The 111,671-nt window shown below is 62.4% G+C and carries 111 protein-coding genes (2 of these 111 only partly in view); 63 read left to right on the top strand and 48 right to left on the bottom strand.

Features of this window, described 5'->3' with window-relative positions:
• Nucleotides 1–37: the 5' end (the start) of a DUF2059 domain-containing protein gene (locus C8K58_RS06270; protein WP_027608412.1), read on the bottom strand. The gene continues 716 nt to the left of window position 1, outside the view; only the first 37 of its 753 coding nucleotides appear in the window; it begins with the start codon at nucleotides 35–37; its stop codon lies off the left edge, out of view.
• 131 nt (nucleotides 38–168) lie between these two features.
• Between C8K58_RS06270 and C8K58_RS06265 the strand changes: the two genes are divergently transcribed.
• Nucleotides 169–801: a 2OG-Fe(II) oxygenase gene (locus C8K58_RS06265; RefSeq protein ID WP_027608413.1), complete on the top strand. Its 633-nt coding sequence runs from the start codon at nucleotides 169–171 to the stop codon at nucleotides 799–801.
• Between the two features lie 2 nt (nucleotides 802–803).
• Entirely contained in the window at nucleotides 804–1,286 is a 483-nt protein-coding gene (locus C8K58_RS06260) for a DUF523 domain-containing protein (protein ID WP_027608414.1), read from the top strand.
• Here C8K58_RS06260 and C8K58_RS06255 read toward each other — a convergent pair.
• The gene (locus C8K58_RS06255; protein ID WP_051429424.1) at nucleotides 1,237–1,761 is read right to left on the bottom strand and encodes a transporter substrate-binding domain-containing protein; all 525 of its coding nucleotides are present in this window, start codon (nucleotides 1,759–1,761) and stop codon (nucleotides 1,237–1,239) included. The genes C8K58_RS06260 and C8K58_RS06255 overlap by 50 nt on opposite strands.
• Nucleotides 1,762–1,895: 134 nt before the next feature.
• Between C8K58_RS06255 and C8K58_RS06250 the strand changes: the two genes are divergently transcribed.
• Nucleotides 1,896–2,336, top strand: coding sequence for a DUF4399 domain-containing protein (locus C8K58_RS06250; RefSeq protein ID WP_027608415.1), 441 nt, complete (start codon nucleotides 1,896–1,898; stop codon nucleotides 2,334–2,336).
• Nucleotides 2,337–2,403: 67 nt separating this feature from the next.
• Here C8K58_RS06250 and serA read toward each other — a convergent pair whose 3' ends face one another.
• The gene (gene serA, locus C8K58_RS06245; RefSeq protein WP_027608416.1) at nucleotides 2,404–3,633 is read right to left on the bottom strand and encodes a phosphoglycerate dehydrogenase; all 1,230 of its coding nucleotides are present in this window, start codon (nucleotides 3,631–3,633) and stop codon (nucleotides 2,404–2,406) included.
• A gap of 205 nt (nucleotides 3,634–3,838) precedes the next feature.
• Between serA and C8K58_RS06235 the strand changes: the two genes are divergently transcribed.
• From C8K58_RS06235 to C8K58_RS06220, 4 genes are all read left to right on the top strand, one after another.
• The gene (locus C8K58_RS06235) at nucleotides 3,839–5,233 is read left to right on the top strand and encodes an FAD-binding oxidoreductase (protein ID WP_108573410.1); all 1,395 of its coding nucleotides are present in this window, start codon (nucleotides 3,839–3,841) and stop codon (nucleotides 5,231–5,233) included.
• A 22-nt stretch (nucleotides 5,234–5,255) separates the two neighbouring features.
• Nucleotides 5,256–5,921, top strand: a complete 666-nt coding sequence (locus C8K58_RS06230; protein WP_027608418.1) for a fumarylacetoacetate hydrolase family protein — start codon at nucleotides 5,256–5,258, stop codon at nucleotides 5,919–5,921.
• A 169-nt stretch (nucleotides 5,922–6,090) separates the two neighbouring features.
• Entirely contained in the window at nucleotides 6,091–7,017 is a 927-nt protein-coding gene (locus tag C8K58_RS06225) for an SdiA-regulated domain-containing protein (RefSeq protein WP_027608419.1), read from the top strand.
• Between the two features lie 121 nt (nucleotides 7,018–7,138).
• Nucleotides 7,139–8,053 carry an SdiA-regulated domain-containing protein gene (locus tag C8K58_RS06220; protein WP_027608420.1) on the top strand — a complete coding sequence of 305 codons (915 nt, stop codon included), beginning with the start codon at nucleotides 7,139–7,141 and terminating at the stop codon, nucleotides 8,051–8,053.
• Between the two features lie 18 nt (nucleotides 8,054–8,071).
• Here the strand turns inward: C8K58_RS06220 and rpiA are convergent, their stop codons facing one another.
• Nucleotides 8,072–8,743, bottom strand: a complete 672-nt coding sequence (gene rpiA, locus C8K58_RS06215; protein WP_027608421.1) for a ribose-5-phosphate isomerase RpiA — start codon at nucleotides 8,741–8,743, stop codon at nucleotides 8,072–8,074.
• Nucleotides 8,744–8,879: 136 nt separating this feature from the next.
• Between rpiA and ilvA the strand changes: the two genes are divergently transcribed.
• Complete coding sequence (gene ilvA / locus C8K58_RS06210) at nucleotides 8,880–10,394, top strand: threonine ammonia-lyase, biosynthetic (RefSeq protein ID WP_098480766.1); 1,515 nt, start codon at nucleotides 8,880–8,882, stop codon at nucleotides 10,392–10,394.
• A 41-nt stretch (nucleotides 10,395–10,435) separates the two neighbouring features.
• Complete coding sequence (locus C8K58_RS06205; protein WP_108573408.1) at nucleotides 10,436–10,849, top strand: DUF2269 family protein; 414 nt, start codon at nucleotides 10,436–10,438, stop codon at nucleotides 10,847–10,849.
• Between the two features lie 149 nt (nucleotides 10,850–10,998).
• Here C8K58_RS06205 and C8K58_RS06200 read toward each other — a convergent pair whose 3' ends face one another.
• A complete protein-coding gene (locus C8K58_RS06200; protein WP_027608424.1) occupies nucleotides 10,999–11,658 on the bottom strand; it encodes an HAD family phosphatase in 660 nt (219 codons plus the stop codon).
• Between the two features lie 143 nt (nucleotides 11,659–11,801).
• Between C8K58_RS06200 and C8K58_RS06195 the strand changes: the two genes are divergently transcribed.
• Nucleotides 11,802–12,281, top strand: a complete 480-nt coding sequence (locus C8K58_RS06195; protein WP_003176750.1) for an RNA pyrophosphohydrolase — start codon at nucleotides 11,802–11,804, stop codon at nucleotides 12,279–12,281.
• 22 nt (nucleotides 12,282–12,303) lie between these two features.
• The gene (gene ptsP, locus C8K58_RS06190; RefSeq protein WP_027608425.1) at nucleotides 12,304–14,583 is read left to right on the top strand and encodes a phosphoenolpyruvate--protein phosphotransferase; all 2,280 of its coding nucleotides are present in this window, start codon (nucleotides 12,304–12,306) and stop codon (nucleotides 14,581–14,583) included.
• Nucleotides 14,584–14,666: 83 nt separating this feature from the next.
• Here ptsP and C8K58_RS06185 read toward each other — a convergent pair whose 3' ends face one another.
• A complete protein-coding gene (locus C8K58_RS06185; protein ID WP_098480768.1) occupies nucleotides 14,667–15,413 on the bottom strand; it encodes an NRDE family protein in 747 nt (248 codons plus the stop codon).
• Between the two features lie 121 nt (nucleotides 15,414–15,534).
• Between C8K58_RS06185 and C8K58_RS06180 the strand changes: the two genes are divergently transcribed.
• The 3 genes from C8K58_RS06180 (at nucleotide 15,535) to C8K58_RS06170 (ending at nucleotide 18,081) form a co-directional block, all read left to right on the top strand.
• Entirely contained in the window at nucleotides 15,535–16,317 is a 783-nt protein-coding gene (locus C8K58_RS06180) for a sulfite exporter TauE/SafE family protein (RefSeq protein ID WP_027608427.1), read from the top strand.
• Nucleotides 16,318–16,382: 65 nt separating this feature from the next.
• Nucleotides 16,383–17,195, top strand: a complete 813-nt coding sequence (gene lgt, locus C8K58_RS06175) for a prolipoprotein diacylglyceryl transferase (RefSeq protein WP_065924346.1) — start codon at nucleotides 16,383–16,385, stop codon at nucleotides 17,193–17,195.
• A 52-nt stretch (nucleotides 17,196–17,247) separates the two neighbouring features.
• On the top strand, nucleotides 17,248–18,081 hold the full coding sequence (locus tag C8K58_RS06170; RefSeq protein ID WP_027608429.1) for a thymidylate synthase: 834 nt from the start codon (nucleotides 17,248–17,250) through the stop codon (nucleotides 18,079–18,081).
• A gap of 130 nt (nucleotides 18,082–18,211) precedes the next feature.
• Here C8K58_RS06170 and cadR read toward each other — a convergent pair whose 3' ends face one another.
• A complete protein-coding gene (gene cadR / locus C8K58_RS06165; protein WP_027606134.1) occupies nucleotides 18,212–18,652 on the bottom strand; it encodes a Cd(II)/Pb(II)-responsive transcriptional regulator in 441 nt (146 codons plus the stop codon).
• A gap of 84 nt (nucleotides 18,653–18,736) precedes the next feature.
• Here cadR and C8K58_RS06160 point away from each other — a divergent pair, with 84 nt between their 5' ends.
• The 7 genes from C8K58_RS06160 (at nucleotide 18,737) to C8K58_RS06130 (ending at nucleotide 27,746) form a co-directional block, all read left to right on the top strand.
• Complete coding sequence (locus tag C8K58_RS06160) at nucleotides 18,737–20,989, top strand: heavy metal translocating P-type ATPase (RefSeq protein ID WP_108573406.1); 2,253 nt, start codon at nucleotides 18,737–18,739, stop codon at nucleotides 20,987–20,989.
• A gap of 16 nt (nucleotides 20,990–21,005) precedes the next feature.
• Nucleotides 21,006–21,869, top strand: coding sequence for a LysR family transcriptional regulator (locus C8K58_RS06155; protein WP_027606132.1), 864 nt, complete (start codon nucleotides 21,006–21,008; stop codon nucleotides 21,867–21,869).
• A 246-nt stretch (nucleotides 21,870–22,115) separates the two neighbouring features.
• A complete protein-coding gene (locus C8K58_RS06150) occupies nucleotides 22,116–23,180 on the top strand; it encodes a putative 2-aminoethylphosphonate ABC transporter ATP-binding protein (RefSeq protein WP_027606131.1) in 1,065 nt (354 codons plus the stop codon).
• A 1-nt stretch (nucleotide 23,181) separates the two neighbouring features.
• Entirely contained in the window at nucleotides 23,182–24,888 is a 1,707-nt protein-coding gene (locus tag C8K58_RS06145; protein ID WP_027606130.1) for a putative 2-aminoethylphosphonate ABC transporter permease subunit, read from the top strand.
• Between the two features lie 22 nt (nucleotides 24,889–24,910).
• Entirely contained in the window at nucleotides 24,911–25,933 is a 1,023-nt protein-coding gene (locus C8K58_RS06140) for a putative 2-aminoethylphosphonate ABC transporter substrate-binding protein (RefSeq protein WP_027606129.1), read from the top strand.
• A gap of 125 nt (nucleotides 25,934–26,058) precedes the next feature.
• Entirely contained in the window at nucleotides 26,059–27,192 is a 1,134-nt protein-coding gene (locus C8K58_RS06135) for a TIGR03364 family FAD-dependent oxidoreductase (RefSeq protein WP_108573404.1), read from the top strand.
• Entirely contained in the window at nucleotides 27,192–27,746 is a 555-nt protein-coding gene (locus C8K58_RS06130) for a phosphonate degradation HD-domain oxygenase (protein ID WP_108573402.1), read from the top strand. Before C8K58_RS06135 ends, C8K58_RS06130 begins: the two co-directional genes overlap by 1 nt.
• On the opposite strand, the gene C8K58_RS06125 is transcribed toward C8K58_RS06130, so the two are convergent.
• Both C8K58_RS06125 and C8K58_RS06120 read right to left on the bottom strand, forming a co-directional pair.
• On the bottom strand, nucleotides 27,743–29,110 hold the full coding sequence (locus tag C8K58_RS06125) for a DUF3482 domain-containing protein (RefSeq protein WP_027606126.1): 1,368 nt from the start codon (nucleotides 29,108–29,110) through the stop codon (nucleotides 27,743–27,745). The genes C8K58_RS06130 and C8K58_RS06125 overlap by 4 nt on opposite strands.
• Entirely contained in the window at nucleotides 29,103–30,482 is a 1,380-nt protein-coding gene (locus C8K58_RS06120; RefSeq protein WP_027606125.1) for a DUF2868 domain-containing protein, read from the bottom strand. The genes C8K58_RS06125 and C8K58_RS06120 overlap by 8 nt, the downstream gene beginning before the upstream one ends.
• 69 nt (nucleotides 30,483–30,551) lie before the next feature.
• Between C8K58_RS06120 and C8K58_RS06115 the strand changes: the two genes are divergently transcribed.
• Nucleotides 30,552–31,064 carry a dihydrofolate reductase gene (locus C8K58_RS06115; RefSeq protein ID WP_027606124.1) on the top strand — a complete coding sequence of 171 codons (513 nt, stop codon included), beginning with the start codon at nucleotides 30,552–30,554 and terminating at the stop codon, nucleotides 31,062–31,064.
• A gap of 78 nt (nucleotides 31,065–31,142) precedes the next feature.
• Here C8K58_RS06115 and C8K58_RS06110 read toward each other — a convergent pair whose 3' ends face one another.
• The gene (locus C8K58_RS06110) at nucleotides 31,143–32,534 is read right to left on the bottom strand and encodes an L-cystine transporter (protein ID WP_108573400.1); all 1,392 of its coding nucleotides are present in this window, start codon (nucleotides 32,532–32,534) and stop codon (nucleotides 31,143–31,145) included.
• Between the two features lie 242 nt (nucleotides 32,535–32,776).
• Here C8K58_RS06110 and C8K58_RS06105 point away from each other — a divergent pair, with 242 nt between their 5' ends.
• From C8K58_RS06105 to C8K58_RS06090, 4 genes are all read left to right on the top strand, one after another.
• On the top strand, nucleotides 32,777–33,835 hold the full coding sequence (locus C8K58_RS06105; RefSeq protein WP_027606122.1) for a hypothetical protein: 1,059 nt from the start codon (nucleotides 32,777–32,779) through the stop codon (nucleotides 33,833–33,835).
• Between the two features lie 204 nt (nucleotides 33,836–34,039).
• Entirely contained in the window at nucleotides 34,040–34,573 is a 534-nt protein-coding gene (locus tag C8K58_RS06100) for an RNA polymerase sigma factor (protein WP_092355721.1), read from the top strand.
• Nucleotides 34,570–35,526 (top strand): FecR family protein, encoded by a 957-nt coding sequence (locus tag C8K58_RS06095; protein WP_027606120.1) that lies wholly within the window; start codon nucleotides 34,570–34,572, stop codon nucleotides 35,524–35,526. The genes C8K58_RS06100 and C8K58_RS06095 overlap by 4 nt, the downstream gene beginning before the upstream one ends.
• Nucleotides 35,527–35,657: 131 nt before the next feature.
• Nucleotides 35,658–38,105 (top strand): TonB-dependent siderophore receptor, encoded by a 2,448-nt coding sequence (locus tag C8K58_RS06090; RefSeq protein WP_108573398.1) that lies wholly within the window; start codon nucleotides 35,658–35,660, stop codon nucleotides 38,103–38,105.
• A gap of 63 nt (nucleotides 38,106–38,168) precedes the next feature.
• On the opposite strand, the gene ilvD is transcribed toward C8K58_RS06090, so the two are convergent.
• Nucleotides 38,169–40,010, bottom strand: a complete 1,842-nt coding sequence (gene ilvD, locus C8K58_RS06085) for a dihydroxy-acid dehydratase (RefSeq protein WP_027606118.1) — start codon at nucleotides 40,008–40,010, stop codon at nucleotides 38,169–38,171.
• Nucleotides 40,011–40,287: 277 nt separating this feature from the next.
• Between ilvD and C8K58_RS06080 the strand changes: the two genes are divergently transcribed.
• Nucleotides 40,288–42,021, top strand: a complete 1,734-nt coding sequence (locus C8K58_RS06080; protein WP_098480776.1) for a DUF4153 domain-containing protein — start codon at nucleotides 40,288–40,290, stop codon at nucleotides 42,019–42,021.
• On the opposite strand, the gene C8K58_RS06075 is transcribed toward C8K58_RS06080, so the two are convergent.
• A complete protein-coding gene (locus tag C8K58_RS06075) occupies nucleotides 41,996–43,171 on the bottom strand; it encodes an MFS transporter (protein WP_108573396.1) in 1,176 nt (391 codons plus the stop codon). The genes C8K58_RS06080 and C8K58_RS06075 overlap by 26 nt on opposite strands.
• Before the next feature lie 187 nt (nucleotides 43,172–43,358).
• The gene (locus tag C8K58_RS06070) at nucleotides 43,359–44,555 is read right to left on the bottom strand and encodes a class I SAM-dependent rRNA methyltransferase (RefSeq protein ID WP_015373227.1); all 1,197 of its coding nucleotides are present in this window, start codon (nucleotides 44,553–44,555) and stop codon (nucleotides 43,359–43,361) included.
• 187 nt (nucleotides 44,556–44,742) lie between these two features.
• On the opposite strand from C8K58_RS06070, the gene C8K58_RS06065 reads away from it, so the two are divergent.
• Together C8K58_RS06065 and mutM are read left to right on the top strand one after the other, a co-directional pair.
• Nucleotides 44,743–45,555 (top strand): HDOD domain-containing protein, encoded by an 813-nt coding sequence (locus C8K58_RS06065; RefSeq protein WP_169898796.1) that lies wholly within the window; start codon nucleotides 44,743–44,745, stop codon nucleotides 45,553–45,555.
• Between the two features lie 21 nt (nucleotides 45,556–45,576).
• Entirely contained in the window at nucleotides 45,577–46,389 is an 813-nt protein-coding gene (gene mutM / locus C8K58_RS06060) for a bifunctional DNA-formamidopyrimidine glycosylase/DNA-(apurinic or apyrimidinic site) lyase (protein WP_108573393.1), read from the top strand.
• A gap of 123 nt (nucleotides 46,390–46,512) precedes the next feature.
• On the opposite strand, the gene C8K58_RS06055 is transcribed toward mutM, so the two are convergent.
• The 5 genes from C8K58_RS06055 to C8K58_RS06035 form a co-directional block, all read right to left on the bottom strand.
• The gene (locus C8K58_RS06055; protein WP_003195146.1) at nucleotides 46,513–46,764 is read right to left on the bottom strand and encodes a YfhL family 4Fe-4S dicluster ferredoxin; all 252 of its coding nucleotides are present in this window, start codon (nucleotides 46,762–46,764) and stop codon (nucleotides 46,513–46,515) included.
• Nucleotides 46,765–46,878: 114 nt separating this feature from the next.
• Nucleotides 46,879–47,358, bottom strand: coding sequence for a pantetheine-phosphate adenylyltransferase (coaD, locus tag C8K58_RS06050; RefSeq protein WP_003176711.1), 480 nt, complete (start codon nucleotides 47,356–47,358; stop codon nucleotides 46,879–46,881).
• Between the two features lie 114 nt (nucleotides 47,359–47,472).
• Nucleotides 47,473–49,068, bottom strand: a complete 1,596-nt coding sequence (locus C8K58_RS06045; protein ID WP_108573391.1) for a GMC family oxidoreductase — start codon at nucleotides 49,066–49,068, stop codon at nucleotides 47,473–47,475.
• A gap of 37 nt (nucleotides 49,069–49,105) precedes the next feature.
• Nucleotides 49,106–49,651 carry a twin-arginine translocation pathway signal protein gene (locus tag C8K58_RS06040; protein WP_108573389.1) on the bottom strand — a complete coding sequence of 182 codons (546 nt, stop codon included), beginning with the start codon at nucleotides 49,649–49,651 and terminating at the stop codon, nucleotides 49,106–49,108.
• 28 nt (nucleotides 49,652–49,679) lie between these two features.
• The gene (locus C8K58_RS06035; RefSeq protein ID WP_027606111.1) at nucleotides 49,680–51,107 is read right to left on the bottom strand and encodes a coniferyl aldehyde dehydrogenase; all 1,428 of its coding nucleotides are present in this window, start codon (nucleotides 51,105–51,107) and stop codon (nucleotides 49,680–49,682) included.
• A gap of 146 nt (nucleotides 51,108–51,253) precedes the next feature.
• Between C8K58_RS06035 and C8K58_RS06030 the strand changes: the two genes are divergently transcribed.
• Together C8K58_RS06030 and C8K58_RS06025 are read left to right on the top strand one after the other, a co-directional pair.
• Nucleotides 51,254–51,925: a TetR/AcrR family transcriptional regulator gene (locus tag C8K58_RS06030; RefSeq protein ID WP_027606110.1), complete on the top strand. Its 672-nt coding sequence runs from the start codon at nucleotides 51,254–51,256 to the stop codon at nucleotides 51,923–51,925.
• A gap of 33 nt (nucleotides 51,926–51,958) precedes the next feature.
• Nucleotides 51,959–52,813, top strand: a complete 855-nt coding sequence (locus tag C8K58_RS06025) for a sulfurtransferase (protein ID WP_108573387.1) — start codon at nucleotides 51,959–51,961, stop codon at nucleotides 52,811–52,813.
• Nucleotides 52,814–52,869: 56 nt separating this feature from the next.
• Here the strand turns inward: C8K58_RS06025 and C8K58_RS06020 are convergent, their stop codons facing one another.
• The 4 genes from C8K58_RS06020 to C8K58_RS06005 all read right to left on the bottom strand — a co-directional run bounded on the left by C8K58_RS06020 (nucleotide 52,870) and on the right by C8K58_RS06005 (nucleotide 57,382).
• Complete coding sequence (locus tag C8K58_RS06020; RefSeq protein ID WP_108573385.1) at nucleotides 52,870–53,865, bottom strand: hydrolase; 996 nt, start codon at nucleotides 53,863–53,865, stop codon at nucleotides 52,870–52,872.
• Between the two features lie 61 nt (nucleotides 53,866–53,926).
• Entirely contained in the window at nucleotides 53,927–54,544 is a 618-nt protein-coding gene (gene rsmD, locus C8K58_RS06015) for a 16S rRNA (guanine(966)-N(2))-methyltransferase RsmD (protein WP_027606107.1), read from the bottom strand.
• On the bottom strand, nucleotides 54,544–56,034 hold the full coding sequence (locus tag C8K58_RS06010) for a pitrilysin family protein (RefSeq protein ID WP_027606106.1): 1,491 nt from the start codon (nucleotides 56,032–56,034) through the stop codon (nucleotides 54,544–54,546). The genes rsmD and C8K58_RS06010 overlap by 1 nt, the downstream gene beginning before the upstream one ends.
• Nucleotides 56,027–57,382 carry a pitrilysin family protein gene (locus C8K58_RS06005; RefSeq protein ID WP_027606105.1) on the bottom strand — a complete coding sequence of 452 codons (1,356 nt, stop codon included), beginning with the start codon at nucleotides 57,380–57,382 and terminating at the stop codon, nucleotides 56,027–56,029. Before C8K58_RS06005 ends, C8K58_RS06010 begins: the two co-directional genes overlap by 8 nt.
• A 232-nt stretch (nucleotides 57,383–57,614) precedes the next feature.
• Here C8K58_RS06005 and ftsY point away from each other — a divergent pair, with 232 nt between their 5' ends.
• From ftsY to rpoH, 4 genes are all read left to right on the top strand, one after another.
• Entirely contained in the window at nucleotides 57,615–58,994 is a 1,380-nt protein-coding gene (gene ftsY, locus C8K58_RS06000; protein ID WP_027606104.1) for a signal recognition particle-docking protein FtsY, read from the top strand.
• Entirely contained in the window at nucleotides 58,991–59,662 is a 672-nt protein-coding gene (ftsE, locus tag C8K58_RS05995) for a cell division ATP-binding protein FtsE (RefSeq protein WP_003213784.1), read from the top strand. Before ftsY ends, ftsE begins: the two co-directional genes overlap by 4 nt.
• Nucleotides 59,659–60,681 (top strand): permease-like cell division protein FtsX, encoded by a 1,023-nt coding sequence (ftsX, locus tag C8K58_RS05990; protein WP_027606103.1) that lies wholly within the window; start codon nucleotides 59,659–59,661, stop codon nucleotides 60,679–60,681. The genes ftsE and ftsX overlap by 4 nt, the downstream gene beginning before the upstream one ends.
• 129 nt (nucleotides 60,682–60,810) lie before the next feature.
• Nucleotides 60,811–61,665 carry an RNA polymerase sigma factor RpoH gene (gene rpoH / locus C8K58_RS05985; protein ID WP_003176698.1) on the top strand — a complete coding sequence of 285 codons (855 nt, stop codon included), beginning with the start codon at nucleotides 60,811–60,813 and terminating at the stop codon, nucleotides 61,663–61,665.
• A 40-nt stretch (nucleotides 61,666–61,705) separates the two neighbouring features.
• On the opposite strand, the gene mtgA is transcribed toward rpoH, so the two are convergent.
• Nucleotides 61,706–62,428, bottom strand: coding sequence for a monofunctional biosynthetic peptidoglycan transglycosylase (mtgA, locus tag C8K58_RS05980; RefSeq protein WP_027606102.1), 723 nt, complete (start codon nucleotides 62,426–62,428; stop codon nucleotides 61,706–61,708).
• A gap of 74 nt (nucleotides 62,429–62,502) precedes the next feature.
• On the opposite strand from mtgA, the gene C8K58_RS05975 reads away from it, so the two are divergent.
• From C8K58_RS05975 to trmB, 4 genes are all read left to right on the top strand, one after another.
• Entirely contained in the window at nucleotides 62,503–62,883 is a 381-nt protein-coding gene (locus tag C8K58_RS05975) for a DUF423 domain-containing protein (protein WP_065938111.1), read from the top strand.
• Nucleotides 62,884–62,954: 71 nt separating this feature from the next.
• Nucleotides 62,955–63,155, top strand: coding sequence for a sulfur carrier protein ThiS (thiS, locus tag C8K58_RS05970; RefSeq protein ID WP_049711100.1), 201 nt, complete (start codon nucleotides 62,955–62,957; stop codon nucleotides 63,153–63,155).
• A 60-nt stretch (nucleotides 63,156–63,215) separates the two neighbouring features.
• Entirely contained in the window at nucleotides 63,216–64,010 is a 795-nt protein-coding gene (locus tag C8K58_RS05965; protein WP_108573383.1) for a thiazole synthase, read from the top strand.
• A 9-nt stretch (nucleotides 64,011–64,019) separates the two neighbouring features.
• Nucleotides 64,020–64,745: a tRNA (guanosine(46)-N7)-methyltransferase TrmB gene (trmB, locus tag C8K58_RS05960; protein ID WP_027606098.1), complete on the top strand. Its 726-nt coding sequence runs from the start codon at nucleotides 64,020–64,022 to the stop codon at nucleotides 64,743–64,745.
• A 139-nt stretch (nucleotides 64,746–64,884) separates the two neighbouring features.
• On the opposite strand, the gene C8K58_RS05955 is transcribed toward trmB, so the two are convergent.
• From C8K58_RS05955 to C8K58_RS05915, 9 genes are all read right to left on the bottom strand, one after another.
• On the bottom strand, nucleotides 64,885–65,208 hold the full coding sequence (locus C8K58_RS05955; protein WP_010207241.1) for a DUF3392 domain-containing protein: 324 nt from the start codon (nucleotides 65,206–65,208) through the stop codon (nucleotides 64,885–64,887).
• Nucleotides 65,209–65,226: 18 nt separating this feature from the next.
• The gene (hemW, locus tag C8K58_RS05950; RefSeq protein WP_108573381.1) at nucleotides 65,227–66,429 is read right to left on the bottom strand and encodes a radical SAM family heme chaperone HemW; all 1,203 of its coding nucleotides are present in this window, start codon (nucleotides 66,427–66,429) and stop codon (nucleotides 65,227–65,229) included.
• Nucleotides 66,426–67,022, bottom strand: coding sequence for an RdgB/HAM1 family non-canonical purine NTP pyrophosphatase (rdgB, locus tag C8K58_RS05945; RefSeq protein WP_027606096.1), 597 nt, complete (start codon nucleotides 67,020–67,022; stop codon nucleotides 66,426–66,428). Before rdgB ends, hemW begins: the two co-directional genes overlap by 4 nt.
• Nucleotides 67,019–67,453, bottom strand: coding sequence for a DUF4426 domain-containing protein (locus tag C8K58_RS05940; protein WP_027606095.1), 435 nt, complete (start codon nucleotides 67,451–67,453; stop codon nucleotides 67,019–67,021). The genes rdgB and C8K58_RS05940 overlap by 4 nt, the downstream gene beginning before the upstream one ends.
• Before the next feature lie 21 nt (nucleotides 67,454–67,474).
• Nucleotides 67,475–68,095: a methionine biosynthesis protein MetW gene (gene metW / locus C8K58_RS05935; protein ID WP_017735309.1), complete on the bottom strand. Its 621-nt coding sequence runs from the start codon at nucleotides 68,093–68,095 to the stop codon at nucleotides 67,475–67,477.
• Nucleotides 68,096–68,102: 7 nt separating this feature from the next.
• Complete coding sequence (locus C8K58_RS05930) at nucleotides 68,103–69,242, bottom strand: homoserine O-acetyltransferase (protein ID WP_027606094.1); 1,140 nt, start codon at nucleotides 69,240–69,242, stop codon at nucleotides 68,103–68,105.
• 125 nt (nucleotides 69,243–69,367) lie between these two features.
• The gene (locus C8K58_RS05925) at nucleotides 69,368–69,955 is read right to left on the bottom strand and encodes a YggT family protein (RefSeq protein ID WP_027606093.1); all 588 of its coding nucleotides are present in this window, start codon (nucleotides 69,953–69,955) and stop codon (nucleotides 69,368–69,370) included.
• A 25-nt stretch (nucleotides 69,956–69,980) separates the two neighbouring features.
• Nucleotides 69,981–70,799 (bottom strand): pyrroline-5-carboxylate reductase, encoded by an 819-nt coding sequence (gene proC / locus C8K58_RS05920; protein WP_027606092.1) that lies wholly within the window; start codon nucleotides 70,797–70,799, stop codon nucleotides 69,981–69,983.
• A 33-nt stretch (nucleotides 70,800–70,832) separates the two neighbouring features.
• Entirely contained in the window at nucleotides 70,833–71,519 is a 687-nt protein-coding gene (locus C8K58_RS05915; protein ID WP_027606091.1) for a YggS family pyridoxal phosphate-dependent enzyme, read from the bottom strand.
• Nucleotides 71,520–71,576: 57 nt separating this feature from the next.
• Between C8K58_RS05915 and C8K58_RS05910 the strand changes: the two genes are divergently transcribed.
• Nucleotides 71,577–72,611, top strand: coding sequence for a type IV pilus twitching motility protein PilT (locus C8K58_RS05910; RefSeq protein WP_092355676.1), 1,035 nt, complete (start codon nucleotides 71,577–71,579; stop codon nucleotides 72,609–72,611).
• Nucleotides 72,612–72,749: 138 nt separating this feature from the next.
• Here the strand turns inward: C8K58_RS05910 and C8K58_RS05905 are convergent, their stop codons facing one another.
• A complete protein-coding gene (locus tag C8K58_RS05905; protein WP_027606089.1) occupies nucleotides 72,750–73,385 on the bottom strand; it encodes a C40 family peptidase in 636 nt (211 codons plus the stop codon).
• Nucleotides 73,386–73,635: 250 nt separating this feature from the next.
• Between C8K58_RS05905 and C8K58_RS05900 the strand changes: the two genes are divergently transcribed.
• The gene (locus C8K58_RS05900; RefSeq protein WP_027606088.1) at nucleotides 73,636–74,064 is read left to right on the top strand and encodes a TM2 domain-containing protein; all 429 of its coding nucleotides are present in this window, start codon (nucleotides 73,636–73,638) and stop codon (nucleotides 74,062–74,064) included.
• 53 nt (nucleotides 74,065–74,117) lie between these two features.
• Here the strand turns inward: C8K58_RS05900 and C8K58_RS05895 are convergent, their stop codons facing one another.
• The 7 genes from C8K58_RS05895 to gshB all read right to left on the bottom strand — a co-directional run bounded on the left by C8K58_RS05895 (nucleotide 74,118) and on the right by gshB (nucleotide 80,036).
• On the bottom strand, nucleotides 74,118–75,389 hold the full coding sequence (locus C8K58_RS05895) for a dihydroorotase (RefSeq protein WP_027606087.1): 1,272 nt from the start codon (nucleotides 75,387–75,389) through the stop codon (nucleotides 74,118–74,120).
• A complete protein-coding gene (locus C8K58_RS05890; protein WP_027606086.1) occupies nucleotides 75,386–76,390 on the bottom strand; it encodes an aspartate carbamoyltransferase catalytic subunit in 1,005 nt (334 codons plus the stop codon). Before C8K58_RS05890 ends, C8K58_RS05895 begins: the two co-directional genes overlap by 4 nt.
• Before the next feature lie 24 nt (nucleotides 76,391–76,414).
• Nucleotides 76,415–76,921, bottom strand: a complete 507-nt coding sequence (pyrR, locus tag C8K58_RS05885; RefSeq protein ID WP_027606085.1) for a bifunctional pyr operon transcriptional regulator/uracil phosphoribosyltransferase PyrR — start codon at nucleotides 76,919–76,921, stop codon at nucleotides 76,415–76,417.
• 83 nt (nucleotides 76,922–77,004) lie between these two features.
• Complete coding sequence (ruvX, locus tag C8K58_RS05880) at nucleotides 77,005–77,442, bottom strand: Holliday junction resolvase RuvX (protein WP_005792259.1); 438 nt, start codon at nucleotides 77,440–77,442, stop codon at nucleotides 77,005–77,007.
• Entirely contained in the window at nucleotides 77,442–78,011 is a 570-nt protein-coding gene (locus C8K58_RS05875; RefSeq protein WP_027606084.1) for a YqgE/AlgH family protein, read from the bottom strand. Before C8K58_RS05875 ends, ruvX begins: the two co-directional genes overlap by 1 nt.
• A gap of 88 nt (nucleotides 78,012–78,099) precedes the next feature.
• Entirely contained in the window at nucleotides 78,100–79,005 is a 906-nt protein-coding gene (locus C8K58_RS05870; RefSeq protein WP_027606083.1) for an energy transducer TonB, read from the bottom strand.
• Nucleotides 79,006–79,082: 77 nt separating this feature from the next.
• Nucleotides 79,083–80,036 carry a glutathione synthase gene (gshB, locus tag C8K58_RS05865; RefSeq protein WP_027606082.1) on the bottom strand — a complete coding sequence of 318 codons (954 nt, stop codon included), beginning with the start codon at nucleotides 80,034–80,036 and terminating at the stop codon, nucleotides 79,083–79,085.
• Between the two features lie 240 nt (nucleotides 80,037–80,276).
• Between gshB and pilG the strand changes: the two genes are divergently transcribed.
• The 16 genes from pilG to madM all read left to right on the top strand — a co-directional run bounded on the left by pilG (nucleotide 80,277) and on the right by madM (nucleotide 98,175).
• Nucleotides 80,277–80,684 carry a twitching motility response regulator PilG gene (pilG, locus tag C8K58_RS05860; protein WP_027606081.1) on the top strand — a complete coding sequence of 136 codons (408 nt, stop codon included), beginning with the start codon at nucleotides 80,277–80,279 and terminating at the stop codon, nucleotides 80,682–80,684.
• Between the two features lie 46 nt (nucleotides 80,685–80,730).
• On the top strand, nucleotides 80,731–81,096 hold the full coding sequence (gene pilH, locus C8K58_RS05855) for a twitching motility response regulator PilH (protein WP_014720320.1): 366 nt from the start codon (nucleotides 80,731–80,733) through the stop codon (nucleotides 81,094–81,096).
• A 12-nt stretch (nucleotides 81,097–81,108) separates the two neighbouring features.
• Nucleotides 81,109–81,633, top strand: coding sequence for a chemotaxis protein CheW (locus tag C8K58_RS05850; protein WP_027606080.1), 525 nt, complete (start codon nucleotides 81,109–81,111; stop codon nucleotides 81,631–81,633).
• Entirely contained in the window at nucleotides 81,630–83,681 is a 2,052-nt protein-coding gene (locus C8K58_RS05845) for a methyl-accepting chemotaxis protein (protein ID WP_027606079.1), read from the top strand. Before C8K58_RS05850 ends, C8K58_RS05845 begins: the two co-directional genes overlap by 4 nt.
• A 97-nt stretch (nucleotides 83,682–83,778) precedes the next feature.
• Nucleotides 83,779–89,601, top strand: coding sequence for an Hpt domain-containing protein (locus C8K58_RS05840; protein WP_108573379.1), 5,823 nt, complete (start codon nucleotides 83,779–83,781; stop codon nucleotides 89,599–89,601).
• The gene (locus C8K58_RS05835; protein ID WP_027606077.1) at nucleotides 89,594–90,049 is read left to right on the top strand and encodes a chemotaxis protein CheW; all 456 of its coding nucleotides are present in this window, start codon (nucleotides 89,594–89,596) and stop codon (nucleotides 90,047–90,049) included. The genes C8K58_RS05840 and C8K58_RS05835 overlap by 8 nt, the downstream gene beginning before the upstream one ends.
• 466 nt (nucleotides 90,050–90,515) lie before the next feature.
• Nucleotides 90,516–90,770 carry a DUF6124 family protein gene (locus C8K58_RS05825; protein WP_092355663.1) on the top strand — a complete coding sequence of 85 codons (255 nt, stop codon included), beginning with the start codon at nucleotides 90,516–90,518 and terminating at the stop codon, nucleotides 90,768–90,770.
• A gap of 275 nt (nucleotides 90,771–91,045) precedes the next feature.
• Nucleotides 91,046–92,716 carry a malonate decarboxylase subunit alpha gene (gene mdcA / locus C8K58_RS05820; protein ID WP_065938129.1) on the top strand — a complete coding sequence of 557 codons (1,671 nt, stop codon included), beginning with the start codon at nucleotides 91,046–91,048 and terminating at the stop codon, nucleotides 92,714–92,716.
• A complete protein-coding gene (locus C8K58_RS05815) occupies nucleotides 92,717–93,550 on the top strand; it encodes a triphosphoribosyl-dephospho-CoA synthase (protein ID WP_027606074.1) in 834 nt (277 codons plus the stop codon).
• Complete coding sequence (locus tag C8K58_RS05810) at nucleotides 93,550–93,849, top strand: malonate decarboxylase subunit delta (RefSeq protein ID WP_027606073.1); 300 nt, start codon at nucleotides 93,550–93,552, stop codon at nucleotides 93,847–93,849. The genes C8K58_RS05815 and C8K58_RS05810 overlap by 1 nt, the downstream gene beginning before the upstream one ends.
• Entirely contained in the window at nucleotides 93,842–94,684 is an 843-nt protein-coding gene (locus C8K58_RS05805; RefSeq protein WP_027606072.1) for a biotin-independent malonate decarboxylase subunit beta, read from the top strand. Before C8K58_RS05810 ends, C8K58_RS05805 begins: the two co-directional genes overlap by 8 nt.
• Nucleotides 94,681–95,451, top strand: coding sequence for a biotin-independent malonate decarboxylase subunit gamma (gene mdcE / locus C8K58_RS05800; protein ID WP_027606071.1), 771 nt, complete (start codon nucleotides 94,681–94,683; stop codon nucleotides 95,449–95,451). Before C8K58_RS05805 ends, mdcE begins: the two co-directional genes overlap by 4 nt.
• Nucleotides 95,445–96,041, top strand: a complete 597-nt coding sequence (locus C8K58_RS05795) for a malonate decarboxylase holo-ACP synthase (RefSeq protein ID WP_108573374.1) — start codon at nucleotides 95,445–95,447, stop codon at nucleotides 96,039–96,041. Before mdcE ends, C8K58_RS05795 begins: the two co-directional genes overlap by 7 nt.
• On the top strand, nucleotides 96,038–96,937 hold the full coding sequence (gene mdcH / locus C8K58_RS05790; protein WP_108573372.1) for a malonate decarboxylase subunit epsilon: 900 nt from the start codon (nucleotides 96,038–96,040) through the stop codon (nucleotides 96,935–96,937). The genes C8K58_RS05795 and mdcH overlap by 4 nt, the downstream gene beginning before the upstream one ends.
• A 67-nt stretch (nucleotides 96,938–97,004) precedes the next feature.
• Complete coding sequence (gene madL / locus C8K58_RS05785) at nucleotides 97,005–97,409, top strand: malonate transporter subunit MadL (protein ID WP_027606068.1); 405 nt, start codon at nucleotides 97,005–97,007, stop codon at nucleotides 97,407–97,409.
• Between the two features lies 1 nt (nucleotide 97,410).
• Nucleotides 97,411–98,175: a malonate transporter subunit MadM gene (gene madM, locus C8K58_RS05780; RefSeq protein WP_027606067.1), complete on the top strand. Its 765-nt coding sequence runs from the start codon at nucleotides 97,411–97,413 to the stop codon at nucleotides 98,173–98,175.
• A 19-nt stretch (nucleotides 98,176–98,194) separates the two neighbouring features.
• On the opposite strand, the gene C8K58_RS05775 is transcribed toward madM, so the two are convergent.
• Complete coding sequence (locus tag C8K58_RS05775; RefSeq protein WP_027606066.1) at nucleotides 98,195–99,115, bottom strand: LysR substrate-binding domain-containing protein; 921 nt, start codon at nucleotides 99,113–99,115, stop codon at nucleotides 98,195–98,197.
• 144 nt (nucleotides 99,116–99,259) lie between these two features.
• On the opposite strand from C8K58_RS05775, the gene C8K58_RS05770 reads away from it, so the two are divergent.
• The gene (locus C8K58_RS05770; RefSeq protein ID WP_027606065.1) at nucleotides 99,260–99,877 is read left to right on the top strand and encodes a hemolysin III family protein; all 618 of its coding nucleotides are present in this window, start codon (nucleotides 99,260–99,262) and stop codon (nucleotides 99,875–99,877) included.
• On the opposite strand, the gene C8K58_RS05765 is transcribed toward C8K58_RS05770, so the two are convergent.
• Nucleotides 99,872–100,774 carry a LysR family transcriptional regulator gene (locus C8K58_RS05765; RefSeq protein ID WP_027606064.1) on the bottom strand — a complete coding sequence of 301 codons (903 nt, stop codon included), beginning with the start codon at nucleotides 100,772–100,774 and terminating at the stop codon, nucleotides 99,872–99,874. The genes C8K58_RS05770 and C8K58_RS05765 overlap by 6 nt on opposite strands.
• 109 nt (nucleotides 100,775–100,883) lie before the next feature.
• Between C8K58_RS05765 and C8K58_RS05760 the strand changes: the two genes are divergently transcribed.
• The 3 genes from C8K58_RS05760 to C8K58_RS05750 are packed head-to-tail and all read left to right on the top strand — an operon-like array spanning nucleotide 100,884 to nucleotide 103,417.
• Entirely contained in the window at nucleotides 100,884–102,131 is a 1,248-nt protein-coding gene (locus tag C8K58_RS05760) for a D-amino acid dehydrogenase (protein ID WP_108573370.1), read from the top strand.
• A 10-nt stretch (nucleotides 102,132–102,141) separates the two neighbouring features.
• Nucleotides 102,142–102,492: a RidA family protein gene (locus C8K58_RS05755; RefSeq protein WP_027606062.1), complete on the top strand. Its 351-nt coding sequence runs from the start codon at nucleotides 102,142–102,144 to the stop codon at nucleotides 102,490–102,492.
• Nucleotides 102,493–102,517: 25 nt separating this feature from the next.
• A complete protein-coding gene (locus C8K58_RS05750) occupies nucleotides 102,518–103,417 on the top strand; it encodes a transporter substrate-binding domain-containing protein (RefSeq protein ID WP_108573368.1) in 900 nt (299 codons plus the stop codon).
• Nucleotides 103,418–103,432: 15 nt separating this feature from the next.
• On the opposite strand, the gene C8K58_RS05745 is transcribed toward C8K58_RS05750, so the two are convergent.
• Nucleotides 103,433–104,152, bottom strand: coding sequence for a 16S rRNA (uracil(1498)-N(3))-methyltransferase (locus C8K58_RS05745; protein WP_027606060.1), 720 nt, complete (start codon nucleotides 104,150–104,152; stop codon nucleotides 103,433–103,435).
• 37 nt (nucleotides 104,153–104,189) lie between these two features.
• Nucleotides 104,190–105,596 (bottom strand): adenosylmethionine--8-amino-7-oxononanoate transaminase, encoded by a 1,407-nt coding sequence (locus C8K58_RS05740; RefSeq protein WP_092355645.1) that lies wholly within the window; start codon nucleotides 105,594–105,596, stop codon nucleotides 104,190–104,192.
• Between the two features lie 273 nt (nucleotides 105,597–105,869).
• Here C8K58_RS05740 and C8K58_RS05735 point away from each other — a divergent pair, with 273 nt between their 5' ends.
• Nucleotides 105,870–106,421, top strand: coding sequence for a cytochrome b (locus C8K58_RS05735; RefSeq protein WP_027606058.1), 552 nt, complete (start codon nucleotides 105,870–105,872; stop codon nucleotides 106,419–106,421).
• A 32-nt stretch (nucleotides 106,422–106,453) separates the two neighbouring features.
• Nucleotides 106,454–107,032, top strand: a complete 579-nt coding sequence (locus tag C8K58_RS05730; protein WP_027606057.1) for a YceI family protein — start codon at nucleotides 106,454–106,456, stop codon at nucleotides 107,030–107,032.
• Between the two features lie 285 nt (nucleotides 107,033–107,317).
• Here the strand turns inward: C8K58_RS05730 and C8K58_RS05725 are convergent, their stop codons facing one another.
• The 4 genes from C8K58_RS05725 to metF form a co-directional block, all read right to left on the bottom strand.
• Nucleotides 107,318–109,204 carry a DEAD/DEAH box helicase gene (locus tag C8K58_RS05725; protein ID WP_027606056.1) on the bottom strand — a complete coding sequence of 629 codons (1,887 nt, stop codon included), beginning with the start codon at nucleotides 109,202–109,204 and terminating at the stop codon, nucleotides 107,318–107,320.
• 221 nt (nucleotides 109,205–109,425) lie between these two features.
• The gene (locus C8K58_RS05720; protein ID WP_027606055.1) at nucleotides 109,426–110,217 is read right to left on the bottom strand and encodes an ABC transporter substrate-binding protein; all 792 of its coding nucleotides are present in this window, start codon (nucleotides 110,215–110,217) and stop codon (nucleotides 109,426–109,428) included.
• 63 nt (nucleotides 110,218–110,280) lie between these two features.
• The gene (locus C8K58_RS05715) at nucleotides 110,281–111,363 is read right to left on the bottom strand and encodes a hypothetical protein (protein ID WP_108573366.1); all 1,083 of its coding nucleotides are present in this window, start codon (nucleotides 111,361–111,363) and stop codon (nucleotides 110,281–110,283) included.
• Nucleotides 111,364–111,446: 83 nt separating this feature from the next.
• Nucleotides 111,447–111,671, bottom strand: the end of a protein-coding gene (gene metF, locus C8K58_RS05710; protein WP_065938146.1) for a methylenetetrahydrofolate reductase [NAD(P)H]. Its footprint extends 621 nt past the window's final position; only the last 225 of its 846 coding nucleotides appear in the window; its start codon lies beyond the right edge, outside the window — the gene reads right to left on this strand; it ends in the stop codon at nucleotides 111,447–111,449.

Raw genomic sequence — 111,671 nt, 5'->3', positions numbered from 1 at the left:
CGCAGAACATCAGCAAGGAAAAAAACAAACGACGCATATGGACTCCTGTCAGTCGGCCACTATTGTCCGTGTCGGGCGTAGGATTTGTCGAGAAGTCCTATCAGTCAGCTGACTAAAGTGTATTCAGACGCTCGGCGGCTCTGTCGGATTCACAGGCGTATGGATACTATGCGCGCCATGCAAATACCCCTCGATCACCCCCTGCTGCAACGCATCGTCGATGACCTGGCCGAAAAAGGCTGGTCGCAGCAGAACGGCTTCCTGCCCCAGGCTCTGACCCTGGAACTGGCGGCTGAGTGCCGTAAACGTGCGGCCGAGGGTGAACTGGCCCCGGCGGCCGTGGGACGTGGGCCGGCCCAGGAGATTCGCGAGGGCATTCGTGGTGACCATATCCAGTGGCTGGAGGAGGGCGACGCGGCGGTCTGCGACAGCTATATGGCGTTGATGGACACGCTGCGCCTGGCGATGAACCGTGGTTTGTTCCTCGGCCTTGAGGATTTCGAAAGCCACTTCGCCATGTATCCCCCCGGCGCGTTTTACCTCAGGCACCTGGACCGGTTCCGCGACGATGATCGGCGCATGGTTTCGGCGGTGATCTACTTGAACGACGCCTGGTTGCCCGAGCACGGTGGCCAGCTGCGCATGTACCTCAAGGACGGCGTCGAATACGACGTGGTGCCCAGCGGTGGATGCCTGGTGGTGTTCCTGTCGGGCGAGGTGCCCCACGAAGTCTTGCCGGCTACGCGCGAGCGCCTGTCCCTCACCGGGTGGTTCCGTCGGCGCGGTAACGAGCCGTTCTAACCATGCAAAAGATTCTGATCAGCCGCTGCCTGCTTGGCCACAAGGTGCGCTACGACGGTGGGGCCAGCGGGCCGTTCGATCAACTGGCGGCGTGGCAGGCTGAAGGGCGCGTGGTTGCGATCTGCCCGGAAGTGTCGGGCGGTCTGCCGACGCCCAGGCCCTCCGCCGAGATTCCAGGTGGGCAGGGCATCGATGTCTGGGAAGGCCGCGCCCAGGTGCTGACGGCCGAGGGCGAAGACTTCAGCGCCGCCTTCCTCGACGGCGCCCGGCAAGCCTTGGCGTTGGTGCAGCGCCATCACATCCGCATCGCCATTCTCAAGGCCAATAGTCCGTCCTGCGGCAACCTGCTGACCTATGACGGCACTTTCACCGGTGTCAAGGTCAGTGGCGAAGGCGTAACGGCGGCGCTGCTCAAGCGCCATGGCGTGCAGGTGTTCAGTGAGCTGGAGTTGCCTGCGGCGGCACTGGCGTTGGCGCGCCTGTAGGGGCCTGGTCCTCGAACCACTTCTGGGAGAGCGCCTTTAAACGGCCATCGTCCTTCACCCGCTTCAGCGCACCGTCCAGGCTGGTCTTGAAGGCCGGGTTGCCCTTCTGGAACGGGATCGCCAGCTCAGGCTTGTCGTGATAAGCCTCGCTGAAATCGAACTGATCCTTAAGCTCGGCAGTCATAGCGACATGGTTGATGGCCACATCGTATTTGCCGGTTGAGACCCCCGGCAGCATGTCGGCGTCATCGGTGGTGATAAACGAGGGGCGCACGTCCATTTCCTTTGCCAGCAATTCACCCAGCTCGACTTCAAAGCCGGTGAGTTTGTCGCCTTCCTTGAAATTGTACGGTGGTGTGTTGGCTTCAAGGGCGATGCGGAGTTCGCCGCGATCGTTTACATCGTCGATCAGTTCGGCATGAGCCAGAGGGCTCAGAAGGGGCAGCAACAGTAACAGGCCAGGCGAAAAGCGCATGGTCACTCCTAAAGAATTCGAATGTGCGAGGCGCCGTTCAGCATCGCTTTGCTATGGTGGTGAGTGCCTTGGACAGCAATTTGTCGCGAAGTTGTCAGAACCCTACAGATTTCATGGAAAAACTGGAGAAGCGAATGAAAGCCCTATTGTCCCGTGCAACCATTGCCAGCCTGTTGCTGGGTGCCTCGATGTTGGCGAATGCCGCCGATGTTCCGCGTACCCCCGCGCCCAAGGGAGCTGAGGTGTTTATCGTCTCGCCCAAGGATGGCGCGACCGTCGACAAAACCTTCACCGTCAAATTCGGCGTCAAGGGCCTGGACCTTGAGCCGATCGACAAGCAAGTACCAAACGCCGGCCACCATCATCTGCTGGTAGACCAGGATGTACAGTCGCTGAAGGCTGATGAGGCCATCCCAGCCACCGCCACGTCGATTCACTTCGGTAAGGCGCAGACTGAAACCGAACTGACCCTGGCTCCAGGCAAGCACACCCTGCAACTGGTCGCAGGCGACAACGTGCATCGCCAATTCGAGCCCACTGTAGCCTCGAAAGTGATCACGGTTAACGTCAAGTAAGATTTGTTCAGACAAAAAAATGGGAGGCCCCTGCGGGTCTCCCATTTTTTATGCAGCGTTTGCAGCGTTAGAACAACACGCGGCTACGGATAGTGCCGTTGATGTGTTGCAGCTTCTCTTGCGCCAGGTCCGAGTACTCGGCGTCGACGTCGATCACCACGTAGCCGACCTTCTCGTTGGTCTGCAGGAACTGACCGGAGATGTTGATGCCGTTTTCCGCGAAGACCTTGTTGATTTCCATCATCACCCCAGGGATGTTCTGGTGGATGTGCAGCAGGCGGTGCTTGCCAGGGTGAGCCGGCAGGGCCACTTCCGGGAAGTTGACGGACGAGACCGAGGTACCGTTGTCGCTGTACTTGACCAGCTTCTCCGACACTTCCAGGCCAATGTTGGCTTGGGCTTCGGCAGTGGAACCACCGATGTGCGGGGTCAGGATCACGTTGTCCAGGCCACGCAGCGGGCTTTCGAAGATGTCGTCGTTGGAGCGTGGCTCCACCGGGAACACGTCGATTGCGGCGCCGATCAGGTGCTTGTCCTTGATCGCGTCGGCCAGGGCGTCCAGCTCGACCACGGTGCCCCGTGCAGCGTTGATCAGGATGCCGCCTTTCTTGATGGCGCGGATTTCCTTCTCGCCGATCATCCACTGGGTCTCGGCGGTTTCCGGAACGTGCAGGGTGACGATGTCGGACATGCCCAGCAGCTCGGTCAGGCTCGACACCTGGGTGGCGTTGCCCAATGGCAGCTTGGTCAGGGTGTCGTAGAAGAACACCTGCATGCCGAGGCCTTCGGCCAGTACCGACAGTTGCGTGCCGATCGAGCCGTAACCGACGATACCCAGCTTCTTGCCCCGGATTTCGAAGGAGTTGGCCGCGCTCTTGATCCAGCCGCCACGGTGGCAGGAAGCGTTCTTCTCAGGGATACCGCGCAGCAGCAGGATGGCCTCGGCCAGCACCAGCTCCGCCACGGAACGGGTGTTGGAGTACGGGGCGTTGAACACTGCAATGCCGCGCTCGCGCGCTGCGTCGAGGTCGACCTGGTTGGTGCCGATGCAGAAACAGCCGACCGCCACGAGTTTCTTGGCGTGATCGAAGATCTCTTCGGTCAGCTGAGTACGGGAGCGAATGCCGATAAAGTGCGCGTCGGCGATCTTTTCCTTGAGCTGGGCTTCCGGCAGAGAACTGGTGATGTACTCAATGCTGGAGTACCCGGCGGCCTTCAGTACGTCGACGGCCGATGGGTGGACGCCTTCCAGAAGAAGGAACTTGATCTTGCTCTTATCGAGAGAAGTCTTGCTCATCTGCGTAAACCTGTATCCCGGAGAAAAATGGCAGGGAATCGGATCGCTTAAGCTGACCCGGACGGCAGGAAAGCCGTCACCGCAGAAACGCCCTTGGGCTCTGTCCTGCGGGGGCGGTATGCTAGCATACGCGCCCCGCTAAACACCTATTCCTGCGACGTGAAGCGTTCTCAGGATGACCATGAATTGTTCGAGAGTTCTGTCGATGACCCATCCTGCCCTGATTGATGAGCTAAAGACCCTGGTTGAGCCCGGCAAAGTGCTGACCGACGCCGACTCCCTGGAGGCTTACGGCAAGGATTGGACCAAGCACTTCGCGCCCGCGCCGACCGCCATCGTGTTCCCCAAGACCACCGAGCAGGTGCAGGCCATTGTCCGTTGGGCCAATGCGCACAAGGTGGCGCTGGTGCCATCCGGTGGTCGTACCGGCCTGTCGGCTGCTGCCGTGGCGGCCAATGGCGAAGTGGTCGTCTCGTTCGACTATATGAACCAGATCCTCGACGTGAACCTCACCGACCGCACCGCCGTGTGCCAGCCGGGCGTGGTCACCAAGCAATTGCAGAACGTCGCCGAAGAAAATGGCCTGTACTACCCGGTGGACTTCGCGTCGTCCGGTTCCAGCCAGATTGGCGGCAATATCGGCACCAATGCCGGCGGGATCAAGGTCATTCGCTACGGTATGACTCGCAACTGGGTGGCCGGCATGAAAGTCGTCACCGGCAAGGGCGATGTGCTGGAGCTGAACCGCGACCTGATCAAGAACGCCACCGGCTATGACATGCGCCAACTGTTTATCGGCGCCGAAGGCACCCTGGGCTTTGTGGTCGAAGCCACCATGCGCCTGGACCGTGCGCCGAAAAACCTCACCGCGATGGTGCTCGGCACCACCGATTTCGACTCGATCATGCCGGTGCTGCACGCCTTCCAGGGCAAGCTGGACCTGACCGCCTTCGAATTCTTCTCCGACAAGGCCTTGGCCAAAGTCCTCGGCCGTGGCGATGTGCCGGCGCCGTTCGAGACCGAGTGCCCGTTCTACGCGCTGCTGGAATTCGAAGCCTCCACCGAAGAAGTCGCCAACCACGCCCTGGAAACCTTCGAGCACTGCGTCGAGCAGGGCTGGGTGCTGGACGGCGTGATGAGCCAGAGCGAAACCCAGTTGCACAACCTGTGGAAACTGCGCGAGTACATCTCCGAGACCATTTCCCACTGGACGCCTTACAAGAACGATATTTCGGTCACCGTCTCCAAAGTACCAGGGTTCTTGAAGGAAATTGATGCGATCGTCGGCGAACACTACCCGGACTTCGAAATCGTCTGGTTCGGCCATATCGGCGACGGCAACCTGCACCTGAACATCCTCAAGCCGGAAAACCTGAGCAAGGATGAGTTCTTCGCCAAGTGCGCCACCGTGAACAAGTGGGTGTTCGAAACCGTTCAGAAGTACAACGGTTCGATTTCCGCCGAACACGGCGTGGGCATGACCAAGCGTGATTACCTGACCTACAGCCGCTCGCCGGTTGAGATCGAATACATGAAAGCAGTGAAGGCAGTGTTCGACCCGAACGGGATCATGAACCCTGGCAAGATCTTCGCTGTTTAACCGCCCCCGAAGGAGTCGTTTCATGAGCTACCAGCACAAGTATGTCGACGGCACCAATATCCACTTTCCTGTCGGTAAAGTGGTGTGTATTGGGCGTAACTACGCCGAACATGCCAAGGAACTGGATAACCCGGTGCCGACCGAGCCGTTGCTGTTCATCAAGCCGGGCAGTTGCGTCGTCCCGCTGGAAGGCGGTTTCAGCATTCCGACCGAGCGCGGTTCGGTGCACTACGAGGCGGAAATCGCGGTGCTGATCGGCAAGCCGCTGTCGAACAAGCCCAGCCGTGAAGAAGTGCTGGACGCCATCTCCGGCTTCGCCCCGGCCCTGGATCTGACCCTGCGCGACAAACAATCCGAGCTGAAAGCCAAGGGCCTGCCGTGGGAAATCGCCAAGTCCTTCGACGGCGCGGCGGTGATTGCACCGTTCGTGGTCGGCAGCACCTTCGCGGACGTGACCGATATTGGCATTCGCCTGACCATCAATGGCGAAGTGCGCCAGGACGGCAACAGCGCGAGCATGCTCAACCCGATCGTGCCGATGATCCAGTACATGGCCGGCTGCTTCTCGCTGCAGGCCGGCGACGTGATCCTCACCGGCACCCCGGCCGGCGTGGGCCCGTTGAATGTGGGTGATGACCTGGTGTTGGAATTGACCGGCGTAAACCGCTTCGAAAGCAGCGTTCGATAAGCACCTGATGTGGGAGGGGGCTTGCCCCTTCCACATTGGGTCCGAATCCATCTCGTGCATCGGCTTTTGCATTTTTTTCACACCCCATCCGGATAATCCTCAGCCTCCTGCGCGCGGGTCCATTGATCCTGTGCTATCACCTACCGCTGACTTTCCGGGAAAGCACCCCATGGCCGTGTCCCTGCCTTCCGCCACACCCAAGCCGCGCTCTCGCTTTGCCTTGCGCTGGTATTCCTGGCTATTTCTGGCGGGTGCCATCGTGTACGGCATTTCCTGGGCCATGCATTGGGACGATCGCGGCGTGCTGTGGCTGTTGGAGGGCTTTGAAACGCCCGCCGAGCGCAGCGAAAGTGTGTGGTTGCCTGACTATCACGTTGTCATCGACGCCAAGGTTTTGCCGGGCATGGAGAAAGACGAAGCCTCGGACGTCTCCTATAACCCGCAGACCAAAACCCTGTTTTCCGTCATGGGTAAAAACCCGTTCCTGGTCGAGCTGAGCCTGCAAGGCGACGTATTGCGCAAGATGCCGCTCAATGGCTGGGACAACCCGGAAGGCTTGACCGTGATGGAAAATGGCCTGATGGCCGTGGTCGACGAACGCCAGCACAACCTGACCATCGTCAAGATCGACGCTGCCACCCAGCAATTGAACAAGGCCGACTTCCCGAGCTATGACCTGGGCCCGTCCAAGGATCAGAACAAAGCGTTCGAGGGGCTTACCTGGGACAAGCGCAATCAGCAATTTGTGCTGGGTGAAGAGCGGCCGCCGGCGTTGTTCACCTGGAAAAGCGACGGCAGCCAGACCCTGGTCGGCGATAAACAGAAACTGGCCAGCAAAGAGCTGGACATGCGCAACCTTTCGGCCCTGGCCATCGACCCGCGCACCGGCCATCTGCTGGTGTTATCGGCCGACTCCCACTTGTTGCTGGAGTTGGACGAGAAGGGTGAACAAGTCAGCTTCATGACCCTGCTCGGTGGCTTCAACGGCCTCAAGAACACCATCCCCCGTGCGGAGGGGGTCACCATGGATGAGGACGGCACGCTCTATATGGTCAGTGAGCCAAACCTGTTCTATCGTTTCGAAAAGCAGAAATAACAGACGAATCACGTCGGATATTTCTCTATTAGCGGCATTCGCCAGACACCAGGGTGCGTTTAAGTTTAAATTCAGACAGGCGTGATATTCATTCGCCACTTTTGACTTTGAGCACCGCCCGATGCGTCGATTTGCCCGCCCCAAACCCATTCTTTTTATGCTGGTGTTGATCGCCCTGGTCAGCGCCGGGGCGGTTGCGCAGCATTTTCGCCTGTTCGAGCGCGCCTGGTTCAACTGGCAGGCCTGGCGTCAGCCGGCGGACGAGCGCTCCATCGGCCTGGCGGATTACCGAGTGACCCTTGAGGCCCAGGTTATCGAAGGGCTCGACGACGATGTCTCGGCCCTCACCTACGACCCGGTACGCAAGAGCCTGTTTACCGTCACCAATAAAAATGCCGAGCTGATCGAGCTGTCCCTTGAGGGCAAGATCCTGCGACGCATCCCGTTGGTGGGGTTTGGTGATGCCGAGGCGGTGGAATTTATCAGCGACAACATCTATGTCATCACCGACGAACGCCAGCAGCGGCTGATCAAGGTGCATGTGGACGACGATACCCAATTCCTCGACGCCGCCGATGCGGAACAGATGACCCTGGGCCTGCATGTCGGGGGCAACAAGGGGTTTGAGGGGTTGGCCTATGACTCGGTGGGCAAGCGCCTGTTCGTGGCCAAGGAACGCGACCCGATGCTGATCTACGAGGTCCACGGCTTTCCCCATTTCAAACCGGAAAAAACCTACTCGGTGCACGTGATCAACAACCCCAAGCGCGATGCCGGGCTGTTTGTGCGCGACCTGTCGAGCCTGCAATACGACGAGCGCAGCGGTCATTTGCTGGCGCTGTCGGATGAGTCGTTCCTGGTGCTGGAGCTGGATATCGACGGTCGCCCATTGAGCAGCCTGTCTCTGCTCAATGGGCGCCATGGCCTGAAAAAACGGGTGCCCCAGGCCGAAGGGATCGCCATGGATGACGAGGGCACGTTGTATCTGGTCAGCGAGCCGAACCTGTTCTACGTGTTCAAGAAACCCAATCCCTGAGACACATTGGGTTTTGCATCAGGCTTTAAGGGTTTTCACGCCTTCGGAAGTGCCCAGCAGCAGCACATCCGCCGGACGCGCCGCGAACAGGCCGTTGGTGACCACGCCGACGATGGCGTTGATCTGGGTCTCAAGCTCCACCGGGTTGGTGATCTGCATATTGAACACGTCGAGGATGATGTTGCCGTTGTCGGTCAACACGCCTTCGCGGTACACCGGATCGCCACCCAGCTTCACCAGCTCGCGAGCCACGTGGCTGCGGGCCATCGGGATGACTTCCACCGGCAGCGGGAACGCGCCGAGCACCGGTACCAGCTTGCTGGCGTCGGCGATGCAGATAAAGGTCTTGGCCACCGCCGCGACGATTTTCTCGCGGGTCAGGGCTGCACCGCCGCCCTTGATCAGGTTCAGGTGTTCGTCGCTTTCATCGGCGCCGTCGACGTAGAACTCCAGGTCGCTCACGGTGTTGAGCTCGTACACCGGAATGCCATGGCCCTTGAGGCGCGCGGCGGTGGCTTCGGAACTGGCAACGGCGCCGTCGAACGCGCCTTTGTGCCGGGCCAGCGCATCGATAAAGCAGTTGGCGGTGGAGCCGGTGCCGACACCGACGATGCTCTTGTCGTCGAGTTTGGGAAGGATTAAATCGACGGCGGCCTGGGCCACTGCCTGTTTGAGTTGATCCTGGGTCATGCGGGCTCCGGAACGGGCGGGGAGTAAAGAGGGGCGCGAGTATAACCCAACAAAACCTCCGGATTCGTGTGGTCGCCCGGCCAAACGCTGGGTTAGACTCCTTGGCCCTGCCCAACCCGCCCAGTGATTTCCGCCGATGCTTGAACAGTACGTCAAAAAGATCCTCACCTCGCGCGTCTATGACGTTGCCGTAGAAACCCCGCTGCAGACCGCCCGCCAGCTCTCCGAGCGGCTGGGCAACAAGGTCTGGCTCAAGCGTGAAGACTTGCAGCCGGTGTTCTCGTTCAAGATTCGCGGCGCGTACAACAAGCTGACTCAATTGACGGCTGAAGAGCGCGCGCGCGGCGTGGTCACGGCCTCGGCGGGCAACCATGCCCAGGGCCTGGCCCTGGCGGCCAAGGTGCTGGGGGTCAAGGCCACGATCGTGATGCCCAAGACGACTCCGGAGATCAAGGTCGAAGGCGTGCGCTCCCGTGGCGGCAAAGTGGTGCTGCACGGCGATTCCTTCCCGGAAGCCCTGGCCTACTCGCTGAAGCTGGTCGACGAAAAAGGCTACGTCTACATTCACCCCTACGATGATCCGCACACCATTGCCGGGCAGGGCACCGTGGCGATGGAGATCCTGCGCCAGCACCCGGGGCCCCTGGACGCGATTTTCGTACCGGTGGGCGGCGGCGGGCTGATCGCGGGCATTGCGGCGTACGTGAAATACCTGCGCCCGGAGATCAGGATCATCGGCGTCGAGCCGGACGACTCCAACTGCCTGCAAGCTGCCATGGCTGCCGGCGAGCGTGTGGTGCTGCCCACCGTGGGCATTTTTGCCGATGGCGTGGCGGTGGCGCAGATCGGCCAGCACACCTTCGACATCTGCAAACACTATGTGGATGAAGTGATCACCGTCAGCACCGATGAAATCTGCGCGGCGATCAAGGACATCTACGACGACACCCGCTCCATCACCGAGCCGGCCGGCGCGCTTGGCGTAGCAGGCATCAAGAAATACGTGGAGACCCGTGGCATCAGCGGACAAACCCTGGTGGCCATCGACTCCGGCGCCAACGTCAACTTCGACCGCCTGCGCCATGTGGCCGAGCGCGCCGAGCTGGGTGAAGGTCGCGAAGCCATTATTGCCGTGACCATCCCTGAGAAACCGGGCAGCTTCAAGGCGTTCTGCGAGGCGGTGGGCAAGCGCCAGATCACCGAGTTCAACTACCGCTACCACTCCGGCAGCGAAGCGCACATCTTTGTCGGCGTGCAGACCCACCCGGAAAACGACCCGCGCAGTGCGCTGATCGCCAGCCTCACCAGCCAGGGTTTCCCGGTGCTGGACCTGACCGAGAACGAACTGGCCAAGTTGCACATCCGCCATATGGTGGGTGGGCATGCGGCCCAGGTCAGTGATGAAGTGGTGTTTCGCTTCGAATTCCCGGAGCGTCCGGGGGCCTTGTTCAACTTTCTTAATAAATTGGGCGGGCGCTGGAACATCTCGATGTTCCACTATCGCAACCACGGTGCCGCTGACGGCCGTGTGGTCGCCGGCCTGCAAGTGCCGGCGAACGAGCGTCACCTGGTCCCGGCGGCCCTGGAAGCCATTGGCTACCCGTATTGGGATGAAAGCGATAACCCGGCCTACAAACTGTTTCTCGGTTGAGCGACTACGCTGATTGGGGCGGCCTTTAAGGAAAACGACAGATGGAAACCCTTACCACCCTCAAAGTTATCCACGTAGCCGCCACGGTGTTGCTGCTGCTCAGCGGCCTAGGCCTGGCGCTGCTGGCCTGGCGCAAGCGCAGCGCCGGCCCGGCCGTGACCGTGCAGCGCCCGTGGGCGTTCGTGTGGTTACTGATGGGCGTTTGCATGGTCAGCATGCCGTTTACCGGCTGGTGGCTGGTGCACCTGGTCGGCTGGCCGCTGGGGCAGGCCTGGATCCTGGGTTCCAGCATCCTCTACACCGTGGCCGCGCTGGCCTGGTTCTGGCTGGTGGCACGGCTTAACCGGCTGCGCAAAGGCGAGGGTGGCAGCCTGAATTTCACCCTGGTGCTGGCCGTGGTAAGCCTGGTGGGGTTTGTGGCGATTGCCGGGCTCATGGGCGCCAAGCCGGTTTAATGCGGTGAGGGCTTCTGTGGTGAGCGGGCTTGCCCCGCGCTGGGCTGCGAAGCAGCCCCGACAAAGGCCCGCATTTTTCCTGATGAGACCGGTTGGCAGGTTTTGGGGCTGCTTCGCAGCCCAGCGCGGGGCAAGCCCGCTCACCACGGTTACTCGCTACGCAGGGTAATCACCGGCCAACCCCGTTTCTCGGCTTCAGCGCGCAGATTCGGATCCGGATCCACCGCCACCGGATGCGTCACCTGCTCCAACAGCGGCAGGTCATTCATCGAGTCGCTGTAGAAGTAACTGTCTTCCAGGCTGTGCCCGGTTTCTTCCAACCACCGATTCAAGCGCGTCACCTTGCCTTCACGAAAGCACGGCACATCAGTGCTGCGCCCGGTGTAGCGGCCATTTTCCATCTCGCACTCGGTGGCGATCAGCGTCTCGACGCCCAGGCGTGCGGCAATTGGCGCGGTGACGAAACGGTTGGTGGCGGTGATGATCACCAGCTTGTCGCCAGCGGCGCGGTGCTTGGCCAGCAGTTCAGCGGCCAGGGGCAGCATGATCGGCTCGATGCAGTCGCGCATATAGTCGTTATGCCATTCGTCCAGCTGGGCCATCTCGGTGCGGCCGAGGATTTCCAGGCAGAAGTTCAGGTAGGCGGCGTTGTCCAGCTTGCCGGCCAGGTAGTCCTGGTAGAACTCGTCGTTGCGGGCTTTGTAGGCGACCGCGTCGAGAATCCCCCGCTCGCAGAGGTAATCGCCCCAGGCGTGGTCGCTGTCACCGCCGAGAAGGGTGTTGTCCAAGTCGAATAAAGCCAGGCGCATTGCAGTTACTCGCTGAAAAGTCTGTAAAAAGGCGTCCAGAATACGGTCTTTTCACAAGAGTGCACATAAGGTAAGAAGCCTCGTTGCCGCTGGAACAACCTTTGTGGAACAATGCGGCGACATGCGTTTGCGAGGTTGTTGCCGTGATCGACCCCGATGGTTTCCGTCCTAATGTCGGGATTATTCTTACGAATGATGCCGGACAGGTGCTATGGGCTCGCCGAATCAACCAAGATGCCTGGCAGTTTCCTCAAGGCGGAATCAACCCCGACGAAACCCCTGAAGACGCCTTGTACCGTGAGTTGAACGAAGAAGTCGGCCTTGAGCGTGAAGATGTGCAGATTTTGGCCTGTACCCGGGGCTGGTTGCGCTATCGTTTGCCGCAACGCCTGGTGCGTACCCACAGCCAACCGCTGTGCATCGGCCAGAAGCAGAAATGGTTTCTCCTGCGCCTGATCTCCAACGAGCAGCGGGTGCGGATGGATTTGACCGGTAAGCCGGAGTTCGATGGCTGGCGTTGGGTCAGTTATTGGTACCCGCTGGGCCAGGTGGTGACATTCAAGCGCGAGGTTTATCGTCGCGCTCTCAAAGAGCTTGCCCCGCGCCTTTTAGCGCGCGACTGACGACGGAGTTCGACCCCGAGCCATGCTCAATACGCTGCGCAAGATCGTCCAGGAAGTTAACTCCGCCAAGGATCTCAAGGCGGCGTTGGGGATTATTGTGTTGCGCGTCAAGGAAGCCATGGGCAGCCAGGTCTGCTCGGTTTACCTGCTGGACCCAGAGACCAACCGTTTTGTGCTGATGGCCACCGAGGGCTTGAACAAGCGCTCCATCGGCAAGGTCAGCATGGCGCCCAATGAAGGTCTGGTGGGCTTGGTGGGGACGCGTGAAGAACCCCTGAACCTTGAAAACGCGGCCGATCACCCGCGTTATCGCTACTTTGCCGAAACCGGCGAAGAGCGCTACGCCTCGTTCCTCGGCGCACCGATCATTCACCACCGCCGCGTCGTCGGCGTATTGGTCATCCAGCAAAAAGAACGTCGCCAGTTCGACGAGGGCGAAGAAGCCTTCCTCGTGACCATGAGCGCGCAGCTCGCCGGGGTTATCGCCCACGCCGAAGCCACCGGCTCGATTCGCGGCCTGGGCGGCCAGGGCAAGGGGATCCAGGAAGCCAAGTTCGTCGGTGTACCGGGTTCACCGGGGGCGGCGGTCGGTACTGCCGTGGTCATGTTGCCGCCGGCCGACCTCGATGTGGTGCCGGACAAGCACGTCGACGACATCGACGCTGAAATCAAACTGTTCAAGACGGCCCTGGAAGGCGTGCGCGCCGACATGCGCAACCTGTCGACCAAGCTGGCCACCCAGCTGCGCCCCGAAGAGCGCGCGTTGTTCGACGTGTACCAGATGATGCTCGACGACGCGTCCCTCGGGAACGAAGTCAAGACCGTGATCAAGACCGGCCAGTGGGCCCAGGGCGCGCTGCGCCAGGTGGTCACCGATCACGTCAACCGTTTCGAATTGATGGACGACGCCTACCTGCGCGAGCGGGCCTCGGATGTGCGTGACCTCGGCCGCCGCCTGCTGGCCTACCTGCAGGAAGACCGCAGCACCAACCTGGTCTACCCCGACAACACCATCCTGATCAGTGAAGAACTGACCGCCACCATGCTCGGCGAAGTGCCTGAAGGCAAGTTGGTGGGCCTGGTCTCGGTCCTGGGTTCGGGTAACTCCCACGTCGCGATCCTGGCCCGGGCCATGGGCATTCCGACGGTGATGGGCCTGGTGGACCTGCCGTACTCCAAGGTCGACGGTATCGACATGATCGTCGATGGCCATCGCGGCGAGGTGTTTACCAACCCCAGCGAAGTCCTGCGCAAGCAATACGCCGAGGTGGTGGAAGAAGAGAAGCAACTGGCGCTCGGGCTCGATTCCTTGCGCGAACTGCCGTGCGTGACCCTCGACGGTCACCGTGTACCGCTGCTGGTCAACACCGGCCTGCTGGCCGATGTGGCACGCGCGCAACAGCGCGGTGCCGAAGGGGTGGGGCTGTACCGCACTGAAGTGCCGTTCATGATCAACCAGCGGTTCCCGAGTGAGAAGGAGCAACTGGCGATTTATCGCGAGCAACTGTCCGCCTTCCACCCGTTGCCGGTGACCATGCGCAGCCTGGACATTGGCGGCGACAAGTCACTGTCGTATTTCCCGATCAAGGAAGACAACCCCTTCCTCGGCTGGCGCGGTATTCGCGTTACCCTCGACCACCCTGAAATCTTCCTGGTGCAGACCCGTGCCATGCTCAAGGCCAGCGAAGGCCTGAACAACCTGCGCATCCTGCTGCCGATGATCTCCGGCACCCATGAGCTGGAAGAAGCCTTGCACCTGATCCACCGTGCCTGGGGCGAAGTGCGCGACGAAGGCGCCGACGTACCGATGCCGCCGATTGGCGTGATGATCGAAATCCCGGCGGCGGTGTACCAGGCCAAGGAACTGGCGCGGCAGGTGGACTTCCTGTCCGTGGGCTCCAACGACCTGACCCAGTACCTGCTGGCCGTGGACCGTAACAACCCACGGGTGGCCGATCTTTACGACTACCTGCACCCGGCGGTGCTGCAAGCCCTGCAACACGTGGTGCGCGACGCCCATGCCGAGGGCAAGCCGGTGAGCATCTGCGGTGAAATGGCCGGTGACCCGGCGGCGGCGGTGCTGTTGATGGCGATGGGCTTTGACAGCCTGTCGATGAACGCCACCAACCTGCCGAAGGTGAAGTGGATGCTGCGCCAGGTTGAACTGAGCATGGCCAAGGATCTGCTGGCGGAGTTGATGACCATCGACAACCCGCAGGTTATCCACAGCTCGCTGCAATTGGCGCTGAAAAACCTGGGGCTGACGCGGATGATCAACCCGGCGTCTGCCAAGACCCTTTAATGGCGATACGCAGCCCCGCCCGTAGCAGCTGTCGAGCGCGCGAGGCTGCGTAGGGCGCGCTGCTGGGTAAGACGGCATCAGCGTCAGAACTTGAGTTCTACCTCTCCGAGCCGTCCACCATGCGGTCCAAAGCTGCGCTCCACCATCCGCCGCGTGCCATCGGCATTCACAATCAACGCCGTGCTCGCCCGTGTCCCATAACTGGGGCTGGCGATAAACACACTCGACAGCAAACTCTCCGTCGCCAACCCCACGCCGGTATCCGGCAGCTCGGCAAACGGTGCAATCTGCGGATCGCTCAGAATCTCCAGTAGCGCTTCGGGCCGGGGATCGTTCAGCAACTCACTCAGCGCGGCTTTGGCCTTAAGCAGTTTTGGCCAAGGTGTATCCAGCCCTGCATTGGATAACCCATACACGCCCGCTTTCAACTGCGTCGGCTCGGTGTGATTGGCGTTGTAATGCCACAACTCTTCCCGCGTCCCCACCAGCAGGTTAAACCCGGCATATTCAATCGAACGGCCATTAACGTCGGCCAAATACTGGTCAACCGGCAGCGAACCACTGAGAAACCGTGCCACCAGTTCCCCGCGGGACTTGCGTGCCGGCGGCTGGTGCGGATCACGGATATTGGTCAGGGCCGCAAACCGCCCATCGGTATTCACGCCCAGCCAGGTGCCGCCCGCTTCCTGGTCGCGGCCGGCGTAGACCTCGGGCGCATCCGGCCACTGCGCCAGCGGCAGGCTGGGGCGGGCGTAGAACTCGTCACGGTTGGCCGCGACGATCAGCGGCTGGGCATGGCCCGGCCGCCAGGCAAAAACAATCAGGCACATCAGGCGATTCCCGTTTGTGTTTTTTGCCACTCTACCCACACCGGCAGCGGCGTTCCATCGTATCCAGTTGGGTCGCATGCCTTCCATCCGTTAACATGCCGGACCTGGTTTGGGGGCTCCCATGGAATTTCTGCTGTATTTGCTGCTGGGCGCGTGCGCGGGCGTGCTCGCCGGGCTGTTTGGCGTGGGCGGCGGGATCATCATCGTGCCGGTGCTGGTGTTCAGCTTCACCTTGCAGGGCTTCGACCCGCAGGTGCTGACCCACCTGGCCGTGGGCACCTCCCTGGCGACGATCATCTTTACCTCGGTCAATGCCGTGCGTGAGCACCACCGACGTGGCGCGGTGCGTTGGCCGATCTTTGTCTGGATGACCGTGGGCATCCTGCTCGGCGCCGGCTTTGGTGCGCTGACCGCCGAGGCGATTTCCGGCCCCCACTTGCAGAAGGTCATCGGCGTATTCGCCCTGATCATCGCCGTGCAACTGGCCCTGGAGGTCAAGCCCAAGGCCAGCCGCACGGTACCGGGCAAGCTCGGCCTGACGGTGGCCGGTACCATGATCGGCTGGGCTTCGGCGATTTTCGGCATCGGCGGCGGCTCGCTGACCGTGCCGTTTTTGACCTGGCGCAGCGTGCCGATGCAACAGGCGGTGGCCACCTCGTCCGCCTGTGGCCTGCCGATTGCCCTGGCCAGTGCGTTAAGTTTCATGATTCTGGGCTGGCATGACCCGCTGTTGCCCGCTCATAGTCTAGGGTTCGTGTATTTGCCGGCGCTGCTGGGCATTGCCCTGACCAGCATGGTGTTTGCCCGTTTCGGTGCACGCCTGGCGCACCGGTTGTCGCCGCGCTTGCTCAAGCGGTTGTTCGCCGGCTTGCTGTTTTGTGTCGGTTTGAATTTTTTGCTGTAACGCAGGCTTAATCGCGCCCGGGAATGGTCCGGTCGCCATAACGAATGATTTAACGAGGAGTCGCAATGCTGCCTTACCCGCAGATCGACCCGGTGGCCCTGGCCATCGGTCCGCTGAAAATCCACTGGTACGGGTTGATGTACCTGATCGGCATCGGCGGTGCATGGCTGCTGGCCTCCCGGCGCCTGAACCGTTTCGACCCGACCTGGACCAAGGAGAAGCTCTCCGACATGGTGTTCTGGTTGTCGATGGGGGTGATCGTCGGCGGGCGCCTGGGGTATGTGCTGTTTTACGATCTCTCGGCCTACATCGCCAACCCGACGCTGATCTTCGAAGTGTGGAAAGGCGGCATGGCATTCCACGGTGGCTTTATCGGCGTGATGATCGCGGCCTGGTGGTTTGGCCGGCGCAACGGCAAGTCGTTCTTCCAACTGATGGACTTCGTCGCGCCGCTGGTGCCGATCGGCCTGGGCGCCGGGCGCATCGGCAACTTCATCAACGCCGAGTTGTGGGGCAAGCCGACCGACGTGCCGTGGGCCATGGTGTTCCCGCCGTTCAGCGACCCGGCGCAACTGCCGCGCCATCCGTCGCAGCTGTACCAGTTCGCGTTGGAAGGCGTGGCACTGTTCCTTATCCTGTACCTCTTTTCGCGCAAACCGCGCCCGACCATGGCCGTTTCCGGCATGTTCGCGCTGTTCTACGGGATCTTCCGTTTCATCGTCGAGTTCGTGCGCGTGCCGGATGCCCAGCTGGGTTACCTGGCATGGGGCTGGCTGACCATGGGACAAGTGCTCAGCATTCCGATGATCCTGGTCGGCCTGGGCCTGCTGTGGTGGGCGTACAATCGCCCGCAACCGCTGAAGCACACCGCGCTTTAAATTCGAATGCCGAGGCCCGCGAGGTCTCGGCTTCAACGATACGGGTAATGACATGAAGCAATATCTCGAACTACTGAACGATGTCGTGACCAATGGCCTGACCAAAGGCGACCGTACCGGCACCGGCACCAAGGCCGTGTTCGCCCGTCAGTATCGGCATAATTTGGCCGACGGCTTCCCGCTGCTGACCACCAAGAAGCTTCACTTCAAAAGCATCGCCAATGAGCTGATCTGGATGTTGAGCGGCAACACCAACATCAAGTGGCTGAACGAAAACGGTGTGAAAATCTGGGACGAGTGGGCCACCGAAGACGGTGACCTGGGCCCGGTGTATGGCGAGCAGTGGACCGCCTGGCCGACCAAGGATGGCGGCACGATCAACCAGATCGACTACATGGTGCACACGCTCAAGACCAACCCTAACAGCCGTCGCATCCTGTTCCACGGCTGGAACGTCGAATACCTGCCGGACGAAACCAAAAGCCCCCAGGAAAACGCGCGCAACGGCAAGCAAGCCCTGCCACCGTGCCACCTGCTGTACCAGGCGTTCGTGCATGACGGCCATCTGTCGATGCAGTTGTACATCCGCAGCTCCGACGTATTCCTCGGCCTGCCGTACAACACCGCCGCCCTGGCGCTGCTGACCCATATGCTGGCCCAGCAATGCGACCTGATCCCCCACGAGATCATCGTCACCACCGGCGACACCCACGCCTACAGCAACCATATGGAGCAGATTCGCACCCAGCTGGCGCGCACGCCGAAGAAGCTGCCGGAACTGGTGATCAAGCGTAAGCCCGAATCGATCTACGACTATAAATTCGAAGACTTCGAAATCGTAGGCTACGAGGCCGATCCAAGCATTAAAGCCGACGTCGCCATTTAAAAGGACTGTCTCGGTCAAAATGTGGGAGGGGGCTTGCCCCCGATAGCGGTGGATCAGTTAAGTGAAAAATGACTGACACACCGCCATCGGGGGCAAGCCCCCTCCCACATTTAAACCGTGTTCGCTTGAGTTAATGCCCGTGGCTTCTCCCTACATGTGAGGGCTCGGCCTCGCTGGCGGCCACACCGCCGTTGACCTCCAGTCGCTGCAAAATCCCACAGTGGTCCCCACCGCCACAGCGTTGGCGCAGGTCCAGCAACTGCTCCTGCAACGCCAGCAGCCCGTCAATCCGCGCTTTCACATGGTGGATATGCTCGTCGATCAACGCATTCACGTTTTCACACTGGTCCTGGGGGCTGTCCCGTAGCCCGAGCAGGCTGCGGATCTCTTCCAGGGTCATGTCGAGGCTGCGGCAGTTGCGGATGAAGATCAGCCGCTCGGTGTGCGCCTGGGTGTACACGCGGTAGTTGGCTTCGGTGCGTGCCGGGGGTGGCAGCAGGCCTTCCTTCTCGTAATAACGGATGGTTTCCACCGGACAGTCGGTCAGTTTGGCCAGTTCGCCGATCTTCATTACAGCAATCTCCAAATGGGTGCTTGACCCTATAGTGGCTACAGGGTCTTTACTTGGCAACAGGCACCTTACGGACGCGACCTGATGAGCGACTCCCTTCACACCCCGCACAAACACGACCATGACCACGATCATGGGCCGAAGAAACTCACCCCCGTGCACGATCACGGCCATGGCGGTTCCTGCTGTTCCGGCACGCCCGCGCCTGCGTTGGTGCAGTTGAGCGAGGCGCCCACCGCCGGCTCGCGCCTGAGTACCTTCCGCATCGAAGCCATGGACTGCCCCACCGAGCAGACGCTGATCCAGAACAAACTGGGCAAGCTGGCCGGTGTGCAGCAGCTGGAATTCAACCTGATCAACCGCATCCTCGGCGTTACCCATGACCTGCCGAGTACCGCGCCGATCATCGAAGCGATCAAATCCCTGGGTATGCAGGCCGATCCGATCGTGGAGGGCACCCCGGCCGCCGAGCCGCCCGCCAAGAAGCATTGGTGGCCGCTGGCGTTGTCCGGTGTGGGCGCGTTGGGCGCCGAAGTACTGCACTTCAGCAATGCCGCGCCCACTTGGGTGATTGCGCTGGTAGCGCTGGTGTCGATCCTCAGCGGCGGCCTCACCACTTACAAGAAGGGCTGGATCGCCCTGAAAAACCTCAACCTGAACATCAACGCCCTGATGAGCATCGCGGTCACTGGCGCGGTCCTGATCGGCCAGTGGCCGGAAGCGGCCATGGTGATGTTCCTGTTTACCGTGGCCGAGCTGATCGAGGCCAAGTCCCTGGACCGTGCGCGCAATGCCATCAGTGGCTTGATGCAGATGACACCGGAACAGGCCACGGTTCGGCAGGCTGATGGAAGCTGGGTTGAAATGGAGGTCAAGAGCATTGAGCTGGACGCAATCGTGCGGGTAAAACCCGGCGAGCGTATCGGCCTTGACGGTGAGGTCACCGCCGGCCAGTCCACCATCGACCAGGCGCCGATCACCGGTGAAAGCCTGCCGATTGAAAAGACCGTCGGCGATAAGGTCTTCGCCGGCACCATCAACCAGGCCGGTTCCCTGGAGTACAAGGTCACGGCGGCTGCCAACAACTCCACCCTGGCCCGCATCATCCATGCGGTGGAGCAGGCCCAGGGCGCGCGGGCACCGACCCAGCGGTTCGTCGACAGCTTCTCGAAAATCTACACCCCGGCCGTGTTCCTGTTCGCCTTGGGCGTGGCCGTAATCCCGCCGCTGTTCATGGCCGGCGCCTGGTTCGACTGGATCTACCGCGCCCTGGTGCTGCTGGTAGTGGCGTGCCCGTGCGCGCTGGTGATCTCCACCCCGGTGACCATTGTCAGCGGCCTGGCGGCTGCGGCGCGCAAAGGCATCCTGATCAAGGGCGGTGTGTACCTGGAGGGCGGTTACAAGCTTGACTACCTGGCCCTCGACAAGACCGGCACCATCACCCACGGCAAGCCGGTGCAAACCGATTACCTGGCACTGTTCACCACTGTCGAAGACAGCGCCCCGGCCCTGGCCGCCAGTTTGGCCGCGCGCTCCGATCACCCGGTGTCCCTGGCGATTGCCAACGCGGCTGTGGATAAAAACCTGCCGGTGCACGTTGTGGATAACTTCGAAGCCCTGGCCGGGCGCGGTGTGCGCGGCGATATCAATGGCCAGACCTACCACTTGGGCAACCACCGCCTGGTGGAAGACCTTGGCCTGTGTTCGCCGGAGCTGGAAGAAAAGCTGTTCGCCCTGGAAAAACAGGGCAAGTCCGTGGTGCTGTTGCTCGACAAGTCCGGCCCGCTGGCGCTGTTCGCCGTGGCCGATACGGTCAAGGACAGCAGCCGCGAAGCCATCCAGCAACTGCATGAGCTGGGCATCAAGACCTTGATGCTCACCGGCGACAACACCCACACCGCCCAGGCGATTGCGGCCCAGGTCGGCATCGATCAGGCCCAGGGCGACCTGTTGCCCACCGACAAGCTGCACGCCATCGAAACCCTCTACGGCCAAGGCCACCGGGTGGGCATGGTCGGCGATGGCATCAACGACGCCCCGGCCCTGGCCCGCGCCGAGATTGGCTTTGCGATGGCTGCGGCAGGTACCGACACCGCTATCGAGACGGCCGACGTGGCCTTGATGGACGATGATTTGCGCAAGATTCCGGCATTCATTCGTTTGTCGCGGCAAACGTCGAGTATCCTCAAGCAGAACATCACCCTGGCCCTGGTGATCAAGGCGATCTTCCTGGTGGTCACGTTCCTGGGCATGGCGACCATGTGGATGGCGGTGTTCGCCGACATGGGCGTGGCCCTGCTGGTGGTGTTCAATGGCCTGCGCCTGTTGCGCAAATAGAGGATGAGAGGGTGGTGTGCTGAGTGCCGAGTTGAAGGCGTTTTTTATGGTCGCCCGCCTGGGCAGTATTACCCAGGCGGCGAAAAAACTCGGCCTGAGCCAGCCCACTGTTACCACCCAGATTCGCAACCTGGAAAGCCAGTACGGCGTCGAGCTGTTCTACCGTGGCGGGCGCCGCCTGACTGTCAGCGACGAGGGCGCGCGCCTGCTGCCGATGGTCAAGACGCTGTTGCAGCAGGAGGCGGATATCGAGTTTTTCCTGCGCAACAGCGGCCAGGTCCAGGGCGCACTGAGGATTGCCGCCACGGCGCCGTACTACATCCTCGACCTGGTCAAAGCCTTTCGCGAACGCCTGCCGCAGGTGGAGGTGTCGGTGGAAATCGGCAACTCCCAGCAGGTGCTTGAAGCCTTGGATGACTACCGCGTCGATGTCGCTGCGTCCTCACAGTTGCTCGAAGACCCGCGTCTGATCCGTCGTGTACTGGGCACCGACCCGTTGGTGCTGGCGGTACACCGCAACCATCCACTGGCCAAGCTCGACCATGTGCCCCTCAGTGCCTTGGCCGGGCATACGTTGTTGATGCGTGAAGCGGGCTCCACCACGCGACGGCTGACGGAAGAGATGCTGCAGGGTGCGGGCGTCAGTTACGGGCCGCTGCTGGAAATCGGCAGCCGTGAATCGATCCGTGAAGCGGTGCTGCGCAATATCGGCATCAGCATCATCGCCCGCCAGGAAGTGCCCCATGACCCGCAACTGAAGGTGCTGACCCTCGAGCATGCGCCGCAGATTCCCGAGTACCTGTACTGCCTCAAGGAAAGAAAAGGCGCTCGTCTGCCGGCGGCGTTTCTGGGGTTGGCGCAGGAAATGTCGCCGATCTAAAGCCTTGTAGTGGCTTTGGGGACCAATCGGGAGCAAGCCCCCTCCCACAGGTGACTGCATTTCCATGTTGGAACTCGGTCAAGTGTGGGAGGGGGCTTGCTCCCGACTGCGGTAGACCAGGCAGCCCACCGCTAAGCGTCCTACACAAATCTGCGAATACCACTATCGCCGCCTTTTGCCTTCCTGCCATAAGAGCGACGCATTGCCTGCCTAGCATGGCCTTCATCAGTTTGATGAGGTGCCACCATGAACACAGCCCTGACCCAACCCGGCGCGCCGATGAACGTGCGCGGTATCCAGAAACGCTTCGGCGCCTTTACGGCGTTGGACAATGTGTCCCTGGACGTGGCTGCCGGCGAGCTGGTGTGCCTGCTCGGCCCTTCCGGTTGCGGCAAGACCACGTTGCTGCGCTGCATTGCCGGCCTGGAACGCCAGGACAGCGGCGAACTTTACCTGGGTGACCGCGATGTTTCCCTGCTGCCGCCCCAGGCTCGCGACTACGGCATTCTGTTCCAGTCCTACGCGCTGTTTCCCAATCTCACCGTCGAAGCGAACATCGGCTACGGCCTCACCGGCAGCGGTCGCGATGAAGTGCGCCAGCGCGTCGGCCAGATGCTTGAGCTGGTGGGGCTGCTTGGCAGTGAAAAGAAATACCCCGGCCAACTCTCCGGCGGCCAACAGCAGCGGGTCGCCCTGGCCCGTGCCCTGGCACCGGCGCCGTCATTGCTGTTGCTGGATGAGCCGATGTCGGCCCTCGACGCCCGCGTGCGCGAGCATCTGTGCACCGAGCTGCGCCAGCTGCAGCGGCGCCTCGGTATCACCACCCTGATGGTCACCCACAACCAGGACGAAGCCATGTTGATGGCCGACCGCATTGCCGTGATGAACAACGGCAAGGTCGAGCAATACGCTACGCCCCAGGAAATCTACGACCGCCCGGCCACGCCGTTTGTGGCGGAGTTTGTCGGCCAGGGCAACTGGCTGCCGTTCAGTCGCAACAGTGCCAGCCATGCCCAGGTCGGCGGGATGAACATGCGCCTGGCCGAGGACGCCGGCGTGGCCAGGTCCGGCCGGCTGTTCTGCCGCCCGGAAGCGATCAGCGTCAACCCGTCGGTGCATGAGGAGAACCTGTTCCCGGCCAAGGTCCGCGAGATCACTTTCCTCGGCAACCGCTGCCGCATGAGCTTTGAGCTGGAGCAGCTGCCCGGCCATCCGCTGCTTGCCGAGCTGGCACCGGAGGCCATGCCGTGCCTGGGCGCCCAGGATATCTGGGTTGCCTTGCCGCCGCGCAGCCTGCAGGTGTTTGCCTGAGATGGCCGCTGTCTTGACTCTGGCGCGTCAAGCGTCACGCGCCGAAACCGGCGACCGTATTTTCGTGGTCGGCGGCAAACTGCTCTGGCTGGTGCTGCTGGGCATCGCCGTATTACTGCCACTGCTGGCGATCTTCTGGCGCGGTTTCAGCAGCGAGGCCGGGCAGGGCGGTGGCCTGGTCGCCGCACGGGAGTTGCTCACCAGCGCCAACTTCCACTGGCTGCTGGGCAATAGCCTGAAAGTCTCCCTCAGCGTGGCGGCCATTGTCGTACCGCTGGCCTACCTGTTTGCCTACGCCCTGCAACGCACGTTGATTCCCGGCAAGGCCATCTGGCGCGGTATGTCGCTGCTGCCGCTGATGGCGCCGTCGATGCTGCCGGGGATTGCACTGGTCTACCTGTTCGGTAACCAGGGCCTGTTGCGCGGGCTGCTCTCGGACAACATCTACGGCTTCTGGGGCATTGTCCTCGGTGAAGTGATCTACACCTTCCCACATGCCCTGATGATTTTGCTGTCGGCGCTGTCGTTGGCCGATGCGCGCTTGTTCGATGCGGCCTCGAGCATGGGCGCCAGTCCTGCCCGGGCGTTTCGCAGCATCACCTGGCCGGCCACGCGCCAGGCGGTATTTGCCGCGTTTTGCCTGGTGTTCACCTTGACCATCACGGATTTCGGCGTGCCCGTGGTGGTGGGCGGGGATTACCAGGTGCTGGCGCTGGAAGCCTACAAGGCGGTGGTCGGCCAGCAACAGTTCGGTCGCGGTGCGTTGATCGGCATGGTGTTGCTGCTGCCGGCGCTGTTCAGCTTTGGCGTCGACGCCTGGTTGCGCCGTCGCCATGGCGAGGCCATGAGTGGCCGCGCCCAGGTCTTCCAGCCGGCGCCGTCGCGTTTACGGGATGGCTGCTACCTGCTCATCGTGCTGCTCATCAGTGCCGTGTTGCTGCTGGTGTTCGGCATGGCGGTGTACTCCTCGCTGGTGAAGTTCTGGCCGTACAACCTGTCGCTGTCGCTCAGCCACTACCAGTTCGAAGACACGGCCGGCGGCGGTTGGCTGGCCTATCGCAACAGCTTGACCCTGGCGTTGTGCACGGCATTGATCGGCAGCGTATTGATCTTTACCGGCGCCTACCTGATGGAAAAGACCAAGGGCCAGCAGGGCCTGAACCTGGCGCTGCGCATGCTCAGCTTTGTGCCGATGGCCGTGCCGGGGTTGGTGCTGGGCCTGGGCTACGTGTTCTTTTTCAACCTGAGCGGCAACCCGCTGCATGTGTTCTACGGCACCATGACCCTGCTGGTGGTGTGCACCATTGCTCACTACCTGACCACCGCGCAGATGACCGCCACCACCGCGCTGCGCCAGCTGGACGCCGAGTTCGAAGCGGCGGCGCTGTCGCTCAAGGCGCCGCTGTATCGCCATTACTTGAAAGTCACGGTGCCGATCTGCCTGCCGGCGCTGCTGGACATCGTGCGCTACCTGTTTGTGTCGGCGATGACCACCGTGTCCGCCGCGATCTTCCTCTACAGCCCCGACACCATCCTCGCCGCCGTCGCCGTGTTGAACATGGACGACGCCGGCAATGTGGGCGGCGCGGCGGCCATGTCCACCCTGATCCTGTTCACCTCAGGCAGCGTTTCGCTGCTGCTGGCGTGGGCTTCACGTGGCGCCTTGCGCCGCTCCCAAGCCTGGCGCCAGATCGCGCCCGGCCAATAAACATCCCTGAAGGAGGTGCTCCATGTTCAAACCCCTGGCGCTGGTCGCTGCCGTACTCACTGCATTCAGCCTGAATGCCTTCGCCAAGACCGAGTTGACCGTGTACACGGCCCTTGAAGCCGAGCAGTTGAAGACCTACAAAAAAGCCTTCGAGCTGGCCAACCCCGACGTCGAGATCAAATGGGTCCGCGACTCCACCGGCATCATTACCGCCAAGTTGCTGGCCGAAAAAGACCGCCCGCAGGCCGATGTGGTCTGGGGCCTGGCCGCGTCGAGCCTGGCGATCCTCGATCAGCAGGGCATGCTGGACAATTACGCCCCCAAGGACCTGGACAAGATCGGCAAGAATTACCGTGACGCCGCCAACCCACCGGCCTGGGTTGGCATGGATGTGTGGGCCGCGACCATTTGCTTCAACACGGTCGAAGCCGAGAAACAGGGCCTGACCAAGCCGGTGAGCTGGCAAGACCTGACCAAGCCCGAGTACAAGGGCAAGATCGTGATGCCCAACCCGGCCTCGTCCGGCACCGGCTTCCTGGATGTGAGCGCGTGGCTGCAAACCTTCGGCGAGAAGCAGGGCTGGCAGTACATGGACGACTTGCACCAGAACATCGGCCAGTACGTTCACTCCGGTTCCAAGCCGTGCAAGCTGGCGGCTTCCGGTGAGTTCCCGATTGGTATTTCCTTTGAGTATCCGGCCGTGCAGCTGAAGCGCCAGGGTGCGCCGCTGGACATCATCCTGCCGAAGGAAGGCCTGGGCTGGGATATCGAAGCCACTGCCGTGATCAAGGGCACGGCCCATGCGGACGCCGCCAGAAAGCTCGCCGACTTCTCCGCCAGTACAGCGGCGATGGACCTGTACAAGGACAACTTCGCCGTGCTCGCCCAGCCGGGGATCGCCAAGCCGCAGACCGAATTGCCGGCCGACTACGAGCAGCGGTTGATCAAGAACGACTTCGGCTGGGCCTCGAAAAACCGCGACAGCATCCTGGCTGAGTGGCGCAAGCGCTATGACGGGAAGTCGGAGAAGGTGGCGGGGCAGTAAGGTTTTCGTCAGGGCTACTGGCCTCATCGGGAGCAAGCCCCTTCCCACACTTGACTGCATTCACAAATCGAAATGTGGGAGGGGGCTTGCCCCCGATAGCGGTCTTGAAAACAGGACATCACTAAATGACACACCACAGCGACCTGCTCATCATCGGCGCCGGCATCCTCGGCCTGTCCCACGCCTACGCCGCCGCCAGGCGCGGGCTCAAGGTCAAGGTGTTCGAGCGTAGCGCCACACCCCTGGGGGCCTCGGTACGCAACTTCGGCCAGGCCCTGGTCACCGGGCAGCCGCCGGGGCCGATGCTCGACCTGGCACGGAAAAGCCGTGAAATCTGGGGGCATTGGGCGCAGGAGGCGGGCCTTCAATTGAAGCGCAACGGCTCGTACCTGTTCGCCCGCACCGAAGCCGAAGAGCATCTGCTGGAAGCCTTCTGCGCCGGCCGCGCGCGTGAACACGGCTATAACGTCGACCTGTTGCAAGGCGCGGCGCTGAAGGATCTGTATGGCGGCCAGTTCCGCCATCACCGCGCCGCGCTGCATGGCCTGGACGACCAGCAACTGTATTCGCGCGAGGCGATACCGGCGCTGATCCACTACCTGAGCCAGCAACTGGGTGTGGAGTTTTACTTCTCCACCCTGGTGCGCGATGTCGAACCGGGCCAGGTGCACAGCACGGCGGGCAGCTTTCGTGGCGAGCAGGTCATCGTCTGTTCCGGCCACGATTATCAAACCCTGTTGGCCGAGGCCATCGCCGAACTCAACCCGCAGATCTGCCGCCTGCAAATGCTGCGCGCCCGGCCTGCACTCAACCTCAACCTGCAACACGCCTTGCTCACCGGCCTCAGTTGCGTGCACTACGGCGCTTTTGCCGACCTGCCTGAAGCCGCGCCGGTACAGGCACAAATCCTGCGCGAGGCGCCGCACCTGCATGCACACGGGATTCACCTGCTGATCAGCCCGACGCCCCATGGCGAACTGATCATCGGCGACTCCCACGACTACGGCAGCGATGCCTCGCCGTTCAATGCCGAGCAGGTGGATGACTGGATGATCGAGTTGGCCGAACAGACCTTGGGTTGCAAGATCCAGGTAATGGAACGCTGGCAGGGCGTCTACGGCGCCCGGGGCCCGGCGCCGTTTTCATTTGTGCAGGCCGCACCTGGCGTGAGCGCCGCCTTGATGCACACCGGTGTGGGCATGAGCGTGGGGCCGGCGATGGCCGAGCGCAATATCACAACCCTGTGGGGGCCGGCGTGATGAGCCCGGAACAGGCGATTGCCACAATCTTCGCTTTGTACGAGCAGCACGGCGCGGCGGATTACATCGGCGAGCCGGTGTCGCAGATCGAGCACATGTCCCAGGCCGCGCAGTTGGCCATGGCCGAAGGCTTCGATGATGAAGTGGTTCTGGCGGCGTTTTTCCACGATATCGGCCATCTGTGCGGCCAGGGTGGCGAGAACATGGGCGGTTATGGCGTGGTCAGCCATGAGCGGTTGGGCGCGGATTATTTGCGTCGTGCAGGCTTCAGTGAGCGCCTGGCCAGGCTGGTGGAGTACCACGTCCAGGCCAAGCGCTATCTGACGTTCAGCCAGCCGGACTACTACGCACGCTTGAGCGAAGCCAGCCGCCGCACCCTCGGTTACCAAGGCGGCGTGATGACGGCCGAGGAGGCCCGCGCCTTTGAACAACACCCGCTGTACCAGGTCAGCCTGCGCCTGCGCCACTGGGACGAACAGGCCAAGCAAATGCACGTGCCGGTGCTCGACCTGCAAGTGCTCAAGGCCAAGGCCCGGCAGCTGCTGGCGGCTTAAGTCTCGTCGAGGCGCTGGGCCAGGGCTTCGACCTGTTCCTGGCGTTCGGCCTGGCTCAGTCTGGCCTGGGGGTTGAGGGACGACCATTGCGGGTGGGCGCGGGCCTTGTGCAACGCGTCCGGCAATTTGCCTTCGCGCCAGGTCTTGTCCTGGGGCGTATCGACCTTGATGCTGTGCATCGCCGCATGGCCGCGCAGGTTCAGGGCCTTGAGCAACTGGCGCTGGCGCAGGGCGAGCAGGCGCAGCACGCTGTCGTCCACGGTCAGCTCGCGTTGGCCCTTGATCTTGCCCAGCAGGCGGCTGCCGTAGCTGCGTGCAGTCTGCAACGCGCCACCGGCGATGGCGCCCGCCAGGGCGGCGGCGCCGAGGGTCAGCCCGCCGACCAGCAGGTCCACACCGGCTCCGGCCGCTGCGCCTGCAGCGATGCCACCACCGACGCGCACGCCGAGTTGCTTGAGGGTTTCCGGGTTGAACAGGTCATCCCCCCAACGGCCGTCGAGCAACGGCAAGTCGCTGGCGGCGGCGTCCTGCGGGCGGAAGCCGAACAGCTTGAGCAGGGCCTCCACGCATTTTTGTTCGCGCTGACGCACCGCCTTGCGCAAATCGCTGATGGCTTGTTGCTCATCTTCAGTCACCACGCTGCGTCGGCACGCGGCGCAGTCGATCAGCAATTCGGCAATCAACCGCGCGGCACTCTGTTGACGGGCCTGGCGTTGGGCTTCCTGGTCGAGGATCAGGCGCTGCAACTGCGGTCGGGCGTTTTCCAGCAGCAGGGCGAGACTTTCATACAGGCGACGTTCGCCGTCTTCCGGCGGCGCGACGCTGTCGAAACGCACCAGCGCATGCAGGCCCAGGCGTGCCAGGGCTTCACGCCAGTCCGGCTCGCGGTGGTCGCTGCTGCTGACGAAGTTGAGCACCGGCAGCAACGGTTTGCCACAACTGGCCAGCACTTGCAGCTCATCACGGTACTTGGCCAGCACCGGTTCGCGAGCGTCGATCACATACAGGCCGGCGTCCGAGGCCAGCAGTTGGCGCAGCACCTTGGCTTCCTGTTCAAAGCGCTGGCGGGCTTCGCTGCCTTCCAGGAACCGCGCCAGACGGGCCGGGCCGTCCAAGCGTTCACCGGGGCGATCCAGGCGTTCCAGGTAGTCGAGCAGGGCGATGGCATCTTCCAGGCCGGGGGTGTCATAGAGATCGAGCAAGGCTTCGCCGTCGACCGACAAGCGCGCGCCTTCGACATGCCGCGTGGTGCTGGGGCGATGGGAGACTTCACCGAACCCGACGTCACGGGTGAGGGTGCGCAGCAACGAGGTCTTGCCGACGTTGGTGTGGCCGACCACCGCGAGTTTCAGTGGCTTAGTCATGACCGGTCTCCAGCCAGTTCAACGGCGCGCAGTCGGCGAACGGCAGCTCCAGTTGTTGCAGCGCGCTGTGCCAGTCGCCCAGGCGCTCGGCATCCAGCGCCTGGCCGGGCGGGGCTTGCAGCAGCCAGACACGGGTGTCGGCGGCGCTGCGTGCAAGTTCGGCGATCAGTGCCAGGCTGCCACGGTCCGGCGAGCGGCGCGGGTCGCAGACGATGGCCAGGCGCGCGGGCGGGAAGCGGCTGAGTTGCTCCAGGAGCTTGTTGCGCGATTCGCGGCTGTCGAGGATGCCGGCGTTCTTAACCTTCGCCGGCAACTTGGGCGGCCAGGGATGTTGATCGTCCAGTTCGATGGCGACGAGCAAGGCGCCGTCGCTGTCCAGCTCACTGACGCCTCCGGTGACGTGGTGCAGTTGTTCCGGCGCGGCGTCGTTGACGCCAAGGCGCTCGCTGCTGGGCATCAGGCGTTCGCGCAGTGGGCTGTAGCCGGGCAGGTTGAGGTCGAGATGCAAGGCGGCGCGCCCGCGTTTCCAGCGCCAGAGGCACAGCAGGGCGAGGATCAAGCGGGGCAGCAGGCCGTAGACCAGCAAGACGCCGACCAGCCAGGCGGCCCAGGCCTGGCGGGCGCTTTCGATGTTCAGGGCGGAATCGCCGCTGGCGCGGATCATCTCGACGGTCGGTACGTTGAAGCCCAGCAGGGCGGGCAGGGTGCCGAGGGCCTGGGTCACGGCGACGAAGGTGTCGGCGCCGAGGATGGTGGTTTCCCACACAAAGCCGTAACGGCGGGTGGCGAGCAGCGTCAGCAGAATCACCAGCGCGCTGAGCAGCGCCAGCAACCACAGGCTGTTGACCAGCACACCGACCGCCCAGCGATTGAGTTTCTGCCGTTGCAGCAACAGCAGCAACGCCGGGGCCAGTTGGGCAGCCTTGGCATCGCGCGCCAGTTTTTCACTGAGCCACAACCACAAGCGCCCGAGGCTGGCGCCGTGCTCGCCGGCAAACAACAGCCCCAACGCCCAGCTCAACAGCAGGATCAGGTTCAGGCCGAGCAGGCTGCCCAGGGCCCAGAACACATTCACCGGGGTCAAGCCGTTGCCCAGCGCAGCAAAGGCCAGGCCCGCGCCGCTGATGACGGCCACCACCGCCAGCAGCACCAGCGCCAGGCGTGCGCCTTGCAGCCAGCGCGTGAGGGCGGCGGTCAGGCCATCGCGCTCGGCCAGGTGCAGGGCGCGCTGCTGGATGCGCGTCGGCAGGTCGCCGCCCGCGGTGCGGGCGAGGCGATTGGCTTCCTGGTCTTCCAGGGGGCCGGCGTGTTCTTCACGCAGGCGCACGGTTTCCGTCAGCCAGAGTTTGTGCAGGGGGGTCAGTGCGGTCACGCGTCTTCCTGTCGTGCAAGTGAGCTTGGAGCATAACCGCTGGTTCGTGGCTCTGGTATTCTCGTCGCCATGAAAAAAACTCTCCCTTTAAGCCTGATCGCAGCCCTCGGTGAAAACCGCGTGATCGGCGTCGACAACAGCATGCCCTGGCATTTGCCGGGGGATTTCAAATACTTCAAGGCCACCACGCTCGGCAAGCCGATCATCATGGGGCGCAAGACCTGGGACTCCCTGGGCCGACCGCTGCCGGGGCGCTTGAACATTGTGGTCAGCCGTCAGACCGACCTGGCGCTGGAAGGTGCGGAAGTTTTTCCGTCACTCGATGCCGCCGTGGCGCGGGCTGAAGCCTGGGCGCTGGAGCAGGGCGCGGATGAGCTGATGCTGATCGGCGGTGCGCAGTTGTATGCGCAGGGGCTGGAACAGGCGGATCGCCTGTACCTGACACGCGTGGCGCTGAGCCCGGAAGGGGATGCGTGGTTTCCGGCGTTTGATGCGAGCCAGTGGAAGTTGGTTTCCAATCTGCCGAACCCAGCCGAAGGTGATAAGCCGGCTTACAACTTCGAAGTCTGGGAAAAAGCCTAAAAGCATCGGGGGCAAGCCCCCTCCCACATTGAAGTGCATTCCAACTGTGGGAGGGGGCTTGCCCCCGATGGCGGCCTATCAGGCCTGCGCTAACTCCGCATGCTCATCCGCATCCAACAACGCTTTATCCGTCTGCCCCATGATCTGGCTGGTAATTGCCCCCGCCGTCATCGAACCATTCACGTTCAGCGCCGTACGGCCCATGTCGATCAGCGGCTCCACGGAAATCAGCAGCGCCACCAGTGACACCGGCAAGCCCATGGCCGGGAGCACGATCAACGCGGCAAAGGTCGCGCCGCCGCCCACGCCCGCCACACCGGCCGAACTCAGGGTCACAATCGCCACCAGGGTCGCGATCCACAGCGGGTCCAGCGGGTTTATGCCCACGGTCGGCGCTACCATCACCGCCAACATGGCAGGGTAGAGGCCGGCGCAGCCGTTCTGGCCGATGGTCGCGCCAAACGAGGCGGCGAAGCCGGCGATGGAGTGCGGGATACCCAGGCGGCGGGTCTGCGCCTCAATGCTCAGCGGGATGGCCGCCGCGCTGGAGCGGCTGGTGAAGGCAAAGGTCAGTACCGGCCAGACCTTGCGGAAGAAGCGCAGCGGGTTGATCCCGGCCAACGACAGCAGCAGGCCGTGCACCACGAACATCAGGCCCAGGGCCAGGTACGACACCACCACAAAACTGCCGAGCTTGATGATGTCCTGCAGGTTGGAACCGGCGACGACCTTGGTCATCAGCGCCAGCACACCGTACGGGGTCAGCTTCATCACCAGGCGCACTAGGCGCATCACCCAGGCTTGCAGGGTGTCGATGGCGTTGAGCACCTTCTGGCCTTTTTCCACGTCATCCTTGAGCAGTTGCAGCGCGGCAACCCCAAGGAAGGCGGCGAAAATCACCACGCTGATGATCGACGTCGGCTTGGCCCGGGCCAGGTCGGCGAACGGGTTGGCCGGCACGAACGAGAGCAGCAACTGCGGGATATTCAGGTCGGCGACCTTGCCGGCGTAATCGCTCTGGATCACTTGCAGGCGTGCCATTTCCTGGGTGCCGGCCACCAGGCCTTCGGCGGTGAGGCCGAACAGGTTGGTCAGGCCGATACCGATCAGCGCGGCAATTGCGGTGGTGAATAGCAGCGTACCAATGGTCAGGAAGCTGATCTTGCCCAGGGACGAGGCGTTATGCAGGCGCGCCACGGCACTGAGGATCGAGGCGAATACCAGCGGGATCACGATCATTTGCAACAGTTGCACGTAGCCGTTGCCGACCAGGTCGAACCAGCCAATGGAGGCTTTGAGCACGGGGTTGCCGTCGCCGTAAATGGCGTGCAAGGCCGTACCGAACGCTACACCGAGGACCAGGGCGAACAGAACCTTCTTGGCGAGGCTCCAGTGGGTGCGACGGGTTTGTGCCAGGCCCAGCAACAGGGCCACGAACACCAGCAAGTTGAGAATCAGGGGCAGATTCATTGAAGCTCCGTTGAGAAGGCAGCCAATCGCGTGAGCCTGCGATTGCGAACCGGAAATCCTAACAGCTTGAAATATATTGATTTAATACCGATATGGAATGGCGACTGTCGTTTTTGGAATAAGCTGCTGACGCTCCGGCGTATGCCCGTGACGGAATCAGGACGCATACCGTCGTGCTCGCGTTGGGAACTGTCACAGGGATTTGTTAGCGTCCATGTCTTTCACTCAGGGAGACAACGCCTATGAAGCTCGCGCCGAAATTACTAGCCGCCGCATTCTGCCTCGGACTCGCCAGCCAGGCGTTCGCCGCCACCGAGTTGAAACACTGGCCGGCACCCGCCGCCAAACAACTGAACGAGATGATCGCCGCCAACGCCAACAAGGGTAACTTCGCGGTGTTCGACATGGACAACACCAGCTACCGCTACGACCTCGAAGAATCCCTGCTGCCCTACATGGAAAACAAGGGCCTGATCACCCGCGACAGCCTCGACCCGTCGCTCAAGCTGATGCCGTTCAAAGACACCGCCGACCATAAGGAAAGTCTGTTCAGTTACTACTACCGCCTTTGCGAAGTCGACGACATGGTCTGCTACCCGTGGGTTGCGCAGGTGTTTTCCGGCTTCACCCTCAAGGAACTCAAGGTCCAGGTGGATGAACTGATGGCCTCCGGCAAACCGGTGCCGGTCAGCTATTTCGAAGGCGACGTGGTCAAGCAGTCCGAGGTACAGCCGCCGAAGGTCTTCACCGGCCAGGCCGAGCTGTACAACAAGCTGATGGAAAACGGCATCGAAGTGTACGTGATGACCGCCGCGTCGGAAGAGCTGGTGCGCATGGTCGCCGCCGATCCGAAGTACGGCTACAACGTCAAACCCGAGAATGTCATTGGCGTAACGACCTTGCTCAAGGACCGCAACACGGGCGAACTGACCACCGCACGTAAACAGATCGCCGCCGGTAAATACGACGAAAAAGCCAACCTCGGCCTGGAGCTGACCCCCTACCTGTGGACCCCTGCCACCTGGATGGCCGGCAAGCACGCGGCGATCCTGACCTACATCGATGAATGGAAAAAACCGGTGATCGTCGGCGGCGATACGCCGACCAGCGACGGTTACATGCTGTTCCACGATGTGGACGTGGCCAAGGGCGGTATCCACCTGTGGATCAACCGCAAGGACAAATACATGACCCAACTCAACGGCATGATCGCCAAGCATGCCGCGGCGCAAGCCAAGGAAGGGTTGCCGGTGACGGCTGACAAGAACTGGGTGATCGTCAAGCCTGACGAGATTCAGTAACACCGAGTCGCCTGCATCCCAGGCAAGCCAGCTCCCACATTTTTAAGGTGTTCACACATCAAAAGGTGGGAGGGGGCTTGCCCCCGATGGCGGACTCAAGGGCACTACAAAATCCAGCCTAAAATAGATATCAATTGCGAACCAATCTCATCCTCTGCTAGCGTGCGCACTTCCTGAACCCTCCGTTCTTCTCAAGGTAGTGCTGTGCCCTCCTGGAATTCGCAGATCGCGCGCCTGTTCGCGGAGCAGAAGAAAGCCCTCGAAGCCTTCGTCACTCGCCGCACCGGCAGCGCCCAGGTGGCCGCCGACCTGACTCAGGAGTCGTTCCTGCGCCTGGCTCGCATGGACTGCGGCGAAAAGATCGACAACCTTCCAGCCTTCCTCTTCACCATCGCCAGCAACCTGGTGCGCGATCACCAGCGCCAGGCCATCCGCCGTGAGCGCCTGGACGCGGGCGAGCCCAGCGAAGAGCTGCCGTGCAGCAATCCGGGTGCCGACGAGCAATTAGCCGCCTACCAACAGGAACAACTGATGCAGGATGCGATCCTGGCGTTGCCCCCAGCGACTCGGCAGATCTTCCTGCTTTATCATGTCGACGAACTTTCCTACCGCGAGATTGGCGAACGCCTGTCGATCACGGCACGCAGTGTGGAATACCAACTGCGTCGCGCCTTGATTGAATGCCGCGCGTACATCAAGACGCGGCTTGCCTGCGATGAACAAGGACGTCGCTCATGACCGCCACCTCCACTGCCGACGTGTTGTTTGACGAAGCGTCCGGCTGGTATTTCCGCCTGCAGGCCGAGGACGTGACGCCGGCCGATATGGACGCCTTTGCCGCCTGGCTGGGGCAAGGCCCGGCCCAGGATGACGCCTGGCAGGAAGTGCAGGCGATGCTCGGTGGACTGCGCGAACCTGCGCGGGTGATTCGCCGCGCCGAACAGGCCGCCTGGCGCAAACCGGCGCGAGCCTGGCAGCGTTGCGCGTGTGCTGCGGCGGTGTTGCTGGCCGTGGGGCTTACCGTGCAGAACACGCCATGGCTCGATCGCCTGCGCGCGGACTACACCACCGGCACCGGCGAGTCGCGCAGCATCGAACTGGCCGACGGCTCGCACCTGCAACTCAACACCGACAGCGCGGTGCAGATCCGCTTGAGCGGGGGCGAACGGCAAATCCGTTTGCTGCGTGGCGAAGGCTTTTTCGACGTCACCAAGGATTCGACACGGCCGTTCGTGGTGCAGTCCGGCGACGGCTGGGTGAAGGTGGTCGGGACGCAGTTCAGCGTTGCGCGGCGCGATGCGCAGACGCGGGTGCAGGTGGCGCAGGGCAAGGTGCAGGTCAGTGCCGGCAGCGGTGAACCGGTGTACCTGGAGCCAGGGCGGGCCGTGGAATATCAAGGCCAGCGCCTGGCCGAGGTGCATGCTTTCGACCCGGCCAGCGGCTTTGCCTGGCGCCAACGGCAACTGGTGTTCCGCCAGCAGCCGCTGTCGGAAGTGGTGAGCGAGTTGAATCGCTATTGGCCCGGCAAGACTCTGGTGCTCGGTGATGCGCTGCGCAACCGCGTGGTGTCGGGTGTGTTTGAAATCGACAAACCCGAAGCCGTGATCAAAGCGCTGGAGTACACCCTTAACCTGCGTGCCGAGCACTACACCCCATATTTACTGGTGTTGCGCGAAGGCAAGGCATCGTAATCGCAACTTTTTGAAAAAACTTTCAGGGTTTCTCCCCAGGCACTCGTCCTTGATCACTGAGGCGTAAATAGTAAGCACTCTCAAGTAGTGCGGCGCCGATCACAGACTTTTTGCACCGGGGAGCACCATCCATGGCACATCGATTCGCCGCACGGTCCTTGTTGGCACTGGCCATTTCCATGGCCTGTGGCACTGCGCCGCTGTATTTGCAGGCCGCCGACACCACCCAGGCCCAGACCTACCGTTTCGATATTGCAGGGCAAAGCCTGGACGGTGCGCTGGCGGCGTTTTCGGCGGTGACGCGAGTTCAGGTGCTGGTGTCGGGTGAGTTGACCCAGGGCGTGCTGTCGCCGGGTGTCAAAGGCAGCCTCGGCCAGCGCGAAGCCTTGGGGCAACTGCTCGGCGGTACCGGGCTGAGTGCGGCGTTTATCAACGCGGACACCGTGACCCTGGAAAAGCGCATGGACACAGGCTCCGCCATCGAAGTCGGCGCCACCACCATCAGCGCCGAACACTTGGGCGCCACCACCGAAGGCAGCGGCTCCTACACCACCGGCGCAGTGACCCTGGGCAAGGGCGAACAGAAACTCAAGGACATCCCGCAATCGGTCAGCGTCATGACCCGCAAGCAGATGGACGACCAGAACACCACCAAGCTCTCCGAAGTGGTCAAGCGCACGCCCGGCCTGACCGCGACCAAATCCCCGGGCCCCGGCATGTTCATCTTCTCCCGTGGCTTCGAGATCGGCACCCTGCAATACGACGGCGTCGGCATCCCGCGTAACACCTACGCGCTGGGCAGCTACCTTACCGAAAACATGGCGATCTACGACCGCGTCGAAACCTTGCGCGGTCCGGCCGCTTTGCTGCAAGGCGCCAACAGCCCAGGCGGCACCATGAACCTGGTGCGCAAGCGCGGCCAGCAGGCGCCTACGGTGACCGTCACCGCCAAGGCCGGTTCGTGGGATCACTATGGCACCCAGGTGGATGCGGGTGGTCCGCTGAACGCCGAAGGCACGTTGCGCGGCCGCTTTGTGGCGGATTACGACACCACCGATTCCTTTGTCGACTATGCCGGCGGCTGGAATCAGACGGTCTACGGGGCGGTGGACTACGACTTCACGCCTGACACCACCGTGGGTGTTGGTATCAGCAACCAGAAAGGCCATTCACGCCCCAACTTCATGTCGCTGCCCCGTTACGCCAACGGCAACGATATTGGCCTGTCACGCTCCACCTTCGTCGGTGCCAGCTGGAACCGCGCCGTCAACAACCAGACCCAGGTGTTCGCCGACATCGAGCATCGCTTCAACGACGACTGGAAAGTGAAAGCCGCCCTCGTGGCGATGGACGAACATAACGACGCGACATACCAAGCGACGTGGGACGCCATCCCCAACCCCGGCGACACCGGTAACGTGCGCTATGTGGACTGGGTTACCGACTTCAATACCAAAAGTCGTGGTGCGGATGTGTATGTCAACGGCGAGTTTGAAGGCCTGGGTTTCCAACAGGAGATGGTGTTGGGCGCCAACTATTCCAAGCTCACCACAGACGACCAATGGGCCCGTGCGGCGACGGCTGGCGCCGATATTTTCAACATCGACCACAACCGTCCGCAGCGCGATAAGTACCAGCTGTTTCAGGCAGGAAATGCGTCGAGGAGCTGGTACGACATTCGTCAGAAAGGTATCTACGGCACCTGGCGCGTGAAAGTGCTCGATCCGCTGACCTTGATCGTTGGTGCACGTACCAGTTGGTATGACTATTCCTACATCGACCAGAGTGGTTCCAGGGGGGTGTACGGCAGTCCGTCCGGAAGCGCCACTCAGACGAATGGCAAGGTCACGCCGTATGCGGGCCTGGTATATGCCCTCAATGACCAATGGTCTGCCTATGCCAGTTACGCCGATGCGTTCGAACCACAAACCAACCGGACAACTTCCGGCTCCTTGCTCAAGCCTATCGAGGGCAAGAACTACGAGCTGGGTCTCAAGGGTGAGTTGGCGGATGGTCGTCTCAATACCTCGTTCGCGATCTTCCGTTATGATCAGGAAAATCGCGGCGTCCAAGACCTTCAAGGGCCGATGAACTGCGATGGCTGGTACTGCTCGGTCGCCTCGGGCAAAGTCCGCAGCCAGGGTTTTGAAGCCACGTTAGGCGGCGAAGTGCTGCCGGGTTTGCAACTGGTCTCCAGTTACACCTACAACACGACCAAATTCCTCAAGGACGACACCTACGAAGGCAAGGTCTTCAGTACCTGGACGCCCAAGCACTTGCTCAAGGTCTGGGGCGATTACCAATTGCCGGGGGACTGGAATAAAGTCAGCGTCGGCGCCGGGGTGACCGCGCAAAGCAGTACCGTGGCCTACGACCGCACCTTCAGTGTGCCGGGCAATGCACTGTGGGATTCGCGGGTGGCCTATAAGATCAACCAGGAGTTCACCGTCGCGGCGAACCTGTACAACATGTTCGACAAGAAGTATTACATCCCTGCCTACAACGCGAACTGGGGCAGCAACTACTACGGCGATCCGCGTAATGTGATGTTTACGATGACCTACACGCCGCAGTTCTGATTACATCCGGATATAAAAATGCCCCGCATTTGGCGGGGCATTTTCATGTGTGGCGGTTAGCCCTTACAGCCCATCCAGCATTGCCTTGTTACGTACCGCACCCTTGTCGGCACTGGTCGCCAACAAGGCATAGGCCTTCAACGCGGTCGTGACTTTGCGCGGACGCTTCTCCACCGGCTTCCAACCTTTCTTGTCCTGCTCGACCCGGCGCGCTGCCAGCTCTTCATCGCTGATCAACAGGTTGATCGAGCGGTTCGGAATGTCGATCAGGACCTTGTCGCCGTCCTGCACCAGGCCAATCGCACCGCCGGCAGCGGCTTCAGGTGACGCGTGGCCGATGGACAGGCCCGAGGTGCCGCCGGAGAAACGGCCGTCGGTGAGCAGGGCGCAGGCTTTGCCCAGGCCCTTGGACTTCAGGTACGACGTCGGGTAGAGCATCTCTTGCATACCCGGGCCGCCTTTCGGGCCTTCGTAGCGGATGATCACGATGTCGCCTTCCTTGACTTCGTCGGCGAGGATGCCGCGTACCGAGCTGTCCTGGCTTTCGTAGATCTTGGCGCGGCCTTCGAAGACGTGGATGGATTCATCCACGCCGGCGGTTTTCACCACGCACCCGTCAAGCGCAATGTTGCCGTACAGCACGGCCAGGCCGCCTTCCTTGGAGTAGGCGTGCTCGACACTGCGGATGCAGCCGTTTTCACGGTCGGCGTCCAGGGTGTCCCAACGGGTCGACTGGCTGAACGCGGTCTGGGTCGGGATACCGGCCGGGCCAGCCTTGAAGAAGGTGTGCACGGCTTCGTCGTCAGTCAGGGTGATGTCCCACTTGGCGATGCCTTCGGCCAGGGATTTGCTGTGCACGGTCGGCAGGTCGGTGTGCAGCAGGCCGCCACGGGCCAGGGAGCCTAAGATCGAGAAGATCCCGCCGGCGCGGTGCACGTCTTCCATATGGTACTTCTGGATGTTCGGCGCGACCTTGCACAGTTGCGGCACATGGCGGGACAGGCGGTCGATGTCGCGCAGGTCGAAATCGATCTCGGCTTCCTGGGCCGCAGCCAGCAAGTGCAGGATGGTGTTGGTGGAGCCGCCCATGGCGATGTCCAGGGTCATGGCGTTTTCGAACGCCTTGAAGTTGGCGATATTGCGCGGCAACACCGACTCATCGTTCTCGCCGTAGTAGCGCTTGCACAGCTCGACGATGGTGCGGCCGGCCTGCAGGAACAGTTGCTCGCGGTCGCTGTGGGTGGCCAGGGTCGAACCGTTGCCCGGTAATGCCAAGCCGAGGGCTTCGACCAGGCAGTTCATCGAGTTGGCGGTGAACATGCCGGAGCACGACCCGCAGGTCGGGCAGGCGCTGCGCTCGTATTCCGCGACCTTCTCGTCAGAAGCGCTGGAATCGGCGGCGATGACCATGGCGTCGACCAGGTCCAGGCCATGGGAGGCGAGTTTGGTCTTGCCGGCTTCCATCGGGCCGCCGGAGACGAAGATCACCGGGATGTTCAGGCGCAGGGCGGCCATCAGCATGCCGGGGGTGATCTTGTCGCAGTTCGAGATGCACACGATGGCGTCGGCGCAGTGGGCGTTGACCATGTACTCCACGGAGTCGGCGATGATCTCGCGGCTCGGCAGGGAATACAGCATGCCGTCATGGCCCATGGCGATGCCGTCGTCCACGGCGATGGTGTTGAATTCCTTGGCTACACCGCCGGCGCGCTCGATCTCGCGGGCGACCAGTTGGCCCAGGTCCTTGAGGTGCACGTGGCCGGGTACGAACTGGGTAAAGGAGTTGGCAATGGCGATGATCGGCTTCTTGAAGTCGTCATCTTTCATCCCCGTGGCACGCCACAGTGCGCGGGCGCCGGCCATGTTGCGGCCGTGGGTGGATGTTTTCGAGCGGTAATCTGGCATGGAGCACTCCGGGCGGCTAATCAGGTACTAAACAGGGGAGTGAGCTTCTATTGACGTCTGGAGCACTCAGAAATAGCCGTGTGTCCGGAGGTTGCCTCAAACGCTGCGGGATCGCCGCGCGCAGTGGCCTTGAGCTCATAAACCCGCCGGGGGATGACTGGCGATGAATAGGGCCGATTCTACACCGCTGGCGGCTGGAGGGAACGGGATACTCAGGGCCGCTGGCTTTGTTTAGACTGGCGGCCCTTTGCCCCTACCCCTCTCCAAAGGAATTGGAATGCCCGGTATCCATCGTTTTCTTGGGTTCTACCTGCTGATCGGTCTGATCCAGGGAATCGTCTTCTATTACTCCGATCAGCTCTATCGCTTGAGCGAAACCGTGTTTTTTGTCACCTACACCGTGGTGTTGGTGGGCGGTACCACCTTGCAACTGCTGGGGGAAAAAGCCCGACAGTGGCGGTCGTTGCTGCCTACGCTGGCATTCACCCTGTTGATGGGTGGCATGACGCTGTGGGTCTGCTACGGCCTCGACCATGTCGGCAATAACCGCTGGGCGATCAATTCCTGGTTTATCAGCGTGGTGGTGTTGAGCTATGTCTGTGCCACGTTTCTGTTCGCCTGGCCCGCCGAAAAAGGGCAACGCTGGCGTTATGAAGACCTGTTCCAGCAGGCCTGGAACAGCGTATTCATCGTGCTGTATGCCCTGATCCTGGTGGGGGTGTTCATGTTGCTGCTCAAGCTATGGGGCCGACTGTTCCTGATGCTGGGCATCGAATTTTTTGAGCGCCACTTCTGGAGCCAGCTATTCCTGTGCATCAGCTTGCCGTTGGTGTTCGCCTTGGGCATGTACCTGGCGGCGCGCAGCGAGAAAGTCATCGGCCAGATGCGCGGCATGCTGTTCAGCGCCTGTGGCTTGTTGTTGCCGTTGATCGCCCTGATCAGCCTGCTGTTTACCCTGACCTTGCCGTTCACCGGGCTCGGTCGGATTTGGGCGACGGGTTATTCCACGCCGATTCTGCTGGTGCTGGCGGGGGCGCAGCTGTTCTTGCTCAATGGTGTTTTTCAGGAGGGCGTTCAACCTCCACCGTACCCCAAATGGTTAACGCGGTTTATCGAATTGAGCCTGCTGTGCCTGCCGATTCTCGCCGCCCTGGCGTTTTATTCGAGCTGGTTGCGGGTCGAGCAATATGCCTTATCGCCACAGCGCTTCATTGCACTGGCGGCGGCGTTACTCTGTGGTTTGTATGGCCTGGCGGCCGCGTGGGCGGTGGTGTTGCGTTCGCCGGTCTGGCTGGCCAACCTGCGTGTTACCAACCCGGCCTTGGCGCTGCTGTTTTGTGGGCTGGTGGTGTTGGTCAACACGCCGATCCTCGATCCGGTGCGCCTGAGCGTCGACGATCAGGTCCGGCGTTTGCTCGACGGGCGTACCAAGGCTGAAGCGTTTGACGCGCACTACCTGCGTTTTGGCCTGGAGAAGGCTGGGGAGGCGGCGTATGCCAAGTTGCAGGTCGACCTGGACCAGGAGCGCATTCTGGACCCGGAATCGCGCCGTGCCTTGCGTGAGCGGATGGAAGACACCTCGCTGAGTTTCAGTGAACAGTATGAAAAAGAGCGTGCCCGCCGGCCCAAGCCCGAGCTGGAATGGATCGGCCCTGAGCCCAAGGGCAGCGAGCAGTTTGCCGAGCTCAGCCTGAACACTGACTCTGGGTGCGAGCCTGGCTGTGTGTTGTGGGCGGTGGACTTCGATCAGGACGGGCAGCCTGAAGTGCTTGCGATACCCCGCACCAGTTATCGCCATGACTTCAAGCCGCCGCGCATTTTTGTCCTGGACGATAAGGGCGAATGGGACGATCGCGGCCCTCTCGTATGGACGCAACTGCCCGACGGCTATGTGGATACCGAGACCCTGATCCACGATATCCGTGAGGGCAAGATCTCGTTGGTCAAGCCTCGTTACCGGCAGTTGCAGTCCAGTGACATGTTGCTCACGCCGGTGGTTCGTGAGCCGTAGTCCGCCGATTGGTCACCAGCCCCCAGAGGCTGAATCCGATAAAACTGAGGGCGATGCTCATCAATAGATGATCGCCGGCCTGGGCCAGTGCCGCGCTGCCGACAGCGGCAGTGAGAAACATGATGCTATTGCCCGCCGACGCCGCCGTGCCCGCGCTGCTGGAGAACAACAGCATTGCTGCGGAAATCGCGGCGGGCCTGACCAGGGTGACGGCCAGGGCGCTGATCAGCATCGGGATCAACAAGGTCACAGTGGTCATGGCTTCAATGCTGACGATCAGCGTTAACAGCGCGCCTGCGACGAGCAGCAAGCCAAGACCGATATTGATTTGCCGGGACAGCGCCATGCGTTTTTGCAGGTACGAGGCAACAACGCCGCCGAGCAGGTAGGCCAGGCCGTACACCATCAGCACCAGCGCATATTGGTATTCGGACAGCTTCAGCGCATCCATGAAAATCAGCGGCGTCACGCTGATCAGGGCGAAGTAGCAGGCAAACACCAGGGCGGCGATCCACCAATAGCGCAGAAAGTCCCGATTGCGCGCCACGGCCTTGAGTGTGCCGATGATGGATACCGGTTCGCGGTGCGGGCTGGAGGACTTCGACGGCAGGATACAGAACGCATGGATCAACATGCCCGATGCCATCAGCGCAAACCCATAGAAGCTCCCTTGCCAGTCGAAGGTGGTTTGCAGCCAGGAGCCGATCAGCGGCGACAGCGCGACAAACGAACCGCTCAGGGTCATGTAATAGAGGCGCACCCGGGCTCGGTCCTGCTCGTCGAACAGGTCTTCCACCAGTGCATGGCCCAGTACGAAGAAGCCGCAGCCCATGGCCTGGACCGTGCGGAACAGCAGGAAGGTCAGGTAATCCGGCGCCATGGCGCAGCCTATCGCCCCGAGGATCGACAGCGTGATACAGCCGAGCAGGACTTCCTTGCGCCCCCATTTATCCGAAAGCGGGCCGGCGAGCAGTTGGGAGATGGAAAAGACCAGGGTGAACAGGCTGATGGACAGCGCGATGTCTGCGCTGGGCGTGTCGAACCGGGCGGACAGGGCGGGGAACGACGGGAGCAGGATATTGATCGGGAAAAAGCTGATCAGTGAAGTGCAGGTGATGAGGATGAAGCGGGAGAGGGTGGGCCCAGACATTGTTTTTGTTTTCCGGAGTAAAACCAGAAACCGATACTAGTCTGCGAAAAGTGGAATTCAATCAAAAGCGTTGAGAGAAACTTCCTGAATGGACGTGGCTTGCTTGGGCAGGAAAAGTTTTCACGGCAACCACAAAACAAATGTGGGAGGGGGCAAGCCCCCTCCCACATTTTATCTGTGCTTGGCTTTAGCTGTTTGGCAACAACCGGCACGTAATGCTCTTGATATAGCGCGTCTCGACAATCGCCGGATGCACCGGATGATCCGGGCCCTGGCCGCCACGTTCCAGCATCTGGATATTGCGGTCCAGATGGCGGGCGCTGGTCAGCAGGATGTTCTGCAGGTCATCTTCCGGCAGGTGCATGGAGCACGAGGCGCTGACCAGGATGCCGTCCTTGCTGAGCAGGCGCATGGCTTGCTCGTTCAGGCGGCGATAGGCGCCTTCGCCGTTCTTCATGTCTTTCTTGCGTTTGATGAAGGCCGGTGGGTCGGCGACGATCACGTCGAAGCGTTCTTCGCTGGCTTTCAATTCCTTGAGGGCTTCGAAGACGTCGCCTTCGATGCAGGTCATCTTCTCGGCGACGCCATTCAGCGCGGCGTTGCGCTCCACGCCATCGAGGGCGAAGGCCGAGGCATCGACGCAGAACACTTCACTGGCGCCGAAGGCCGCGGCCTGCACGCCCCAGCCGCCGATGTAGCTGTACAGGTCGAGTACGCGTTTGCCTTTGGCATACGGGGCCAGGCGCGCGCGGTTCATGCGGTGGTCGTAGAACCAGCCGGTTTTCTGGCCCTGGATCACCGGGGCTTCGAATTTCACGCCGTTTTCTTCCAGCGCCACCCACTCCGGCACCAGGCCGAACACGGTTTCGACGTAGCGGTTGAGGCCTTCGGCGTCGCGCGCGGCGGAGTCGTTCTTGAACAGGATGCCGCTCGGCTTGAGCACTTGGGTCAGGGCGGCGATCACGTCGTCTTTATGGGCTTCCATGGTCGCCGAGGCGATCTGCACCACCAGGATATCGCCGAAACGGTCGACCACCAGGCCCGGCAGCAGGTCGGAATCGCCGTAGACCAGGCGGTAGAACGGCTTGTCGAACAGGCGATCACGCAGGGACAGGGCGACGTTCAGGCGGTGCACCAGCAGCGACTTGTCCAGTGGCAACTTGATGTCGCGCGACAGCAGGCGTGCGCAGATCAGGTTGTTCGGGCTCATGGCCACGATGCCCAGGGTCTTGCCGCCGGCCGCTTCCAGGATGGCCTGGTCGCCCGCCTGGAAGCCGTGCAGAGGGGTGGCGGCCACGTCGATTTCGTTGCTGTAGACCCACAGGTGGCCGTTGCGCAAACGACGATCGGCGTTGGCTTTGAGACGCAGGCTTGGCAGGGACATGACGTCGCTCCGGAAAAAAGAGCGGGAGTATACCTTGTTATGTAGGAAATGGCCGGGCTGCCGGATGTGCGGGGAGGTGTCAGCCGAGGGTTGATAAGGGTTAGAATCCCCACCTAGCCCAGAGTGTGTACTTATGTCCCAAGAGCTTTCCGCCGAACAGATCCAGCAGGCCCTCCAAGGCATCAGCGTGCCGCCTCAGCCGCAAATCATGGTGGATTTGCAGATGGAGCAGTACATGCCCGACCCGGACCTGGAAGTGATCGCGCGGTTGATCTCCCAGGACCCGGGCCTGTCCGGCGCGCTGCTGAAGATCGTCAACTCGTCCTATTACGGCCTGAGCAACAAGATCGCCTCGATCCAGCGCGCGGTGAACCTGCTGGGCAGCCGTTCGATCATCAACCTGATCAACGCCCTGTCGATCAGGGGCGAGATGAGCGACGACACCATCGTCACCCTCAACCGCTTCTGGGACACCGCCCAGGACGTGGCCATGACCTGCCTCACCCTGGCCAAGCGCACCGGCGCCCAGGCGGTGGACGAGGCCTATGCCCTGGGGCTGTTCCACGACTGCGGCGTGCCGCTGATGCTCAAGCGTTTCCCCAACTACATGACGGTGCTCGAAGAGGCCTACGCCAACGCCGGCCCCGACTGCCGCGTGGTCGACACCGAAAACAATGCGTTCAACACCAACCATGCGGTGGTCGGCTACTACACCGCCAAGTCCTGGCGCCTGCCGGAGCATGTGACCGACGCCATCGCCAACCACCACAATGCCCTGGCGATCTTCAGCGATGAGACGTCGCGCAATCCGCAGCTGAAAAACCTGCTGGCGATCCTGAAGATGGCCGAGCACATCTGCTCGTCCTGCCGCGTGCTGGGCAACCAGTCGGTGGACCATGAGTGGAATGCCATCGGCCACCTGGTGCTGGACTATGTGGGCCTGTCGGACTACGACTTCGAAAGCCTGAAGTTGTCGATCCGCGAACTGGGCGCGCACTGATCCCCCCCTCACGAGGTACACATGCCCGAGTTACCAGAAGTCGAAACCACCCGGCGTGGGATTGCGCCGCACCTGGAAGGCCAGCGGGTCAGCCGCGTGGTGGTGCGTGAGCGGCGCCTGCGCTGGCCGATCCCGGAAGACCTGGATGTGCGCCTGTCCGGCCAGCGCATCGTGCTGGTGGAGCGGCGCGCCAAGTATCTGTTGATCAATGCCGAAGTGGGCACTTTGATCAGCCACCTGGGCATGTCGGGCAACTTGCGCCTGGTCGAGGTCGGCATGCCGGCGGCCAAGCATGAACATGTGGATATCGAGTTGGAATCCGGCCTGGCCCTGCGCTACACCGACCCTCGGCGTTTCGGCGCGATGCTCTGGAGCCAGGACCCGCACAACCATGAACTGCTGATTCGCCTGGGGCCGGAGCCGTTGACCGAGCTGTTTGACGGTGAGCGTTTGTTCCAGCTGTCCCGCAGCAAGTCGATGGCGGTGAAACCGTTCATCATGGACAACGCGGTGGTGGTGGGCGTGGGCAATATCTATGCGACTGAGGCGTTGTTTGCGGCAGGGATTGATCCGCGTCGCGCGGCCGGCGGCATTTCACGCGGGCGTTATTTGAAGCTGGCGATCGAGATCAAGCGCATTCTGGCGGCGGCAATCGAGCGTGGCGGCACCACGTTGCGGGACTTTATCGGTGGCGATGGGCAGCCGGGGTATTTCCAGCAGGAATTGTTCGTCTACGGCCGCGGTGGCGAGGCGTGCAAGGTCTGCGGGACTGAGCTGCGCAATATGGTGCTGGGGCAGCGGGCGAGTGTGTTTTGCCCCAGGTGCCAGAGCTGATTGCTGTGTAGTGGTTGATATCGCTATCGGGGGCAAGCCCCCTCCCACTTTTTGACTTGCGAATGAATTCAAATGTGGGAGGGGGCTTGCCCCCGATGAGGCCCTGATAGGCGCTGAAGAAGCTCAAGCCTTACCGGTAATCTTCCGGTACTTCTCCATCAACTGCTCTTCCGTCTCCGGATGGGCTTCATCCAGCGGAATGCAATCCACCGGACACACCTGCTGGCACTGCGGCTCGTCGTAGTGACCGACGCACTGGGTGCACAGGTTAGGGTCGATCACGTAGATCTCTTCGCCCTGGGAGATGGCGGCGTTCGGGCACTCGGGTTCGCAGACGTCGCAATTGATGCAATCGTCGGTGATGATCAGGGACATGGAAACTCCTGCCAGGGCTGTCAGCCAAGGCATCTGAAAACTAATGCGCGCAATTGTGCCGCATTGGCGCCCGCAGTGCGAGCTGTGGTGAGCGGGGCAAGCCCGCTCACCACATTACTTCTTGAAGCGCAGCGTCAGCGCATCAGCCACGGCCGGATGCACGAACTTGGTGATATCCCCGCCCAAAGCGGCAATTTCACGGACCAACGTCGAGGAAATGAACGAATAACGTTCCGACGGCGTGAGGAACAGGCTTTCCACGTCCGGCGCCAGTTGGCGGTTCATGTTGGCCAGCTGGAATTCGTATTCGAAGTCCGACACCGCGCGCAGGCCACGCAGGAACACATTGGCGTTCTGCTCCTTGGCGAAATGCGCGAGCAACGTGGAAAAGCCCACCACTTCCACGTTGGGCAGGTGCTTGGTGACCTCACGCGCCAGCTCCACGCGCTGTTCCAGGGGAAACAGCGGGTTTTTCTTGGGGCTGGCCGCGACTGCGATGATCACATGGTCGAACAAACGAGAGGCGCGTTCGACCAGATCGCCATGGCCTTTGGTAATCGGGTCGAAGGTACCTGGGTACAACACTCGGTTCATCGCGTCGTCCTGGCGGAGTCCGTTGGGGAACCGGATGGTATCGCAGCCATCCCGGTCGGCCAAGTCAACTTATGCATAAGAAAGCCGTATAGACACCGTGAATAGCGTGTTTTTTCACGCTGTTTTCAGACGTTCGGCCAAGGCTGTCGCCAGTTGAGCGGTTAATCCGTACACCGATAATTGCGGGTTGGCCCCAATACTGGTGGGGAATAACGAACCGTCGTGGATCGACAGGTTGCGCAATTGGTGATGCCGGCCAAGGCTGTCAGCCACCGCATTTTTGGGATCTTCGCCCATGGCACAGCCGCCCATCACATGGGCGCTGCCCAGGGTTGTCCGGTGCAATTCCAGATTCAAACCCTCAATGACGCTGCGTGCCTCGGCCAAGGTGTTCACGAACCGTGCGTCATGGTGCATGGGCTTGACCGACTTGGCGCCCGCCGCGAACTGGATTTCGGCCATGCTGTGGAAGGCCCGGCGCAGGCCGTCCCAGGCATAGGGTGAGACCTGATAGTCGAGCACCGGCGTACCGTCACCGCGTAAATCCACGCTGCCGCCCTGGCTGTCGGGGTGAAAGCCGTCACGCAACAGCGCGAGCATGGCGTGGGTATGGGGCAATTGGCCCATGTCCAGGGCGTTCTGCGTGCCATAGCCGCCGAACAAGGTGCTGGCCAATGCTGGATGCAAGGGCGGCGCCTCAAGCTTGTAGGACATTTTGCCGGTGGTGCCGTCCTGCCACTGGAAATGGTCGGAGTAGATCGACTGCGGCGCGCCGTAGAACGGGTTGATCACCTCGTCGAACAATGCGGCGGAGAAGTTCACCAAGTGCAAAAAGGTCCGCTTGCCCAGCCGCGAGTGCGGGTCGGGGGCACCCGAGCGCATCAGCAGCGCCGGGCTATTGATGCCGCCGCCCGACAGCACGTAATGCTTGGCCTTCACTGTGATCCTGCGCCCGGTAGGCGCCACGCAGCGCGCGTCCATCGCTACGCATTCCAGGCTGCTGATGGTGTCGCCGCTGTATTTGAGCTGCTCGGCGCGGGCCAGGTACAGCAGCTCGCCGCCTTTTTCCAGGGTGGACGGGATGGTGGTCACCAGCATCGACTGCTTGGCGTTGACCGGGCAGCCCATGCCGCAATAACCCAGGTTGAAGCAGCCACGTACGTTGCGCGGGATCACATGCCAGCTGTAGCCGAGCTTTTCGCAGCCTTTGCGGATCACATCATTGTTGGCATTCGGGGGGATGGCCCATGGTGCGATGCCCAGGCGCTGCTCCATCTTTTCGAACCACGGTGCCATCTCTGCACTGCTGTGGCCTTTTACCGCGTACTCGCTGGCCCAATGGCTGAGGGTGGCGTCCGGGGTACGGAAGCTGGAGGTCCAGTTGATCAGCGTGGTACCGCCCACCGCGCGGCCTTGCAGGATGGTGATGGCGCCGTCCTTGCTCATGCGGCCGATGCCTTCCTGATACAGGCTGGCGTAGGCCTCGTCCTCCAGCAGCTTGAAGTCGCTGCTGGTCTTGAGCGGGCCTTCTTCGATCAACAGCACTTTGTAGCCGGCGGCGCTGAGGATCTCGGCAGTGGTGCCGCCACCGGCGCCGCTGCCGATGATGGCCACGTCGGCCTCCAGGGTCAGGTCGCGGTCGAGGGCGGCGCCATCGTGGGTTTTCCAGCCGCGGGCCAGGCCGTCGCGGAACAGATCGGGTACGGGCATCAGGGGCGTCTCTTGTTTTTATTGTGAGGGAGGCAAATCAGATCTTCGGCGGGCCGGGGTAGCCGCAATGCGCCCAGGCGGCGGGCCGGAAGTACCAGGCCATGATCACCAGCTTGAGCAGCGAGCCCTGGCCCATGCGCAGCAGGTTCAGGTAGCTGTTTTCCCAGCGGTGCAGGAAGTTGCGGATCTGCTCCGCGCTGGCGTTTTCCCAACTGCCCCAGATGCCGGTCAACGGGCCACGCGTAATGCCGATGCCGAGCACATCGAACAGCTGCTGGGTGAGCTTGAACATCTCCGGCGACAGGTGTTGCAGGCTGTAGTCGAGTTTTTTCAACGTGTCTTCAATCCCGGCGACCACATCCTGGGCGCTGGCCACGCCTTCGAGCAGCACCGGGATCACCGCGCGCAGGAACGGCAGGTCACTGCTGCGCAACATGGCAAAGCCGCTGGCCGGGGTGCTGCTGGAGCAGCCGCTGAGGCTGGCGCCCAGCCCGGCCGTGGCCAGGAAAGCGCTGGCACACAGACCGATTTTCAAGACGCCGCGCCGCGACAGCGCGGGTGAATCAATGAGGCTAGGGTTCATTGTTATTGTTATCCCGTGGGTGGCGGTGTCAGCGGACAAACAGCTTCTGGATCAGTTTCTGGATCGATTTGCCGTAGGGCGGGTAGATCAATTTCGCCGCGTTCAGGCGCTGTTTCACCAGCACACCCTTGGCCTTGCTGAACGTCAGGAACCCTTCATGGCCGTGGTAGTGGCCCATGCCCGAGGGGCCGATGCCGCCAAAGGGCATGTCGTCCTGGGCCACGTGCAGGAGAGTGTCGTTCAGGCAGACACCGCCGGAATGGGTCTCGTGGAGGACCCGGTCCTGCTCGCGCTTGTTGTAGCCGAAGTAATACAGGGCCAGCGGGCGAGGGCGCTGGTTGATGTAGGCAAAGGCTTGGTCGATGCCGCGATAAGGCACGATCGGCAGCACCGGGCCGAAGATTTCGTCCTGCATCACGGTCATGTCATCGCTGACATTCAGCAGCAGGCTATGGGCCATGCGCCGTGCCTGGCCCTGGTCGTACAGCGGGATCAGGGTGGCGCCCTTGTCGGTGGCGTCCTTGACGTAGGCATTGAGCCGGGCCAATTGACGCTCATTGATGATGGCGGTGTAGTCCGGGTTGTCGGCCAGCGTCGGATAAAACCCGCGAACCGCCTTGCTGTAGGCCTCGACGAAACCCTCCACGCGGTCCTCCGGCACCAGCACGTAGTCCGGGGCCACGCAGGTTTGCCCGGCGTTCAAGGCTTTACCGAAGGCGATGCGTTCGGCGGCGTCCTTGAGCGGTACGTCGGCGGAGACAATGGCCGGCGACTTGCCGCCCAGTTCCAGGGTGACCGGCGTGAGGTGTTCGGCAGCGGCGCGCATCACGTGCTTGCCAATACTGGTCGCGCCGGTAAACAGCAGGTGATCGAAGCGCAGCTTGGAAAACGCCATGCCCACCTCGGCCTCGCCGAGCACCACGCACACCAGGTCCTCGGGGAAAATCCTCGCCAGTAACGCCTTGAGCAGTTCGCCGGTAGCGGGCGTGGATTCGCTGAGCTTGAGCATCACCCGGTTGCCTGCGGCCAACGCACCGACCAGTGGGCCGATGGCCAGGTACAGCGGGTAGTTCCACGGCACGATCACGCCGACCACGCCCAGGGGTTGGTAAATGACTTTGGCTGACGCAGGTTGGAAGGCCAGGCCTACAGCGCGGCGGGAAGGTTTCATCCAGCCTTTTAGGTGTTTGCTGGCGTAGTGAATGCCATGCAGGCTGGGCATCAGTTCGGCGAACAGGGTTTCGTCGGCGCTGCGCTGGCTGAAATCCTGGCTGATCGCATGGATCAGTGCCTGGCGCTCGTCACTGAGCACATCCCGCAAGGCCTTCAGCCACTGTTGGCGCTGTGCAGCTGGCGGCATCGGGTTGGCGGCGTAGGCGCGGCGTTGGGCGTCGAACAGGTCCTGGAGTTGATCCAGCGCCTGGGCATCTTGCAGGTAGGCAACGTTGGCAGACATGGCGCAGCACCGATTGTTATTGGTCTGCGTGGATTTTTAGAGTCATTGCTCTAAATTGTCAAATGACATTGCAGCAACATGCAGATTTATCCTGGCAAGGATAGGCCGTAAGATGCCCTATCACGTGTACAGAAGCTGATTCCCCTATGGCACCACGAGTAAAGACCAGCGAGCGTATTGTGCAAACCAGCCTGGAGCTTTTTAACCAGCAGGGCGAGCGCAGTATCAGCACCAACCATATCGCCGCCCATATGGAAATTTCGCCGGGCAACCTGTACTACCACTTCCCCAACAAGCAAGCGATCATCTCCGTGCTGTTTCGCGAATATGAAGCGTTGGTGGACAGTTTCCTGCGTCCGCCCCAGGGGCGTGCAATGGTCGTGGAGGACAAGCGCTTTTATCTCCAGGCCGTACTGGCCGGCATGTGGCGCTACCGTTTTCTGCACCGCGACCTTGAACACCTGCTGGAGAGCGACCCGGAGCTGGCCACCGGCTATCGGCGTTTTTCCCAGCGTTGCCTGATCCAGGGCGGCGCCATCTACCAGGGGTTTGTCGATGCAGGCATCCTGAACATGGACCCGGTGCAAACCGAAGCCCTGACCCTCAATGCCTGGATCATCCTCACCTCCTGGGTGCGTTTCCTGTGCACCACCAATGAAAACTCCGCCCACCTGAGTGCCGAAGCCATCAAGCGCGGTGTGTATCAGGTGCTGGTGCTGGAGGCGGGTTTCGTTACGCCCCAGGCGAAAGAAGCGGTGGATGCACTGTTCAAAGAGTTTTACGTGCCGTTGAACCAGGCACTGGAAGACGTGAAGTAGGACCTTTCCCGAATCTGTTCACAGGAGTCCATCATGCCGCTTGCCCAACTGATCAGCCCCCAGCAATTGGCCGAGCGCCAGACGTCGGCGGGGCTGGTGATCCTGGATTGCCGTTTTGCCCTGGAAGACCCGGATTACGGGCGTTGCAGCTACGCCGAAGGGCATATCGAGGGTGCGCAATATGCCGACCTGGAGCGCCATCTCAGCGGGTCGGTGATCAAAGGTGTGACCGGTCGTCACCCGTTACCGGCGGCCGACACCTTCGCCGAGCAACTGAGGGCCTGGGGCATCCATGCTGACACCGATATCGTGCTGTATGACGACGGCCCTGGCGCTTATGCGGCTCGTGCCTGGTGGCTGCTGGCCTGGCTGGGCAAGCGTGACGGTGTGTTTATCCTGGACGGCGGCCTCAAGGCCTGGCATGCCGCGGGTTTCCCGCTGAGCCTGGATGCGCCGGTAGTCGAGCGTGGGACTTTCGATGGCGCGCCGGACAATCACCTGCTGCTGGATGCCGAACACCTGCAAAAACGCCTGGGCCAACCCGGCCTGACCTTGATCGATGCCCGCGCCCAGGCGCGTTTTCGCGGTGAAGTTGAGCCCATTGATCCGATCGCCGGGCATATCCCCGGTGCGCAATGTGCGGCGTTCAACGAAAACCTGGGCAGTGACGGGCGTTTCCTCCCGGCCGAGCAACTCAAGCAGCGCTTCGCCGCGCAGTTGCAGGGGCGCTCGCCGGAGGAACTGGTGGCGTATTGCGGTTCGGGCGTGACGGCCTGCCACAACCTGTTCGCCCTGAGCCTGGCGGGTTACCCGTTGGGCAAGTTGTATGCGGGGTCGTGGAGCGAGTGGATTACCGATCCGACGCGGAAAATCGCTACGGGTGACTGAGTTCCGGCCGTGTAAACCCAATCCTAATATGGGAGGGGCTTATCCCTCCCACATGTTTAACCGTGTCGTGCCAATAACCATTGTGGGATGCGCCGCTCCAGGTAGTAGCCTGGGCGTTTCAGCGAGCCATCGACGAAGCCCACGTGCCCACCCTTGGTCGTCAGCTCAAACTCGGTGCACGCCGACAGCTCGCTGGCCTCGGGCAAGCTGTGGGCGAATACGAACGGGTCGTCGGCCGCCTGGATAATCAGCGTCGGCGTGCGGATCGCGCCCAGGTAGTAGCGACTCGACGCGCGACGGTAATAGTCCTCGGCACTCAAGAACCCATGCAGCGGCGCGGTAACCCGGCCGTCGAAGTCCCAGAAGGTGCGCATCTTCTCCAGCGAGCCAAGCGCTTCCAGGGTTTTCAGCCCGTCCGCACGGCCATCCTGTAAAAAACGGCGTTGTTTGACGCGGATATACGCGAGCATTTCACCCATGAAGTGCTTTTGATAAACCCGCGAGAAACCTATCCCGATGCGGTCCGCACACTGATCCAGGCGAAACGGCACCGACACCGCCGCTGCGCCTTGCAGCCCGGACGCCTCGCCGGTTTCCCCCAGGTGCTTAAGCAGCACATTGCCCCCCAGCGAATAACCCACCGCATACAGCGGCGCCAACGGCCGCTTGGCGCGCAGGTGCGCAATCGCGGCGGCGAGGTCTTCGCTGGCGCCTGAGTGATAGCTGCGCGCCAGCAGGTTGGGCTCGCCCGAGCAGCCGCGCCAGTTCAAGGCCGCACTGGCCCAGCCTTGGGCGCCGAGGACTTTTTGCAGGCCGGCCACATAGGGGGAATTGGATGAGCCGGTCAGCCCGTGCAGCACCAGCACCAACGGCGCCTGCGCGTCATGGGGGCCATGCCAGTCGAGGTCGAGAAAGTCGCCGTCTTCCAGCCACAGGCGTTCGCGTTGGCGTTCGATATGGGTAGTCGGCCGCCACAGCGGCCCCCACAGGGTTTGCAGGTGAGGGTTGCCGAGGCCGAAGGCGGGGATGAACTGGTCGGAGGACGGTGTCATGACACTCTCAGTTTTGAGCTGACTCACTGTCTGTGGTGAGCAGGCTTGCTCACCACAGATTTTAAGCGACGCTTTCGACCAATCGATGCCACAGCGCGTAATACACACGACCGGATTTCTGCTCCCGGTGCAGGCGCCAGGCGCCCGGCAAGCCCAGGGTAGACGGCGCGGTCTCGCTTTCAGTGTAGATCCACGCATCCGGTGCCAGCCATTGGCGCTCTTCGAGCAAGGCGCACACGGTCGGCAACAGGTTCTGGTTGAACGGTGGGTCGAGGAACACCACGTCGTAGGCACTGGGCGCCTGGGTTTCCAGGTAGCGCAGGGCGTCGGCGGTCTGCACCTGGCCATTGGTGCAGCGCAGGGTGCCCAGGTGTTCCTTGAGGCTGGACACCGCGACATTGCTGGCATCCAGCGCCTGGGCCTGGGCTGCGCCACGGGACAGCGCCTCCAGGAACAGCGCGCCACTGCCGGCGAATGGGTCCAGCACCTTGGCGCCGGCAATGTACGGCGCCAGCCAGTTGAACAGGGTTTCACGTACGCGATCCGGCGTCGGGCGCAGGCCCACGACGTCGGGGAAGCTCAGCTTGCGGCTGCCCCATTCGCCGCCAATGATGCGCAGTTGGCCCACACCGTTATGCACGTTGTGGACAGGTTTTTTCGGGCGAGATGAACTGGCCATTAATGCTCCGGAACCCCGAGCGGCTGCTCGGCAGGTTTATCAGTGGGGGGCGGTAGTGGCTTTTGCGCAGTCGTTGGGCCGGCGGTCACGATGACCATCTTGTCGGCGCTCAAGTGTTTGTTCAAGGCAGCCTTGACCTGCTCTACGGTCAGGGCCTGGGATTGTTTCATGAAATCTTCCAGATAGCTCAGCGGCAGGTTGTAGAAACCCATGGCGCCCAGCTGTCCGACGATATCGGCGTTGCTTGCGGTGGACAGCGGGAAGCTGCCGGCCAGCTCGCGCTTGGCGTCATCCAGTTCCTTTTGCGTCGGGCCGGTCTTGAGGTAGTCGGCGAGCACGTCTTCGACCAGGCGCAGGGTGCCGCCGCTCATTTCGGCGCGGGTCTGCAGGTTGATCATGAACGGGCCACGCACTTGCATCGGCGAGAAACCGGAATACACCCCATAGGTCAGGCCACGTTTCTCGCGCACTTCGCTCATCAAGCGGGTTCCGAAGCCGCCGCCGCCGAGAATCTGGTTGCCCAGGGACAGGGCTGCGTAGTCCGGGTCGGCGCGGTCGATGCCCAATTGGGCGAACAGCAGGTGAGTCTGTTTGGACGGGAACTCGATATGGCTCAGGCCGGCCTTGGGCTCGGTCGGCTGGGCGATCTTCGCCATGGCCGGGCCCTTGGGCAGCGCGGCCGACACTTTGGCGGTCATCGCTTCGGCTTCGGCGCGGGTCAAGTCGCCGACCACGGCAATCACCGCATTACCCGCCGCATAAGCCTTGGCGTGGAACGCCTGCAACTGCGCGAGGGTAATCTTCGGAACGCTTTGCGGCGTGCCTTCACTCGGGTGAGCATAGGGGTGATCGCCGTACAGGCGCTTGAACAGCTCCAGGCTCGCCAGCTTACCGGGATTCTGCTTCTGGTATTCAAAGCCGGCGAGGATCTGGTTCTTGATCCGCGCCAGGGAGTCGGCGGGGAAGGTCGGCTTGCCGATCACCTCGTCAAACAGCGCCAGGGCGGCGTCGCGTTTAGCGCTGTCGCTGAGGCTGCGCAGGGACACCAGCGCCATATCGCGATAAGCGCCATTGCCAAAGTCGGCGCCCAGGCCTTCAAAACCACTGGCAATCTGGCTCACATCCTTGCCCGGTACGCCTTCGTTGAGCATGGCGTTGGTCATCAGCGCCAGGCCCGGCACGTTGCCGTCCTGGCTGCTGCCGGCGGCGAACAGGATGCGCATGTCGAACATCGGCAACTCATGGGCTTCGACGAACAGCACCTTGGCGCCTTCGGCGGTGGTCCAGGTTTGCACGTCGAGCTTGCGGTTGGTCGGCGCCTTGCCGTCCAGTTCCGCCAGGGATTGCAGTTTGTTGGTCGATTGAGCCTTGTCCAATGCCTGGCTGGCGACGGAGTCACTCGGGCGCAGGAAGTACACGGCGCTCGCCGCGATCAACGTGACGACGATCAGGCCCGGCAGGATCAGGCGGCTGCTTTTGCGATCACTCATGAGCGGTCTCCTCAGGCAAAACATGGGCGACGCTCAGACGTTCGCGGGTGAAATAGGTGCGCGCGGCCTTCTGGATATCTTCCGGGGTCACGCTTTGCAGGTCGGCCAGTTCGGTGTCCATGAGTTTCCAGGACAGGCCCACGGTTTCCAGGGAGCCGATGGCCGTGGCCTGGCTGGTGATGGAATCGCGTTGGTACACCAGGCCGGCAATGACCTGGGCACGGATGCGTTCCAGTTCTTCGGCGGTCGGTGGCTTGGCCTTCAACTCTTCCAGCAGGCGCCACAGGCCGGCTTCGGCTTGGGCAACGGTCTTTTTCTTCTGCTGGTTCGGGGTGGCCGAGAGGGTGAACAGGCTGTCGCCCCGGGTGTAGGCGTCGTAGTTGGTGGACGCGGCGGATACCAGCTCTTCGCCACGCTCCAGTTGCTCGGAGATCCGTGCACTGTAGCCGCCGTCCAGCAGGGCCGAGATCAGGCGCAGGGCCTGGACCGAACGCTTGTCTTCGGCGGTGGCCAGGCCAGGTACGTTGAAGCCCAGGATCACGCTCGGCAATTGGGTCTGCACATGCATGGTCAGCAGGCGCTCGCCGGGCTCGGCCAGCTCCATCGGAACCTTGGCGGGCGGTACGTCACGCTTGGGGATCGGGCCGAAGTAGCGCTGGGCCAGGTTTTTTACCTCGTCCGGGGTGACGTCGCCGACCACCACCAACGTGGCGTTGTTCGGTACATACCAGGACTGGTACCAGTGGCGCAGCTCCTCGACCTTCATGCGGTCGAGGTCGGCCATCCAGCCGATGGTCGGGGTGTGATAGCCGCTGGCCGGGAAGGCCATCGCCTTGAAGCGCTCGAAGGCCTTGGACATCGGGTTGTCGTCGGTGCGCAGGCGGCGTTCTTCCTTGATTACCTCGATTTCGCGGCTGAACTCGTCGGCCGGCAGGCGCAGGCTGGCCATGCGGTCGGCTTCCAGCTCAAAGGCAACGCCCAGGCGGTCACGGGCCAGCACCTGGTAGTAGGCGGTGTAGTCATCGCTGGTGAAGGCGTTTTCTTCGGCGCCCAGGTCACGCAGGATCAGCGAGGCTTCGCCGGGGCCGACCTTGGCGCTGCCCTTGAACATCATGTGCTCCAGAGCGTGGGACAAACCGGTCTGGCCCGGGGTTTCGTAGCTCGAACCGACCTTGTACCAGACCTGGGAAACCACCACCGGCGCGCGATGGTCTTCGCGCACGACCACCTTGAGGCCGTTATCCAGGGTGAATTCATGGGTGGGTTGTGGGTCGGCAGCCAAGGCTGAAAGGGGCAGACAAACTGTGCTGAACAGCAGGCCTGCGGCGTGGCGGGCTAGAGCATTCATTCGTTTTTAAACCTGTTGGGCTGCCCGCTTGGTCTTAGCGTCGGCGGGCGAGGAGGTGCTAGGATACTGATCCGACCTAGGGACGGCCACTATGGCTGTCTTGTTAAGGCCCTATTTAGGCCTTACAAAATGTTGCGCATGAACGAGCTGGCTAAAAAACAGTCTGTTACGCATCGAATTTTATTTACCGATGTGCCCCTTGGCGCGTCGCTACCTTGAGATAGCCGTCTCCATGTTTGGTTCCAACGACGACAAGAAGACCCCAGCTGCGGCTGGCGAGAAGAAAGGCCTGTTCGGATGGCTGCGCAAAAAGCCGCAGGAAACCGTCGCTGAACAGCCACAGGTTCAAGCTGAGCCGATCCCCGAGCCTATAGTAGAAGCCGAGCCCGTTGCCGAAGCGCCGGCGCCGGTGGTGTTGCCGATGGCTGAGCCGGTGTTGCAGCCGGTGGCCGAGGTGGAGCCTGAGCCCGAACACAAGCCGTGGCCTGAGCTGCCGGTGCCCGAAGAGCCTGTGGCGCTGGTTGAAGATGTGCAGGCCGAGCATGTGGTGCCGCCGATTCCGGTGACCGTTGAGCCACAGCCGGTCGTTGTCGAAGCTCCCGCCCCCGTGCCCGCGCTCGTCGAGCCAGTGGTTGCCGCTCCCGCCGTCGTCGAAGCGCCCGTCGCCTCCACCGAAACCAGCAAGACCGGCTTCTTCGCCCGCCTCAAGCAAGGCCTGAGCAAGACCAGCGCCAGCATCGGCGAAGGCATGGCCAGCCTGTTCCTCGGCAAGAAAGTCATCGACGATGAGCTGCTGGAAGACATCGAAACCCGCCTGCTGACCGCCGACGTGGGCGTCGAAGCCACCGCCGTGATCATCCAGAGCTTGACCCAGAAGGTCGCGCGCAAGCAGTTGACCGATGCCGACGCCCTCTACAAATCCTTGCAGGCCGAACTGGCTGCGATGCTCAAGCCCGTTGAGGCGCCGCTGGTGATCACCCCGAACAAGCCGTTCGTGATCCTGGTCGTGGGTGTCAACGGCGCCGGCAAGACCACCACCATCGGCAAACTGGCCAAGAAGCTGCAGTCGGAAGGCAAGAAAGTCATGCTCGCCGCCGGCGACACCTTCCGCGCCGCTGCCGTCGAGCAATTGCAGGTCTGGGGGGAGCGCAACAAGATCCCGGTCATCGCCCAGCACACCGGTGCCGATTCCGCCTCGGTGATCTTCGACGCCGTGCAAGCCGCCAAGGCTCGTAACATCGACGTGCTGATCGCGGATACCGCCGGTCGCCTGCACACCAAAGACAACCTGATGGAAGAGCTGAAGAAAGTCCGCCGCGTGATCGGCAAGCTCGATGCAGACGCCCCGCACGAAGTGCTGCTGGTGCTCGACGCCGGTACCGGGCAGAACGCCATCAGCCAGGCCAAGCAATTCAACCAGACGGTCCAGCTGACCGGCCTGGCCTTGACTAAGCTCGACGGCACGGCCAAAGGTGGCGTGATCTTCGCCCTGGCCAAGCAGTTCGGGTTGCCGATTCGTTATATCGGCGTCGGTGAAGGCATCGACGACCTGCGCACCTTTGAAGCCGAACCCTTTGTCCAGGCACTGTTTGCCGAGCGGGAGCGTTCATGATTCGATTCGAACAGGTCGGTAAACGCTATGCCAACGGGCATGTGGGCTTGCATGAGCTGAGCTTTCGAGTGCGCCGCGGCGAGTTCTTGTTTGTCACCGGTCACTCGGGGGCCGGCAAAAGTACGCTGTTGCGCCTGCTGCTGGCCATGGAACGCCCGACCACGGGCAAGTTGCTGCTGGCGGGCCAGGACCTGGCTACCATCAGCAATGCGCAGATCCCGTTCCTGCGCCGCCAGATCGGCGTGGTGTTCCAGAACCACCAGTTGCTGTTCGATCGCACGGTGTTCAACAACATTGCCCTGCCGTTGCAGATTCTTGGGCTGTCCAAGGCCGAAATCGTCAAGCGCGTGGATTCGGCCCTGGAGCGCGTGGCGCTGTCGGACAAGACCGACCTCTACCCCGGCGACCTGTCCACCGGCCAGCAACAGCGCGTCGGCATTGCCCGCGCCATCGTCCACCGCCCGGCCTTGCTGCTGGCGGACGAACCCACCGGTAACCTCGACCCGCGCCTGGCGGCCGAGATCATGGGCGTATTCGAGGATATCAACCGTCTGGGCACCAGCGTACTGATCGCCAGCCATGACCTGGCGCTGATCGCCCGCATGCGCCATCGCATGCTGACCCTGCAACGCGGTCGCCTGATCGGTGACGGGGAGGCTGGCGTATGAGTGCAACACGTAGCCCCAAGGTTTCCGAGCGCGTGGCGCCGAAACCGGCCGATCCGCAACCGAAAAAGAAAAAACACGACGATGACGATGGCCCCGACTTCAGCACCCTGCTGCGCGCCTGGATCGAAAGCCATCGCGCCAGCCTGCTGGACAGCCTGCGTCGCCTGGGCAAGCAGCCGATCGGCAGCTTTTTTACCTGCCTGGTGATGGCCGTGGCCCTGAGCCTGCCGATGGGCTTGTCGTTGCTGCTTAGTAATGTCGAGCGCCTGGGCGGTTCCTGGCAGCGTGCGGCACAGATTTCCCTGTACCTGAACCTGGATGCCAGCACCAAGGAAGGCGAAGCACTACGGGACGATATCAAGAACATGCCGGGCGTCGCGGACGCCGAGTACGTCAGCCGCGACCAGGCCCTTGAGGAGTTCCAGCAGCAGTCCGGCCTGGGCGAGGCGTTGAAAGAGCTGCCGCAGAACCCGTTGCCGGGCGTGGTGCTGGTGACGCCGAATGAAGTCGACAAGACGGGCCTTGAAGCCCTGCGACAAAAACTCGCAGAGATGCCGAAGGTGCAACAGGCGCAACTTGATCTAGTCTGGGTGGAGCGCCTGGCGGCGATCCTCAAGCTGGGCGACCGCTTTGTGTTCGGCCTGACGGTGTTGTTGGTGTCTGCATTACTTTTGGTGATAGGTAATACCATTCGTCTTCATATTGAAAACCGTCGCACCGAGATAGAAGTGATTAAACTGGTCGGCGGCACGGACAGCTATGTGCGTCGGCCTTTTCTGTACATGGGCGCGCTTTATGGCCTGGGTGCGGGGATTTTGTCCTGGGGCGTGCTGGCGTTCGGCCTGAACTGGCTGAACGACGCGGTTGTCGGGCTTGCCGGCTTGTACGGCAGCGATTTTGCCCTGGCCGGGGTGCCGGTTGCCGATGGTCTGTCGCTCTTGCTTGGCGCGGTATTGTTGGGTTATATCGGTGCCTGGATTGCGGTCGCACGGCATTTACGCGAGCTGGCACCGAAGTAGTTAATGTCAGGGTAATGTGGTTTCGTTTGTATTGACCGTATCAGTGGTTTAGGGAACTTGTCCTACGGTTCCCGGTCAATTTTCGCAGTGCTGAACTGCACGAGTTATGTGAGTCGGAGGTTTTTTCGTATGACCACTTCTTTGCAACCTGCTTATGCCTTGGTCCCGGGTGCGAACCTGGAAGCCTATGTGCACACGGTCAACAGCATTCCATTGCTGACGCCCGAGCAGGAGCGTGAACTGGCCGAGAGTCTCTACTATGAGCAGGATTTGGGGGCGGCTCGGCAGATGGTGCTCGCCCACCTGCGTTTTGTCGTACATATCGCCCGTAGCTATAGCGGCTACGGCCTGGCCCAGGCTGACCTGATCCAGGAAGGCAACGTCGGCCTGATGAAGGCTGTAAAGCGCTTCAACCCTGAGATGGGCGTGCGCCTGGTGTCGTTTGCCGTGCACTGGATCAAGGCGGAAATCCACGAGTTCATCCTGCGCAACTGGCGCATCGTGAAAGTCGCGACCACCAAGGCCCAGCGCAAGCTGTTCTTCAACCTGCGCAGCCAGAAAAAACGCCTGGCGTGGCTGAACAACGAGGAAGTCCACCGCGTGGCCGAAAGCCTCGGCGTGGAGCCCCGTGAAGTGCGCGAGATGGAAAGCCGCCTGACCGGCCATGACATGGCCTTCGACCCGGCCGCCGAAGCGGACGACGACAGTGCTTTCCAATCGCCGGCCAACTACCTGGAAGACCACCGGTATGACCCGGCGCGTCAACTGGAAGACGCCGACTGGAGCGACAACTCCAACCACAACCTGCACGAAGCGCTGGAAGTGCTGGACGACCGTAGCCGTGACATCCTCTACCAGCGCTGGCTGGCGGAAGAAAAAGCCACGCTGCACGACCTGGCGCAGAAGTACAACGTGTCGGCCGAGCGCATTCGTCAGCTTGAGAAAAGCGCGATGAACAAGCTGAAGTTGTCGATCGCCGCCTGAACATGTGGGAGGGGATAAGCCCCTCCCACATTTGTTTGTATCAGTCGGACCAAGGTGCTTTGCGGGAATTGTTCAGTTCCACCAGGTAACCCTCTCCGCCCAGCTGGCTCATCTGCTGGCGAATCCAGGCTGCCCGCCGCGCCACATACGCGGTCGGATGGCTGGCACTCCACACCCGTGGATTAGGCAACACCGCCGCCAGGTAGCTGGCCTGCTGCCGGGACAACCCCTTGGCACTCACCCCAAAGTGATGTCGCGCCGCCGCTTCTGCGCCAAACACGCCTTCATCCCATTCCACGCTGTTGAGGTACACCTCAAGAATCCGCTGCTTGGGCCAGAACACCTCGATCAGCCCGGTAAACCAGGCCTCCAGGCCTTTGCGCAAATAACTGCGACCCGCCCACAGGAACAGGTTTTTCGACACCTGCTGGCTCAGCGTGCTCGCGCCCCGGATCGAACCGCCGCGCTCGTTGTGCAGGAGTGCCGCCTGGATCGCGCCGAAATCAAAGCCCCAGTGCTGCGGGAAGCGCTGGTCTTCACCGGCCATCACCGCCACTTTCAGGTCGTCGGAGATCTCGTCCCACGGCACCCAGGTGCGTTGCAGGTCAATGGGTTCGCCGTCGAACCAGGATTCGACCTTGCGTTCCACCATCAGCGCGGTGAAGGGCGGCGGGACGACACGGAACAGCAGCACCAGCAGAACACTGCCAATGGCAAACCATTTCACGATGGTGAGAAAGCGTTTGAAGAGGACACGCAGCATAGAGATGGCTTGGCCGAACCCGTTGAGCGGGCCATTATACAGACCCTGTCCAATGAGTCTGACTGGAGTTCCTCATGCTGCGTAGCTTTCTGATGCTGGCTGCCTTTTTCGGCTTCACCGGTGTCGCCCTCGGTGCGTTCGCCGCCCATGGCCTGAAAAGCCGCCTCAGCGCCGAGTACCTGGCGATCTTTCACACCGGCGTGACTTATCAGTTGGTGCACACCCTGGCGCTGTTCGGCGTGGCGCTGCTGCTGGCGCATATTCCGGGGCGCCTGGTGACGTGGGCGGGCGTGTCCTTTGTCGTCGGTATCCTGCTGTTCTCCGGCAGCCTGTACGTGCTGACCACCACGGGGATCAGCAAACTCGGCATCATCACGCCCTTCGGCGGGTTGGCGTTCCTGCTGGGTTGGTTCTTCCTGGGCCTGGCGGCCTGGCGCATGCAACTGACCGCTTGACGCTTGGAGCTGACCTTCAGGTGCCAATCGAGCTAGAATGCTGGCCCCTAAAAACGATGGCGGCCCGTGGCATGCGCATTCAGTTGAACGGCGAATCCCTTGAACTGCCCGACGGTGAAACCGTTGCGGCCCTGCTGACCCGCCTGGACCTGACCGGGCGTCGCGTCGCAGTGGAACTCAACCTGGATATCGTCCCGCGTAGCCAGCACGCCGAGACCACGCTCACCGAGGGTGACCAGGTCGAGGTGGTCCACGCCATCGGCGGCGGCTAGTCCCGCGCTTTTATGTAGCCCCGGATTCTGCAGAACCTCACCCCATTTCGAGGATTTCCCATGAGCATCGTTCGTAGCGACAAGCCCTTCGTCCTGGCCGGTCGTACCTACCAGTCCCGTCTGCTGGTCGGCACCGGCAAGTACCGCGACATGGAAGAAACCCGCCAGGCCATCGAAGCCTCGGGCGCCGAGATCGTGACCTTCGCCGTGCGCCGCACCAACCTCGGCCAGATCGAAGGCGAGCCGAACCTGCTCGACGTGCTGTCGCCGGATCGCTACACCTTCCTGCCGAACACCGCCGGGTGCTACGACGCCATCGAAGCCGTGCGTACCTGCCGCCTGGCCCGTGAACTGCTCGACGGCCACAACCTGGTCAAGCTGGAAGTGCTGGCCGACCAGAAAACCCTGTTCCCCAACGTGATCGAAACCCTCAAGGCCGCAGAAACCCTGGTCAAGGAAGGTTTTGACGTGATGGTCTACACCAGCGATGACCCGATCATCGCCCGCCAACTGGCCGAAATCGGCTGTATCGCCGTGATGCCGCTGGCCGGCCTGATCGGTTCCGGGCTGGGTATCTGCAATCCGTACAACCTGCAGATCATCCTCGAAGAAGCCAAGATCCCGGTCTTGGTGGACGCCGGTGTCGGTACCGCCTCCGACGCCACCATCGCCATGGAACTGGGCTGTGAAGCGGTGCTGATGAACTCGGCCATCGCCCACGCCCAGCAACCGGTGCTGATGGCCGAAGCCATGAAACACGCCATCGTCGCCGGCCGCCTGGCCTACCTCGCCGGGCGCATGCCAAAAAAACTCTACGCCAGCGCCTCTTCGCCGCTGGATGGTCTGATCAAGTAAGAGCCATTGATGACTGAATCAAACGAAACGCCGAACACCGTGGAAGAAGGCGACGAGTCCAAGCACCGCCGCATCAAGAGTTTTGTGATGCGCGCCGGCCGCATGACCGAGGGCCAGCAAAAGGGCCTGGAGCAAGGTACGCCGCTGTTCGTCCTGCCCCTGGCCGATGCGCCGGTGGACTATGACCAGGTGTTCGGCCGTTCGGCCCCGCGTTCCCTGGAAATCGGTTTCGGCATGGGCCACTCCCTGCTGGAAATGGCCGCAGCCTCGCCGGAACAGGATTTCATCGGCGTGGAGGTCCACCGCCCAGGTGTCGGTGCGCTGCTGAATGGCGTGCTGACTCAAGGCCTGACCAACCTGCGGGTCTATGACTGCGACGCGATCGAAGTGCTCAACCGCTGCATCGCCGACAACAGCCTCGACCGCCTGATGCTGTTTTTCCCGGACCCTTGGCACAAGAGCCGTCACCACAAGCGCCGCATCGTCCAGGCTTCCTTCGCGGAACTGGTGCGCAGCAAGCTGAAAGTCGGCGGTATCCTGCATATGGCTACCGACTGGGAACCCTATGCCGAATACATGCTGGAAGTGATGGACGTTGCCCCTGGCTACCGCAACCTGGCGCAAGACGGCAAATGCGTACCACGCCCGGCCGAACGCCCGATCACCAAGTTCGAGCGGCGTGGTGAGCGCTTGGGGCATGGGGTGTGGGATTTGAAGTTCGAGAAGCTGGCGTAACTCGCCACTGACTTGAAATGCAATTCAATGTGGGAGGGGGCTTGCCCCCGATAGCGGTGGATCAGTCACTTTGATGTCGACTGACCCTCAGCTATCGGGGCAAGCCCCCTCCCACAGTTGTTTTGTGTTGGATTTGAGGTCAGCGGCGATCGGCGACGACGCCAATCAACACCAGCACCACCACCAGCACCGGCGCCAGGCTGTAGTTATTGAACTGGCTCAATCCCCGCACAATCCACGGCGTCGCATAGATCAGCGCCGCACCACTGCCGATCATGCACAGCAGGGCCATCAACGGTACGCGCAACGCGCCGGCAACGCTGCCCAGGCGTGCTTCGACCCAGCCCTTGATGTCGGCGCCAAACAGCACCAGCAAACAGCCCACAAGGGCCAGGGAGATTTCCGATAGGTTGCTGCGGCTCCAGCGGGATACGGTGGCGAGCAGGTCGAGTACCAGATCCATTCGATTTCCTTAGAGCGATCAGCTCAAAAACTTCTGCAACAGGTCATTGAGAAAGAGTTGCCCGCGATCGGTGGCCGCCAGGCGTGACGGTTCGACCTGCATTAAGCCACTTTGTTCTGCCTCGCGCCGCGCCTCGTCGAGGCTCGCCAGGTCGAGGCCGGTGCGTTCGGCGTAGAACGTGGCGTCGACGCCCTCGGTGAGGCGCAGGGCGTTCATCAGGAACTCGAACGGCAACTCTTCGTTGGTCAGCTCCTTCGCCCCGGCCTGGAAGCTTTTGGCCGGGTTGAGGTAGTCCTTCGGCGCGCGGGTCTTCCAGGTGCGCACAATGCGCCCGTCCGGATGGCTGAGCTTGCCGTGGGCGCCGGCGCCGATGCCGATAAAGTCGCCGAAACTCCAGTAGTTGAGGTTATGCCGCGCCGGGCGCCCGGGCTGGGCGTAGGCCGACACTTCGTATTGTGCGTAACCGTGCTCGGCCAGCAGCGCCTGGCCCGCTTCCTGGATGTCCCACAGGGTATCGTCTTCCGGCAGCGCGGGCGGCTGGTTCCAGAACACGGTGTTGGGTTCCAGGGTCAACTGGTACCAGGACAGGTGTGTGGGTTTGAGCGCGATGGCCTGGCGCAGGTCACTCAACGCATCGTCCAGGGACTGATCGGGCAAGCCGTGCATCAGGTCCAGGTTGAAGTTGTCGAATCCGGCCTGGCGCGCCATCCCGGCGGCGCGTACGGCTTCGTCGCCGTTGTGGATGCGGCCCAGAGCCTCAAGCTTTGCCTGCTGGAAGCTCTGGATGCCGATGGACAGCCGGTTGATCCCCAGCGCGCGGTAGGCGATGAACTTCTCTTGCTCGAACGTGCCGGGGTTGGCTTCCAGGGTGATCTCGATGTCACCGGCAAACGGGATGCGTGCTTCCACGCCTTTGAGCAATCGGCCCAGCGCCGCAGCGCTGAACAGGCTTGGCGTGCCGCCGCCGAAGAAGATAGAACTCAGTTCGCGCCCATACACCGCGTGCAGGTCCTGATCGAGGTCGGCCAGCAAGGCGTCCACATACTCTTCTTCCGGCAGCACCTTGCTGGCGGTGTGGGAGTTGAAGTCGCAATAAGGGCATTTGCGCACGCACCACGGGATGTGGATGTACAGCGCCAGGGGCGGCAGCACCGGTAGCGCCGCCCGAGGTGTTTGCGGGCCACCGTGGATCAGTGGCTGCGCGGAGGTGTTCCGGGTCATTTCAAGCCCAGGCGCTGGCGCAGCAAATCCATTGCGCGGGCGCGGTGGCTGATCTGGTTCTTGTCGGCCGGGCTCAATTCGGCGCTGGAGACATTGCGCTCCGGCACCCAGAACAACGGGTCATAGCCAAAACCGTGCTCACCGCTGGCAGCGTGCAGGATGCGCCCGTGCCACAGGCCTTCGCAGAGGATCGGCAGCGGGTCATCGGCATGCCGCACCAAGGCCAGCACACAGACGAACTGCGCGCCGCGCATCGCGTCCGGCACGTCCTTGAGCGCGTCCAGCAGCTTGGCGTTGTTGGCCGCGTCGCCCTTGCCATCGGCATAACGCGCCGAGTAGATACCCGGCGCGCCGCCGAGGAAGTCCACCGCCAGGCCAGAGTCGTCCGCCAGCGCCGGGAGGCCCGAGATCCGTGCGGCATTGCGCGCCTTGAGGATGGCGTTCTCGACGAACGACAGGCCGGTCTCTTCCGGCTCCACCTGGCTGAACTCGCCGATCGAGCGCAGCTGCACGGATTCGCCGAGCATGGCCTGGAGTTCTTTGAGCTTGCCGGCGTTATGGCTGGCCAATACGAGTTGAGTAAGGTTCATCATTCCGCCGGAAACAGTTCCTGGTTGAATTGGAAGCTATGGGCTTTGCCGCCGGTTTCCACATTGATGGTAAACGTCTTGTATTCCCGCTGCGTCACGGAGTACGGCGCGAGGTAATTGATCCCGCCTTTCTCGTCGATTTGCTTGAACGTCAGGATCTCGCTCTTGCCGCCCAGGTCCTTGATGGTGCCTGTCACCTGCGCTGCCACCGGGGTTACGCCCTTGATCACGGTCACATTGATCAAGCCCTTCTCCTTGCTGCGCACCACGCCGACTTTCTGGGCGGTTTCCGGCTGCAGGAAGCTGGAGGTGAAGGTGTTGTAATGAACGGTGATATCACCGAAGTCTTTCTTGCGATTAGCGTCGATAGTGTCCGCCGCCATGGCGCTGGCGCCCAGGCATGCAGTCAGTAGAAAAATAGCCAAGCGACTCATGATCGTCCCTCTTGAAAATGATTAGACGGCAATCTTGTGATCCGTCAGGCCAGGGCTGCTGACCCGGTAGATACCAATTTCGCCCAACAGATTGGGCCATAGCTTGCTTGCCCAGCCGTGACGATGCTGTTGATCGACGGCCAGGCGGTTGATCACCTTGGCTTCACGCTCGCCACACAGGGCTTCGAAGTCTTCGAAGGTGCAGAAGTGGATGTTCGGCGTGTTGTACCAGGTGTACGGCAGGAAATCCGAGACTGGCATGCGGCCCTTGGTCGCCAGGTACCAGCGGCAGCGCCAGTGCCCGAAGTTGGGGAAGGTGATGATGCACTGGCGGCCCACGCGCAGCATTTCGTCGAGGATGCGGTCCGGGTAGTGCACTGCTTGCAGGGCCTGGGTCATCACCACGATATCGAAGCTGTTGCTGGCGAAGTTGCCCAGGCCCTTGTCCAGGTCCTGCTCGATCACGTTGATGCCCTTGGCCACGCACTGGGCGATGTTGTCCGGGTCGTTTTCCAGGCCGTAGCCGGTGACTTGCTTGTTGTCGCGCAGCCAGCTCAGCAGTTCGCCATCGCCGCAGCCCAGGTCGAGCACGCGGCTGCCGGCGGGGATCCAGTCTTGGATGATGTCCAGGTCGGCTCTCATGGCGTTCTCACAAAGTAATGCGGTTCATGTAGTTGCTGAAAGCCTGGAGGTAGCGCGGGATCGGAATCAGGAAGGCGTCATGGCCTTGCGGTGCATCGATCTCCAGGTAGCAGACGTCTTTCTTGGCCGCCATCAGCGCATCCACCAGCTCTCGGGAGCGGGCCGGCGAGAAGCGCCAGTCGGTGGTGAACGACATGACGCAGAACTTCGCCGTGGCGCCCTCGAAGGTTTTCGCCAGGTCATCGTCGTGGTTGGCTGCCGGGTCGAAGTAGTCCAGGGCCTTGGTCATCAGCAGGTAGGTGTTGGCGTCGAAACGCCCGGAGAACTCCTCGCCCTGATAACGCAGGTAGCTTTCCACCTGGAACTCGACGCTGTGGAAGTCATAGTTGAGCTTCTCGCTCTTGAGGCCACGGCCGAATTTCTCGCCCATGGAGTCATCGGACAGGTAGGTGATGTGCCCGACCATTCGCGCCAGCATCAAGCCGCGCTTGGGGATCACACCGGCTTCCTGGAACGAACCGCCGTGGAATTCGGGGTCGGTGAGGATGGCCTGGCGTGCTACTTCGTTGAAGGCGATGTTCTGTGCCGACAATTTGGGCGCCGAGGCGATGGCCAGGCAATGACGCACCCGATCCGGATACGTGATGGTCCATTGCAGGGCCTGCATGCCGCCCAGGCTGCCGCCGATCACCGCGGCCCATTGCCGGATGCCCAACAGGTCGGCGAGGCGAGCCTGGCTGTGCACCCAGTCTTCCACGGTGAGCACCGGGAAGTCGGCGCCGAACGGCCTGCCGGTTTCCGGGTTGAGGCTGCTGGGGCCGGTGGAACCGTTGCAGCCGCCGAGGTTGTTCAGGCTGACGACAAAGAACTTGTTGGTGTCGATGGGCTTGCCGGGGCCGATGCAACTGTCCCACCAGCCAGGCTTGCGCTCGTCAACGCTGTGGAAGCCAGCGGCGTGATGATGGCCGGAGAGGGCGTGGCAGATCAGCACGGCGTTGCTCGCCGTGGCGTTCAGTTGGCCGTAGGTTTCATAAATCAGGTCATAGGCAGGCAGCGAACGACCACAGGCCAGGGCCAGTGGTTCGCTGAAGTGCGCCACTTGGGGCACGACCAGTCCAACAGAATCGGGGGGGAAGGCAGTTGGCATCGACCCTGCTCTCGTTTAAATGAGGCGTAAGTCTAAAGACCGATGCACCCAGCGGCAAGCAAAGGCCAAATGTGGGAGGGGCAAGTCGAATCGTCGCCCCGCCCCTCCTGCATTTGCTCTGCCTGTCAGATCAGTCCGAACAGTTCCTTCGGCATGTTCGCGAAGTCAGCCAGGTACGGGATGCCCCAGCCTTGTATCAGCTGGATCGCGATAAACGCGAAGATCGGCGAAATATCCAGGCCGCCCAGGTTGGGCACCCAGCGGCGGAACGGCGCGAGCACCGGCTCGGTGATCTGAGACACCAGCTCGGCACCTGGGCTGCGGCTACCCGGCGCGACCCAGGACAGGATCACGCTGATGATCATCGACCAGAAGATGATCTTCAAAAACAACGAGAAGATCCCGATCAGTGCCCACGGCAACAGCAGCACGGTGTAAGGCAGGTAGCCCTTGAGCATCAGGACCAGCGCGAACAGCAGGATCTGCAGCAGCAATGCCAGCACCAGCGACGACATGTCCAGGCCGAACATGCTCGGGACCACTCGGCGCAGGGGCTTGAGCAGCGGTTGGGTGGCCTTCACCACGAATTGGCACAGCGGGTTGTAGAAGTTCGCCCGCACCAGTTGCAGGATAAAACGCATCAGCACGATCAGCAGGTACAGGCTGCCCAAGGTCTGGATGATGAAGATGACGGCGTCATTGAGTCCAAGCATCATTTATTCCTTCGTAGGGGGACGACTATTTGCCCAGCTGCTCGGCCATTTCAGCCGAACGATGTGCTGCGGCACCCAGTGCTTTTTCCACCAGGGCTTCAAAGCCCCCGGCCTGGAACGATTCGATGGCAGCCTGCGTGGTGCCGCCGGGGGAAGTGACGCGGCGGCGCAACTCGGCAGCGTCCACCTCACTGGAGACAGCCATTTTCGCGGCGCCCAGGGCGGTTTGCTCGGCCAGTTGCTCGGCGACTTGCTGCGGCAGGCCCAGTTTCACGCCGGCGGCGGTCATGGCCTCGATCAGCAGGAAGAAGTAAGCCGGGCCGCTGCCCGAGACGGCGGTGACCGCGTCCAGTTGCTGCTCCTGTTCCAGCCACAGGGCGATGCCCACGGCAGACAGCAGTTCCTGGGCCTGGTCACGTTGCTCGGCGGTCACCTCGTGGGTGGCGTACAAACCGCTCACACCCTGGCGCAGCAGCGCCGGGGTGTTGGGCATGCAACGTACGATCGGCTGGGCACCGAGCCAGTTGTTCATGCTGGCGCAGGTGATGCCGGCGGCGATCGACACCACCAGTTGGTGCGGCTGCAGGCTTGGGCGCAGGCTTTCGCACACGGCCTTCATGGCCTGTGGCTTGACCGCCAGCACGATCACATCGACACCTTGGATGGCTTCGGCGTTATCGGCGAAGGTTTCGATACCGTGCTCGGCGCTGACGCGGGCACGGGTCTCGGCGCCCGGATCGCTGGCGCGGATCTGCGCCGCTTCCAGGCCCTTGGCCCGCAGGCCGCCGATCAGGCTGGCCGCCATGTTGCCGGCGCCGATAAAGGCAATACGCGTGTTGCTCATGACAGGTCCTTACTTAGATGGATGTCAGCCATTTCATGGCTGGCCGTAGTCGCGGGCGCCAAACAGGGCGGTACCGATCCGCACCCAGGTGGCGCCCTGGGCGATGGCCGACTCAAGGTCGTGGCTCATGCCCATGGAAAGTGTGTCGAGCGGCAGGTTCAGGCTGTTTTGCAGGTCGCGCACGCTGGAAAACGCGGCGTCTTGTTCGGCCCGATCGTCCGTCGGCTCGGGAATCGCCATCAGGCCCCGCAGCTTCAAGCGCGGCAGGGCGCTGATGGCGTTGGCCAGCGCCGGCAGGTCGGCGGAGGTGCAGCCGGACTTGCTGGCCTCGCCACTGACATTGACCTGGATGCAGATATTCAGCGGTGGCAGGTCGGCCGGGCGTTGCTCGGACAGGCGTTGTGCAATTTTGAGACGGTCCACGGAATGCACCCAGGCGAAATTCTCGGCGATGGCGCGAGTCTTGTTCGATTGAATGGGGCCGATGAAGTGCCAACTCAAGGGCAGGTCGGTTAATTCGGCCTGCTTGCCCAGGGCTTCCTGCAGGTAGTTTTCGCCAAAATCACGCACCCCGGCGGCATAGGCTTCACGCACGGCTTGGGCAGGTTTGGTCTTGCTCACGGCCAGCAGGTGGATGCTGTTTGCGTCACGTTGCACGGCGTCGGCTGCGGCGCGGATGCGCTGGCTAACCTGGCCGATGTTGTCTGCTATCGTCGACATTCAAGATGCGCCCGTGGATATGGAGTCCGCGGCATTCTACTGGAAATGGAAAGCCCTATGGATATCACTGAATTACTGGAGGCCGGCGTGCGTCGCGGCGCTTCCGACCTGCATCTGTCGGCCGGTATGGCGCCCATGCTGCGTATTGATGGTGAGGTCTGGCCGTTGGATTGGCCGGTGCTTTCACCCCCGCAAGTAGCGGATTTATTGAGCCCGTTGCTCAACCGCTACCAACAAAAGGATTTCGAAACATCTCTTGAAACGGATTTTGCCTTCGAGTTGCCGGGCGTGGCGCGGTTCCGGGCGAACGTATTCCAGCAGGATCGCGGCATGGGCGCGGTGTTTCGCACCATCCCGGCCGAGGTCCAGAGCCTGGAAAACCTCGGCCTGGGGGAAGTGTTCCAGCGTATCGCCCAGCTTGCGCGCGGCCTGGTGCTGGTGACGGGCCCCACCGGCTCCGGCAAGTCCACTACCCTGGCGGCGATGATCGATTACCTCAACCAGCATCGGCGCCAGCACATCCTCACGCTGGAAGACCCCATCGAGTTTATCCACACGCCGAAAACCGCCCTGATCAACCAGCGCCAGGTGCATCGCGACACCCACAGTTTCTCGCTGGCCTTGCGTTCGGCGCTGCGCGAAGACCCTGATGTGATCCTGGTGGGCGAACTGCGCGACCTGGAAACCATCCGCCTGGCCCTGACGGCGGCTGAGACCGGGCATCTGGTATTTGGCACCCTGCACACCACCTCGGCGGCAAAGACCGTGGACAGGCTGGTGGACGTGTTCCCGGCGGGGGAAAAGGCCATGGTCCGCTCGATGCTGTCGGAATCGTTGCAGGCGGTAGTGTCCCAGGTGCTGGTCAAGAAGGTTGGCGGCGGGCGGGTGGCGGCCCATGAAATCATGCTGGGCACGCCGGCTATTCGTAACTTGATCCGCGAGGACAAGGTGGCGCAGATCGTCTCGGCGATTCAGACCGGCGGTGCGCTGGGTATGAAAACGCTGGATATGAGCTTGAAGGCGTTGGTCACGGAAGGCGTGATCAGCCGGGAAGAGGCGCGGGAGAAGGCGAGGGTGCCTGGGGATATCTGAGGGGTTGTGAACGACACACATCAAATGTGGGAGGGGGCTTGCCCCGATAGCGGTGGATCAGTCAGCTTATCTGTACCTGGCCCACTGCTATCGGGAGCAAGCCCCCTCCCACATGTACTACTGCATTCCAGCTTCAGATCAGCGTTGTACTACCCGCAAGGTGTTCTGCTCTTTCGGCAGAACCCGCTTGGCAATCACGTAGTTCTTGTCCCAGAACGGCTTTTTCAGCGTGTCGATGCTGACCGACTTGCCACGACGCGGTGCGTGGATGAAGCGGTCGTTGCCCAGGTAGATGGCTACGTGGTTCACCTGGCGGCTCTTCAGTTTGAAGAACAACAGGTCACCCGGTTTCAGGTCCTTGCGCTCAACCTTCTGCCCATGACCGGCGGCCATGGCGTTGGAGGTGCGCGGCAGATCCACGGCCGCTACGTCGTTAAACGCATATTTCACCAGGCCGCTGCAGTCAAACCCTTTACTTGGGCTGCTGCCGCCCCAACGATAAGGCGTACCGAGCACGTTTACGGCGCGGCTGAGGACGGTGCTGCTTTGCCTGGTGTTGACTGCCATCAGGCCTGGAACTGCTTTACCGTGGGCCTTGCTCAGTTGAGTCGGGCGGCTGACGGTTGGCTTTGCCGATTTGGCAGTGCTGGGCGCGCTGTGGACTTTAGGGGTGAAACCGTTGACGTTCGGAAGTCGTTGCTCACGATTGGTGGCGTGGGCGGCCAGTGGCATTAATAGGCAAATGGTTAGCCATGTCTTTAAAAATGGTCGCATCAGGCGTGGCTCTTATGGGTTTGCGCGCAACTTTATAACAGCTTTTTGTGTCGTTCTCAGGCCGTTTGTCGACTGAACCTTGGGGTCAAACTCAGGAAAAACGCGACGATTCGCCGCGATTGTCCTACACAAGTCAGGTGGCATAAGGCTTTCAGGGGAGGGAAGATACCATTTGCCGTACGTCGGGCGCCTGTAAAAAAGTCACAAAGAAAGTGAAAAAATTTATCTATCGAAGCAAAAGAGGTACGCCATGAACACCTATCAACAGGTTGGTCCGCAGCAAGACACCCACAGCAAGGTGATCGGTTACCTGCTCTGGATTTTCGGGTTTACCGGGGCCCATCGTTTCTATTACGGCAAACCGGTCACTGGAACGATCTGGTTTTTCACCCTCGGCTTGCTGGGGATCGGCTGGCTGATCGACCTGTTCCTGATTCCGGCCATGGACCGTGAAGCGGACCTGCGTTTTACCGCTGGGCCAATCGAATACAACGTGGCGTGGATTCTGTTGGCGTTCCTGGGGGTGTTCGGCGTGCACCGCATGTACCAGGGCAAATGGATCACCGGCCTGATCTACCTGCTGACCGGCGGCTTATTCCTGGTGGGGGTGCTGTATGACTTCTGGACCTTGAATACCCAGGTTTCGATCCGCAATGCCGAGCGCAACGGCGGCCGGTAGATCATAAATAACCTGTAGAAGCGAGCAAGCTCGCTCCTACAGTTTTTAATGGCTCAAGCCTGGTAGCTGATGCGCCCATCCACCAAGGTGTAGCGCACGCTCGCCGGCAGGCTATGGCCGATGAACGGGCAGTTCTCACCCTTGGACAGCCAGTGCTCGCCCGCAACCGTGGAGCCGGCCGGGTCAAACAGCACCAGATCCGCCGCCGACCCCACCGCCAGCTTGCCCGCCGGCAGGCGCAAGGCCTCGGCCGGGCCTGCGCTCAGGCGCGCCAGCAGTGTCGGCAGGTCCAGCAAACCGTCTTCCACCAACGTCATCGCCAGCGGCAGCAACAGCTCCACGCTGCTGATGCCCGGCTCCGTCGCGCCGAACGGCGCCAGCTTGGCATCGCGCTCATGGGGCTGGTGGTGGCTGGAAATCGCCGAGATCACACCGGATTTGACTGCCGCACGCAAACCGTCACGATCGGCCAGTGTGCGCAGCGGCGGTTGCACGTGGTAAAGGCTGGAGAAGTCGATCAGCGCCTCATCCGTCAGCAGCAACTGATACAACGCCACGTCTGCCGTCACCGGCAGGCCACGGGCCTGGGCCTGGGCGATCAGGGCCACGCCCCGGGCACTGGTCAACTGGCTGAAGTGCGCACGCACGCCGCTTTGTTCCACCAGCAGCAGGTCACGGGCCAGGGCTACGGTTTCAGCGGTTTCCGGAATGCCCGGCAAGCCGAGGAAGCTGGCGACCGCACCTTCATGGGCCAGGCCGCCTTCGGCCAGGTCGCGGTCCTGGGAGTGGAAGATCACCGTCAAGTCGAAGGTGGCCGCGTATTCCAGGGCGCGGCACAGGGTGCGGGTGCTGCGGAAACTCTCCAGGCCGTTGCCGAACGCCACGCAACCGGCATCGCGCAGGGCGATCAGTTCGGCGAGTTGTTCGCCTTCCAGGCCTTTGCTCAGGGCGCCGATGGGGAACACTTTGCAATTGCCGGCTTCACGGGCACGGTCGAGGATCAGCTCGGTCACGGCCGACGTGTCGAGCACCGGCTTGGTGTGCGGTGGGCAGCACAGGCTGGTGACGCCACCGGCTGCGGCCGCGCGGGTCTCGCTGGTGATATTGCCTTTGCGGCTGAAGCCCGGCTCGCGCAGGGCGACGTTCAGGTCCACCAGGCCGGGCGCGGCCACCAGGCCTTTGGCGTCGATGGTCTCGCTGGGGCTGAAAGCACCGGGCGCGGCACCGATGGCGATGATCCGGCCGGCCTCCAGGTGCAGATCGGTAACGTGATCCAGGCCACTGGCCGGATCGATGACTCGGGCGCCGAGAATGCTGAGCTTCACTGGGCCTTCTCCTGCTCGAATTGACGTTGCGCGGTTTGTCCGCTCATGGCCATGGACAACACCGCCATGCGCACGGCGATGCCATACGTGACCTGGTTGAGAATCACCGACTGGCTGCCGTCGGCCACCGCCGACTCAATCTCCACGCCTCGGTTGATCGGCCCCGGGTGCATCACGATGGCGTCCGGCTTGGCGCCGGCCAGGCGTGCGGTGGTCAGGCCGAACAGACGGTAGAACTCGCCTTCGCTCGGCAGCAGGCCACCCGACATGCGTTCGCGTTGCAGGCGCAGCATGATCACCACGTCCACATCCTTGAGGCCTTCGGTCATGTCGGTGTAGACCTTCACGCCGTATTGCTCGATGCCGATGGGCAGCAGGGTTTTCGGTGCGATCACGCGGATGTCCGGGCAACCCAGGGTTTTCAGGGCCAGCATGTTCGAGCGTGCCACCCGCGAGTGCAGGATGTCGCCGACGATGGCCACCGAGAGGTTTTCAAAGCTGCCCTTGTGCCGGCGTATGGTGAGCATGTCGAGCATGCCCTGGGTCGGGTGGGCGTGACGGCCGTCGCCGCCGTTGATGATCGCCACCTGCGGGCACACGTGCTCGGCAATGAAGTGGGCGGCACCGGAGTCGCCGTGGCGCACCACGAACATGTCGGCGGCCATCGCTTCCAGGTTGCGCAGGGTGTCGAGCAGGGTCTCGCCCTTGCTCGCCGACGAGGTGGACACGTTCAGCGTGATCACGTCGGCCGACAGCCGTTGGGCCGCCAGTTCAAAGGTGGTCCGTGTACGGGTGGAGTTCTCGAAGAACACGTTGCAGATGGTCTTGCCGCGCAGCAGCGGGACTTTCTTCACCGCCCGGCCGCCAACCTCGAGGAACGAGTCGGCGGTGTCGAGGATTTCGGTGAGCAGTTCGCGGGGCAAACCGTCGAGGGACAAGAAGTGTTGCAACTGGCCCTGAGCATTGAGCTGCAGCGGGCGCTTGGCATCTAGAGGCGTCATCGCGGGGACTCTTTACAAGGCGGTTTAAAGGGCAAGGTCTTGCAGTTCGAGTTCGAGCGGCGTGGGACCGGACAATTTTACTCGCTGGCTGGCCTCAAGGGACAGCGTGGCGCCAACCACGTCCGGGCTGATGGGCAGTTCGCCTGCCTCCAGGTCCAGCAGGCAGACCAGGGTGATGCTGGCCGGGCGCCCGTAATCGAACAATTCATTCATGGCGGCGCGGATGGTACGGCCGCTCATCAGTACATCGTCGATCAGCACCAGGTGCTGGCCTTCAATCTCGAACGGCAGGGCGGACGGGCGCACTTGCGGGTGCAGGCCGTTCTGGCTGAAGTCGTCGCGGTAGAAGGACACGTCCAGGGTACCCAAGGGTGAGTCGCTGCCCAGTTCGTCCAGCAACGCCTGGGCGACCCACACACCACCGGTGCGAATGCCGATAAAGCGCGGTTCGCTGATGCCACGGTGTTCCAGGTGCGTCTTGAGGCTAACCGCCATCTGGCGGATCAGTTCGGCGGGGTTTGGCAGGCTCATGGTGGCTCCTTCAAGGCCTTGCGCGGCGGGGGCGACGACAAGGTCCGGGCTCAAACGTAAGAAGACGCGGCAAGCCGCGTCAGTCAGGATTCAAATAAAGCAGTGTTTTCGTCCAGCCAGCCCTGTAACAGCAAGGCGGCGGCGATGGCGTCCACCGGGTTGTCGCGGTAGCTGCCTTTCTGGCCGCCACGGTCACGGCGCTCGCCCTTGGCTTCAAAGGTGGTCAGGCGTTCATCGTGGGTATAGAAGGGCAGGTTGTAGCGGCCATTAAGACGGCGGGCGAACTTTTCGGCGCGCAGGCACATGTCGCTGGGGGTGCCGTCCATGTTCAGGGGCAGGCCGACCACTACGGCATCGGGCTTCCACTCTTTGATCAGGGCTTCGACCTGGTTCCAGTCCGGTATGCCGTTCTGGGCCTTGAGGGTGCACAGCTCGCGGGCCTGGCCGGTGATGACCTGGCCGACCGCTACGCCGATCTGCTTGGTGCCGTAGTCAAAGCCGAGGATCAGACGCAAGGCCATCAGGCGTGCCCCGCCTGGCTGGTCAGCAGGCTGAGGTTGACCCGCAGCTTGGCCGCGGCGGCTTCCAGGCGCAATTCGCTTGCGGTGTTGAACAGGATGTCGGCATCGAACGGGCAGGTCAGCCAGGCATTGCTGGCCAGTTCGGCTTCCAGCTGCCCGGCTTCCCAGCCGGCGTAACCCAGGGTGATCACACTTTGCTCAGGGCCCACGCCGTCGGCGATGGCGAACAACACGTCCTGGGAGGTGGACAGCGAGACTCCGTCCAGGTCAACCGTGGCCTGGAACTTCGGCCCGGTGGGGTGCAGCACAAAGCCGCGATCGGTCTGCACCGGCCCGCCGATGTAGATCGGCACGCCCTGGCAACGGGCCGGCGGGTCGACCTCCGGACGCAGTTGTTCAAGGATATCGGCCAGGTTCAGCGCCTGCGGGCGGTTCACCACCAACCCCATGGCACCATTGGCCGTGTGCTCGACGATGTAGGTCAAGGTCTGCGCAAAGTTCGGGTCGGCCATATGGGGCATGGCGATCAGGAATTGGTGCTTGAGGTAGGTCGGGCTGACATTTTTCATGTCCGCTAGTGTGGCGTTGGAGGGGCGAACTGACAAGCTGGACGTGACCCGAATACCGTGCTGTCGGCTTTTCTGTAGGACGGCGCGTTCAGTTGCTGGAAAGGCGATCACCCTTGGCAAACTTCCAGGTGCGGATGATTTCCAGGCGGTCCACATCGTTCAAGTCCCCGGTAAACGGGGCAAAGGGCGCGGCCAGGCGCACGATGCGTTGGGCCGCCTGGTCCAGCAGCGGCTGACCGGACGATTCCAGCACCTGCACTTCATATAAGGTGCCGTCGCGGTTGATCGACACCAAAAGACGCAAATTGCCGTAGATCTGCTGGCGCCGTGCCTCTTCCGGGTAGTTGAGGTTACCGATGCGCTCGACCTTCTTACGCCACTCGTCCTTATACCAGGCGCCCTTGTCGCGCATGGTCGAGGCGGCGTTCAGGCGGTAAATGCGTGGGCGCTTGGCGTACAGCTGTTGTTCATGGGCCAGTTCGGCTTCCAGGCTGGAGATTTCGTCGGACAGTGTCGAGCTGTCGAACGTCGGTGCCGGCTTCACGGGCTCGGGTTGCGGCTCGGTCTTGGTTTTCTCGCGCTGGACTGGGGCTTTTTGCGGCTTGGGTGCGACGGTGGTCACCGTGGGCTTGGGCGTGGCCTGTTTGACTTCAGGCTTGGGCGCCGGCGGCGGTGTGACCTTATTGACCTTGTTGTCCTGGAAGGGCGCCACTTCGGTGGTCTTGGGGATCGCCTTCTTGTCCAGGGTGCCACTGCCCTGCTGGTTGTCCTGGGCGAGAAAGTCGGCCTTCTCGGGCTTCTTTTCGCTCTTGAACGTGGCGAGGGTGATTTCCAGGGTCTTGGTGATCTGCTTGGGCTCGACCATAGTGAAACCCACGCCGAGGATCAAGGCCAGGTGAATCAATGCCGCGAGAAACAGGGTAAATCCGAGCCGATCAGCCGGGCGCACGCCGCTGTGGGAGAGTTCGGAGGGCAGATCGGACGGGAGTGTCATGACAAGAAAACCAACATCGCGCGTTTCACAGGTCGGGCATGATAGCGCAATGTTGGTATGTGTCCGGCTGTTCTATATCAGTTGGCCTGCAGCTTGCGTTCGATGGCGGCCATCAACATTTCGCCGATGTTCGTGCCAAATGCGTTATCGATCTCGCGAATGCAGGTCGGGCTGGTGACATTGATTTCGGTGAGGTTTTCCCCAATTACGTCAAGGCCTACAAACAGCAAACCCTTTTCCCGCAGGGTCGGGCCAACCTGGCTGGCGATCCAGCGGTCCTTGTCGGACAACGGCCGCGCTTCGCCTCGACCGCCTGCTGCCAGGTTGCCACGGGTCTCGCCCGCCGCCGGAATACGCGCCAGGCAGTAATCCACCGGCTCGCCGTCGATCATCAGGATGCGTTTGTCGCCGTCCTTGATCGCCGGCAGGTAGGCCTGGCCCATGATCTGCTGGGTGCCCAGGGCGGTCAGGGTTTCGAGGATCACCGACAGGTTCGGGTCGCCGGCGCGGTGACGGAAGATCGAGGTGCCTCCCATGCCGTCCAGCGGCTTGAGGATCACATCACCGTGTTTGGCGGCAAATTCACGCAGCACGTCGGCACGACGGCTGACCACGGTGGGCGGCGTGCACTGCGGGAACAACGTGGCGAACAGCTTTTCATTGCAGTCGCGCAGGCTTTGCGGCTTGTTGACGATCAGCACGCCGGCACGCTCGGCCTGCTCCAGCAGGTAGGTGGAGTAGACGAACTCCATGTCGAACGGCGGGTCCTTGCGCATCAGGATCACGTCGAGGTCGCTCAGGGGGCTGTCGATTTCGTCCTGCAGTTCGAACCACTTCTCGGGGTTGGCAAACACCTGCAGCGGGCGCATGCGTGCACGGGCCTCGCCGTCGCCCTGGTAAAGGTCGCGCTGCTCCATATAGAACAGGCTCCAGCCGCGGGCCTGGGCGGCCAGGAGCATGGCCAGCGAGCTGTCCTTTTTATAGGAAATGCTGGCGATAGGGTCCATGACAATGCCGACGCGAACGCTCATGGGGGATTTCCTCTAGCAAAATTGGGGCGCATAAAAGTGGCGTCAGAGTGGCGCTGCGGCTGTTGTGGGTCAAGGAAAAACCACCGGGCGGGTGCCTCGATAGATTGCTCCCCGAGACTGTGCTAAAAAGACTGCCACGGCGCAGCAGCCCTTGAATTCCAAGGCCTGCGGCGCTCATCCTGTGCAACATCAGGCAGTACACACCGAAAACCGATTCGCTGTGGCGATGGTAGAGCAGATATGGAACAGCATTCCAACGCCTTGAGAGTGATGGTGATCGACGATTCGAAGACGATCCGCCGCACCGCCGAGACGCTGTTGAAGAACGTGGGCTGCGATGTCATCACGGCCATCGACGGTTTCGATGCCCTGGCCCGGATTGTGGATCATCACCCGCACATTATCTTTGTCGACATCATGATGCCGCGCCTGGATGGCTATCAGACCTGCGCCCTGGTGAAGAACAACCCGGTGTTCAAGTCGATCCCGGTGATCATGCTGTCCTCCAAGGACGGTCTGTTCGACAAGGCCAAGGGGCGCATCGTGGGTGTCGATCAGTTTTTGACCAAGCCTTTCAGCAAGGAAGAACTGCTGAGTGCGATCAAGGCCTATGTGCCCGGGTTCGCCGCAGTGGAACAAGCACACTGACGCCGCCTCACAAGGGCCGGCGCCGACCAATGTAGTGGGGAAAACCATGGCACGTGTTCTGATCGTCGACGATTCGCCGACCGAAATGTACAAACTGACCGGCATGCTGGAAAAGCACGGCCACCAGGTCCTCAAGGCCGAGAACGGCGCCGACGGCGTGGCCCTGGCCCGCCAGGAAAAGCCTGACGCCGTGCTGATGGACATCGTGATGCCGGGCCTCAATGGCTTCCAGGCCACCCGCCAGCTGTCCAAGGAGCCGGAAACCAACGGCATCCCGATCATCATCATCACCACCAAGGATCAGGAGACCGACAAGATCTGGGGCGCACGCCAGGGTGCCAAGGATTACCTGACCAAGCCTGTGGACGAGGAAACCCTGATCGCCACCCTGAACAAGGTGCTGGCCGGCTGACGGCACGCCATCATGACCGAGTCGCAAACCGCCTTCGAGTTGCTGCTGGACATCGACCGCCGCTGCCGCCTGCTGGCCGCCGACCTGCCATCCCAGGAAACCCGCCTGCAACGCTGGAGCGGGATTGGCTTTCGCCTGGGGCAGCATTGGTATGTCGCGCCCATGGGCGAAGTCGCCGAAGTCCTGCATGAGCCGCGTTGCACTTTAATGCCCGGGGTCAAGGCCTGGGTCAAGGGTGTTGCTAACCTGCGCGGGCGTTTGCTGCCGGTGATGGACCTCGGCGGCTTCCTTGGGCTTGAGCTGTCCAAGGCGCGCAAGCAACGGCGGGTGCTGGTGGTGGAATACAACGATCTGTTTGTCGGGCTGCTGGTAGACGAGGTGGTGGGGATGCAGCATTTTGCACAAGACGCCTTGCTGGTGAGCCCCAGCCCCGGCGCGCCATTTATCCAGGGCCAATTCGACGGCGAGCCGCTGTGGCAGGTCTTCAGCCCCTTCGCCCTGGCCCAGGCCCCTGGCTTCATGGATGTCGCCGCATGACCACCGCTACTACGCCCAAACCCCAGGCCGGCTCACGCAGCCGTTCACAGATCATCGTGCTGTTTATCGCGCTGATCGTATTCATCATGCTGCTGTTCGCCAACTTCGCTTACCTCAACACCCAGTCCACCTATGACAAGCAGTACATCGGCCACGCCGGTGAACTGCGCGTGCTGTCCCAACGCATTGCCAAGAACGCTACCGAAGCCGCCGCCGGCAAGGCCGCCGCATTCAAGCTGTTGGGCGATGCGCGCAACGACTTTGCCCGACGCTGGGGCTACCTGAAAAAAGGCGACCCGGAAACCGGCCTGCCCGCTGCGCCCAGTGCGGTCCGTGCCGAAATGCGCGCGGTGCAGACCGATTGGGAGGCGCTGCTGAAAAACACCGACGCGATCCTCGCCAGCGAACAGACCGTGCTGTCCCTGCACCAAGTGGCCGCGACCCTCGCCGAAACCGTACCGCAATTGCAGATGGAGTCGGAAAAGGTCGTCGACATCCTGCTGCAACGCGGCGCGCCGGCCAGCCAGGTGGCCTTGGCCCAGCGCCAGTCGCTGCTGGCCGAGCGTATCCTGGGCGCGGTCAACACGGTGCTGGCCGGTGACGAAACCGCCGTCCAGGCCGCCGACACCTTTGGCCGCGATGCCAATCGCTTCGGGCAGGTGCTCAATGGCATGCTCAACGGCAACCCCGGGCTGCGCATCACTCAGGTAGAAGACCGCGATGCCCGCGCGCGGCTGGCGGAAATCGCCGAGTTGTTCGAGTTTGTCTCCGGCTCCGTGGATGAAATTCTCGAAACCTCGCCGCAGCTGTTCCAGGTCCGCGCCTCGGCGAGCAATATTTTCAACCTGTCGCAAACCCTGCTCGATGAAGCCTCGCACCTGGCCACCGGTTTTGAAAACCTCGCCAGCGGACGCAGCTTCGACACCATCGGCGGCTATGTGCTGGGCCTGTTGGCGCTGGCCTCGATCATCCTGATCGGCCTGGTGATGGTGCGCGAAACCAACCGCCAACTGCACGAGACCGCCGAGAAGAACGAGCGCAACCAGAACGCGATCATGCGCCTGCTCGATGAAATCGAAGACCTGGCCGACGGCGACCTCACCGTGACCGCCTCGGTGACCGAAGACTTCACCGGCACCATCGCCGACTCCATCAACTATTCCGTGGACCAACTGCGCGACCTGGTGGCCACCATCAACCTCACCGCCGGGCAAGTGGCGGGTGCCGTGCAAGAGACCCAGGCCACCGCCATGCACCTGGCCCAGGCCTCCGAGCATCAGGCCCAGCAGATCGCCGAAGCCTCCACCGCGATCAACCAGATGGCCCAGTCCATCGACCAGGTGTCGGCCAACGCGGCCGAATCATCGGCGGTGGCGGAACGTTCGGTGGAAATCGCCAACAAAGGCAACGAGGTGGTGCACAACACCATCCACGGCATGGACAACATCCGCGAACAGATCCAGGACACCGCCAAGCGCATCAAGCGCCTGGGCGAGTCGTCCCAGGAGATTGGCGACATCGTCAGCCTGATCGACGACATTGCCGACCAGACCAACATCCTCGCCCTCAACGCCGCGATCCAGGCGAGCATGGCCGGGGATGCCGGGCGCGGCTTTGCGGTGGTGGCCGATGAAGTGCAGCGGCTGGCCGAACGTTCGTCGGCGGCCACCCGGCAGATTGAAACCCTGGTGCGCGCGATCCAGGCCGACACCAACGAAGCCGTCATTTCCATGGAGCAGACCACCACCGAAGTGGTGCGCGGTGCACGGCTGGCCCAGGACGCCGGGGTGGCGCTGGAAGAGATCGAAGGCGTATCGAAAACCCTGGCCGCGCTGATCCAGAGCATCTCCAACGCGGCGCAGCAACAGACCTCATCGGCGGGGCAGATCTCCCTGACCATGAACGTGATCCAGCAGATCACCACGCAGACGTCATCGGGCTCCACCGCTACCGCCGAAAGCATCGGCAACTTGGCGAAGATGGCCAGCCAGTTGCGCAGGTCGGTGTCGGGTTTCACCTTGCCTGCGGCCAAACAGGTTGATGATTGAAATGCGATCCAAATGTGGGAGGGGCTTGCCCCCTCCCACACTAGATCTCTATTGGCTTTGAGATCCAGGCAACCCACGAATTCTAAGCGGAGCAGTTATGGTTGATCGGCACGACTACGTGGCCCTTGAATGGGTCAAGGGCGACATTGCCGAAACCCTGAAGCAGGCCCGTTCGGCGCTGGATGCATTTGTCGAGACCCACGACGATGGCGTGATCAGCCAGTGCCTGGACGCTATCCACCAGGTGCATGGTGCGCTGCAAATGGTCGAGTTCTACGGCGCGGCGCTGCTGGCCGAAGAGATCGAGGAACTGGCCCTGGCGCTCCAGGCCGGGCATGTCGGCCAGCGCGAGGAAAGTATCCGCCTGCTGCAACAGGCCTTGGGCCAACTGCCGTTGTACCTTGACCGGGTGCACAGCGCTCGCCGTGATTTACCGCTGGTGGTGCTGCCGCTGCTCAACGACCTGCGCAGTGCCCACGGCGAAAGCCTGCTGTCGGAAACCAGCTTGTTCAGCCCGCAACTGCTGTCGATTGCGCCGCTTGCCGAGGACGCCCTGGCCCAACGCGCGCCGGCCGACCTCCAGGCGCAACTGCGCCAGTGGCATCAACTGTTGCAGCAAGCCCTCGCCGGGCTGCTGCGTGAAGACCACGGGCCGAGCAACCTGGAAGACATGGCGCGGGTGTTCGCGCGCCTTGAGGCGCTGTGCCAGGGCGCGCCGCTGTTGCCGCTGTGGCAAGTGGCGTCGGCGCTGGTCGAGGGCATGCTCACCGGCGTGGTCGCCAACAGCCCGGCGCTGCGCAGCCTGCTCAAGGCCAGCGACAAGCAGCTCAAGCGCCTGCTGGCGCAGGGCATCGGCGGGATCAACCAGCCCGCACCGGATGAACTGCTCAAGAGCCTGTTGTTTTACGTCGCCAAAGTCACCCGGCCGACCCCGCGCATGCAGAGTCTGAAAGAGCGCTACAGCCTGGATGAGGCCTTGCCCGACAGCACGGTGGTGGACGCCGAACGCGCGCGCCTTGCCGGGCCGGATCGCAACGCCATGGGCTCGGTGCTCGGTGCGTTGTGTGAAGAGTTGGTGCGGGTCAAAGAGCGCCTCGACCTGTTCGTGCGCAGCGACCGCCAGCACACGAGCGACCTCGACGCGCTGCTGGCGCCCCTGCGACAGATTGCCGATACCCTCGCGGTGCTGGGGTTTGGCCAGCCGCGCAAAGTCATCATCGACCAGCTGGCCGTGGTATTGAGCCTGGCCCAGGGGCATCGCGAGCCCAACGATGCGGTGTTGATGGACGTCGCCGGTGCGTTGCTCTATGTGGAAGCCACGCTGGCGGGAATGGTCGGCACCGTCGAGCCGGAAGGCCACGAAGAAAGCCGCCTGCCCACCACCGACCTGACCCAGATCCACCAGTTGGTCATCCGCGAATCCTGCCAGTGCCTGCAGCAAGCCAAGGAGCTGGTGATCGACTGTATCGAAGCCGATTGGGACCGCCAGCGCCTGGAATCCCTGCCGGAACTGCTGAGCCAGGTGCGCGGCGCGCTGGCGATGATCCCCTTGCCCCGCGCGGCCAGCCTGATGCGCGGTTGCACCGATTACGTCGACGAACAGTTGATGGTCAACGACAGCCCGCCGTCGGAGCTGCAACTGGGGCATTTCGCCGATGTGATCAGCAGCCTGGAGTATTACCTCGAACGCATGCTCCAGGACCCGGACGCCGCCGGTGAGCGGGTGTTGGAACTGGCCACCCAAAGCCTGGCTGCGCTGGGTTACCTGCCCGCCGAAAAACCCTGGCGCCAGGCGCTGGCAGCACCCGATGGCGCGCTGTCGAGCGAGGTTGCGCCCAGCCAGTCCCAGTTCGACGCATTGGCCAACCCCACTTCGGGCCTCAATCCGCCGGCCTTGCAACGCCCCGGTAGCCTGCTGCCGCCGCCGGCCGATGAAGCGCCCATCGACGATGAACTGCGCGACGTCTTCCTCGAAGAAACCGAGGAAGTCCTTGAGGTGCTGCACCGTCACCTGCCCAACAGCGCGGACAAAACCGCCCAGGGCGAAATGCGCCGCGCCTTCCACACCCTGAAAGGCAGCGGCCGCATGGTGCGCGCCCTGGTGCTGGCAGAATTGGCCTGGGCCGTGGAAAACCTGCTGAACCGTGTGCTCGAGCGCAGCGTGGCCCTCGGCCCCGAGATCCAACAGGTGCTGGATGACGCCGTGGCCCTGCTGCCGGCATTGATCGCCGACTTCGCGACGGGCGAGCAACACCAGCGCGATGAGGTCGACGCCCTGGCCGCCCGCGCCCACGCCTGGGCCAACGGCGCCCCAGCGTCGGTCGGCGAACCCCACGATCCGATGCTGCTGGAGATCTTCCGCAACGAAGCCCAGAGCCATCTGGACAGCCTCAACCACTTCCTGCAGCAGGCCGCCGAGCATGTGCCGCTGCAAGTCAGCGATGAACTGCAACGCGCCCTGCACACCCTCAAGGGCAGCGCCTACATGGCCGGCGTGTTGCCGATCGCCGAGCTGGTGCGCCCACTGGATCACCTGACCCGCGAATACAAAGCCCATCGCCTGCCGCTGGACCTGGACGAAGTCGAGTTGCTGCTGGAAGCCGAAGGCCTGTTCCAGCGTGGGTTGCGTCAACTGGACCGCGATCCCCTGGTGCCGATCAAGGGCGCGGATGACTTGATCCGCCGGACCCAGGCCCTGCTCGACCATCAACTGGCCGCGCTGCTCGACGCCCCCAACACGGGGTTGCGGATCAAGCGCGACCCGCAACTGATCGCCAACTTCCTGGCCCAGGGCATGGACATTCTGCTCGACGCCGAAAGCCTGCTGCGCCGCTGGCAGCAGCACCCCGGCGAACGCCAGGAACTCACCGCGCTGCTGGATGAATTGACCACGCTGGGGGAGGGCGCCCATGTCGCTGACCTGCACGCCATCGATGAACTCTGCGAAGCCTTGCTCGACCTCTACGGCGCCGTGGAAGAAAGCAGCCTGGCGGTCAGCGAGCGATTTTTCCATGAGGCCGAGCAGGCCCATGAAGCGCTGATCAACATGCTCGATCAATTGGCCGCCGGCCAGGAAATCATCCCGGCACCGGCACGTGTACACGCCCTGCGCGAACTGTTGGACGATGCACTGGACCCTTCTGCCACCGGCCTGATCAAAAGCGACGGCAGCCGCGCCTTGAGCATCTCCGAACTGGGCGCCGCCACCGCGCAACTGCAGGATGACACGTGGATCGACGATGAACTCGTGGAAATCTTCCTCGAAGAAGCCGTGGATATTCTCGACAGTGCGGGGCAGTCCCTGAAACGCTGGCTGCTGGAGCCGGACAGTGCCGCGCCGTTGTCGTCCCTGCAGCGCGATCTGCACACCCTCAAGGGCGGCGCGCGCATGGCCGACATCGGACCGGTGGCCGACCTGGCCCATGAACTGGAATGCCTGTACGAAGGCCTGGTGGATCGGCGCTACAGCTACTCCAGCGAGTTGTCGCAGGTGCTGATGGCCAGCCATGAGCGACTGGCCTTGCAACTGGAGGAACTGCAGCACCATCAACCCTTGAGCGACAGCGCCGAACTGGTCGCCCGGTTGCGCGCGCTACGCCAGGGCGGCATGCCGGCTGTACAGGCCGCCCCACCTGCGGAAACGCCGGGCACCGACCCCGAGTTGCTGGACATCTTCCTCGAAGAAGCCGCCGACATTCTCGACAGCTCCGGCAGCGCCTTGCTGCGCTGGCAGGCCGAGCCGAACAATCGCCAGGAAGTCGAAACCCTGCTGCGCGACCTGCACACCCTCAAGGGCGGCGCGCGCATGGTCGAGATCGGGCCGATCGGTGACCTGGCCCATGAGCTGGAATTTCTCTACGAAGGGCTGTCGGCCGGTTTGCTCGCGCCGTCCGCCGAACTGTTCGCGTTGCTGCAGGGCTGCCACGACCGCCTGGCGCAGATGATCGACGCCGTGGCGGATGGGCTGCCGGTGGGTTCGGTGGACAAGCTTATCGAACGTATCAAGAGCCTGGTGCACCCCAGCGATGAGCCCGTGACGCCCGTGGCGCTGCCCGCAGGCAAGGCCGAAGCGGTGGTTGATCCCGGCGCCGACATGGTGAAGATTTCCGCTGACCTGCTGGACGACCTGGTCAACCTGGCCGGCGAGACCTCGATCTTCCGTGGTCGTATCGAGCAGCAAGTCAACGACGCGCGCATTGCCCTGCATGAGGTGGAAACCACTATCGAACGCATGCGCGACCAACTGCGCCGCCTCGACACCGAAACCCAGGGGCGAATCCTCAGTCGTCAACAGGCCGAGGCCGAGCGCCTGGGCTATGAAGAATTCGATCCGCTGGAAATGGACCGTCATTCGCAGTTGCAGCAGCTGTCCCGGGCGCTGTCGGAATCGGCCTCCGACCTGCTCGACCTCAAGGACACCCTCGACCGCCGCAACGAGGACGCCCATGGCCTGTTGCAGCAACAGGCGCGCATCAACACCGAGTTGCAGGAAGGCCTGATGCGCACGCGCATGGTGCCCTTCGAGCGCATGCTGCCGCGCCTCAAACGCATCGTGCGCCAGGTGGCGGGCGAGTTGGGCAAGGACGTGGAGTTCATCGTCGGCAATGCCGAGGGTGAAATGGACCGCAATGTGCTGGAGCGCATGGCGGCACCGCTGGAACACATGCTGCGCAACGCCGTCGACCATGGCCTGGAGCCCCGCGATGCGCGGCTGTTGGCCGGCAAGCCGGAGAAGGGCCGCATCACCCTGGACCTGACCCACGAAGGCGGCGATATCGTTTTCGACATGCGCGACGACGGTGCCGGTGTGCCTCTGGACGCGGTGCGGCGCAAGGCGATCAAGCGCGGTTTGCTCTCCCCTCATCAAGAGATGAGCGACCGTGATGTGTTGCAGTTCATCCTGCAGCCGGGGTTCTCCACGGCGGAAAAGATCACGCAGATTTCCGGGCGCGGCGTGGGCATGGACGTGGTGCACGAAGAAGTGCGCCAGCTCGGCGGCTCGATGTTCATTGACTCGACACCGGGGGAGGGCGTGCACTTTCGCATCCGCCTGCCGTTTACCGTGTCGGTCAATCGGGCGTTGATGGTGCACTGCGCGGACGATCAATATGCGATCCCGCTCAACACCATCGAAGGTCTGGTGCGGGTGCTGCCCCATGAGCTGGCGGGGCACTACCAGCAGGATCCGCCGTGTTATGAATATGCCGGCCAACGCTACGAGCTGTTTTACCTGGGTGACCTGCTGCACACCGTCGGTCGCCCGAAATTACTGGGCCAGTATCAACCCGTGCCGGTGTTGCTGGTGCAGTGCAACGAGCGCCGTGTGGCGGTGCATGTGGACGCCATGGCCGGCACCCGGGAGATTGTGGTCAAGGGCCTGGGCCCGCAGTTTTCCGGGGTGCAGGGGTTATCCGGCGCGACCATCCTGGGGGATGGGCGCGTGGTGTTGATCATCGACCTGCTCGCGCACATCCGCGCCCGGCAACCGGCCTTGCCGGCCCAGGCGGTGGATGCTCCGTTGATCCTCAACGACCCGCTGAAAAAGCGCCCGCTGCTGGTGCTGGTGGTGGACGACTCGGTCACCGTGCGCAAAGTCACCAGCCGCCTGTTGGAGCGCAACGGCATGAACGTACTCACCGCCAAGGACGGCATCGACGCCCTTGCCGTGCTCGAGGAACATACCCCCGACCTGATGCTGCTCGACATCGAAATGCCGCGCATGGACGGCTTCGAAGTGGCCATCCAGGTGCGCAATGACCCCCGGCTGATGCGCCTGCCGATCATCATGATCACCTCCCGCACCGGCCAGAAACACCGCGACCGCGCCATGGCCATCGGCGTCAACGACTACCTGGGCAAGCCGTACCAGGAATCGGTGCTGCTCGAAAGCATCGCCTACTGGAGCAAATCCCGTGCTTGACCACCGCACCAGCCAACTCACCGGCCTGCTCCTGCCCCTGGCCGACCGCCACCTGATACTGCCCAACGTCGCCATCGCCGAGTTGATCGACTTCCAGCGCGGCGAACCGGCCAGCGATGCGCCGCCGTGGTATTTGCGGCAAGTGACGTGGCGAGATCGACAAATCCCGTTGATCAGCTTTGAAGCGGCGTGCGGCGAGGCCGGCGTGACCGGCGAACGCTCGCGGATCGTGGTGTTGAATGCACTGGGCGGCCGACCGACGTTGAAGTTCATTGCGCTGGTGATCCAGGGGATTCCACGGTCGTACAAGCTCGATAGCGAATTGAGCTACGTGGACGTGCCGCTGTGCCCGCTGGAACTGGCGGCGGTGCAGGTGGGGGAACATGTGGCTAAGGTGCCGGATTTGATGGGGCTTGAAGCCTTATTGGTCGAGTCCGGACTGGCCTGAATCTAAGTCATGTGAGGATCCCCTGTGGGAGGGGGCTTGCCCCCGATGGCGGTGTGTCAGTCACTGCATCTGGTGGCTGACCCACTGCCATCGGGGGCAAGCCCCCTCCCACATTAAAGTGCCGGTGTTTGACGGATTGCGGGTGGTCTTAGGATTTTTCCTGCAAGATTTTGGGCTGTGCATGAACTTGTCGCGTGCAGCCCGCGCGCCTAGTCTTCGTCCCGTCATCGCAAAAAACGGTGACACGGACGTGCAAGTCCGACGAAACTGTTTAGGCGTACAAACGCCCTGCCAACCAACGGGCGTTTTTTGTGCTCGCTGCTTTATGGCGGCTGCGCGCAGGAGGTCTTCGGACCTGCTGGGTGTCCTAAACAGGCCCGGTCTTGCACACCTGCACACGGTCGCCACCCTCATTCGCGTGCAAGCGAACGGTGGCGCTCCTTACTGACTGTTTAGGAGTTTCATCATGATCAAACCTACCCCTAATCTGCCTCTCTTCGCCGTAAACCCCCACCAAACCACCGAAACGCTGCTGGTCAACGCCAGCGAAACCCTGTCCTCCCTCAACGCACTCACCTGCAACCTGGCCTTCGACCTGGACACTTCCCAGCGCGCCATCATGCTCGGGATCCAGCAAATGGCCGAGTTGGGGCAGTTGTTGGTGGATCGGGCGCTGGAGCAGGTCAGCCCTTCGCTGGAAAAGGTCCCAAACAGGGACTGATCAGCCCCTGTTTGGGACCGCTATCTAACAGGCATCACTGAACAAATGTGGGAGGGGGCTTGCCCCCGATGGCTGAGTGTCAGTTGATACATCACTTAGCTGACCCTCCGCTATCGGGGGCAAGCCCCTCCCACATTTAGATCATCTTTTGGCTCGGATCAGTGTTTGCTGATTCTCCATTACTCCAACCGTAACGATCCACCGCTAAGCTTGATTGATGGCCCCCCGAATCACTCCTAAGGTACAGCCCACGACAGCAAACCCGTGGAGCGACCATGACAACAATAACTACCCCCGACTCGCGCTGGACGCGGCGGCGTGACGAGAAGCAGCGGCGGCTCGGGCGGGTTTTGCAGTATGCAGACGGGGCGGTTTTGCCCAGTGACAGGATTGTCGAAGCGCTTGAGGCCCTGATCCTCCCCGGCGACCGCGTGGTGCTGGAAGGCAACAACCAGAAGCAGGCCGACTTCCTCTCGCGCTCCCTGGCCAAGGCCGACCCGGCCAAGCTCCACGATTTGCACATGATCATGCCCAGCGTCGGGCGGTCCGAGCACCTGGACCTGTTTGAAAAGGGCATCGCGCGCAAGCTGGACTTTTCCTTCGCCGGCACCCAATCCCTGCGCATCAGCCAACTGCTCGAAGACGGCCTGCTGGAAATCGGTGCGATCCACACTTACATCGAACTCTATGCACGGCTGGTGGTGGACCTGATCCCCAACGTCGTACTGTCCGCCGGTTTCATGGCCGACCGTGCCGGCAATATCTACACCGGCGCCAGCACCGAAGATACTCCCGCGCTGATCGAACCCGCCGCGTTCAGCGATGGCATCGTGATCGTGCAGGTCAACCAGTTGGTGGATGACGTCAGCGACTTGCCCCGCGTCGACATCCCTGCCAGTTGGGTGGATTTCGTGGTGGTGGCCGACAAGCCGTTCTACATCGAGCCGCTGTTCACCCGCGACCCGCGCCATATCAAGCCGGTGCATGTGCTGATGGCGATGATGGCGATCCGCGGCATCTACGAAAAACACAATGTTCAGTCCCTCAACCATGGGATCGGCTTCAACACCGCCGCCATTGAATTGATCCTGCCCACCTACGGTGAATCCCTGGGCCTGAAGGGCAAGATCTGCCGTAACTGGACCCTCAACCCGCACCCCACGCTGATCCCTGCCATCGAAAGCGGCTGGGTGGAAAGCGTGCACTGCTTCGGCACCGAACTGGGCATGGAGAACTACATCGCCGCGCGCCCGGATGTGTTTTTCACCGGCCGCGACGGTTCGATGCGTTCCAACCGAATGTTCTGCCAGCTGGCCGGCCAATACGCGGTGGACCTGTTTATCGGTGCGACCCTGCAAGTCGACGGCGACGGTCATTCCAGCACCGTGACCCGTGGCCGCCTCGCCGGTTTCGGTGGGGCGCCGAACATGGGCCACGACCCGCGCGGTCGTCGTCACGGCACGCCGGCATGGCTGGACATGCGCCACGGCGACGCGCCGGAAGCGCTGCTGGAACGCGGCAAAAAGCTCGTGGTGCAGATGGTCGAGACCTTCCAGGAAGGCGGCAAGCCCACCTTCGTCGACACCCTCGACGCCGTGGAAGTGGCGCGCAAAAGCGGTATGCCCCTGGCGCCGATCATGATCTACGGTGACGACGTCACCCACCTGCTCACCGAAGAAGGCATCGCCTACCTGTACAAGGCGCGGTCCCTGGAAGAGCGCCAGGCGATGATCGCCGCCGTCGCCGGGGTGACCGCCATCGGCATGCGCCACAACCCCAAGGACACCGCGCGCATGCGCCGCGAGGGCCTGATCGCCTTGCCCGAAGATTTGGGCATCCGCCGTACCGACGCCACCCGCGAGTTGTTGGCCGCCAAGAGCGTGGCCGACCTGGTGGAGTGGTCCGGTGGCCTGTACAACCCGCCCGCCAAATTCAGGAGCTGGTAAATGCGCGCCCTTAAACTGCACGAACTCAGCCTCGCGGATCGCCTGGCGGATATGGCCGTCGATGCGCTGATCGATGAAGCCGACCTGTCACCCAAGCCCGCCTTGGTGGATCGCCGCGGCAACGGCGCCCACAGTGATCTGCACCTGGGGCTGATGCACGCTTCGGCGCTGTCGCTGTGGCCGATGTTCAAGGCGATGGCCGAGGCGGCGCTTGAATTCGGCGAGGTCGGCTTGCCGCTGCGCGAAGCGCTCGGCCGTATCGGGCGCGAAGGCGAACAGGCGATGCTCGTCACCACCCACGGCGTGAACACCCATCGCGGTGCGATCTGGGCCCTCGGCCTGCTGACCGCAGCGGCTGCCCTGGAACCGCGTGCCATAACGCTGAACGCCGCCAGACTGGCCCTGCTCAACGACCGTTACGCGCCGCAAACCCCGAGCCACGGCGCCCAGGTCGCCCAGCGTTATGGCGCACGCGGTGCCCGTGAAGAAGCGCAACTGGGCTTCCCCGCCGTGACCCAACGTGGTCTGCCGCAACTGCACAAAAGCCGCCAGCAAAATGCTGGTGAACAGAACGCGCGCCTGGACGCCTTGCTCGCGATCATGACCGAGCTGGCCGACACCTGCGTGCTCTATCGCGCCGGCGTGGAAGGCCTGCATGCCATGCAGCGCGGCGCCCAGGCCGTGCTGGACGCCGGCGGCAGCGCAAGCCTCGCCGGGCGCCGCCAATTGCATGAACTGGACCACCAACTGCTGGCCCTGAATGCCTCCCCCGGCGGCGCCGCCGACCTGTTGGCCGCCTGCCTGTTTATCGACCGCCTCGACGGAGCGTTGTGATGGAAACCTTATCCTTTGAATTCCCCGCCGGGCAGCCGCCAAAAGGCCGTGCGCTGGTGGGCTGCGTCGGCTCGGGCGACCTGGAAGTGCTGCTGGAGCCGGGCACGGCCGGCACGCTGACCATCCAGGTCCAGACCTCGGTAAATGGCGCCGAACAACGCTGGCAGCACCTGTTTGAACGCATCTTCCAGGAGCAGACGCCCCCGGCCCTGAACATTGATATTCACGATTTCGGCGCCACCCCCGGCGTGGTGCGCCTGCGCCTGGAGCAGGGTTTCGAGGAGATCGACCATGACTGACTTGCTGGCTAAACACAGCTTCGTGGAACTGGGGGCGCGGCAGCGGGCCAAGGCCTTGTTGGATGCCGGCACCTTTCGCGAACTGATCGACCCGTTCCAGCGGGTCATGTCGCCCTGGCTCAGCCGCCAAGGTGTTGTGCCCCAGGCCGATGACGGGGTGGTGATCGCCAAGGGCAGCCTCGGCGACTTGCCTGTGGTGATTGCAGCCATTGAAGGCAACTTCCAGGGCGGCAGCCTCGGTGAAGTGGGCGGCGCGAAAATCGCCGGCGCCCTGGAACTGGCGGCCGAAGACAACCGCAAGGGCATCCCGACCCGCGCCGTGCTGCTGCTGGAAACCGGCGGCGTGCGCTTGCAGGAAGCCAACCTCGGCCTGGCCGCGATTGCCGATATACACGCGGCGATTGTCGACCTGCGCCAGTACCAGCCGGTGATCGGCGTAGTGGCGGGCAGCGTTGGCTGTTTCGGCGGCATGTCCATTGCGGCCGGGTTGTGCAGCTACCTCGTCGTCACCCGTGAAGCGCGCCTGGGGCTGAACGGTCCGCAGGTGATCGAGCAGGAGGCCGGGCTGGAAGAGTACGACTCCCGCGACCGTCCTTTTATCTGGAGCCTCACGGGCGGCGAACAGCGTTTTAACAGTGGCCTGGCCGACCGTTACGTGGCCGATGATGTGGCGCAGATCCAGCAGACGGTCAGCGCGTTGCTGCAGCAGGGTGTGCCCGCACAACAGCGCAGTCGCCAGGCTGATGATTACCTCGCACGCTTGGCCGAGTTGGACGCCGTAGCGCAAATCGACCCGGCGACGGTGCGCGAGCTGTATCAGGGAGAACGCTCATGAGAGGCTTGCAGTGGTTCAACGCATTGAGCGCCGGCGCTCCAGTTGTAGACGATTTGCCGGCGTCGCTGAGGGTGGCCGACGGTGTATTGGGTGAGCAACAGGTGCGCTTTGTCGCCGTAGTGACCGACGCGCAAAACCGCTTCCCTCGGGCACGCAATGGCGAAGTCGGTTTGTTGGAGGGCTGGGGGTTGGCCAAGGCCGTCGATGAAGCCATCGCCCGGGGTGACAAGCGCCCGATCATCGCCATCGTCGACGTGCCCAGCCAGGCCTACGGCCGTCGTGAAGAAGCCCTCGGCATCCATCAGGCCCTGGCCGCTGCCGCCGACAGTTATGCCCGCGCGCGCCTGGCCGGGCACCCGGTGATTGCGCTGCTGGTGGGCAAGGCCATGTCCGGTGCGTTCCTCGCCCATGGCTACCAGGCCAACCGCCTGATTGCCCTGCGCGACCCCGGCGTGATGGTGCATGCCATGGGCAAGGCCTCGGCCGCGCGGGTGACCCTGCGCAGCGTCGAAGAGCTGGAAGCCCTGGCCGCCAGTGTGCCGCCCATGGCCTATGACATCGACAGCTATGCCAGCCTCGGCTTGCTGTGGGAGACCTTGTCGGTCTGCCAGATTGAACAGCCCACGGCGGACGATGTAGCGCGGGTCAGCGATTGCCTGGTGAATGCGATCAAGGACGTCGGCAGCGCCGATCTGCGCGGACGCCTCGGCGCGACCAATCGCGCAGCGTCCAGCCAGGTTCGCCAACTGCTGCGGGAACAATGGTGAACGCCCACGACTTGCTCTGGGGCATGACCCCGGCGCATGCGCCCGCCGATGCACCGGCCTGGGTGCTGGAGGCGCTTGGCGCCGGCCACCCGGTGGTGGTGCGCCGCGCCATTGCCGCGCCGGGGCATGTGGCGGTCGGCGTGCGCGGGCGTTTGCGTGAGCAGCGGTTCGCCGCCGAGATGCCGCTGGCGGCGGTGCAGCGGCGCGTTGCACCGGAAGCCCTGCGCGACGTGGTTTCGCTACGGGACATACCCGCACTGCAAGCGCTTGCTCAATTGCGTTCGGTGCTGGTGCACAAGGCATGGGGCGTCAGCGGTAGCGCAGGCTTTGAATTGGCCACCGGCATCGAAGCACTGCATGCCCAGAGTGATCTGGATTTGATCCTGCGCACGCCCAAGCGCCTTGAACGCGCCGATGCCGAGGACCTGTTGGCGAGCCTGGACACGGCGGTGTGCCCTGTGGACCTGCAACTGCAAACCCCGTTTGGCGCCGTGGCCTTGCGCGAATGGGCTGGCGGATCACGTCGCGTGCTGTTGAAAACCATCAGCGGCGCGCGCCTGGTCGACGATCCCTGGCAGGCCGTGGCATGAGCAGCCTCCTGGTGTTTCCGGGGCAGGGTGCCCAGCGACTCGGCATGCTCCAGTCGCTGCCCGAACCTGTGCTGGAAGAAGCCAGCGATGCCCTGGGCGAAGACGTGCGCCGGCTCGATTCAGCGCAAGCCCTGGCCAGTACCCGCGCCGTGCAACTGTGCCTGTTGATCGCCGGCGTCGCCCACGCCCGCCTGTTGGAGCGCACCCCGGATTACGTGGCGGGCCTGTCCATCGGCGCCTACCCGGCTGCGGTCATCGCCGGGGCCCTGGATTTTGCCGATGCGGTAAAGCTGGTCAGCCTGCGCGGCCAACTGATGCAAAACGCTTATCCACACGGCTACGGCATGACCGCGATCATCGGCGTGGAGTTATCCACCGTCGAAACACTCCTCGCCGACATCCACAGCCCTGAAACCCCGGTGTACCTGGCCAATATCAACGCCGATAACCAGAGCGTGATCGCCGGCAGCGACGAGGCCATGAAGCGTGTCGCCGCGCGCATCAAGGGCAACGGCATCGCCAAACGCCTGGCCGTCAGTGTGCCGTCCCATTGCGCGCTGCTGGCGCAGCCGGCCGAGGCCCTGGCCCAGGTATTTGTCCCGCTCAAGGCGCCGCGCATCACCTACCTGAGCAGCACCCGCGCGCGGCCGATCCACAACCCCGAACACCTTTGCGACGACCTGGCCTTCAACATGTGCCGCGTCGTTGACTGGCGCGGCACCGTACAAAGCGCCTACGAGCGCGGTGTGCGCCTGCAAATCGAACTGCCCCCGGGCGCCGTGCTCACCGGCCTGTCACGCCGCGTGTTCGAACAAGGCACAGTGATCGCCTGCGAAGGCGCACGCCTGGATACCTTGCAGGCCCTGCTGGAAGAGGAGGAGCGCCGCCACCGATAAAGCACCACCCAAGGCTGTCGAAGCACAAAAACAACAATTTCGATCGAGCACTTCGAGGACAACAACAATGATTATTTACGGTGTGGCATTGCTGGCGATCTGCACGCTGGCAGGTGTGATCATGGGCGACATGCTCGGCGTGTTGCTGGGCGTCAAATCCAACGTGGGCGGGGTGGGCATCGCCATGATCCTGCTGATCTGCGCCCGCCTATGGATGCAAAAACGCGGCGGCATGACCAAGGAGTGCGAGATGGGCGTGGGCTTTTGGGGCGCCATGTACATTCCCGTGGTGGTGGCGATGGCCGCGCAGCAGAACGTCGTGACCGCCCTGCACGGCGGCCCGGTCGCGGTACTGGCGGCGATTGGTTCGGTAGTGGTCTGCGGTTGCACCATTGCGTTGATCAGCCGTACCCACAAGGGCGAGCCTCTGCCCGCCGAAGAGCCGTTGATCGTGCCTGCGGGAGGTCGCTGATATGTGGGATCTCATCGAAAAAGGCCTGGAACATAACGGCCTGATCACCGCGTTTGCGTTTGTTGGCGTGGTGATGTGGATTTCCGTGGTGCTGTCCAAGCGCCTGACGTTCGGGCGCATCCACGGCTCGGCGATTGCCATCGTCATCGGCCTGGTCCTGGCCTGGGTCGGCGGCACCCTTACCGGCGGGCAAAAAGGCCTGGCCGACCTGGCGCTGTTCTCCGGCATCGGCCTGATGGGCGGTGCGATGCTGCGCGACTTCGCCATCGTTGCCACGGCGTTCGAGGTGCAGGCCACCGAGGCGCGCAAGGCCGGGATGATCGGTGTGATTGCGCTGCTGCTGGGCACGATCCTGCCGTTTATCGTCGGCGCCAGCATGGCCTGGGTGTTTGGCTATCGCGACGCTATCAGCATGACCACCATCGGCGCGGGTGCCGTGACCTACATCGTCGGCCCGGTGACCGGTGCGGCGATTGGCGCGACTTCGGATGTGATGGCGCTGTCGATTGCGACCGGGTTGATCAAGGCGATCCTGGTGATGGTCGGCACACCGGTGGCGGCGCGTTGGATGGGCTTGGACAACCCGCGTTCGGCGATGGTGTTCGGTGGCCTGGCCGGCACCGTGAGCGGCGTGACGGCAGGGCTGGCGGCGACGGATCGGCGCTTGGTGCCGTATGGCGCGTTGACGGCGACGTTCCATACCGGGCTTGGGTGTTTGCTGGGGCCTTCGTTGCTGTACTTCATTGTGCGTGGGTTGGTGGGCTGACCTTGGGGATTGCGGAGTGTCAGGCTGTTCCCTGCCGATTGGCATACATCCGACACTCCGCCAACAACGCCAGTAAATTCGGATCACGCTCCTTGGCCTTCAGGAACACCACGCCGATATGCTGCTGCAACCGATACCTGGGTTGCAGCGGTATCAGCTTCACGCGGTTCTCGTACACCGCCGCGATCCTTCCCGGCAGCAACGCATAACCCACCCCTGAACTGACCATGCTCAGCAGTGTGAAGATGTCATTGACCTGCATCGCCACCTTCGGCTCGAACCCCGCCTGCTTGAACACCCGGTTGCCATCCTGATGAGTGGCGAAGCCTTGGGTGAGGGTGATGAAGGTGGCGTCGCGCACGTCGGCCAGGTCGATTTCCTGGGCGCGGTCGAAGGGCGAGTCGGCCGGGGTGGCGAGGAAGATGTCGTCGCAGAACAGCTCGATCTGTTCGCAGTCGGGGTCGTTGGCGTGTTCGTCGAGGGAGATGAGGATTGCGTCGACTTCCATGTTCTTGAGCTTGTACAGCAGGTCGAAATTGGAGCCGAGGATCAGGTCGATATTGAGTTCGCTGCGCCTGATCTTCAGGCCCATGATCAATTGCGGCACGGTCCTGACGGTCAGTGAATACAGCGAGCCGAGCTTGAAGCGTTCGGCGGAGAAACCGGCGGCTTCGCGGGTCAGGCGTACGCTGTCGACCACATCGGCGATCAGTTTCTGTGCGCGTTCTTCCAGCACGTAGGCGCTTTCCAGCGGCGTGAGGTTGCGGCCCTCGTGTTTGAACAGCGGGCAGCGCAAGGCATTTTCCAGCGAGTGGATGGCGCGGTGCACGCTGACATTGCTGGTTTGCAGCTCGGCGGCGGCGCGGGCCAGGTTGCCGGTGCGCATGAATGCCAGGAAGATTTCCAGCTTCTTGAGGGTGAATTCTTCGTCGATCAGCATGGCCGTGGGCTCTTGTTCGAATGCGTCCGATTGTGCCCGCAAAACCCGGCGGCGTCCTCGGAACGTCACAAGTCGCTTGCACTCTTATGCGCAAGGCTGGACGCTTGCCAGCCAGTTCCAGCGGCTACAGGAGGTCAGTGACAGATGTATCACGGGGAACGATTCAACGCCTGGAGCCATTTGCTCGGTGCAGTCGCGGCGTGTATTGGCGCCGTGTGGATGTTGGTGGTGGCGAGCCTGGATGGCAGCCCCTGGAAGATCGTCAGCGTGGCGATTTATGGCTTTACGCTGATGGTGCTGTACAGCGCGTCGACCGTGTACCACAGCGTACAGGGGCGGCGAAAAGAGATCATGCAGAAGGTCGATCACTTTTCGATCTACCTGCTGATCGCCGGCAGCTACACGCCGTTTTGCCTGGTGACGTTGAGAGGCCCTTGGGGCTGGACGCTGTTCGGCATCGTGTGGGGGCTGGCGGTGATCGGCATCCTGCAGGAGATCAAGCCGCGCTCCGAGGCGCGCATCCTGTCCATCGTGATCTACGCGGTGATGGGCTGGATCGTGCTGGTGGCGGTCAAGCCACTGATCGCCGCGCTGGGCACCGCCGGGTTTATCTGGCTGGCGGCGGGCGGGGTGCTGTACACCGTCGGCATCATCTTCTTTGCCCTGGAGGATCGCCTGCGGCATTCCCATGGGATCTGGCATTTGTTTGTGATCGGCGGCAGCCTGCTGCATTTCGTGGCGATCATGCACTACGTGTTATAGGCGCTCCAGCAGCTCCCGAGCCCGGTTGCCGAAGATCTGTAGCAGATTGGCCAGCATATGCGGCGGCGGTTCATCGGCACGGGTCAGGGCGTAGAGGGTGATCGGCAGCGGCGGTGTAAGCGTGCGGATGCAGGTGGTCGCCGTCGATGCGCCGAGGGCGGTAAAGGGGTCGATGACCGTCAATCCGGCGCCGGACTCCACCATCGCCCGTGCCAGGGAATAGGTTTGCACCGATATCGTCACCCGAGGCGGCGGGTCGACGCTCTCCAGGTAGTTGTCGAGCCTCGCCGCCAGTGGGTCGGCGCTGGACAGGCCAATCAACGGTGCCCCCGCCAGGTCTGCCAGGGGCAGGGCTTGATGCAGCTCAGCGTCCGGCCAGTAGTTTTTCGACGCCAGGGCCACCAACACACCGTTGGCCAACACTTGTGTGGTCAACCCGGGATGGCCGGAGAAGCTGAGGGTCAGTGCCAGGTCGATCTCGCGCATCAACAGTTTTTGCACCAGCTCGCGGCTATGGTCGCTGGACAGTTCGCAGGCGATGTCCGGGTAGTCGCGCTTCCATTCCAGGATCGCCGGGGGCAGCAACGACAGTGCCAATGCCGGGATTGCACCAATCCGTACACTTTGCCCCGGGGCGCGGCGCAGGCTCTTGGCCAGGCGCCGCACGCCTTGCAGGCTCGCGGTGACTTTTTCGACTTCACTTTCCAGCGCCAGGGCTTCGGGCGTGGGCTGCAATTTGCCGCGTACCCGCAAAAACAGCGGGAAACCCAATTGTAACTCGGCATGTTGCAACACCTTGGTCACCGCTGGTTGGGAGACATGCAGCAACTGCGCGGCGGCGCTGATGGAGCCGGTCTGGCGGATGGCCTGGAAGATTTCGATATGACGCAAGCGCATGGCAGGTCCATAACCTTTGTTTATAGGTGCCCCATCTTTATTCATTGTCGGCGGCCTGTCACCTGCACCTACCCTGGGGCTTTCTTGGATCAAGGGCTGGGGGTGTTGAATGGCCAGGCAGGTTTGCATCATTGGTGGAGGCGTTATCGGCTTGGCGAGTGCCTACGCGTTGGTACGTGCAGGTCATGAAGTGACGGTGATCGACGCGCGTGACACCGTGGGCAGCGAAACCAGCTTCGCCAATGGCGGGCAATTGTCCTACCGCTACGTCGCACCGCTGGCGGATGCGGGAGTGCCGCTACAGGCGATTGGCTGGTTGCTGCGCGGTGACTCGCCACTGAAGCTGCGCCCACGCCTGGATCCCCGACAATGGCGCTGGATGGCCGCGTTCATCGGCGCCTGCCGTGGCTCGGTGAACAAGCGCAACGCCGCGCACTTGCTGCGCCTGGCGAGCCTGAGCCAAAACACCTTGCAGCAATGGCGCGTCGACGATCGCGTGGACACGTTCAATTGGCGGCGTAACGGCAAGCTGGTGACCTTTCGCAATGCCGATACCTTTGAGCGTGCGCGCAGCAAGGTCACCGACATCCTGCAACAACAGGTGCTGTCGGCGCTGGATTGTGCGCGGCTGGAGCCGGCGCTGGCGCAGGTGGCGGGTGAGTTTGTCGGTGGTATCTATACGCCCAATGAAGAAGTGGCGGACTGTCATGCCTTCTGCCAACAACTGGCGGCACGCCTTGAAGCGTCGGGGCGCTGCACCTTTCTGCTGGGGCGCAAGGTCACCAGGATTCGCCATGCCGACGGCGCGGTGCAAGCCATCGAGCTGGGCGACGAAGTGATGCCGGTGGAACACCTGGTGCTGGCGGCCGGCCATCGCAGCGCCGAGTTGGCATTGCCCGGCGTGTCACTGCCACTGTATCCACTCAAGGGCTATAGCCTCAGCGTGCCGATTGGCGCACAGCATCAGGCGCCGAATGTGAGCATCACCGACTACGACCGCAAGATGGTCTACGCGCGTATCGGCGAACAGCTGCGGGTGGCGGCCATGGTGGATATCGTCGGCTTTGACGCCAGCCTTGAGCCCAAGCGCCTGGCGCTGATGAAACGCCAGGCGGTCGAGACATTTCCTACGGCTGGCGACTATGCCAATGCTGTGGAATGGGCCGGTATGCGTCCCGCCACCCCGACCGGTGTGCCGCTGATTGGCCCCAGCGTCTATCGCAACCTGTGGCTGAACCTGGGCCACGGTGCGCTTGGCTTTACCCTGGCGTGCGGCAGCGGCCAACTGCTGGCCGAGCTGATCGGCCATCACCTACCTTCCATTGACATGCAGGGCCTGGCGCCCCGCGCCGCGTGAGGATTGACCCATGACCATCAACCGAATCAGCAGCAACGACCGGCTGTCCGGCGCCGTCACGTTCAAGGATCTGGTATTCCTTTCGGGCCAGGTGCCCGGCGAAGGCCAGGATGTGGCGACGCAGACCCGCGAAGTGCTGGCCAGGATCGATGCGCTGTTGGCCCAGGCCGGCAGTGACAAGGATCATTTGCTCAATGCGACCATTTACTTGAAAGACATCGGCAGCGGTTTTGCGCCGATGAATGAGGTATGGGCCGCCTGGCTATCGCCCGGGATGGCGCCGACGCGCACCACCCTGCAAGCGGAACTGGCGCGGCCGAGCGTGCTGGTGGAAATCAGCGTGATTGCGGTACGAAAATAACGTCAAAAACCAACGGAGAATAACAATGAAAAAAATCCTGTTGACCGGCTGCATCGGCCTTTTGCTGGGAGTACACGCCCATGCCAGCCAGGCGCCGCTGGACGGTACGCTGGGCAAGATCGCCAGCACCCAGTCCATCACCCTGGGTTATCGCGATGCGTCGGTGCCGTTTTCCTACGTGGGGGATCACAGCGGTAAGCCGATGGGCTATTCGGTGGACCTGGCCGGCAAGATCGTCGAGCGTATCCAGCAGAAAACCGGGGTGGCTGACCTGAAGGTGAAGTACAACCTGGTGACCTCTCAAACGCGGATTCCGCTGGTGCAGAACGGCACCGTCGACCTGGAGTGCGGCTCCACCGGAGTCACGGCCGAGCGGCAGAAACAGGTGGCATTTTCCTACGGGTTTATCTACGTGAAGGGCCAATTGTTGACCGCCAAGGATAGCGGCATCAAAGGGTTTGACGACCTCAAGGGCAAGAACGTGGTGACCACCGCCGGCACCACCAACGAGCGTTTTCTAAAGAGCTATAACGCCGAGCACAAGAGCAATATGTTCGTGATCAGCGCCAAGGACCACGGCGAGGCGTTCAAGATGCTCGAGACGGGCCGCGCGGCCGCGTTCTATATGGACGATGCATTGCTCTACGGCGAACGCGCCAAAGCCAAGGACCCACACAACTGGGTGGTGGTGGGCGAGGAGCAGTCGCGGGAGATCTACAGCTGCATGGTGCGCAAGGATGACCCGCAGTTTCTTGCGGTGGTCAACGAGACCCTCGGCGACCTTTACCGTTCGGGGGAGATCAACGGGATTTACCAGCGCTGGTTTGAACAGCCGATTCCGCCCAAGGGCTTGAACCTGGAATTCCCGATGACCAGTGAGTTGAAGGCGATCATTGCCAAGCCGATCAGCGATCCGGTGGACTGATCACCCCTCCCACATTTAGAAGTCGCCCCAGAGTTGTTGGGCAACCGCCAACGCGACGACGGGCGCAGTCTCGGTGCGCAACACGCGCGGGCCGAGGCGGGCGGCGTGGAAGCCAGCGCCTTGGGCGGTGTCGACTTCGTTGTCGGTCAGCCCGCCCTCCGGGCCGATCAGAAACGCCAGGCTCGCAGGTTTGGCATGGCTGACCAGCGGCTCGGCCACCGGGTGCAGCACCAGTTTCAGGTCCGCCTCGACCTGCTTCAACCAGTCCGCCAGCAGCAACGGCGGGTGAATCACCGGTACCGTCGAACGCCCGCACTGCTCGCACGCGCTGATCGCCACCTGGCGCCAGTGCAGCAGGCGTTTGTCGGCGCGTTCGTCCTTGAGGCGCACTTCGCAGCGGTCGCTGAAGATCGGCGTGATGGCATTGACGCCCAGCTCGGTGGCTTTCTGGATCGCCCAGTCCATGCGTTCGCCCCGGGACAGGCCCTGGCCGAGGTGGATGTGCAGCGGCGATTCGGCCTGGCCGGCGAAGCTTTCCGTCAGTTGCACGGTGACGCGTTTCTTCCCGACTTCCAGCAGGCTGCCCAGGAATTCCTGGCCGGAGCCGTCGAACAATTGCACGGCGTCACCTTCGCCCATGCGCAGCACGCGGCTGATGTAGTGCGCCTGGGCTTCGGGCAGTTCGTGATCGCCGAGGCTCAGCGGGGTGTCGGTGAAAAAGCGGGACAGTCTCATGTCGGTTCTCTGGAAAAAGGTGTAGGTGTGCCAGCAATCAACCCGGATCGCGGAAACCAGGGTGGAAATCCTTCGGCACCGCTACGCTGACTTTGCTGTTGGTGGCGATATCGATGCCTTCGCTGGCGACTTCGGCGAGGAAGTCGATCTGCTCCGGTGTAATCACATAGGGCGGGAGGAAATACACCACGCTGCCCAACGGCCGCAACAACGCACCGCGTTCCAGGGCGTGTTCGAACACCTTGAGACCACGGCGCTCCTGCCACGGGTAAGCGGTCTTGGTGGCCTTGTCCTGGACCATCTCGATGGCCAGCACCATGCCGGTCTGGCGTACTTCCGAGACATGCGGATGGTCGACCAGATGAGCCGTTGCCGTGGCCATGCGCCGGGCCAGGGCCTTGTTGTTTTCGATGACGTTGTCTTCTTCGAAAATATCCAGGGTCGCCAGGGCCGCCGCACACGCCAGCGGGTTGCCGGTGTAGCTGTGGGAGTGCAGGAAGGCGCGCAGGGTCGGGTAGTCGTCGTAGAACGCGTCGTAGACGTCATCGGTGGTGACCACGGCGGCCAACGGCAGGTAGCCGCCGGTCAGGGCCTTGGACAAACACAGGAAGTCCGGGCGGATGCCGGCCTGTTCACAGGCGAACAGGGTCCCGGTGCGGCCGAAGCCCACGGCGATTTCATCGTGGATCAGGTGCACGCCATAGCGGTCGCAGGCCTCGCGCAGCAGCTTGAGGTACACCGGGTGGTACATGCGCATGCCGCCGGCGCCCTGGATCAGCGGCTCGACGATCACGGCGGCGACGCTGTCGTGGTGCTCGGCCAGGGTCTGTTCCATGGCCAGGAACATCGTGCGCGAGTGTTCTTCCCAGCTCATGCCCTCGGGGCGCAGGTAGCAATCCGGGCTCGGCACCTTGAGGGTGTCCAGCAGCAGCGCCTTGTAGGTCTCGGTAAACAGCGGCACGTCGCCCACCGACATCGCGGCGATGGTTTCGCCGTGGTAGCTGTTGGTCAGGGTGACGAAGCGTTTTTTGTTTGGCAGGCCACGGTTGAGCCAATAGTGAAAGCTCATCTTCAGCGCGACTTCAATGCACGACGAACCGTTATCGGCATAGAAGCAGCGGGTCAGGCCCTCGGGGGTCATCTTGATCAGGCGCTCGGACAGCTCGATCACCGGCTGGTGGCTGAAACCGGCGAGGATCACGTGTTCCAGCTGGTCGACCTGGTCCTTGATGCGCTGGTTGATGCGCGGGTTGGCGTGGCCGAAGACGTTGACCCACCAGGAGCTGACGGCGTCGAGGTAGCGCTTGCCTTCGAAGTCTTCCAGCCAGACGCCTTCACCGCGCTTGATCGGGATCAGCGGCAGTTGCTGGTGGTCTTTCATCTGGGTGCAGGGATGCCACAGCACCGCGAGGTCGCGTTGCATCCACTGGTTGTTCAAGCCCATCGGTGATCTCCTCGAAGCGGTCCTGCGAGCGGCGCAGGTAAAACAATCGCGCAAGCCTATGCAATGGGCGGCGGTGTCACAACCCATAACGCATGAATTGGCAGTAAACACAGGACGGACTGTCACGTTTCTTCTGGATAGTCCTTAATCCTTGGTTAATTTACTGTTCATACCCTCAAGATCATATTTCTCGATATTTCAAAGCGAAATTTTCCGCTTTAATTCGATAGGTAAATCGCTAGTCTTGGGCGCAGCTCTTACGGGATTAAGTACATGCAGCTACGTAACTCACCGGCCCGTTACGGCTGGGTCAGTATGGTTTTGCACTGGGGCGTGGCCCTGGTGGTGTTCGGCCTGTTCGCCCTGGGCTTGTGGATGGTGGGTCTGGACTACTACAGCGCCTGGCGCAAGGACGCACCGGACCTGCACAAGAGCATCGGCATCACGCTGTTCGCCATCATGCTGGTGCGTATTGTCTGGCGCCTGATCAGCCCGCCGCCTCCGCCGCTGGCCAGTTACAGCCGCTTGACCCGTATCGGTGCCGCGTTTGGCCACGCGTTCCTTTATCTCGGGCTGTTTGCCGTGATGATCGCCGGTTACCTGATTTCCACCGCAGACGGTGTCGGTATCCCGGTGTTTGGCCTGTTCGAAATTCCTGCCGTGGTTTCCGGTCTACCGGACCAGGCAGACACAGCCGGCGTGGTGCACCTGTACCTCGCCTGGGTGTTGGTAGTCTTCGCCGGCCTGCACGGCGTGGCTGCGTTGAAACACCACTTTATCGATCGTGATGCGACCCTCACGCGAATGCTGGGGCGCAAAGCCTGATGTTCAACCTCGACTCACAAGGAATAGAAAGCATGTTGAAAAAGACCCTCGCCGCTCTGGCAATCGGTACAGCGCTGCTGTCTGCAGGTCAGGTGATGGCTGCCGACTACAAGATCGACAAGGAAGGCCAGCACGCCTTCATCGACTGGAAAATCAGCCACCTGGGCTACAGCTACATCCACGGTACCTTCAAGGACTGGGATGGTACGTTCAGCTGGGATGCCGCCAAGCCTGAAGCCAGCAAAATCGCGGTCGACGTGAAAACCGCCAGCCTGTGGTCCAACCACGCCGAACGTGACAAGCACATCGCCAGCAAGGACTTCCTGGATGTCGGCAAGTTCGCCGATGCCAAGTTCGTCTCCACTGCGGTTAAATCCACCGGCGAGAAAACCGCTGATGTGACCGGCGACCTGACCTTCCACGGCGTGACCAAGCCTGTGACCTTCAAGGCCACGTTCAACGGTGAAGGCAAGGATCCATGGGGCGGCGAACGTGCCGGCTTCAACGCCAAGACCACGCTGAACCTGAACGACTTCGGCATCAAGGGCCCTGGCCCGACTTCCCAGACTGTCGACCTGGACATCTCGCTGGAAGGCGTCAAGCAGAAGTAATTTCTGTCCGCACACAAAAAACCGGATCTCAGGATCCGGTTTTTTTTGGCCTGTATTTCCTGTAGTGAGCGAGCTTGCTCGCGCTGGGGCGCGAAGCGGCCCTAATCAGATACACCATGATTCTTCTGGCAGAACACGGTGACAGGTGTTGGGGCTGCTGCGCAGCCCAGCGCGAGCAAGCTCGCTCACCACAACCAGTTCGCTCATCCCAGGGAACGTGTGGGGAGGAGATAAAAAATGCCCCGCATCTTTCGATGCGAGGCATTTTTCATGGCGCTTTGAAACTCAGCGGTTGCGGGTCAGCAATGCTGGTTTTTCACCACGCGGACGGCCTGGCAGTTGATCCAACTGCTCGGGTGTCGGGAAGCGGTCGGCTTTCGACTCCTTGTGGATGATCTTCGGCGCCGGGCCACCGCGCGGGTTCTGCACGGCTGGCTCGGACAAACGTGGCTGGTCGTCACGGGCCGGGCGGCGGTTGTTGCTGCGCGAATCTTCGCGACGCGCCTGGCCGTCACGCGGTGCACCGTTACGCGGGCCGCTGCGCTTGGCCGGTGGAGTGCCGGTCGTGCCGCCGCTGCTGTTGCGCGGGCCGTTCTGACGACCGCCCTGGGGCTGGCCGCCACGTGGAGCGCCGGCGCCTGCGCCCTGTGCCGGAGCACCTGGACGACGGCCGCGGCCCTGGGCCGGTTTGGCCTGGGGCACGTAGTCCACGCGGTTACCGAAGTTATCCACGTCGTCGTCGAGGAATTCGTCCGGGGCGCGGTCGGCTGCGGCGCGTGGGGGCTGGCTCGGCTGGCGCTGTTCGCGGGCCGGGGTGCCTTCACGGGGCTTCTGCTCACGGGCCGGGCGTTCGCCACGGCCGTTGGTTGGCGCTTTTTCCTTGCCGCCCTTGTCCTTGCCCTTGTCGCGACGACCACCGCCACCACCGCCGCCGTTCGGGCCATCGCCCTTCGGACCGCGTGGGTTACGTGGGTTGCGCACGTCCGGACGTTCGCGCACTTCAGGCTTTTCGGCCTCAACGGCGCTGGCATCGAAGCCCATCAGGTCGCCATCGGCGATTTTCTGCTTGGTCATGCGTTCGATGCTTTTCAGCAGTTTCTCTTCGTCCGGGGCAACCAGGGAAATGGCTTCACCCGAACGACCGGCACGGCCGGTACGGCCGATACGGTGCACGTAGTCTTCGTCGACGTTTGGCAGCTCGAAGTTGACCACGTGTGGCAACTGGTCGATGTCCAGGCCACGGGCGGCGATATCGGTGGCCACCAGGATGCGCACTTCACCGGCCTTGAAGTCGGCCAGCGCCTTGGTGCGGGCGTTCTGGCTCTTGTTGCCGTGGATGGCGACGGCGGTGAGGCCGTGCTTGTCCAGGTACTCGGCCAGGCGGTTCGCGCCGTGCTTGGTGCGGGTGAACACCAGTACCTGTTCCCACGCGCCGGCGGTGATCAGGTGGGCCAGCAGCGCACGCTTGTGGCTGGCGGCCAGGCGGAATACGCGTTGCTCGATACGCTCGACCGTGGTGTTCGGCGGCGTGACCTCGATGCGCTCCGGGTTGTGCAGCAGCTTGCCGGCCAGGGCGGTGATGTCGTTGGAGAACGTTGCCGAGAACAGCAGGTTCTGACGTTTGGCCGGCAGGCGGGCGAGGACCTTCTTCACGTCATGGACAAAGCCCATGTCGAGCATGCGGTCGGCTTCGTCCAGCACGAGGATTTCCACGTGGGACAAATCAACGCTGCCTTGGCCGCACAGGTCGAGCAAACGACCGGGGCACGCCACCAGCACGTCAACACCACGGGACATGGCCTGAACCTGTGGGTTCATGCCAACGCCGCCGAAGATGCAGGCGCTGACGAACTTCAGGTCGCGGGCATACAGCTTGAAGCTGTCGTGCACCTGGGCGGCGAGTTCGCGGGTAGGGGTCAGGACCAGTACGCGCGGTTGGCGCGGGCCGTGACGCTGGGATTTGTCCGGATGACCGTTGGGGAACAACCGCTCCAGAATCGGGAGGGCGAAGCCGCCGGTTTTACCCGTACCTGTCTGAGCCGCAACCATCAGGTCGCGACCTTGCAACACGGCGGGAATAGCCCGCTGTTGCACCGGAGTAGGCTCGGTATAGCCCGCTGCCTCGATGGCGCGGACTAAAGCCTCGGAGAGACCGAGGGAAGCAAAGGACATGAGTAATCCTGTTTTAGTTAGGGCTTGGCCCAGAGGGATAATCTTGCCGGGCGCGAATGGCGCTTAGGGGAGCGCAATCCCGTCCGGTCCTGCTGCGTCTGGCGGGCACTCCACCGGCTCGCGCGGGCTGAAAGCTGCGCAGTAGCGGGGTTGGGTGCCTTTTTCAGGACCTCAGCGGCCGGGCGTAAGCCTGGCGGAAAGGCCGGAGTATAACAGAGCAATCACTGTGCGCCGCTTTCCTGCTGCTCAACGGTGTGTCCGGACGCGGTTATGGCGTGGATTCCACCATATTTGGCGCTTAAAGCGGCGTAGGCCGGTTCCTGTTTGAAGCGCTTGAGCTCGGCGGCAAAGCGTTGTACCAGCAGGTCCATCCCCGCGCCACGGCGTACGGCGAGGTATTGCTGCTGGCGGCTGACCACAATGGGCGCCTGGCTGACCTTGCCTTCCAGGCCCAGGGCCTTGATCACATGCTGGCCGACCCGGCGGTCGGTGATCAGCAGGTCGATGCGTCCCAGCAGCAATTTACCGAAGTTGGCCTCGTGGCTGGGGGCCGGCTCGCGGCTGAACCGGGTGGAGTCGCTGAATGGCGCGCCGTACAGGTAGCCTGGCGACGTGCCGACAGTGAGGCCGTCCAGCTCGTCGAGGCCTTGGACCGGGTGAGGGCGTTCGTTGGCGTAGAACATCACGAATTCCACTTCCGACAACGGTTCGCTGGGGTACAGCAGCAGGGCGTCGCGTTCGTGGCTGTGGAAAATATCCAGTGCGCCATCGGCATGACCCTGATCGAGCATGGCCAGACAGCGCTTCCAGGGCAGGAACTGCCATTGCACCTCGACCCCCAGGCGCTGGAACACGATCACCGTGGTTTCGTAGTCCAGCCCGTGCATGGCGCCGTGCTCTTCGTACACATAAGGCGCCCAGGGCTCGGTGACAATGCGCAATTTCTCGCCATAAGCGGCGAGGCTCAAGCAAGTAAAAAGCGCAACGGTCAACAGCTTCAGAGTGACGGGCATGCCCCGAGGTTACGACGCCCGTGCGCTAAAGAGAAGCGCTGGCACACGCATCTGCGGGCGACGCTATTTTGTGGGTGAGGTCATCAGGTGCTCATAGATGGCTGCACGTCGCTCGCCCAGAATCAGGCGCACCACTGGGTTGGCGAACCAATGTTCGAGCTGGTGCGCATCGACCGGGCTTTTTTGCCGCTCTTCCTGATTCTGCAAAGCCTTGTCCCACCAAACCGGGCCACAGGCCTGGTCGAATTCATTTTCGTGCTCGTAGCAGCCGTAGAGAATTTCGCGGATGAACTGCTGCTTGCGTTTGGGCAAGGCCAGGGTGATCAGCTTGTACATCAAGCGTTGCAATCGCGGCGGGCGGGGCAGGTGGGCAGACACATTGCGGGTGTCGGCCAGGGCCTGGGCGCAGATGGGGTCCGCGGCGTGCTTGGTGACCCACGCCTTGACCTTGGCCCGGAACAACTGCTTGCGGCTCCAGTAGTGGTGGATCAGGTCGGGGCACTGGCGCACATTGAGCGTACGGTACGCGGCCACCGACAGGCAGAACTCTTCCAGGGTGTAGGCACCGTGGGCCATCGGGAACAGCTCGTCCATCAACTCGATCGAGCGATCAAGGATGTGCGCATCTTGCCGGGTCAGGCCCATGACGCCGGAGTTGAGCAGCCACATGTCGTCGTCGGCCAGGCCTTTGTCTGCAAGGTGCCTGGCCAGGGCTTCATACAGTACGCTTTCGCGGTTGTCGCCGTACTTGGCGTGGAAGGCATTGCACAGCACGGTGCCGGGCGCGACACGTTCGAACAGCGCCATGGGCGAGTCGTGAAAAAAGGTATCGGTGTCGATCAACAGCGCCCGTTCCGCTGTTTCCAGCACCTGGCGCAACAGCACGTGCTTGGTGCGGAAATGGTAGCCGTGGGGCTCGCTCCAGCGTTTGCGCGTGGCGTCGTCCAGGGTGTGAACCTGTACCGGCAAGCCGCGATAGGGGGCCGGATTGTCGCTGAACACCTGGATGTCCAATGGCATGTCCTGGGGACCGCCCAGGTGGGCCAGGGCGCTGGCGATGCTGAATACGGCTTCCTGATGATAGGTCTCGGCGCCGAATACCAGGTACACCAGCTGCGGGCGGGGAGTCGGGGACGCTGTATTCATGTACTGCAGGCTTCCTTTCCGGGGATATATAGACGAAAAAAACCCCCGTAATAACGAGGGCCGGGTACAGCGATTAAACCGGCCTAACGTGGCAGTTTAAGGTTGTTCCAGATCGCGAGGCTGGGTTCAGCCTGGTTCAGGGTATAGAAGTGCAGGCCTGGTGCGCCACCTTGCAACAATTCTTCACACATATTGCTGATCACCTGTTCGCCGAACGCCTGGATGCTCTTGACGTCGTCGCCATAGGCTTCCAGTTGCTTGCGCACCCAACGTGGGATCTCAGCACCGCAGGCGTCGGAGAAGCGCGC

The sequence above is a fragment of the Pseudomonas sp. GV047 genome (assembly GCF_003058245.1).
GTDB lineage: Bacteria > Pseudomonadota > Gammaproteobacteria > Pseudomonadales > Pseudomonadaceae > Aquipseudomonas > Aquipseudomonas marginalis.
This window is presented reverse-complemented; position numbering and strand designations above follow the sequence as displayed.

Coding starts and splice junctions, on each gene's coding strand:
- C8K58_RS06265 (WP_027608413.1), top strand. CDS start 169: ATGCGCGCCATGCAAATACCCCTCGATCACCCCCTGCTGCAACGCATC.
- C8K58_RS06260 (WP_027608414.1), top strand. CDS start 804: ATGCAAAAGATTCTGATCAGCCGCTGCCTGCTTGGCCACAAGGTGCGC.
- C8K58_RS06255 (WP_051429424.1), bottom strand. CDS start 1,761: ATGCGCTTTTCGCCTGGCCTGTTACTGTTGCTGCCCCTTCTGAGCCCT.
- C8K58_RS06250 (WP_027608415.1), top strand. CDS start 1,896: ATGAAAGCCCTATTGTCCCGTGCAACCATTGCCAGCCTGTTGCTGGGT.
- serA (WP_027608416.1), bottom strand. CDS start 3,633: ATGAGCAAGACTTCTCTCGATAAGAGCAAGATCAAGTTCCTTCTTCTG.
- C8K58_RS06235 (WP_108573410.1), top strand. CDS start 3,839: ATGACCCATCCTGCCCTGATTGATGAGCTAAAGACCCTGGTTGAGCCC.
- C8K58_RS06230 (WP_027608418.1), top strand. CDS start 5,256: ATGAGCTACCAGCACAAGTATGTCGACGGCACCAATATCCACTTTCCT.
- C8K58_RS06225 (WP_027608419.1), top strand. CDS start 6,091: ATGGCCGTGTCCCTGCCTTCCGCCACACCCAAGCCGCGCTCTCGCTTT.
- C8K58_RS06220 (WP_027608420.1), top strand. CDS start 7,139: ATGCGTCGATTTGCCCGCCCCAAACCCATTCTTTTTATGCTGGTGTTG.
- rpiA (WP_027608421.1), bottom strand. CDS start 8,743: ATGACCCAGGATCAACTCAAACAGGCAGTGGCCCAGGCCGCCGTCGAT.
- ilvA (WP_098480766.1), top strand. CDS start 8,880: ATGCTTGAACAGTACGTCAAAAAGATCCTCACCTCGCGCGTCTATGAC.
- C8K58_RS06205 (WP_108573408.1), top strand. CDS start 10,436: ATGGAAACCCTTACCACCCTCAAAGTTATCCACGTAGCCGCCACGGTG.
- C8K58_RS06200 (WP_027608424.1), bottom strand. CDS start 11,658: ATGCGCCTGGCTTTATTCGACTTGGACAACACCCTTCTCGGCGGTGAC.
- ptsP (WP_027608425.1), top strand. CDS start 12,304: ATGCTCAATACGCTGCGCAAGATCGTCCAGGAAGTTAACTCCGCCAAG.
- C8K58_RS06185 (WP_098480768.1), bottom strand. CDS start 15,413: ATGTGCCTGATTGTTTTTGCCTGGCGGCCGGGCCATGCCCAGCCGCTG.
- C8K58_RS06180 (WP_027608427.1), top strand. CDS start 15,535: ATGGAATTTCTGCTGTATTTGCTGCTGGGCGCGTGCGCGGGCGTGCTC.
- lgt (WP_065924346.1), top strand. CDS start 16,383: ATGCTGCCTTACCCGCAGATCGACCCGGTGGCCCTGGCCATCGGTCCG.
- C8K58_RS06170 (WP_027608429.1), top strand. CDS start 17,248: ATGAAGCAATATCTCGAACTACTGAACGATGTCGTGACCAATGGCCTG.
- cadR (WP_027606134.1), bottom strand. CDS start 18,652: ATGAAGATCGGCGAACTGGCCAAACTGACCGACTGTCCGGTGGAAACC.
- C8K58_RS06160 (WP_108573406.1), top strand. CDS start 18,737: ATGAGCGACTCCCTTCACACCCCGCACAAACACGACCATGACCACGAT.
- C8K58_RS06150 (WP_027606131.1), top strand. CDS start 22,116: ATGAACACAGCCCTGACCCAACCCGGCGCGCCGATGAACGTGCGCGGT.
- C8K58_RS06145 (WP_027606130.1), top strand. CDS start 23,182: ATGGCCGCTGTCTTGACTCTGGCGCGTCAAGCGTCACGCGCCGAAACC.
- C8K58_RS06140 (WP_027606129.1), top strand. CDS start 24,911: ATGTTCAAACCCCTGGCGCTGGTCGCTGCCGTACTCACTGCATTCAGC.
- C8K58_RS06135 (WP_108573404.1), top strand. CDS start 26,059: ATGACACACCACAGCGACCTGCTCATCATCGGCGCCGGCATCCTCGGC.
- C8K58_RS06130 (WP_108573402.1), top strand. CDS start 27,192: ATGAGCCCGGAACAGGCGATTGCCACAATCTTCGCTTTGTACGAGCAG.
- C8K58_RS06125 (WP_027606126.1), bottom strand. CDS start 29,110: ATGACTAAGCCACTGAAACTCGCGGTGGTCGGCCACACCAACGTCGGC.
- C8K58_RS06115 (WP_027606124.1), top strand. CDS start 30,552: ATGAAAAAAACTCTCCCTTTAAGCCTGATCGCAGCCCTCGGTGAAAAC.
- C8K58_RS06110 (WP_108573400.1), bottom strand. CDS start 32,534: ATGAATCTGCCCCTGATTCTCAACTTGCTGGTGTTCGTGGCCCTGTTG.
- C8K58_RS06105 (WP_027606122.1), top strand. CDS start 32,777: ATGAAGCTCGCGCCGAAATTACTAGCCGCCGCATTCTGCCTCGGACTC.
- C8K58_RS06095 (WP_027606120.1), top strand. CDS start 34,570: ATGACCGCCACCTCCACTGCCGACGTGTTGTTTGACGAAGCGTCCGGC.
- C8K58_RS06090 (WP_108573398.1), top strand. CDS start 35,658: ATGGCACATCGATTCGCCGCACGGTCCTTGTTGGCACTGGCCATTTCC.
- ilvD (WP_027606118.1), bottom strand. CDS start 40,010: ATGCCAGATTACCGCTCGAAAACATCCACCCACGGCCGCAACATGGCC.
- C8K58_RS06080 (WP_098480776.1), top strand. CDS start 40,288: ATGCCCGGTATCCATCGTTTTCTTGGGTTCTACCTGCTGATCGGTCTG.
- C8K58_RS06075 (WP_108573396.1), bottom strand. CDS start 43,171: ATGTCTGGGCCCACCCTCTCCCGCTTCATCCTCATCACCTGCACTTCA.
- C8K58_RS06070 (WP_015373227.1), bottom strand. CDS start 44,555: ATGTCCCTGCCAAGCCTGCGTCTCAAAGCCAACGCCGATCGTCGTTTG.
- mutM (WP_108573393.1), top strand. CDS start 45,577: ATGCCCGAGTTACCAGAAGTCGAAACCACCCGGCGTGGGATTGCGCCG.
- C8K58_RS06055 (WP_003195146.1), bottom strand. CDS start 46,764: ATGTCCCTGATCATCACCGACGATTGCATCAATTGCGACGTCTGCGAA.
- coaD (WP_003176711.1), bottom strand. CDS start 47,358: ATGAACCGAGTGTTGTACCCAGGTACCTTCGACCCGATTACCAAAGGC.
- C8K58_RS06045 (WP_108573391.1), bottom strand. CDS start 49,068: ATGCCCGTACCCGATCTGTTCCGCGACGGCCTGGCCCGCGGCTGGAAA.
- C8K58_RS06040 (WP_108573389.1), bottom strand. CDS start 49,651: ATGAACCCTAGCCTCATTGATTCACCCGCGCTGTCGCGGCGCGGCGTC.
- C8K58_RS06035 (WP_027606111.1), bottom strand. CDS start 51,107: ATGTCTGCCAACGTTGCCTACCTGCAAGATGCCCAGGCGCTGGATCAA.
- C8K58_RS06030 (WP_027606110.1), top strand. CDS start 51,254: ATGGCACCACGAGTAAAGACCAGCGAGCGTATTGTGCAAACCAGCCTG.
- C8K58_RS06025 (WP_108573387.1), top strand. CDS start 51,959: ATGCCGCTTGCCCAACTGATCAGCCCCCAGCAATTGGCCGAGCGCCAG.
- C8K58_RS06020 (WP_108573385.1), bottom strand. CDS start 53,865: ATGACACCGTCCTCCGACCAGTTCATCCCCGCCTTCGGCCTCGGCAAC.
- rsmD (WP_027606107.1), bottom strand. CDS start 54,544: ATGGCCAGTTCATCTCGCCCGAAAAAACCTGTCCACAACGTGCATAAC.
- C8K58_RS06010 (WP_027606106.1), bottom strand. CDS start 56,034: ATGAGTGATCGCAAAAGCAGCCGCCTGATCCTGCCGGGCCTGATCGTC.
- C8K58_RS06005 (WP_027606105.1), bottom strand. CDS start 57,382: ATGAATGCTCTAGCCCGCCACGCCGCAGGCCTGCTGTTCAGCACAGTT.
- ftsY (WP_027606104.1), top strand. CDS start 57,615: ATGTTTGGTTCCAACGACGACAAGAAGACCCCAGCTGCGGCTGGCGAG.
- ftsE (WP_003213784.1), top strand. CDS start 58,991: ATGATTCGATTCGAACAGGTCGGTAAACGCTATGCCAACGGGCATGTG.
- ftsX (WP_027606103.1), top strand. CDS start 59,659: ATGAGTGCAACACGTAGCCCCAAGGTTTCCGAGCGCGTGGCGCCGAAA.
- rpoH (WP_003176698.1), top strand. CDS start 60,811: ATGACCACTTCTTTGCAACCTGCTTATGCCTTGGTCCCGGGTGCGAAC.
- mtgA (WP_027606102.1), bottom strand. CDS start 62,428: ATGCTGCGTGTCCTCTTCAAACGCTTTCTCACCATCGTGAAATGGTTT.
- C8K58_RS05975 (WP_065938111.1), top strand. CDS start 62,503: ATGCTGCGTAGCTTTCTGATGCTGGCTGCCTTTTTCGGCTTCACCGGT.
- thiS (WP_049711100.1), top strand. CDS start 62,955: ATGCGCATTCAGTTGAACGGCGAATCCCTTGAACTGCCCGACGGTGAA.
- C8K58_RS05965 (WP_108573383.1), top strand. CDS start 63,216: ATGAGCATCGTTCGTAGCGACAAGCCCTTCGTCCTGGCCGGTCGTACC.
- trmB (WP_027606098.1), top strand. CDS start 64,020: ATGACTGAATCAAACGAAACGCCGAACACCGTGGAAGAAGGCGACGAG.
- C8K58_RS05955 (WP_010207241.1), bottom strand. CDS start 65,208: ATGGATCTGGTACTCGACCTGCTCGCCACCGTATCCCGCTGGAGCCGC.
- hemW (WP_108573381.1), bottom strand. CDS start 66,429: ATGACCCGGAACACCTCCGCGCAGCCACTGATCCACGGTGGCCCGCAA.
- rdgB (WP_027606096.1), bottom strand. CDS start 67,022: ATGATGAACCTTACTCAACTCGTATTGGCCAGCCATAACGCCGGCAAG.
- C8K58_RS05940 (WP_027606095.1), bottom strand. CDS start 67,453: ATGAGTCGCTTGGCTATTTTTCTACTGACTGCATGCCTGGGCGCCAGC.
- metW (WP_017735309.1), bottom strand. CDS start 68,095: ATGAGAGCCGACCTGGACATCATCCAAGACTGGATCCCCGCCGGCAGC.
- C8K58_RS05930 (WP_027606094.1), bottom strand. CDS start 69,242: ATGCCAACTGCCTTCCCCCCCGATTCTGTTGGACTGGTCGTGCCCCAA.
- C8K58_RS05925 (WP_027606093.1), bottom strand. CDS start 69,955: ATGCTTGGACTCAATGACGCCGTCATCTTCATCATCCAGACCTTGGGC.
- proC (WP_027606092.1), bottom strand. CDS start 70,799: ATGAGCAACACGCGTATTGCCTTTATCGGCGCCGGCAACATGGCGGCC.
- C8K58_RS05915 (WP_027606091.1), bottom strand. CDS start 71,519: ATGTCGACGATAGCAGACAACATCGGCCAGGTTAGCCAGCGCATCCGC.
- C8K58_RS05910 (WP_092355676.1), top strand. CDS start 71,577: ATGGATATCACTGAATTACTGGAGGCCGGCGTGCGTCGCGGCGCTTCC.
- C8K58_RS05905 (WP_027606089.1), bottom strand. CDS start 73,385: ATGCGACCATTTTTAAAGACATGGCTAACCATTTGCCTATTAATGCCA.
- C8K58_RS05900 (WP_027606088.1), top strand. CDS start 73,636: ATGAACACCTATCAACAGGTTGGTCCGCAGCAAGACACCCACAGCAAG.
- C8K58_RS05890 (WP_027606086.1), bottom strand. CDS start 76,390: ATGACGCCTCTAGATGCCAAGCGCCCGCTGCAGCTCAATGCTCAGGGC.
- pyrR (WP_027606085.1), bottom strand. CDS start 76,921: ATGAGCCTGCCAAACCCCGCCGAACTGATCCGCCAGATGGCGGTTAGC.
- ruvX (WP_005792259.1), bottom strand. CDS start 77,442: ATGGCCTTGCGTCTGATCCTCGGCTTTGACTACGGCACCAAGCAGATC.
- C8K58_RS05875 (WP_027606084.1), bottom strand. CDS start 78,011: ATGAAAAATGTCAGCCCGACCTACCTCAAGCACCAATTCCTGATCGCC.
- C8K58_RS05870 (WP_027606083.1), bottom strand. CDS start 79,005: ATGACACTCCCGTCCGATCTGCCCTCCGAACTCTCCCACAGCGGCGTG.
- gshB (WP_027606082.1), bottom strand. CDS start 80,036: ATGAGCGTTCGCGTCGGCATTGTCATGGACCCTATCGCCAGCATTTCC.
- pilG (WP_027606081.1), top strand. CDS start 80,277: ATGGAACAGCATTCCAACGCCTTGAGAGTGATGGTGATCGACGATTCG.
- pilH (WP_014720320.1), top strand. CDS start 80,731: ATGGCACGTGTTCTGATCGTCGACGATTCGCCGACCGAAATGTACAAA.
- C8K58_RS05850 (WP_027606080.1), top strand. CDS start 81,109: ATGACCGAGTCGCAAACCGCCTTCGAGTTGCTGCTGGACATCGACCGC.
- C8K58_RS05845 (WP_027606079.1), top strand. CDS start 81,630: ATGACCACCGCTACTACGCCCAAACCCCAGGCCGGCTCACGCAGCCGT.
- C8K58_RS05840 (WP_108573379.1), top strand. CDS start 83,779: ATGGTTGATCGGCACGACTACGTGGCCCTTGAATGGGTCAAGGGCGAC.
- C8K58_RS05825 (WP_092355663.1), top strand. CDS start 90,516: ATGATCAAACCTACCCCTAATCTGCCTCTCTTCGCCGTAAACCCCCAC.
- mdcA (WP_065938129.1), top strand. CDS start 91,046: ATGACAACAATAACTACCCCCGACTCGCGCTGGACGCGGCGGCGTGAC.
- C8K58_RS05815 (WP_027606074.1), top strand. CDS start 92,717: ATGCGCGCCCTTAAACTGCACGAACTCAGCCTCGCGGATCGCCTGGCG.
- C8K58_RS05810 (WP_027606073.1), top strand. CDS start 93,550: ATGGAAACCTTATCCTTTGAATTCCCCGCCGGGCAGCCGCCAAAAGGC.
- C8K58_RS05805 (WP_027606072.1), top strand. CDS start 93,842: ATGACTGACTTGCTGGCTAAACACAGCTTCGTGGAACTGGGGGCGCGG.
- mdcE (WP_027606071.1), top strand. CDS start 94,681: ATGAGAGGCTTGCAGTGGTTCAACGCATTGAGCGCCGGCGCTCCAGTT.
- C8K58_RS05795 (WP_108573374.1), top strand. CDS start 95,445: ATGGTGAACGCCCACGACTTGCTCTGGGGCATGACCCCGGCGCATGCG.
- mdcH (WP_108573372.1), top strand. CDS start 96,038: ATGAGCAGCCTCCTGGTGTTTCCGGGGCAGGGTGCCCAGCGACTCGGC.
- madL (WP_027606068.1), top strand. CDS start 97,005: ATGATTATTTACGGTGTGGCATTGCTGGCGATCTGCACGCTGGCAGGT.
- madM (WP_027606067.1), top strand. CDS start 97,411: ATGTGGGATCTCATCGAAAAAGGCCTGGAACATAACGGCCTGATCACC.
- C8K58_RS05775 (WP_027606066.1), bottom strand. CDS start 99,115: ATGCTGATCGACGAAGAATTCACCCTCAAGAAGCTGGAAATCTTCCTG.
- C8K58_RS05770 (WP_027606065.1), top strand. CDS start 99,260: ATGTATCACGGGGAACGATTCAACGCCTGGAGCCATTTGCTCGGTGCA.
- C8K58_RS05765 (WP_027606064.1), bottom strand. CDS start 100,774: ATGCGCTTGCGTCATATCGAAATCTTCCAGGCCATCCGCCAGACCGGC.
- C8K58_RS05760 (WP_108573370.1), top strand. CDS start 100,884: ATGGCCAGGCAGGTTTGCATCATTGGTGGAGGCGTTATCGGCTTGGCG.
- C8K58_RS05755 (WP_027606062.1), top strand. CDS start 102,142: ATGACCATCAACCGAATCAGCAGCAACGACCGGCTGTCCGGCGCCGTC.
- C8K58_RS05750 (WP_108573368.1), top strand. CDS start 102,518: ATGAAAAAAATCCTGTTGACCGGCTGCATCGGCCTTTTGCTGGGAGTA.
- C8K58_RS05745 (WP_027606060.1), bottom strand. CDS start 104,152: ATGAGACTGTCCCGCTTTTTCACCGACACCCCGCTGAGCCTCGGCGAT.
- C8K58_RS05740 (WP_092355645.1), bottom strand. CDS start 105,596: ATGGGCTTGAACAACCAGTGGATGCAACGCGACCTCGCGGTGCTGTGG.
- C8K58_RS05735 (WP_027606058.1), top strand. CDS start 105,870: ATGCAGCTACGTAACTCACCGGCCCGTTACGGCTGGGTCAGTATGGTT.
- C8K58_RS05730 (WP_027606057.1), top strand. CDS start 106,454: ATGTTGAAAAAGACCCTCGCCGCTCTGGCAATCGGTACAGCGCTGCTG.
- C8K58_RS05725 (WP_027606056.1), bottom strand. CDS start 109,204: ATGTCCTTTGCTTCCCTCGGTCTCTCCGAGGCTTTAGTCCGCGCCATC.
- C8K58_RS05720 (WP_027606055.1), bottom strand. CDS start 110,217: ATGCCCGTCACTCTGAAGCTGTTGACCGTTGCGCTTTTTACTTGCTTG.
- C8K58_RS05715 (WP_108573366.1), bottom strand. CDS start 111,363: ATGAATACAGCGTCCCCGACTCCCCGCCCGCAGCTGGTGTACCTGGTA.